Raw genomic sequence first — 95,193 nt, forward strand, 5'->3', positions numbered from 1 at the left:
GGTCGGCGAAGGCGTGGTCGCGCAGCTTGCCCAGGGTCTTGGACTCGATCTGGCGGATGCGCTCGCGTGTGACGCCGAAGATGCGCCCTATCTCCTCCAGGGTGCGGGGCCTGCCGTCCGCCAGCCCGTACCGCAGCTGGACGACCTTGCGCTCGCGCTCGCCGAGGGTCGACAGGACCGCCTCCAGGTGCTCGCGCAGCAGGAAGAAGGCGGCGGACTCCATCGGCGAAGCCGCGTCGCCGTCCTCGATCAGGTCGCCGAGGGCGACGTCCTCCTCCTCGCCGACCGGCGCGTGCAGCGAGACCGGCTCCTGGGCGAGGCGCAGCACCTCCAGCACCCGTTCCGGCGTCAGTTCCAGGTGGACGGCGACCTCTTCGGCGGTGGGCTCGTAGCCGCGCTCCTGGAGCATGCGCCGCTGGACCCGCACGACCCGGTTGATGAGCTCCACGACATGGACCGGGACGCGGATGGTGCGGGCCTGGTCGGCGAGGGCCCGCGACATCGCCTGCCGTATCCACCAGGTGGCGTAGGTGGAGAACTTGTAGCCCCGGGTGTAGTCGAACTTCTCAACGGCCCGGATCAGCCCGAGGTTCCCCTCCTGCACGAGGTCGAGCATGGTGAGGCCGCGGCCCACGTAGCGCTTCGCGACGGACACGACGAGCCGGAGGTTCGACTCGATCAGGCGCCGCTTGGCCATCCGCCCCATGACGACGAGCTTGTCCAGGTCGAGGGCGAGCCCCAGGTCGAGGCCGGGGGTGCTGCCCAGCTTCTCCTCGGCGAACAGCCCGGCCTCGACGCGCCGGGCGAGCTCCACCTCCTCGGCGGCGGTGAGCAGCGGGATCCTGCCGATCTCGCGCAGGTACTGGCGGAACAGGTCGGCGGAGGGCCCCGTCCCGGCGGTGTCAGCGCGCCGGCGCTGCTCGGGCACCTGCTCGATCAGCTCCGGCACCTCGGGCTCGTCGCCGTCCCCGTTCTCGTTCTCGGCGGCCGGCCCGCCGCCGGGCTCGGTCTCCATCGCCGGCTCGGGGGCGGCCTCGGGCTCCCCGCCCTCCGGGGCCCGGCCCGCGACGGCGCGGACGGGCGGGCTCGCGTTGACGGTCGGGATCCGGGTCTGCACGGGGGCGACCTCCAGGGCTCCGAGGACGGTGGCACCGCACCTCAGTGTGGGGTACGGCACATCGCCGCCACGAGGGGCGTGCGGGCACTTTCTGAGCCCGGTGCGTGACCGGATGGTTACCCGCCGCGGAGAACGCCGATGCGGCCCGGACGCATGTACGACAAGATCGTCTGCATGTCCGAGTACGAAACCCATGTCACGCTGCGCTGCCCGGACGCGGCGGAGCTGACACGACTGAACGCGTGGGCCGGAGCCCGCGGCCTGAAGGTGACTCATATCGTGCTGGCCCGGGGCCGCATGGTGTCGCAGCCGATGCTGACCCTGCCCGACCGGGACGGCCACGAGGCCCTGGTGCCGCTCCTGCGGGCCGACGGCTTCGACCCGGTCCGCGTCAAGGTGGAGACCGTCCCGTGGACCACGGACCGGCCCGGCCCCGGCGGCGGCTACTTCGAGCACCACCTCAAGCTGCTGCTCCCCGTCGGCTTCGACCGGGCCCGCCTGGAGGCCCTCGCCACCCCGCACGGGGCGCACCTGTCGTGGAACGCGCGGCGTGTCGCGGAGGACGGCGGCAGCCACGAACGGTTCGTCACCCAGCGGTACCGGGGCCCTGCGGGGGCGGCGGGAGCGGCAGGAGCCGGCCGGGCGTGCGACGCACTGGTCTCCGAGCTGGCGGCCGCCGGGTACGACATACGCTCGGAGGAACGGGAGTTCGTGCTGTACGACAGCGACCTGTCGGTGGACGACGGATGGATCGAGGAGGGGGCTGCCGCATGAGCGGGACCTGGCGGGAGTTCGAGGGGCACAGCTGGGACCTGCCGCGCGAACCGCTGGACGAGCGGACACGGGAGCTGCGCGACCTGCCCAGGACGCTGCGCCCGGTGGCGGGCGACGCGATGCGCCAGCCGGCCGTGTTCGACCCGTCACTGAAGCACCTCCGGCGGGCCTACCGGGCCGGTGACCCGGTCTTCGACGATCCGGAGCGGACCGCCGCCTGGGTGCGGGCGCGGCGGGCGGCCCTGGACGCCGTCCTGGTGGCGGTGTCGGAGACCGAGTGGGCGGATTCGCTCGTGCTGCGGGGCAGCACGCTGCTCGCGCACTGGTTCGGGGAGGAGGCCCGGGAGCCGGGCGACCTCGACTTCGTGGTGGTTCCCGAGTCCTGGCGGATGGAGGACGGCCGGACGGGCCGGATGCTGGAGGGCATCGCGCTGGCGGCCGACGGGCGGGCCGGCACCAAGGCATCCGGCATGGTGTGGGAGAACATCTGGACGTACGACCGGGTGCCGGGGCGCCGGATGGTGCTGCCGTGGTCGGTGCCGGGCCTGCCGGGCGGGCAGGTGCAGCTGGACTTCGTGTTCAACGAGCAGATGCCGGCCGAGCCGGAGCCGCTCGAACTCGCCTGCGGGGCGGTCGTCCTGGCCGCCTCGCCGGAGCTCTCCCTGGCCTGGAAGCTGCTGTGGATCATCAGCGACAGGCATCCCCAGGGCAAGGACCTGTACGACGCCGTCCTGCTGGCCGAACGGTACCCGCTGCGCCTCGAGCTGCTGCACCAGGTGTTCCTGCAGGCAGGCGAGTGGCCGCTGCCGCACCGGCAGGTCGAGCTTGGGGACTTCGAGAAGCTGGCCGCCGGGCCGTACTGCGACACGGAATGGGACCACTTCGAGGCGGAGTACCCGCACCTGGCCGAGCCCGGCGAGAAGGCATACGGCAGCCGGCTCGTGGAGGCCCTGCGGCCGACGTTCGGGCCGTAGGACCCGGCGCTCGGGCCGGAGAGCGGGCGCTCGCGCCGGAGAGCCGCCGGCCGGCGCGGCGGCTACCGCACCGGCTCCACGCGGACCGCGCAGACCTTGAACTCCGGCATGCGGGAGACGGGGTCCAGGGCCGGGTTGGTCAGGGTGTTGGCGCGGCCCTCGCCCGGCCAGTGGAACGGCATGAAGACCGTGTCGGCGCGGATGGCGTCCGTGATGCGGGCGGGGGCGACGGCGCGGCCGCGGCGGGAGGTGACGGCGAGCGGGTCGCCGTCGGCCACGCCGATCCGGGCCGCCAGGCGCGGGTGGAGTTCCACGAAGGCGCCGGGGGCGGCCGCGTTCAGCTCGTCGACGCGGCGGGTCTGGGCCCCCGACTGGTACTGGGCGACCACCCGGCCCGTGGTGAGCAGGAGCGGGTACTCGGCGTCCGGGACCTCGGCCGCCTCGCGGTGGGAGACGGGGACGAAGCGGGCGCGGCCGTCGTCGGTGGCGAAGCGGTCGAGGAAGAGCCGCGGCTGCCCCGCGGAGCCCTCGGGGCAGGGCCAGAACACGCCCTGCTCGGTCTCGATGCGGGCGTAGGAGATGCCCGAGTAGTCGGCCGGGCCGCCGGCCGAGGCGCGGCGGAGTTCCTCGAAGACCTCTTCGGGGGCGGTCGGGAAGCCCTTCTGGATGCCGAGGCGGCCCGCCAGGCCGTGCAGGACCTCCAGGTCGCTGCGGACGCCCGGCGGCGGGGTCAGGGCCCGGCGGCGCAGCAGGACCCGGCCCTCCAGGTTGGTGGTGGTGCCCGTCTCCTCCGCCCACTGGGTGACGGGCAGGACCACGTCGGCGAGGGCCGCGGTCTCGGAGAGGACGACGTCCGCGACGGCCAGGAAGTCCAGGGCGCGGATGCGGTCCTCGATGTGGGCGGCGCGGGGGGCGGAGACCACCGGGTTGGAGCCCATCAGGAGCAGGGCCCTGACGTCGGTGCCGAGGGCGTCGAGGAGTTCGTACGCGCTGCGGCCCGGGCCCGGGAGGGCGTCGGGGTCGACGCCCCACACCCCGGCGACGTGGGCCCGTGCGGCCGGGTCGGCCAGTTTGCGGTAGCCGGGGAGCTGGTCGGCCTTCTGGCCGTGCTCGCGGCCGCCCTGGCCGTTGCCCTGGCCGGTGAGGCAGCCGTAGCCGGAGAGCGGTCGGCCGGCGCGGCCGGTGGCCAGGCACAGGTTGATCCACGCGCCGACGGTGTCGGTGCCCTTGGACTGCTGCTCGGGCCCGCGGGCGGTGAGGACCATCGCGGAGGAGGGGGCGCAGAACAGCGAGACGGCCTCGCGCAGTTTCGGCACGGGGATGCCGGTGATCCGCTCGACGAGCTCCGGCCAGTGCGCCATCGCCGCCGCACGGGCCTCCTCCCAGCCGGTGGTGCGCTCGGCGATGAACTCCTCGTCGGTGCGGCCCTCGGCGACGACCAGGTGCAGCAGGCCCAGCGCGAGGGCGAGGTCCGTGCCGGGGCGGGGCGCGAGGTGCAGGTCGGCCTGTTCCGCGGTGCGGGTGCGGCGCGGGTCGACGACGATCAGGGTGCCGCCGTTGGCCTTCAGCTCGGTGAGGTAGCGCAGGGCGGGCGGCATCGTCTCGGCGAGGTTGGAGCCGACGAGGATCACGCAGCCGGTGCGCGGGATGTCCTCCAGCGGGAAGGGCAGCCCGCGGTCCAGGCCGAACGCCCGCTGGTGGGCGGCGGCGGCCGAGGACATGCAGAAGCGGCCGTTGTAGTCGATCTGCGAGGTGCCGAGGGCGACGCGGGCGAACTTGCCGAGCGCGTACGCCTTCTCGTTGGTGAGCCCGCCGCCGCCGAAGACGCCGACCGCGTCCGGGCCGTGGGTGCCCCGGGTGCGGGCGAGGCCCGCGGCGACGGCGTCGAGGGCCTCCTCCCAGGTGGCCGGCTCGAGCCGACCGGCGTGGGTGCGGATGAGCGGCTCGGTCAGGCGCACCCGGGAGGAGAGCACGGCGGGGGCGGTGCGGCCCTTGCCGCACAGCGCGCCCCGGTTCACGGGGAAGTCGGCCCGCTCCTCCACCGCTGCCGGGTCGGCTCCGTCCGGCGTGGGGCGGAGCTTCATGCCGCACTGGAGCGCGCAGTACGGGCAGTGCGTGGCGGTGGCGGTGTCGGGCGTGTGCATGGAGCCAGCGTGCGGCGGCGGTGTTACGCGGGCCGCCGCCTGACGGTTACACCTGCTGAACGGGCACCTCAGCGCACCCCCCGCTCCCCGGTGAGGCCCCCGGCCGCCCGCTTCCCGCCCCCGGCGGCGCACCCGACCGGTCCGCGGCGGCTGCCCGGTGCGGTTCCGCGGCGGTGATCGTCGGCAGCGGTCCGCCCGGCGGCGCCGCGTCAGTCCCGCGGAGCGCCCAGGGCCCGGGGCACCCCCTCCTCCTTCGGCCCGAGGAAGTGCGGCTCCGGCCTGAAGGCCGCGTCCAGGGCCGCCTTGCCCGCCGCGAACACCTCGCGGGTGCCGCCGTAGTACCAGGTCGCGTCGTGCTCGTCGTCCACGCCGACCCCGTACGACTCCACGCCCGCCGCCTGGCACAGCGCGACGGCCCGGCGTATGTGGAAGCCCTGGCTGATCAGCACCGCCCGCTCGACCCCGAATATCTCCCGGGCCCTGACGCACGAGTCCCACGTGTCGAACCCGGCGTAGTCGCTGACGATGCGCGCGTCCGGTACCCCGTGCCCCGTGAGGTACGTCCGCATCGCGCCCGGCTCGTCGTACTCGGTGCGGCTGTTGTCCCCGGTGACGAGGACGACCTTGACCTTGCCGGTGCGGTAGAGCTCCGCGGCCGCGTCGAGCCGGCGGGCCAGATACGGGGTCGGCCGGCCGTTCCACAACCCCGCCCCGAACACCACCGCCACCTCGGCGGGCGGTGTGTCGGCCGTGCCGTGCAGCCGGTCCGCGGCCACCGCATGCGTCCACGCCGACGGCAGCAGCGCCAGCACGCAGCCCGCCATCACCGCCTGCACGGCCCTCCGCCTGCCGCGCACCCCGCGCGGCAGGCGCGGCCGCAGCACCGCCGCCGCCCGTCTCACCCGGTCCCGCATCCCCGGCATCCCCGCCGTCCTCGCCCTCGTCTCCTCCGTGGTCCCGGTGATCCTCGTGGTCTTCATGTCCGATCTCCCCCGCCGCCCTGCGCCCTGCGCCCTGCGCACACCGTTCGCACACATTGACGATCAAGTGCGCGGCCCGAGTTCCCCCCTCCCCCTCTTTCACCCGTACGACTGACCGAGTGAGCACCCTGCAAAGACCCGTCATCCCGGCGCAACGCCCCTGCAACCTGCACCCCGCAGGATCAGTTCATGACGGAGCCGGTGCACCCTCCCGAGTCCCCTTCCCTCCCGCTTCCCGCCGCCACGGCCGCTGAGCTGCTGACCCGGATCACCGCCCAACTCGGCACGCAGCTGCGCGGACTGCGCCCGCCGGGGGCCCGGTCCCACGGAGTCCACGCATGCAGCCCACCCTCGTCGCCGTCGCCCACGGCAGTCGCGACCCGCGCGCCCTCCCCGCCGTGCAGGCCCTGCTCGAACGGATCCGCGAGCTCCGCCCCTGCCTCGACGTCCGGCTCGGCCACATCGAGCTGAACCGGCCGCTGCTCGCCGACACCCTGCGGCGCGCCCCCGGCCCGGCCGTGCTCGTCCCCCTGCTCCTCGGCCGCGGGTACCACGTGAAGCGGGACCTCCCCGCGGCCGCTGCCCGGCACGCCGACGCCCGCGTCGCCGCACCGCTCGGCCCGCACCCGCTGCTGGTCGAGGCCCTCTGCGAGCGCCTCCTGGAGGCCGGCTGGAGCCCGGACACCCACACCGCCGTCGTGCTCGCCGCCGCCGGCTCGCGCGACCCCGACGCGGCGGACGACACCCGGCGCACCGCCGCCCTGCTCTCCGAGCGCCTCGGCGGGACGGCCGTCGTCCCGGCCTACGCCTCCGCCGCGGCACCCTCCGTGCCCGACGCGGTCCGGACCCTGGCCGCCCGCGGCCACCACCGGGTCGCCGTGGCCTCGTACTTCACCGCCCCGGGCCGCTTCGCCGCACAGAGCGCCGCCGCCGCGACCGGCCCGGCGGCCGCCCCGCTCGGCGACCACCCGGCGCTGGCCCGCCTCGTCCTGCGGCGCTACGACCAGGCCCTCGCCGCCCGGCACGCCCGGACCCCGCTGGAACTCGCCACCGCCTGAGGACCCCGCGGGTTCGGATGGGTCGGATGGGTCGGATTGTCGGTGCCTGCGGTTACCGTCGAACCATGGAAGGCATGGCAGGCACCGCACCCGTCCGTCCGCACGACCCCGCCGACCCCGCCGGCCCCGGAGGCGCCGGCGGCCCCGGAGGCCACTACTCCCCTGCCGACACCGAGCGCTGGGCCCCCGAGCCCGACAAGCGCCCCGGCCGGACGGCCTTCCAGCGCGACCGCGCCCGTGTGCTGCACTCGGCCGCGCTGCGCCGCCTGGCCGGGAAGACCCAGGTCGTCACCCCCGGCAGCCGCTCGTACGACTGGGACGCCAGCCCCCGCACCCGCCTGACGCACTCGCTGGAATGCGCCCAGGTCGGCCGCGAGCTCGGTGCGGCCCTCGGCTGCGACCCCGACCTGGTCGAAGCGGCCTGCCTCTCGCACGACATGGGCCACCCGCCCTTCGGGCACAACGGCGAGGAGGCACTCAACGAGTTCGCCAAGGACTGCGGCGGCTTCGAGGGCAACGCCCAGTCGCTGCGCCTGCTGACCCGCCTGGAGCCGAAGCGGTTCACGGCCGACCCGGCGACCGGCCGGCCCGTCAGCGTCGGCCTCAACCTCACCCGCGCCTGCCTGGACGCCGCCACCAAGTACCCCTGGGCCCGCGGCGGCCACCCCACCGACCCCGGCTCGGTCAAGTTCGGCGCGTACGAGGACGACCTGCCCGTCTTCGCGTGGCTGCGGCGCGGCGCGCCCGACGGCCGCAAGTGCTTCGAGGCGCAGGTCATGGACTGGTCGGACGACGTCGCCTACTCCGTCCACGACTTCGAGGACGGCCTGCACGCCGGGCACATCGACCCCAACCTCCTGTTCGCCGAGCCCGAGCGCGCCGCGATCCAGCAGGTCGCGATCGGCCGGTACGTCCCCGCCGGCACCGACCCGGAGGAGCTGCGCGAGGCCCTCGACCGGCTGATGGAGCAGGAGTGGTGGCCGCACGGCTACGACGGCTCGGCCGTCGCCCAGGCCCGCCTGAAGGACGCCACCAGCCAGCTGATCGGCCGGTTCTGCCTGGCCGCGGAGGGCGCCACCCGCGAGGCGTACGGCTCCGGCCGGCTGACCCGGTACGCCGCCGAGCTCGTCGTCCCGCGCGAGACGCGCAACGAGTGCGCGGTCCTCAAATCGGTCGCCGACCTGTACGTCATGCAGCGCGACGAGCAGGAACGTCTCCGCGCCGACCAGCGCATCGTCCTGGCCGAACTTGCCGAGGCACTGCTCGCCCGCGCGCCCGAGGGCCTGGACCCGCAGTTCCGTGCGATCTTCGATGCGGCCCCGGACGACAGGGCCCGCAAACGCGCCGTCATCGACCAGATCGCGTGCCTGACGGACGCATCGGCGCGCTCCCTGCACGCCCGGCTCACCCGCCGCACCCGCCGCGCCGAAGGGTGATCCGATCGGGCCACTCCCCCTTCACGCGGCAGGCTCGGTGCGGGACGCTCGCATGTGGTCGCAAGTGGCGGTGAGGTTATGAGGAGGCATCAGGTGGTCGACGCACACCGGACGTTCGTCATCGTCGGCGCAGGGCTGGCCGGGGCCAAGGCGGCGGAGACGCTGAGGTCCGAGGGGTTCACGGGACGGGTGATCCTGATCGGAGACGAGCGCGACCACCCGTACGAACGGCCCCCGCTGTCCAAGGGCTACCTCCAGGGCAAGGAGGAGCGCGACAGCGTCTTCGTCCACGAGGCGTCCTGGTACGCCCGCGCCGACATCGAGCTGCACCTCGGCCAGCCCGCCGTGCACCTGGACCGGGAGGCGAAGAAGGTCGTCCTCGGCGACGGCACCGCCCTCCACTACGACAAGCTGCTGCTGGCCACCGGGGCCGAGCCGCGCCGCATGAACATCCCGGGCACCGGCCTGGCCGGGGTGCACCACCTGCGCCGGCTCGCGCACGCCGAGCGGCTGCGGGCCGTCCTGGCCGGCCTCGGCCGGGACAACGGGCACCTGCTGATCGCGGGCGCCGGCTGGATCGGCCTGGAGGTCGCCGCCGCGGCCCGCGGGTACGGGGCCGAGGTCACCGTGGTCGAGCCGCTGGCCACCCCGCTGCACGGGGTGCTCGGCCCGGAGATCGGCCGTCTCTTCGCCGACCTGCACGCCGAGCACGGGGTGCGCTTCCACTTCGAGACGCGCCTCACCGAGATCATCGGGCACGACGGCATGGTGCTCGCCGCCCGCACGGACACCGGCGAGGAACTCCCGGCGCACGCGGTGCTCGCCGCGATCGGCGCGGCCCCGCGGACGGCGCTGGCCGAGACCTCCGGACTGGCCCTGGTCGACCGGGAGCACGGCGGCGGGATCGCCGTGGACGCCTCGCTGCGCACCTCCGACCCGGACATCTACGCGGTCGGGGACGTGGCCGCCGCCCACCACCCGCTGCTGGGGACCCGGCTGCGCGTCGAGCACTGGGCGAACGCGCTCAACGGCGGCCCGGCCGCCGCGCGGTCCATGCTCGGACAGGAGACCAGCTACGACCGGGTGCCGTACTTCTTCTCCGACCAGTACGACGTGGGCCTGGAGTACTCGGGATACGCCCCGGCGGGCGGCTACGACCAGGTCCTGATCCGCGGTGACGCGGCCAAGCGGGAGTTCATCGCGTTCTGGCTGTCGGACGGGCGGGTGCTGGCCGGCATGAACGTGAATGTGTGGGACGTCACGGACGACATCCAGGCCCTGATCAGGTCGAAGGAACAGGTCGACCGCGAGGCCCTGGCGGACCCGTCGGTTCCGCTGAGCTCGCTGGTGGCGGGCCGGGGCGCCTGAGGGTTTTCCCGCATCCGGCCGTAGACTTCACGGGTGGCAGGACGGATCAACGACGACGATGTGAAGGCGGTACGGGACGCGGTCCCGATCGACGCCGTGGTCTCCGACTACCTGCAGCTGCGCAACGCCGGCGGCGGCAACCTCAAGGGCCTGTGCCCCTTCCACGACGAGAAGTCCCCGTCCTTCCAGGTGAGCCCGAGCAAGGGCCTCTACCACTGCTTCGGCTGCCAGGCGGGCGGGGACACCCTCGACTTCATCATGAAGATCGACCACCTGTCGTTCTCGGAGGCGGTCGAGCGGCTGGCCGCCCAGGCGGGCATCACCCTGCGCTACGAGGAGGGCGGCTACACCGCGGGCACCAGCGGCCGCGGCGAGCGGATCCGGCTGGTCGAGGCGCACAAGGCGGCCGCCCAGTTCTACATCGACCAGCTGAACAGCCCCGAGGCGGAGATCGCCCGCAGGTTCCTGGCCGAGCGGGGTTTCGACCAGACCGCTGCCGCCTACTTCAGCGTCGGCTACAGCCCGGCCGGCTGGGACCACCTGACCCGCTTCCTGCGCGGCAAGGGCTTCACCGACCGGGAGCTGATCACCTCGGGCCTGTCCCAGGACAGCCGCAGCGGCAAGCCCATCGACCGCTTCCGCGGCCGGCTCATGTGGCCGATCCGCGACATCAGCGGCGAGGTCGTCGGCTTCGGCGCGCGCAAGCTGCGCGAGGACGACAACGGCCCGAAGTACCTGAACACGCCCGAGACGGCGATCTACAAGAAGTCCCAGGTGCTCTACGGCATCGACCTGGCGAAGAAGGAGATCGCGCGGACCTCGCGGGCGGTCGTCGTCGAGGGCTACACCGACGTGATGGCCTGCCACCTGGCCGGGGTCACCACCGCGCTCGCCACCTGCGGCACCGCCTTCGGCGGCGAGCACGTCAAGATCCTGCGCCGGCTGCTGATGGACAACGCCACCGCCGAGGTGATCTTCACCTTCGACGGCGACGCCGCCGGGCAGAAGGCCGCGCTGCGCGCCTTCGAGGACGACCAGAAGTTCGCCGCCGAGACCTCGATCGCCATCACCCCGGGCGGCATGGACCCCTGCGACCTGCGCCTGGCCCAGGGCGACGAGGCCGTGTCCACGCTGGTGGAGTCGCGTACCCCGCTGTTCGAGTTCGCGCTGCGGCACATCGTGGCCCGGCACAACCTGGAGAACCCGGCGGGCCGGGCGGCCGCGCTCGACGAGGCCGCCCCGGTCGTCGCCGGCATCAAGAACATCGCGATCCAGCACGAGTCGGCTGTCCAGCTGGCGGGCATGCTCGGCATCCGCGACGAGCAGTTCGTGGTCAAGCGGGTCGCACAGCTGGCCCGCTGGGCGCGCGAGCGCGGCGGCCGGACCGGCCCCGGGGAGCGGGACAGGGACCGGCCGCCGGCCGCCGGCCCGGGCCGCTCGTACGAGGCAGTGCCGGCGCCCGCCGCCCCCGCGGGCGGTCCCGCGCTCAACCTGCGCAACCCGGTCCACGTGACGGAGCGCGAGCTGCTCAAGCTGGCCCTGCAGCGGCCCGAGCTGGTCTCGCCGGCGTTCGACGCGTACGGGGTGGACGAGTTCACCGCCCCGCCGTACGCGGCGGTCCGCCAGGCCATCCTGGACGCGGGCGGCGTCTCGCCCGGCGGCAGCGACTACCTGGCCCGGGTCCGCGACGCGGCGCCGAACGACACCGTCCGCGCGCTGGTCACCGAGCTGGCGGTGGAGGCCATCCGCTCCCGGACGGTGGACGAGGGCTACGCCGGGGTCCAGCTGGTCCAGGTCCGGCTGCGCGCGGTCGACCGCCGGGTCCATGAGATCACCGGCACGATGGCCCGGCTGGGGTCGCAGGCGCCGCCGGAGCAACTGGCGGCGGTCCAGGAGGAGCTGTGGGTCCTCCAGCAGTACGGGCAGCGGCTGCGCAACCGCGGCGCCGAGGGGCTGTAGCCACCGCGGAAGCGGCCGGAGCTGAACGGGCAGCGCGGCCGGAACGGAACGGAACGGAACGGTCAGCGCGGCAGGGGCTACAAGGCCGGAGGGGCCGGGCAGGCGCCGGGCTGCCGGCGGCCGAGCCAGTCGCCGCCGGGTATCTCCGTGCCCGACTCGCGCAGCCTGCGGGCCAGCGGCGGGGCCGCCAGGTAGACCCACGCGGCGGTGCGCGTGCCGTCGGGGCGGACGGCGTCGCACCGGACCCGGTCGTAGAGGTTCGCCGGCAGTCCGGGGCCGTGGTACTCCTCCAGCCGGTCCAGTTCGGCCAGCAGCGGCCCGTACGCGCCCGGCGCCGCGGTGATCAGCTCGCCCACGATCTCCGACCCCGTCCGCCGGACGGCGTACGGGTAGCCGGGGCCGTCGTACAGGAGCGCGCCGGGGAGCCGGGCGGGCTCCTCGGCCGAAGTGCGGCCGCGCAGGAACAGGGCGTGGTTGACCTCGCCGGGCCGCAGGGTCCCGTACACGAAGAAGGGCAGTTCGGCGGTCACCGGCCGCCACCTCCGCCGGTCGCTGGTGTCACGGCGCCCTCCCTCTCCGGGACCTGGACCCGGTCCCGGGCCTCCCCTTGCCCCTCCACCGTACGCACCGCTGCGGCGCGGTTTCCCGGGGCCCGGCCCGGGGTGCGGGGCCACGCCCGGTCACCCGGACGGACCGAATCACCCGAACGACCCAATCCGCTGCTGTGACCTGCGGGAACACCGACCGCACCACGTGGCCTGACACGGCATCAGCAGGCGGGGGGCCGCCGGGAGGGGTTACCACGGGAGCACGACCTCGTGTCTCCAGGAGCCGCCATGCGCCGTCGCACCGCCCATGTGCTCACCGTCACCGCGCTGACCGCCGCCGCGTTCGCCGGCCCGGTCGCCGGTGCGGTCGCGGGTGGGGCCGCGGACCGGGCCGCCGCCGCAGACCCCGCCGGGCCCGTCTCCGCCCCGGGCGACTTCGCCGTGCTGGAGGTATGGCCCGCGTCGGCCGCCCCCGGGGTCACGGTCACCGCGAACACCACGGCCTGCGGGGCGGGCGGGCGCGCCGACGGCGACGCCACCATGGTCGGCGGCGGCCGCTTCAGGCTGGTGCCGGGCACCCACAAGGAGGTGGTCGTCGGGCAGTTCCAGGTCGCCCGCGGCACCCGCCCGGGCACCTACAGCATCGGCGCGACCTGCGCCGACGGAAAGTACGCCACCGGAGACCTGGTCGTCACCGCACGCGGCCCGCAGGGCCACGTGCGCACCGGGGTGGGCGGTGGGACGACCACCACCGCGAGCCCCGTCCGGATCACGGCGGGAGCGGCAGTACTGGCCGCGGCCGCCGTCGGCGGTACCTGGCTCCTGCGTCGCCGGGCGAGCGGCACGCGGAGCTGACGGGCGCCCACCGCGGCCGAGGCCGCGGTCCGACCGGTACCGCCCCCCGTCGCCCGCCCCGCGAGGTCCCCCCGTTCGCGGGGCCGGGCGACGGCCTGTCACACGCAGAGCACGCCGTACACGGCGCAGTACGCCAAGGGGGCATCGGATGGGCGCCAGCCAGGCCGGCCGCGGCGGGCTCGTCGCGCTCACCGCCTGCATCGGCATCTGGCTCGTCGGCACCGGCTCCGGCGAGCCGGCCGGGCCCCCGCTGCCCTCCCCCGCCGAGGCCCTGAGCGGCACCGGGCAGGCCCGCTACCAGGGCAGCATCGACCCGCTCCCCGGATCTCCGCCGACCCGGATCCGGATCCCGTCCATCCGGGTGGACGCCCCGCTGACCGGGCTCGGCCTGGCCCGCGACGGAAGCCTCGACGTGCCCCCGCCGGCCCGCCGCGACCTGGCGGGCTGGTACCGGGACGGCACCACCCCGGGAGCGGTGGGCACGGCCCTCGTCGTCGGGCACGTCGACCACGCCTCCGGGCCGGCGGTCTTCTTCCGGCTGGGCGCGCTGCGCCGCGGGGCGGCGATCGAGGTGCGGCGCGCGGACGGGCGCACGGCCGTGTTCACCGTCCACGCCGTCGAGGTGTACGACGCGCGGCACTTCCCGGACTCGCGCGTGTACGGGCCCTCGCCGCGCGCCGAGCTCCGGGTGATCACCTGCGGCGGCGGCTTCTCGCCCCGGACCGGATACCGGGGCAACGTGGTCGTCTTCGCCCACCTGACGGGGACGCACTGACGGACCGGAGCCCGGAGCCCGGGCCAGGGCCAGGGCCTGGGCCGGGGCCGGGGCCGGGGCCAGGGCCAGGGCCAGGGCCTGGCGGCCTCACCGGCCCTCGGCCGCCGCGCTGAGGTGGGCGTTCCGTTCGGGTAACAAGCGCGATGCCGAGGGGAAACAGCCTCCCGCCACGCTCGTGTCATGACCTCGGAACAGCAGCGTGTGGTGGTGATCGGCGGCGGCCTCGCGGGCCTCAGGCTCGCGCAGCGGCTGGGTGCGGGCCCGGCCGTGGGCGTCACCGTCCTCGGCGAGGAGCCGCACGTCCCGTACAACCGGGTGCTGCTCGCCGAGATCCTCGCCGGCCGGTACGCGCCGGAGGTCGCCGCCCTTCCGGATCCCGGCCCGGCGCTGCGGCGGGGGGTGCGGGCGGTCCGGATCGACCGGGCCACCAGGACGGTGCACTGCGACGACGGCAGCACGGAGCGGTACGACGCCCTGGTCCTGGCCACGGGCTCCAACGCCGTGCTGCCGCCGCTGCGCGGGCTCTTCGAGCCCGGGGGCCTCGCCGGGGCCGCGGCCGCCTCCCCGGGTGACCGGGAACTCCCGGACGGGGTCCACGCGTTCCGGACCATGGACGACTGCGTGGCGCTGTCGGCGGCGGTGGCGGCCGGACCGGGCGTGCGCGCCGTGGTGATCGGCGGCGGGCTGCTCGGCGTCTCCGCGGCCCGCGCGCTGGCCGAGCGGGGCGCACAGGTCGTCCTGGCCCAGCAGGGCGAGCGGCTGATGGAGCGCCAGCTCGACGCGGAGGCCTCGGCGCTGCTGCACGCCCATCTGACCGCGCTCGGCATCGAGATCCACACCGAGTGCCGAGTCCGCGGACTGAGCACCTCCCCCGGCGCCTCCCCCGGCACCGGCTCCGGTCGCCGGGTCACGGGGGTCGAGCTCGCCGACGGCTACCGCCTCGACGCCGACCTCGTCGTCCTGGCCTGCGGCGTCCGCCCGCGCACCGGCCTGGCCCGCGCCGCCGGGCTCACCGTCCACACCGGCGTCGTGGTGGACGACAGCCTGCGGACCGACGACCCGCGCATCCACGCCATCGGCGACTGCGCCGAGCACGCCGGCCGGGTGTACGGCCTGGCCGGCGCCGCGCTGGAGCAGGCCGACTTCCTCGCCGCCCTCCTGACCGCCACTCTCCCGGCCGCCACTCTCCCGGCCGACTCTCTCCCTGCCGGCGTCCTCCCGGCCGCCACCCTCCCCGCCGGCGGCGAAGCCGCCGCCCCGGCGCCCGGCTACACCGGAACCCGCGCCCTGACCCGCCTGACCCTCGCGGCCGGCGGCACCGGCCCGCTCGACCTCGCCGCCTTCGGCGAGACCACCCCGCTCCCCGGCGACGACGTGGTCCGCCTCTCGGACGCCACCCGCCGGACCTACCGGAAGGTCGTCGTCCGCGGCGACCGCCTCGTCGGGGGCGTCCTCCTCGGCGAGCTCTCCAGCGTCGGCGCCCTCGCCCGCAGCTGGGAGGACGAGGAAGTCCTGACCGACCTGTTCCACCTGCTCACCGACGACGGAGGCTCCTGATCATGGCCGCATCCACGCCCACCCCCGCCATCGTGCTCATCGGCCACGGCATGGTCGGCCAGCGCTACCTGGAGGCACTCGCCGAGCGCGGGGCCACCGCCACGCACCGGATCACCGTGCTGTGCGAGGAGCCCCGGCCCGCCTACGACCGCGTGCACCTCACCTCGTACTTCTCCGGCAGCAGCCCCGAGGACCTCTCCCTCACCCCCGCCGGCTTCGTGGAGCAGCACGGGATCGACCTGCACCTCGGCGACCCCGCCGAGAGCATCGACCGCGAGGCCCGTACGGTCACCTCCCGCTCCGGGCGGGTGTTCCCGTACGACGTCCTCGTCCTGGCGACCGGCAGCTACCCCTTCGTGCCGCCCGTGCCCGGCAAGGACGCCCCCGGCTGCTTCGTGTACCGCACCATCGAGGACCTCCTCGCCATCGAGGAGTACGCCGCGACCTGCACCTCCGGGGCCGTCGTCGGCGGCGGCCTGCTCGGCCTGGAGGCCGCCGGCGCCCTCCAGGGGCTCGGGCTCCCGACCCGGATCGTGGAGTTCGCGCCGCGCCTGATGCCCGTACAGGTCGACGAGGGCGGCGGCGCGGCCCTGCTGCGCACCATCGAGCGCATGGGCCTGACCGTCCACACCGGCGTCGGCACCCAGGAGATCCTCACCGGCGAGGACGGCAGCGTCAGCGGAATGCTGCTCTCCGACGGCTCCACCGTCGACACCGGGCTCGTCGTCTTCTCCGCCGGCGTCCGCCCCCGCGACCAGCTCGCCCGCGACGCGGGCCTGACGGTCGGCGAGCGCGGCGGCATCGCCGTCGACTCCCGCTGCCGCACCTCCGACCCGCGCGTCTACGCCGTCGGCGAGTGCGCCCTGGCCTCCGACGGCCGGGTGTACGGCCTGGTCGCCCCCGGCTACGAGATGGCCGAGACCGCCGCCGAGGACCTGCTGGGCCGGGAGAAGGAGTTCACCGGGGCGGACCTGTCCACCAAGCTGAAGCTGCTCGGCGTGGACGTGGCCTCCTTCGGCGACGCCCACGGCACCACCGAGGACAGCCTCGACGTCGTCTACTCCGACTCCCGCTCGGGCGTCTACAAGAAGCTGGTGGTCTCCCCCGAGGGGGTGCTGCTCGGCGGGGTCCTGGTCGGCGACGCCGACGCGTACGGGCTGCTGCGCCCGCTCACCGGCAGCGTCCCGCCCGTCAGCCCGGACCAGCTGGTGCTGCCCGCGGGGCTGTCCCCGGCCGCGCAGCTCGGCCCGTCCGCGCTCCCCGACACGGCGGTCATCTGCTCCTGCCACAACGTCACCAAGAAGGCGATCACCGCCTGCGCCACCCTCCCCGAGGTCAAGAAGTGCACCAAGGCGGGCACCGGCTGCGGCGGCTGCGTCAAGGTGATCGAGCAGCTGCTGCCCGCCTCCGCCGACAAGGGGCTGTGCGGCTGCTTCCCGTTCACCCGCGCCGAGCTGTACGAGATCGTCCGCACCCGGCGGCTGACCTCGTACCAGCAGCTCCTCGACGGCCACGGCCGGGAGGCGGCCCGCGGCGGCGACGGCTGCGAGGTCTGCAAGCCGGCCGTCGGCTCGATCATCGCCTCGCTCGCCCCCACCCTCGGCGCGAGCGGCTACGTCCTCGACGGGGAGCAGGCCTCCCTGCAGGACACCAACGACCACTTCCTCGCGAACCTCCAGCGCAACGGCTCGTACTCGGTCGTCCCGCGCATCCCCGGCGGCGAGATCACCCCGGACAAGCTCATCGTGATCGGCGAGGTCGCCCGCGACTTCGGCCTCTACACGAAGATCACGGGCGGGCAGCGCATCGACCTCTTCGGGGCGAGCGTGGACCAGCTCCCGCGGATCTGGGCCCGGCTCGTCGAGGCCGGCTTCGAGTCGGGTCACGCGTACGGCAAGGCGCTGCGGACGGTGAAGTCCTGCGTGGGGCAGACCTGGTGCCGCTACGGGGTCCAGGACAGCGTGCGGATGGCCATCGAGCTGGAGCTGCGCTACCGGGGGCTGCGCGCCCCGCACAAGCTCAAGTCGGCGGTCTCCGGCTGCACCCGCGAGTGCGCGGAGGCGCAGAGCAAGGACTTCGGCGTGATCGCGACCGCGAACGGCTGGAACCTGTACGTCGGCGGGAACGGCGGGGCCACCCCGCGCCACGCCGACCTCCTCGCACAGGACCTTTCCGACGCCGAACTGGTCCGGCTCATCGACCGGTTCCTCATGTTCTACATCCGCACCGCGGACCGGCTGGAGCGGACCTCCACCTGGCTGGACCGGCTGGAGGGCGGCCTGGACCACCTGCGGGACGTCGTCGTGCACGACTCCCTCGGGCTGTGCGAGGAGCTGGAGTCGCTGATGGCGGACCATGTCGCGAACTACCGCGACGAATGGGCCGAGACCTTGGAGGACCCGGAACGGCTGCGCCGGTTCGTCTCCTTCGTCAACGCGCCCGGGGCCCCGGACCCGACGGTCCGGTTCGTGCCCGAACGCGACCAGGTCAAGCCCGACCTGGCGATCCTGACCGGCCGGCAGCCGCTGGAAGCCGTGGGAGGCACCCGATGACCGTGGAACTGCAGGTGGACGAAGGCTGGCTGACGGTGTGCGAGCTGTCCGACATGATCCCGGGGCGGGGGGTGGCGGTGCTGCTGCCCGACGGGAGCCAGGCCGCGGTGTTCCTCGGCCGCTCGGGATGGACGTACGCCATCGACAACCGGGACCCCTTCACGGGCGCGGCGGTGCTCTCGCGGGGGCTGGTGGGGTGCGTGGAGGGCAAGCCCTTCGTGGCCTCGCCGCTGCTCAAGCAGCGCTTCGACCTGGCGACGGGCCGCTGCCTGGACGAGGAGGAGGTGTCGGTCCGGACCTATCCGGTGCGGACCGCCGTGACCTCGGCCGCGGTGGCCTAGCAGCGGCCCCGGGGGACGGCAGGCTGCGCGGCAGGAGGGCGGCGGCGGAGCTGCCGAGGGGGCGGCAGCCGGCCGACCGGGCGGCGGCGCCGCGCAGCATCCGGTGGTCGGAGACCGAGGGGTCGAGCGGCAGGGCGTCGCCCCGGGGGGACGTGAAGTGGCAGGCGGAGAGGAAGATGTAGTCGATCTTCTTCTCGTTCCGGGTGGGCTCGCCCGAGCGGCAGAGCGGATCCGACCCCGCCGTGCAGGTGGCGGGGTCGAAGAAGTCGCTGTCGGTTTCGTCCGCCTCCAGGAAGACGCCCTGCCCGTCGTCCCCTGCGGACGGGTCGTAGAACGGCGTGAGAGTGGCGGTGCGGGGCGAGTGGTTGAAGTCCCCGCCGAGCACCACGGGCAGGCCCTGGGCCTCCCAGGCCTCGGCCCGGGAGGCCAGCTCCTCCGCCTCCGGAACGGCGAGCGTGCCGTCGTCCCAGTACAGGTGGACGGAGCAGGCCCAGCTGGTCCGGCCCTGGAGCAGGGTCCGCACGCACGGCACGGTGATGGGCTCGGTCTCCCCGCCGACGGTGAGGTCCAGCTCCGCGCTGTCCGTGACCGGCCCCTTCACCAGGACCGCGTTGCCGTAGTCGGCGCCGCCGCAGACGGACGCCCTGCCCCCGAGGGTGGCCCCGTAGGAGCCGTGGAAGCCGAGCGGGGCGAGGCGGCGGAGGATCTCGTCGTACTGGGGGCGGCAGACCTCCTGGAGGAAGACCTGGTCGGCGTTCCAGGTGGCGGCCGCGGCCTGGGCGACGACGCTGTCGATCCGCCGCTCGTTGTCGTACGGGTCGGCGCCGCACATGTTGCCGCAGATGTTGTAGCTGACGAAGCGGAGGGCGGGGGCCGAGTCGGGGCTGACCGTGTCGGCACGGGCGGGTCCCGCGAGGGCCGCCGCCCCGGCGAGCGCGAGGGCCAGGGACAACGCCAGCGCGAGGACGGGGACGAAGGCGGGGACCACGACGGGGGCAGGCGGGGGAGCGGGGGCGGCCGGACCGGCCGCGGGCACGCGGGAGCGCAGGGGACCACGACGCATGGGGGCACTCCACGGCGGCAGGTGCGGGCGGGCTTCGGTGCCGCGTGACTACCCCGCCCGTGGCGCGGTCCCTCCCGGTGGGCCCCGGCGCACGGGAGCGCACCGGAGGGCCCGGGGGTCATTGCGATCCCCGGGCCCTCCCGGCGTGCTCCGGTCCCCGCAGGGGGGCCGGTGGCGGTGGTGTGGGGCCGCCCGTGTGGGGCCCGAGTGGGGGCGCCCGAGTGGGGCGTCCGTGTGGGGCGCCCGTGGGGCCGCCCGGTTTCAGGCGGCCGAGTGGAGCCGCAGCGCGGCGAGCGGGACGAAGCCCGTGCCGCCCTCGCGGTGCAGCGGGGCGTCCGCCCCGGCCAGCCGCCGGTGCATGGCCAGCGCGATCCGCTCGCCCATCGCCTTCGCCCGCTCCGCGACGGGCCCGCGGTGCAGCCCGTCCACGGCGGCGCGCCAGAGCTGCACCCAGCGGCCGAAGTCCTCGGCGGTCATGGCCCGCGCCGCGTGCAGGGCGGCGTGCGGGGCGAAGGGATCGCGGCCGTAGGAGGCGCTGCGGAACAGGGCCCGCTCCCAGAAGTCGGTGATCCGGGGCAGGTGGACGTCGAGGTCCGTGCCGGCGATCTCCGTGAAGAACGGGCCGATCAGCCTGTCGGCGAAGGCGGCCGTGTAGAAGCGCCGCAGCACGACCTCGAGGTCGGCGCGGCCGCGGATGTCGTGGTCGGCGGCGGAAGCGTCCATGGCCCCAGCATCCTCGCCGACGCGGGGGCCGAACAGGGCTCAAGGTCCCTCATTCGTCCGGGATGCGTCACGTCGCGCCGGGCCGCGGTCACGCACAGCGCACGGACGCGGCTGCCGTGGCGGCCTGCAGGCCCCTTCCGGAAGGAATGCCCGGGTGGCCGAAAATCGCTGCTGCAGGACGGAGCTCGCGCCGGATTCCGAACGCAGAGGACCGGATATCGGTGCGCGCGGCGCCCCGGGCGGGCCCTGCACACACCTCCGGGCGGAAACCCGCACCGGGCCGCCCGCCCCCGCACCCGGGTCGGCACGGCCCGGGTGCGGGGGCTGCGGCGGGCGCTACGAGGCCACCGCACCACCCTTGAGGAGCGCGGCCCCGAGCGGCGTCACCGTGTGCAGGACGGCGTTCCCCCGGCGCAGGGTGGTCACGAGCCCGGCCTCGCGCATCACGCAGGCGTGCTGGCTCGCGGAGGCCAGCGAGACCCCGGCCCGGCGGGCGAGCTCGCTGGTGGTGGCCCCGTCGCCGATGGCCCGCAGCACCACCGAGCGGGTGTGCCCGACGAGCTTGCCCAGGGTGCGCTGGCGCTGCTCCTCCAGGGGGCGAATCGATTCGCTTCCGGTGGGCGCCGAGGCCAGCTGCGCCGCCGCCGGGTAGACCAGCACCGGCGGCAGCTCCGGGTCGTGCAGGGTCACGGCGGTGCGCCGGCAGAAGAACGACGGCTGGAGCAGCAGCCCCCGACCGCGCAGCCACACGTCGCGGTCCACGGGGTAGTCGCATTCCAGGACCGGCGCCCGCCAGCGCAGCATGGGCGGCAGCGAGGCCAGCAGCTCGTCCGCGCCGCCGTCCAGCAGGGCCCGGCCGCGCGCGGCCCGCTCGGCCTCGATCTGGGCCTGGATGTGGTTCCAGTACGGGGCCACGGCCGCCCGGTGGTAGCCGCGCAGCTCGGCCAGCAGCCTCGGCAGGTGCTTCGTGCCGCCGTCCATGAACTCCCGCAGCCGCCGCGGCACGCCCGAGTCGGCGCCCGCGCCCGTACCCGGTGGCATGCCGAAGGCGGCACCCACCCGCGCGCCCGACCCGAGCAGGGCCAGCTCGCGCCGGATCCGCTCCGGGTGCAGCCCGCGCAGCGCGTCGAGGCCCACGTCCCACCCGTACTGCCCCTCCACAGGGGTCAGGAAATCGGGGAAATAGCCACGACTCGGTATGAGCGCGCCGAGCAAGCGTGTTTCAGCATTCAACCTGCTGCGGGCTTCCGTACGCCATTCACCGAAGAGCCGCGCATCACGCCGGTCTCTTAAGCGGTGAAAACTCAGAATCGTTTCCCACAACGCATCGGGACGCCCTGCCATCCGCACGCGTGCCAGGTCCACTCCAGTGAAATGGATACGCAGCACCGAACCCCCACCTGTGCAACCGCAATCCCCCCGCCCCATGAGTATGCACGCCGTCACACGACGTCACCACGCCCTTTCGGCCACAGTTGAAACCCCTTTCGGCGGGGGCGTGACAACCGAAATGCTGTACTCCGCCAGACACACTCCAGTGCGACCGAAACGCTCCGTGAAGGCCGTGGGGGGCTTTGCGGGGCCTGGCGGTCGGTCGCACCGGGATGCGCCGACGTGCCTGGCGGATTGACAGCAGGCGGTGGACGGGTGGGGATCCGTCCACCGCCTGCTGGCGTAAGGATTTGTTGAACAAAAAAGAATTGCCCGCCTGCCCTCGGGGGTCAGGGAACCCGGGGGCAGGCGGACTCTCAGGGGCCTTCAGCGGGCCTCAGGCGGACTTCAGCGGCTGTCGCTGCCCGTCGCCTCCGCAGCGGCGCGACCGGCCTCCAGGCGCGCCACCGGAATCCGGAACGGCGAGCAGGAGACGTAGTCGAGACCGACCTCGTGGAAGAAGTGGACGGACTCGGGGTCACCGCCGTGCTCGCCGCAGACGCCGAGCTTGAGGTCGGGGCGGGTGGCCCGGCCGGCCTGGGCCGCGCTGCGGACGAGGGCGCCGACGCCGTCCCTGTCGATCGTCTCGAACGGCGAGACACCGAAGATGCCCTTCTCCAGGTACGCGGTGAAGAAGCTGGCCTCGACGTCGTCGCGGGAGAAGCCCCACACGGTCTGGGTCAGGTCGTTCGTGCCGAAGGAGAAGAACTGCGCGGCCTCGGCGATCTGCGCGGCGGTCAGGGCGGCGCGCGGCAGCTCGATCATCGTGCCGATGGTGAGCCTGAGGTCGGTGCCGGTGGCGGCCTCGACCTCGGCGATGATCGCGTCGGCCTCCTCGCGGACGATCTCCAGCTCCTGGACGGTGCCGACGAGCGGGATCATGATCTCGGCGCGCGGGTCGCCCTTGGCGTCCTTGCGCACGGCCGCGGCCTCGGCGATCGCCCGGACCTGCATGGCGAACAGGCCGGGAATGACCAGGCCGAGACGGACACCGCGCAGGCCCAGCATCGGGTTCTGCTCGTGCAGCTTGTGCACGGCCTGGAGCAGCCGCAGGTCGTTCTCGTTGTGGTCCTTGCGGGCCTCGGCGAGGGCGACGCGCACCGACAGCTCGGTGATGTCGGGCAGGAACTCGTGCAGCGGCGGGTCGAGCAGGCGGACGGTGACGGGCAGGCCGTCCATCGCCTCGAACAGCTCGATGAAGTCCTTCTTCTGCAGCGGGAGGAGCTCGGTGAGGGCAGCCTCGCGCTCGTTCTCGGTGTCCGCGAGGATCAGGCGCTCGACCATCTCGCGGCGCTCGCCGAGGAACATGTGCTCGGTGCGGCACAGGCCGATGCCCTGGGCGCCGAAGCGGCGGGCGCGCAGCGCGTCCTCGGCGTTGTCGGCGTTGGCGCGCACCCGCAGGCGGCGGACGCGGTCCGCGTAGGCCATGATCCGGTGGACGGCCTGGACCAGCTCGTCGGCGTCGTCCGCGCCGGCGTGCATACGGCCCTCGAAGTACTCGACGACCGGGGACGGTACGACGGGTACCTCGCCGAGGTACACCTTGCCGGTGGAGCCGTCGATGGAGACGACGTCGCCCTCTTCGATGACCTGGTCGCCGACCGTCATGCGGCGGCGCTTGGTGTCGACGTCGAGCTCCTCGGCGCCGCAGACGCAGGTCTTGCCCATGCCGCGGGCGACGACGGCGGCGTGCGAGGTCTTGCCGCCGCGCGAGGTCAGGATGCCCTCGGAGGCGATCATGCCGTCGAGGTCGTCGGGGTTGGTCTCGCGGCGGATGAGGATGACCTTCTCACCGGAGCGGGACCACTTGACGGCCGTGTACGAGTCGAAGACGGCCTTGCCGACCGCCGCGCCCGGGGAGGCGGCGATGCCGCGGCCGAGCAGCTCGCTCTTGGCGTCCTCGTCGAAGCGCGGGAACATCAGCTGCGCGAGCTGGTGGCCGGTGACCCGCTGGAGGGCCTCGGCCTCGTCGATCAGGCCCTGGTCGACGAGCTGGGTGGCGATGCGGAAGGCAGCGCCGGCGGTGCGCTTGCCGACACGGGTCTGGAGCATCCACAGCTGGCCGCGCTCGATCGTGAACTCGATGTCGCAGAGGTCCTTGTAGTGGGTCTCCAGCGTCTCCATGATCTGCATCAGCTGGTCGTAGGACTTCTTGTCCAGCTGCTCCAGGTCGGCGAGGGGCACGGTGTTGCGGATGCCGGCGACGACGTCCTCGCCCTGCGCGTTCTGCAGGTAGTCGCCGTAGACGCCCTGGTGGCCGCTGGCGGGGTCGCGGGTGAAGGCGACGCCGGTGCCGGAGTCCGGGCCGAGGTTGCCGAAGACCATCGAGCAGACGTTGACCGCGGTGCCCAGGTCGCCGGGGATGCGCTCCTGGCGGCGGTAGAGCTTGGCGCGGTCGGTGTTCCAGGAGTTGAAGACCGCCTCGACGGCGAGGTCGAGCTGCTCGCGGGCGCCCTGCGGGAACTCGCGGCCGGCCTCCTTCGCGACGATCTTCTTGAAGGCCTTGACCAGCTTCTTCAGGTCGGCGGCGTCGAGGTCGGTGTCGACGGTGACCTTCTTGGCCGCCTTGGCCGCGTCGAGGGCGTCCTCGAAGAGCTCGCCCTCGACGCCGAGGACGGTCTTGCCGAACATCTGGATGAGGCGGCGGTACGAGTCCCAGGCGAAGCGCTCGTTGTCGGCCTGGGCGGCGAGGCCGGCGACGGAGGCGTCGGAGAGGCCGATGTTGAGGACGGTGTCCATCATGCCGGGCATCGAGAACTTGGCGCCGGAGCGGACGGAGACCAGCAGCGGGTCGTCCGACTGGCCGAGCTTCTTGCCCATCTTCACTTCGAGGGCGGCGAGGTGGGCGCTGACCTCGTCGCGCAGCTCGGCCGGGGCCTCACCGCTCTCGAGGTAGACCTTGCAGGCCTCGGTGGTGATGGTGAAGCCGGGAGGGACCGGCAGACCCAGGTTGGTCATCTCGGCGAGGTTGGCTCCCTTGCCGCCGAGAAGGTCCTTGAGGTCGCGGTTCCCCTCGGTGAAGTCGTAGACGAACTTCTGGTTCTTGTTTTCCGACACGGGTCTCGACTCCTCGAGGACTCGGTGGCTGCCCTGACGGCGAGGAACATACCCAGATCGAAGGCTTCTGGGTACGTCCACTTGGCCGACATGCGGCCGTAACCACATGTGCGCCCCCGGATCGAAAGTAACTCACAGGTAGCCCGAACCTATGAAGCGCGTTCACCTCCCGAAGGGTGAGACCCCCACTGAGGCTTGACTGCGCTCGGATGAGCGATCATCGATACATTTGCGTTCAAGAGTTGAACGTACAAAGGATGGCACCCAGTGCCACCCTTTGAAAGTCTTAGCCGTGATTCTCGCGCTCATGTGAGCGCAACCCCACCCATGCGTGGCGTATGTCACGCCGCCGGCGGCATACTTTGTCAGCTGATTCTCAGCCCCCGGACGTGTCCAGTTCGGCTTCCTCGCCCACTCCGGCACAGTCGTACGGATCCTTCAGCCAGCCATCCGGGAGGACAACCCGGTTGTTTCCGGACGTGCGGCCGCGAGGGCCGTCCGCACCCTCGGGCCAGGGCTGGTCCAGGTCCAGGTCGCTCAGATGAGCGTCGAGCTCGGCCAGGGAGGAGGTGACCGCCAGCTTCTTGCGCATCTCGGAACCGACCGAGAAGCCCTTCAGGTACCAGGCCACGTGCTTACGGAAGTCGATCACCCCGCGCGTCTCGTCGCCGATCCACTCCCCCAGCAGTTCCGCGTGCCGGTGCATGGTCGCCGCGACCTCGCGCAGCGCGGGCCGGTGGAAGTCCTCCGGGCGCCCCTCGAAGGCCGCCACGAGGTCGTTGAACAGCCACGGGCGCCCCAGGCAGCCGCGGCCCACCACGACGCCGTCGCAGCCCGTCTCGCGGACCATGCGCAGCGCGTCCTCGGCGCACCAGATGTCGCCGTTGCCGAGCACGGGGATCTCCGGGACGTGCTCCTTGAGCCGGGCGATGGCCTCCCAGTCCGCGGTGCCGCCGTAGTGCTGGGCGGTGGTGCGGCCGTGCAGGGCGATGGCGGTGACGCCCTCCTCGACCGCGATCCGGCCGGCGTCCAGGTAGGTGAGGTGGTCGTCGTCGATGCCCTTGCGCATCTTCATGGTCACCGGCAGGTCGCCGGCGCCCGCGACGGCCTCGCGGAGGATGGCGCGCAGCAGGTTCCGCTTGTACGGGAGGGCGGAGCCGCCGCCCTTGCGGGTCACCTTGGGGACCGGGCAGCCGAAGTTGAGGTCGATGTGGTCGGCGCGGTCCTCCTCGACGATCATGCGGACCGCCTTGCCGACCGTGGCCGGGTCGACCCCGTACAGCTGGATCGAGCGGGGCTTCTCGGTCTCGTCGAAGTGGATCAGCTGCATGGTCTTCTCGTTGCGCTCGACCAGCGCCCGGGTCGTGATCATCTCGCTCACGAACAGCCCCTTGCCGCCGCTGAACTCGCGGCAGAGGGTGCGGAACGGGGCGTTGGTGATACCGGCCATCGGCGCGAGCACCACCGGGGGCTGCACGGTGTGCGGGCCGATCGCGAGGGGCGGGGGGAGCGTGGTCATGCCCCCCATTGTCGCCCAGCGGACACCGGGCACACATCTCTTTAGTTAGGCGTACTATCGGAAGCATGCAGGAGCCGAGCCGCCGCCGCAGGATGCTGGTGCTGGCGATCTGCTGCATGAGCCTGCTCATGGTCAGCCTCGACAGCACCGTCCTGAACGTCGCGCTGCCCTCCGTGCGCCGTGAGCTGGGCGCCTCCGTCGCCGGAATGCAGTGGACGATCGACGCCTACGCCGTGGTCCTGGCCTCGCTGCTGATCCTGGCGGGTTCCACCGCGGACCGGATCGGGCGCCGCCGGGTCTTCGCCGCGGGCCTGGTCCTCTTCACGGCCGGCTCGCTGCTCTGCTCGCTCGCCCCGGGCCTGCACTGGCTCGTGGCCTTCCGGGTGGTGCAGGCGGCGGGCGGCTCGATGCTGAACCCCGTCGCGATGTCGATCATCACCAACACCTTCACCGCCCCGCGGGAACGGGCCCGCGCGATCGGCGCCTGGGGTGCGGTGGCCGGCCTGTCCATGGCGGCCGGGCCGCTGATCGGCGGGCTGCTCGTGGACGCCGCGGGCTGGCGGTCGATCTTCTGGGTCAACCTCCCGGTCGGACTGCTGGGCCTCGTACTGACCCTGCGCTACGTGCCCGAGTCGCGGGCCGAGCGGCCGCGCCGCCCCGACCCGGTGGGCCAGCTGCTGGTCATCGGCCTGCTCGGCTCGGTCACGTACGGGATCATCGAGGCTCCCGCCCTCGGCTGGCGGTCCCCGGTGATCCTCGGCTGCGCCCTCCTCGCCGCGGCCTCGCTGGCGGGGCTGCTGCTGTACGAGCCCCGGCGGCCCGACCCGCTGATCGACCCGCGGTTCTTCCACAGCGCCCCCTTCAGCGGGGCCACGGTGATCGCGGTCTGCGCGTTCGCCGCGCTGTCCGGGTTCCTCTTCCTGAACACCCTCTACCTGCAGGACGTACGGGGGCTGGACCCGCTCCGGGCCGGGCTGTTCATGCTGCCCATGGCCGCGCCGGCCTTCGTGTGCTCGCCGCTGTCCGGCCTGCTGGTCGCCTCCCGCGGGCCGCGGCTGCCGCTGCTGCTGGCCGGGGCCGCGACGGCCGCGAGCGGGCTGCTGTTCGCCGCGTTCCCGGCGGCCGACTCGTATCCGCTGATGTTCGCCGGGTACGCCCTGTTCGGGATCGGCTTCGGCCTGGTCAACGCACCCGTGACGAACACCGCGGTCTCCGGGATGCCGCGGTCGCAGGCGGGCGTCGCGGCCGCGGTCGCCTCCACGAGCCGGCAGACCGGCGCCGCGCTGGGCGTCGCCGTGATCGGCGCCGTCCTGGCGGCGGGCGGCGCGGGCGGCGCCGGCGGCGCCGGCCTGTCGGACGCCGCGCTCTTCGCCGCGGCGGCCGGACCGGCCTGGTGGATCATCACCGCCTGCGGCCTCGCCGTACTGGCCGTGGGGTTCGCCACCACCGGCCGCTGGGCCATGGCGACGGCCCGGCGGACGGCCCGCCGGCTGGAGCGGGCAGCGGTCTAGCCGCGGCCGCGCGCACCCGGCGCCGCCGATCCCCCCGGGGCCGTCTCCGCGCCCCTTCCGCACCCCCGCCCCGCCAGGCCCTACCCACTGACGGGTGACAGATATTGAAATCTGTCACCCGTCATGCCATCCTCGTTCCATGGACACCAACCTGAACACCGGCCCGACCACCGCCCACCACCCCCTCCGCACCCTCGGTGCGACCGGACCCGCCGTCTTCCCCCTCGGCCTCGGCTGCATGGGTATGTCCGCGCTCTACGGCGAGGCCGACCGCAACGAGTCGATCGCGACCATCCACGCGGCGCTGGACGCCGGCGTGACACTGCTCGACACCGGCGACTTCTACGGCATGGGCCACAACGAGCTGCTCATCAACGAGGCCCTGCGCACCGCGCCGGCCGCCGCCCGCGAGCAGGCGCTGACCAGTGTGAAGTTCGGCGCGCTGCGCACGGTCGAGGGTGGTTTCACCGGCTACGACGGCCGCCCGGATGCCGTGAAGAACTTCCTGGCCTACTCGCTCCAGCGGCTGGGCCGGGACCACATCGACATCTACCGGATCGCCCGCGTGGACCCGGACGTGCCGATCGAGGAGACGGTCGGCGCCATCGCCGAGGCCGTCGAGGCGGGGCACGTGCGGCACATCGGCCTGTCCGAGGTCGGAGCGGACACCCTGCGCCGGGCCGCGGCCGTGGCGCCCATCGCGGACCTCCAGATCGAGTACTCGCTGATCTCCCGCGGCATCGAGCAGGAGATCCTGCCGGCCGCCCGCGAGCTCGGCATAGGCATCACCGCCTACGGGGTCCTCTCCCGCGGCCTGATCAGCGGCCACTTCACGCGCGACCGGGAGCTGGCGCCCGGCGACTTCCGCGGCATGAGCCCCCGGTTCCAGGGCGAGAACCTCCAGCGCAACCTCGACCTGGTGGAGGCGCTGCGCAAGGTCGCCGAGGACAAGGGCATCAGCGTGGCCCAGGCCGCCATCGCCTGGGTGCTCTCGCGCGGCGAGGACATCGTCCCGCTGGTGGGCGCCCGCCGCCGGGACCGCCTCGGCGAGGCACTCGGTGCCATGGACGTGGAGCTGACGCCGGCCGACCTCACAGCCATTGAAGACGCGGTCCCGGCCGGAGCCGCCGCGGGCGAGCGCTACCCGCAGGCCCAGATGGCCCACCTCGACAGCGAGCAGTGAGGCGGCTGTACGGTCGTATCCATGTCACCCGCTGCCGCCGCGCCCCTGACCCCCGAGCGCATCCTCGAAACCACCGAGGAGGTGCTGCGCCGCTACGGCCCCTCCAAGGCCACGGTGGTGGACGTGGCACGCGCCCTGGGCGTCAGCCACGGCAGCGTCTACCGGCACTTCCCGTCGAAGGCGGCGCTGCGCGAGGCGGTCACCGACCGCTGGCTCGCGAAGAGCGTCGACCGCCTGGAGGGGATCACCTCCGCTCCCGGCGAGAGCGCCCCCTCCAAGCTGGAGGCCTGGCTGGAGGCCCTGTTCGACACCAAGCGCCACAAGGCGGGTGACGACCCGGAGCTGTTCGCGACGTACACGGTGCTGCTCGCCGAGAACAGCGGGGTGGTCGACCACCACCTGAGCCAGCTGATCGGCCAGCTGGGCCGGATCATCGCCGAGGGGGTCGAGGCGGGCACGCTCGCCGCCGCGGACGTCCCGGCCGCCGCGCGCGCGGTGTTCGACGCCACCGGGCGGTTCCACGACCCGCAGTACGCGGCCGAGTGGAACTCGCCCACGATCACCGAGGAGTTCGGGGCGGTCACCGCCCTCGTGATCCGGGGTCTGCGCGCCTGACGCAGCCGTTCCCCCACCTCGGGCGCCTCGGCCCGGTTCGGCCAGAACCGGCCACTCCGGTCGATTTGGTGATCATTTTGGGCGCGCCATACTTGTTCGTGCCCCGTCAAATTTTACGGTTCCCCTACCGCACTCACCAGCAGTTCCAGGGGGAACCATGCCCGCTCACACCTCTCAGGCAGACCAACCCGGGCCTCCGGGCCGGTCCGGGGGCGCAGCCGCGCTCGGCTGGATCGTGACGATCGGCCTCAACGTGGTGGCGCCGATCATCACGTACAACCAGCTGCGCGACCACGGCTGGAGCGAGTTCGGCGCGCTGCTGGTCAGCGGTGCCTGGCCCGTCCTCGACACCGCGGTCCACGTGGCCTGGCGCCGCAAGGTCGACGAGTTCGCCATCGTCACCCTGGTGTTCATGGTGATCACGGCCGTCGTCTCGCTGGTCGGGGCGCACTCGGCCCGCGCGCTGCTGGTCAAGGACTCCTGCGTGACCGGGCTGTTCGGCCTGCTCTGCCTGGCCACGCTGCTCGCACCGCGGCCGCTGATGTTCTACTTCGGCCGCAAGTTCGCCACCGACGGCACGCCGGAGAGCACGGCCTGGTGGAACGGCCTGTGGCAGTTCGAGGGCTTCCGCCGCACGATGACCGTGATGACGGCGGTGTGGGGCGTGGCCTACCTCTTGGAGGCGGGCGTGCGCGTCGCCCTGGCCTACGTGCTGAGCACCGACACCATGGTCACCGTCAGCCCGGTCATGATCTACGGGGTGCTCGGCGCGCTGGCGCTGTGGACCGCGTACTACGGCAAGCGCTCGAAGGCCGAGGGCGAGCGCCGCGCCGCCGCGGCAGCCGAGGCGGAGGCCGCCCGGGTCGCCGCGGCCTGACCCCGCACCACACGACGGTGGCCCGGTGCGCAGCACGCGCACCGGGCCACCGGCCGTTCGGGCAGGACCTAGCAGCCGAGCAGGCGGCTGCCGAGGTAGGCCTGGATCTGGTCCAGGGAGACGCGCTCCTGCTTCATGGTGTCGCGCTCGCGCACGGTCACCGCGTTGTCGTCCAGGGTGTCGAAGTCGACGGTGACGCAGAACGGCGTACCGATCTCGTCCTGGCGGCGGTAGCGGCGGCCGATGGCGCCCGCGTCGTCGAACTCGATGTTCCAGTGCTTGCGCAGGTCGGCGGCGAGGCCCTTGGCCTTCGGCGACAGCTGCTGGTTGCGGGACAGCGGCAGGACGGCGACCTTGATCGGGGCCAGGCGCGGGTCGAGGCGCATCACGGTGCGCTTCTCCATGACGCCCTTGGCGTTCGGGGCCTCGTCCTCGTTGTACGCGTCGAGCATGAAGGCGAGCATGGCGCGGTTGACGCCGGCCGCCGGCTCGATGACGTACGGGGTGTAGCGCTCACCGGCCTCCTGGTCGAAGAAGGTGAGGTCCTGACCGGAGGCCGCGGAGTGGGCCTTGAGGTCGTAGTCGGTGCGGTTGGCGACACCCTCCAGCTCGGAGAACTCGCTGCCGCCGAAGTTGAAGCGGTACTCGATGTCGGCGGTGCGCTTCGAGTAGTGGGACAGCTTCTCCTTCGGGTGCTCGTACCAGCGGATGTTCTCCTCACGGATGCCCAGGTCGCGGTACCAGTTCCACCGCTCCTGCATCCAGTACTCCTGCCACTGCTCGTCCTCGCCCGGCTTGACGAAGAACTCCATCTCCATCTGCTCGAACTCGCGGGTGCGGAAGATGAAGTTGCCGGGCGTGATCTCGTTGCGGAAGGACTTGCCCATCTGCGCGATGCCGAACGGCGGCTTCTTGCGCGAGGAGGTCTGCACAACGGCGAAGTTGGTGAAGATGCCCTGGGCGGTCTCGGGGCGCAGGTACGCCTTGGAGCCGGTGTCCTGGGTCGGGCCGAGGTGGGTCTCCAGCATGCCGGAGAACTGCTTCGGCTCGGTGAACTGGCCCTTCACACCGCAGTTGGGGCAGTTGATGTCGGCCAGGCCGTTCTCGGGGAGGCGGCCGTGCTTGGCCTCGTACGCCTCTTCCAGGTGGTCGGCGCGGTGACGCTTGTGGCAGGAGGTGCACTCGGTCAGCGGGTCCGAGAAGGTGGCGACGTGACCCGATGCCACCCAGACCTCGGGGGCCAGGATCACGGAGGAGTCGAGGCCGACGACGTCCTCACGGCCGGTGACCATCGCCTTCCACCACTGGCGCTTGATGTTCTCCTTGAGCTCAACACCAAGCGGACCGTAGTCCCAGGCAGCCCTGGAGCCACCGTAGATCTCACTGCACGGGTAAACGAAGCCACGGCGCTTGCTCAGGCTGACGATGGTTTCGATCTTGTCGGCGGCCACGGTGCTCTCTTCATGACGAGGACGAACGCGAATGCCTCAGGGTAGCGGCGCCCGCACCCCCCCTTTCAAATCGGTATCCCTTTTCACGGTCCGGCCGCCCTCCACCACCTGGGTTTTTGACAACGGTTTCCATCTTTGATGAAAATGGATGTCATGAACGTACGACGCCTCATACCCTCCGCCGCCCTTGCCGGAGCCGTCGCCCTCGCCGCCACGGCCCTCACCGCCTGCTCCGGGGCGGCCGCGTCGGGCGGCGGCAAGGACGGCAAGCTCGCCGTGACGGCGTCGTTCTACCCCCTGCAGTTCCTCGCCGAGCAGATCGGCAAGGACCACGTGAGCGTCACCTCCCTGACCAAGCCGGGCGTCGAGCCGCACGACCTGGAGATCACCCCGAAGCAGACCGGCCGGCTCGGCGAGTCCGACGTGGTCGTCTACCTCAAGGGCCTCCAGCCCGCCGTCGACGAGGCCGTCGCCCAATCCGGCGTGAAGAACGTCGTCGACGCCGCCTCCCTCACCGAGTTGGAGGCCCACGGCTCCGCCGGCCACGACCACGGGCACGGCCACGAGGGCGAGGGCGTGCAGGGCCACCAGGGCGAGGGCGAGGGCGTGCAGGGCCACTCCGGCGAGCACGACCACGGCAAGGGCGAGGCCGGCGGCGACCCGCACCTCTGGCTCGACCCGGCGAAGTACGCCGAGGTCGCCAAGGGCGTCGGCGCGGCCCTGGAGAAGGCCGACCCCGGCCGCGCGGCGGACTACCGGAAGAACACCGACGAGCTGGTCGGCAAACTCACCGCGCTCGACACGGAGTTCAAGGACGGCCTGCAGAACACCGCGTCCCGGACCTTCATCACCGCCCACGCCGCCTTCGGCTACCTCGCCGAGCGCTACGGCCTCGACCAGGAGGGCATCTCCGGCGTCGACCCCGAGTCCGAGCCGAGCCCCGCCCGGATGAAGGAACTCCAGGAGCTCGCGAGGAAGGAGAATGTCTCCACCGTGTTCTTCGAGACCCTGGCCAGCGACAAGACGGCCAAGACCCTCGCCCGGGACACCGGCCTGAAGACCGACGTCCTCGACCCCCTCGAGGGCATCACCGACACGTCCCAGGGCGCCGACTACTTCGAAGTCATGCGCTCCAACCTGAAGAACCTCCAGAAGGCGCTCGGAACCAAGTGATGGCAGTTACGGAGGCGCGAGTCATGGATCCCACGCCGGCAGCCGCGGAAGCGGACACCCCCGTCATATCCCTGCGCGGCGCCACCGCCTCACTGGGCTCGCGCCCCGTGCTGCGCGGCGTCGACCTCACCGTGCGCCGCGGCGAGGTCGTCGCCCTGCTCGGCGCCAACGGCTCCGGCAAGTCCACCGCCGTGCGCGCGGTCGTCGGCCAGGTCCCGCTGACCTCCGGCGAACTCTCCCTGTTCGGGACCGAGTTCCGGCGCTTCCGCGACTGGTCCCGGATCGGCTACGTGCCGCAGCGCACCACCGCGGCCAGCGGGGTCCCCGCCACCGTCCGCGAGGTGGTCTCCTCCGGGCGGCTGGCCCGCCGCCGGTTCGGCTTCCCCCGCGCCGCCGACCGGGCCGCCGTGGACCGCGCCCTCGACCTGGTCGACATGCTCCCGTACGCGTCCGCCTCGGTGGGCGCCCTCTCCGGCGGCCAGCACCAGCGGGTGCTGATCGCCCGCGCGCTCGCCGTGGAGCCCGAACTCCTGATCATGGACGAGCCGATGGCCGGCGTGGACCTGGACAACCAGGAGGTCCTGGCCGGTGCCCTGCGGCAGCAGGTCGCCGCCGGCTCCACGGTCCTCCTCGTGCTGCACGAGCTCGGCCCGCTGGAGCCGCTGATCGACCGGGCCGTCGTCCTCCGCGACGGATGCGTCGTCCACGACGGAGCCCCGCCGGAGGCCGTGGGGCAGCACGCCCTGCCCGGCCACGACCACGTACACCCCCACGCGGCGCACGACGCCGAGCCGCTCCGGACGGGACTGCTGAGCTGATGGAACTCTTCGACTTCGCCTTCATGCAGCGGGCCCTGATCGCGGCCGCCCTGGTCGGCATCACCGCGCCCGCCATCGGCACCTACCTGGTCCAGCGGCGGCAGGCCGTCATGGGCGACGGCCTCGGCCACGTGGCGATGACCGGTGTCGCCCTCGGGTTCTTCTTCCAGGCCAGCCCCGTGTGGATGGCCACCCTGGTCGCCGTCCTCGGCGCGGTCGGCATGGAGCTGATCCGCTCCCGCGGCAAGACCAGCGGCGACGTCGCGCTCGCCATGCTCTTCTACGGCGGCCTGGCCGGCGGCGTCCTGATCATCAACATGGCGCCGGGCGGCTCCACCAGCAACCTGATCAGCGCCATGTTCGGCTCGATCACCACCGTCTCGACCGCGGACGTCACCGCCATGGTGATCCTCGCCGCGTTCGTCGTCGCCGTCACGATCGGCCTGCGCAGGCAGCTGTTCGCCGTCTGCCAGGATGAGGAGTTCGCACGCGTCACCGGACTGCCGGTGCGGGCGCTGAACCTGCTGATCGCCATCACCGCGGCGGTCACCGTCACCGTCGCCATGCGGATCGTCGGCCTGCTGCTGGTCAGCGCCATGATGGTGATCCCGGTCGCCGCGGCGCAGCGGATGACCCGCGGCTTCGCCGCCACGCTGGGCCTGGCCATCGCGATCAGCGTGACCGTGTCGCTCACCGGCACCACCGCGACCTACTACCTCGACGCGCCCTCCGGCGCCACGATCGTGCTGCTCGCCATCGCCGTGTTCATCGCCATGACGGCCCTGTCCGCCCCGCTGGCCCGCCGCCGGGCCCGGGCCGCGGCGGCCGCGGCACCGGACGGGCAGCTCTGCCAGCAGGACGGCGCCCGGGACGACGTGAAGGTCTGAGCGGCCGCGGCAGCGGCGGTTCGGCAGCGCCCCGAAGGGGCGCGGGGAACCGCGCGACCGGCCACGACCGGGCCGCAGACGACCGCCGGACCGTCGCGGCACCTCCCCCGCGGAGCGCTTGGGGCACCGGCGCGCCTGGCACAATGGCCCCAGGCCGATACGAGGAGGAACCGGTGGCGACTGCTCCTGGCGAGACGAATACCGCGCCAGTACGAGGACGGTCCACCCGGCAGCGGGCAGCCGTCGCTGCGGCACTGGACGAGGTGGACGAGTTCCGCAGCGCCCAGGAACTGCACGACATGCTCAAGCACCGCGGCGACTCCGTCGGCCTGACCACGGTCTACCGGACCCTCCAGTCCCTCGCCGACGCCGGTGAGGTCGACGTGCTGCGGACCAGCGACGGCGAGTCCGTCTACCGGCGCTGCTCCACCGGCGACCACCACCACCACCTGGTCTGCCGCGGCTGCGGCAAGGCCGTCGAGGTCGAGGGCCCGGCCGTGGAGAAGTGGGCGGAGTCGATCGCGGCCGAGCACGGCTTCGTGAACGTCGCCCACACGGTGGAGATCTTCGGCACCTGCGCCGACTGCGCGGCCGCTGCCGCCTCCTGAACCCCCCGGTCCGGTTCCGGGGCGCTCCGCGGCTAGAGACGGCGCAGACGGCCGTCCAGGGCCGCCCGCAGCCGGTCCACGTCCCCGGGCTCCCGGGCACCGCGCTTGGGGATCACCGTCATGGCCGCCGCCCCCTTCGCCGCGTCCAGCAGCACGAAGGTGTCGGCGGTCTCCGCGTACGCGGGCTGCGCGCCCCACTGCAGCAGGGTCGAGGAGCGCGCCGTCGCCACCTGGATCCCGGTCCCGTCGACGCGGGTGCGGGTCTCGCCCGCCTTCGCGAGCAGCCCGGCGAAAGCACGCGCCTGGAGCCGGGGCCCGCACAGCGCGAGCCCGCACAGCACCAGCCCGCCGGCGAGCATGGCCAGGCTCTTGTGCCCGGACTGCCCGGCCGCGAGCGCGGCGCCGCCCACGACGGTCAGCACGATCCCGATGAGGGGCACGAGCCGGCGCTGCCTGCGCAGCTCGGGCGTGGCCGTGTTCCGGACGTGGATCGCCTGCGCCAGGTCGGCCGTGGTGACCTCGTAGACGAGCTCGACGGCCGTCTCCCGGGCTTCGGGCCCGCCCTGCCGCCCCGTTTCCTGCATGCGCATGGCAGCCGACCCTACAGGCGCGGCAGGTTGGCGGCGACCGTGCAGCAGTACGCGTCGTGCTCCGACGCCCAGGCGTACATGCGGCGCGCGAGGCGCCGCATGTGGTGCGCCCAGAACGCGAACGCGAGCAGCGGCGGAACCGCCGTTCCCACCAAGAGGCAGGACAGCAGCTCCCGCCGGCCCCAGGGCGTCCTCAGCAGGCGGACGCGCACTACCTCGCGCACGTCGCGGCGGGCCGCCCCGTAGTGGACCTCGATGGGCTGCCCGGCTCCCGCCACCGCCCCGGCTTCCGTGTTCACGACACGGAAGCGCAGGGCGTGGCCGGTCAGCTTGCGGAGGTGGGCGGTTCGACCTGGTTCGGGACGGCGCCGCCGAAGCGGCGGTCGCGCTGGGCGTACTCCAGGCAGGCCTGCCACAGGTGGACGCGGTCGAAGTCCGGCCACAGCACGTCCTGGAAGACCATCTCGGCGTACGCGCTCTGCCAGATCAGGTAGTTGGAGGTGCGCTGCTCGCCGCTGGGGCGCAGGAACAGGTCCACGTCCGGCATGTCCGGGTAGTACAGGTACTTCGCGAGGGTCTTCTCGTTGACCTTCGACGGGTCCAGCCGGCCGGCCTTCACGTCCTCGGCGAGGGCCTGGGCGGCGTCGGCGATCTCGGCGCGGCCGCCGTAGTTCATGCAGAAGTACAGGGTCAGCTTGTCGTTGCCCTTGGTCTGCTCCTGCGCGATCTGGAGCTCCTTGGCCACCGACTTCCACAGCTTCGGCATCCGGCCCACCCAGCGCACCCGGATGCCGAGCGCGTCGAGCTGGTCGCGGGTCTTGCGGATGAAGTCGCGGTTGAAGTTCATCAGGAAGCGCACCTCGTCGGGCGAGCGCTTCCAGTTCTCGGTGGAGAAGGCGTAGAGGGAGATGTTGCGGACGCCCATCTCGATCGCGCCCTGGAGGACGTCCAGGACCCGCTCGGCGCCCACCTTGTGGCCCTCGGTGCGCGGCAGGCCGCGCTCCTTGGCCCAGCGGCCGTTGCCGTCCATCACGATGGCGACGTGCTCCGGGACCAGTTCGCCCGGGATCTTCGGCGGCCGGGCACCCGTGGGGTGCGGCTCGGGAAGCGTGTACTCGCGGCGGGAGCGTCCCAGGAATCCGCGTACTGCCATGGCGCTGTGGTCTCCGATCTCGGTCACTTCTCTACGTAACGCAAGGAGCGCAGCCCGCGCTCCAGATGCCAGTGCAGATAGGCGGAGACGAGTCCGCTCCCCTCGCGCACGTATCGCGGCTCCGCCGCGTCGGCGGCCGCCCAGTCCCCTGTCAGCAGGGCGCTGAGCAGCCCGATGGCCTCAGCTGATGGTACGACGCTGCCGGCCACCCGGCAGTCCCCGCAGACGACCCCGCCCGCGGCGACGGAGAAGTGCCGGTTGGGGCCGTGGATGCCGCACTTCGCGCAGTCGTCGAAGCTGGGCGCGTAGCCGTTGACCGCGAGCGAGCGCAGCAGGAAGGCGTCCAGGATCAGGTTCGGGGCGTGCTCGCCGCGGGAGAGGGTGCGCAGGGCCCCGATGAGCAGCAGGTACTGCTGGACGGCGGGCTCGCCTTCGTTCTCGGTGAACCGCTCGGCGGTCTCCAGCATCACGGTGCCGGCGGTGTAGCGGGCGTAGTCGGTGACGATGCCGTTGCCGTACGGGGCGATGATCTCGGTCTGGGTGCACAGCGGCAGGCTGCGGCCGACGAGCTCGCTGCCGCGGGCGAAGAACTGCACGTCGGCGTGGGAGAAAGGTTCCAGCCCGGCGCCGAACTTCGACTTCGTGCGCCGTACGCCGCGGGCGACGGCCCGCACCCGTCCGTGGCCGCGGGTCAGCAGCGTGATGATGCGGTCCGCCTCCCCGAGCTTCTGGGTGCGCAGCACGATGCCGTCGTCGCGGTACAGACTCATGCGCCCATTGTCACCTGTGCGGGGGTGGCGGAGGCCCCCGCCCGGACACCGGTCCGGACGGGGGCCTCGGCTCCTCGGGAGGGTCAGGAGGCGGGCGTGGGCGCACCCTCGGGGTCCGGCTCGCCCTCGGGGTCCGGCTCGCCCTCGGGGCCGGCCTCCGGCCCGGCGGGAGCGGCCGGGGCGGCGGCCGGGGCGGCCGGGATCGCGGCGGCCGGGGCGTCCGGGGCGCCCGCCTGCGCCGGCACCGCCGCCGGGAGGGCGGCGGTGTGTGCGTCGTCCCCGGCCAGGCCGTTGAAGACCAGGTTGAGCACGATCGCGGCTGTGGCACCGAGCGTCACACCGCTGTTGAGCAGCGAGGAGAGGTCCGGGTCCATGTGCTCCTTGAAGAGGACCGGGACGGTGGCCGGGAGCAGGGCGAAGGCCAGGGAGACGCCCACGACCAGCGCGTTCTTCTCCTCCTTCAGGTCGGCCTTGGCGAGGGTCTGGATGCCGGCCAGGGCGACCATGGCGAACATGACGGTCGCGGCTCCGCCGAGGACGCCGTGCGGGACGGAGGCGACGATCGCGGCGGCCTTCGGCAGCAGACCGAGGATGATCATGAACACGCCGGCCGCGACGACCACGAAGCGGCTCTTGACCTTGGTCATCCGCACGAGGCCGACGTTCTCGGCGAAGGCCACGTACGGGAAGGAGTTGAGCACGCCGCCGAGGGCGGTGGCGGCGCCGTCGGCCCGCAGGGCGCGGGCCACGGTCTCGCTGTCGACCTCCTTGCCGACGATGTCGCCGACGGCGTACGTGTCACCGGTCGTCTCGACCATGGTGATCAGCATGACGATGAGCATCAGGACGATCGGGAACCACTCGAACTTCGGCGCCCCGAAGTGGAAGGGGGTGGTGATGCCGATCCAGTCCGCGTCGGAGACGCTGCCGAACTTCGCGTCCCCCAGGAGGAAGGCGACGGCCGTTCCGCCGACCAGGCCGAGCAGGATGGCGATCGAGGACAGGAACGGCCTGCCCAGCTTCATCAGCACCAGGATGAAGAGCATGGTGCCGCCGGCGTAGGCGAAGTGCTTCGGATCGCCGAAGTCGGGGCTGCCGAGGCCGCCCGCCGCGTCGTTGAGGCCGACCGGCAGCAGGACGATGCCGAGGACCGTGATCACCGTGCCGGTGACGACCGGCGGGAACAGCCGCATCACCGCCCGGAAGGCCTTGGCGGGCAGCCAGGCGAAGGCGAAGGTGGCGATGCCGGCCGTGATGACGGCCCCGTAGATCACGAGGAGGGCCGCGGTGCCCCCGCCGGCACCGAGGCCGATGGCGATCATCGGGGAGACCGCCGTGAAGGTGACGCCCTGGATCAGCGGGAGGCGGGCGCCGATCCGGCCGATGCCCCATGCCTGGACGATGGAGGCGATACCGCAGGTGAACAGGTCCGCGTTGATCAGGTAGACCAGCTCTTCGGGGCTCAGTTTCAGGGCGCCGCCGACGATGATCGGGACGATCACCGCACCGGCATAGAAGGCGAGCACGTGCTGGAAGCCGTACAGGGCGAGTTGGGGGACGGGGAGCACCTCGTCGACCGGGTGGGTGCTCTGCTCTCCGTCGGCGGAGAGCCGGGCGGCGACACGTGCCATCGGCCTTGCCCTTCAGAAGTGGTGAACGGGAGGAAGCTGGTTGTCCCTGGGCGAAGTGGGTCGCTGTCCCGTTGGTTCGCCAGGGTTGGCAGTGCGTTCACGTGGATCGAAGCCCCGCTGTGTTACCGGCGGCGTCTCGGCGTGTGTCCGGAATTGAACGCCTGTGGAAGGGCTCACAGATATCGTCGACTTCCACAAATTGTTGATCGACTGTGACGCCTGATCTGTGGGATCCGCCAGTGGCGTACGCCTCCGTAACGGGATATGGGCCACGGCCTCCCGGCACCGGCCCCCTCCTGCGCACGCGCGCAGCCCGCCCCTCGCGACGTGCGGCGATGCGCTTCACGGGCGCGCGGACGGCGAACGCGACGGGCCCGCTCCGGGTGTCCACGTGCTGGAATCGCCGGCCGCGGCGCAGGCGGGATCCCCCCGTCCTGTGATGCGGTTTCGGCCCTGCGAGGCCGGATCGTTACCTCACCCGGGCCGGGCCCGGGCGCCGCGGCGGGCCCTCAGGGGGCGCGTACGGCCGACAGCAGGCCCGCCACCTCGTCGGAGCCCATCCGCAGCGCCGCGCCGACCGTGGCGAGCACCTCGCGCTCGGCGGGCGTGTACGGGCCGTCCGCCAGGGCGATCCGCGCGCCCTGCAGCAGGATCGACTCCCGGCCCGGCCCGGCCAGGTGCGGCGCCAGCGGTTCCAGTGCCTCGTGCAGCTCGATGGCCAGGGCGGCGCCGCAGCAGTCGGGGGCGTCGTACAGCCCGAGCCGGCCCTCCTCGCTCGCCAGCGCCTGGACGAGGGACTCCAGCTGCTCCCGGGTGCAGTCCTGGAAGCCGGCCGCCCGTACGGTCGACACGGCGGCCTCCAGCGTGCCGCGCGCGGAGGTCCCGCCCGCCGCCAGCACGGCCAGGGTGACGGTGTGGACGGCGTCGCGCAGCAGCACCGAGAAGCGGGTGGTGGTGAGCTGGTCGAGGACCTCGGTGCCGAAGCGCTCCCGGCAGCCCTGGCATTCGACGACGGGGCCGGCCTCGCCGCGCGGCAGCAGCGGGACGCCGAGGACGGTGAACCGGCGGCGGCCGGTGCGCCGGCGGTAGTTGCGGTCGCCGCCGCAGCCCGGGCAGAAGAACTCCCCGTCGCCCACCGTGCTCCACGTGGTACGGATGCCCCAGACCGCCGGCTTCCGGCCGTCCCCACCCCGAACTGGCAGCACGTCGCACCTCCGTAACTCCCCCGTGGCTTCGCGGGCACGGGCGGGACCCCCAGGCGGCATCACCGGGTTGGCGTGATGTTAGCCACATCGGTGAGGATGCGTCAGTCGTGTGACAAGACAACCTCCCCCGCCGGAGGCACTTGGCCGGTCTCCACCCCTGCGCCTCCCACAGCGGCCCGCCCGTTGTCCCTACGCTCGCCGCGTGAACGACACATCCTGTCTGGTCACCGGGGCCGCGAGCGGGATCGGCCGGGCCACCGCCCGGCTGCTGGCCCGCTCCGGCGCCCGGGTGACCGCGGCCGACATCAATGGCCCCGGGCTGGAGGACCTGCGTACGGAACTGGCCGCCGAGGGGTTCGGCGTCACCGTCGTGACCGGTGATGTAGCCGATCCGGGGGACAACCGTGCGATGGTCCGGGCCGCGGTGGAGGCGTACGGGCGGCTCGACGTGGCCGTGGCGAACGCCGGGATCCTCCCCCTTTCGGACGTACGCGAGACCAGTCCGCAGGACTGGGACCGGGTCATGGCGGTGGACGGCCGCGGCATGTTCCTGACCTGCAAGTACGCGATCGAGGCGATGACCGCGCAGCCGGAGCCCGGGGGTGCGCTGGTCTGCGTGTCCTCGATCTCGGGGGTGGCCGGGCAGGCCCGGCAGGCGGCGTACGGGCCGGCGAAGTTCGTGGCGTCGGGGCTGACGAAGCACCTCGCGGTGGAGTGGGCGGCGCACGGGATCCGCGTCAACGCGGTGGCGCCGGGGACCATCCGGACGGAGCGGGTGCTGGCGCTGTCGGACGAGCCGGGCGGCCCGGAGTACCTCGCGGAGGTCTCCGCCGCGCATCCGATGGGACGGCTCGGGGAGCCGGACGAGGTGGCCCGGGTGATCGCGTTCCTGGCGTCGGACGCGGCCTCGTTCGTGACGGGCGTGGTCCTGCCGGTGGACGGCGGCTACCTGGCCCGCTGAGGCGGCCGCCGGGACGGCGCTGCCCCGCGCCTCCGGGCGGAGGGGCGGGGCAGCGGCGCGGTCCTGCGGGCCGACCGGGCGTGCCGGGCCGGCCGGCGGGTCAGCGGCCGGCGCGGTTGACGGCGGAGACGACCGCCTTCAGCGAGGCGCGCGTCGTGTTGGCGTCGATGCCGATGCCCCACAGGACGCGGCCGTCGATCGCGCACTCGATGTACGAGGCGGCCACGGCGGAGGCGCCCTCGCTCATCGTGTGCTCGGTGTAGTCCAGCAGGCGGGCGTCGATGCCGATGGCGGCCAGCGCGTCGAAGAAGGCCGAGATCGGGCCGTTGCCGGTGCCGTTCAGGACCGTCTCCACGCCGTCCACGACCGCTTCGACGTTCAGCGTGTCCGTGCCGTCCTTGTCGGTGGCCGTCGAGCCGGCGCGCAGCTGGATGCGGCCCCACGGGTTCTCGGGGTTGGGCAGGTACTCGTCCGAGAAGATGTCCCAGATGGCCTTCGGGGTGACCTCGCCGCCCTCGGCGTCCGTCATGGCCTGGATGATCTTCGAGAACTCGATCTGCATGCGGCGCGGCAGGTCCAGCTTGTGGTCGTTCTTCAGGACGTACGCGACACCGCCCTTGCCGGACTGCGAGTTGACGCGGATGACCGCCTCGTAGGAGCGGCCGACGTCCTTGGGGTCGATCGGCAGGTACGGCACGGCCCACTCGATGTCGTCCACCGTCTTGCCCCGGGCGGCCGCGTCGGCCTCCATGGCGTCGAAGCCCTTCTTGATGGCGTCCTGGTGGGAGCCGGAGAAGGCGGTGTACACCAGGTCGCCCGCGTAGGGGTGGCGCGGGTGGACCGGCATCTGGTTGCAGTACTCGCTGGTGCGGCGGATCTCGTCGATCTGGGAGAAGTCGATCTGCGGGTCGATGCCCTGCGAGAACAGGTTCATGCCCAGGGTGATCAGGTCGACGTTGCCGGTGCGCTCACCCTGCCCGAACAGGCAGCCCTCGATGCGGTCGGCGCCGGCCATCAGCGCCAGCTCGGCGGCGGCGACGGCGGTGCCGCGGTCGTTGTGCGGGTGTACGGAGATGCAGATGTGCTCGCGGCGGGTCAGGTTGCGGGCCATCCACTCGAAGCGGTCCGCGTGCGTGGACGGCGTCGAGCGCTCCACGGTGGCGGGCAGGTTCAGGATGATCTCGCGGCCGGGGCCGGGCTGCCAGACGTCGCAGACGGCCTCGCAGACCTCCAGGGCGAAGTCCAGCTCGGTGTCGGTGAAGATCTCCGGGCTGTACTGGTAGCCGAAGACGGTCTCGGGGCCCAGCAGCTTCTCGGCGTACTCCATGACCAGGCGGGTGCCGTCGACGGCGATCTGCTTGATCTGCTCCTTGGAGCCGCGGAAGACGACCCGGCGGAAGGTCGGGGCGGTCGCGTTGTACAGGTGGACGGTGGCGCGCTTGGCGCCGACCAGGGACTCCACGGTCCGCTCGATCAGGTCCTCGCGGGCCTGGGTCAGTACGGAGATGGTGACGTCGTCCGGGATCGCGCCCTCTTCGATGATGGAGCGCACGAACGCGTAGTCGGTCTCGCCGGAGGACGGGAAGCCGACCTCGATCTCCTTGTAGCCCATGCGCACCAGCAGGTCGAACATCTCGCGCTTGCGGGCCGGGGTCATCGGGTCGATCAGCGACTGGTTGCCGTCGCGCAGGTCGGTGGACAGCCAGCGGGGGGCCTTGGTCACGCGCGCGTCCGGCCAGGTGCGGTCCGGCAGGTCGACCTGCTCGTAGCGGCCGTACTTGTGGATCGGCATTCCGGAGGGCTGCTGCGTGTGGGTCGCGTTCGTGATGGGCGTGGGGCGACCGGCGAAGGTGTGCTGACTCATGGCGTAGGGCTCCTCGGGTGTCCGCGTGGGGATCGCTGGAACGGCCGACGGCGGTCGTAAACCGCAACACCAGACTCCGCGGGGAGGGGGTCGACCTACGACTACAGACCCTCGCCGCGGCAGCTAAGCAGAAGCAGCCCGAAACGCATGATGGGCCGAGCCTAGCCGAGCCGCGCCGTGGCGCGAGGGACCGTTCCAGTATGCGGGACCCCCCTGTCCGATTTGTACCCTTATGTGAGCTACGTCTCCTCGCGACGTCCGAGGCCCGGTCAAACCGTCAACACGGCCCGCCCGCTTTCAGACAACCGAATGAATCATGGTTGCAGGTAGTGACAGCGGTGTGACCCACTGCCACATTGCCGGGATGGATGCCTCCCACGCTCACACCCACTCCGACGGCCGCACCCCCCGCCACCCGGTCTTCTGCACCGTGGTGCCGCCGCACCTGCTCGACCGGATCGCCCGGTCCGCCGACACCCGGCGCGCCGAGGCCGCCCTGCGCACCCTCGAACACGACGGCCCCCTGCGCACCCGGCGCCGGATCACCAGCGTCCGCGGGTTCGCGCCCCCGGCCCTGGGCGCGCCCGTGCCGGACGGACCCCGCCGGACCATCCACGACGCCCAGCACCGCACCCGGCTGCCCGGGAAGAAGGTCCGCGCCGAAGGCGCACCGGCCTCCGAGGACACCACCGTCAACCGCGCCTACGCCGGGCTGGGCGCCACGTACGAGCTCCTCCTGACGGCCTTCGGACGGCGCTCGATCGACGACGCCGGCCTGCCCCTGAACGCGTCCGTGCACTACGGCCAGGACTACAACAACGCCTTCTGGGACGGCGAGCAGATGGTGTTCGGCGACGGCGACGGGGACCTCTTCCTCGACTTCACCGTGGCCGTGGACGTCATCGGGCACGAACTCGCCCACGGCGTCACCCAGTACACCGCGAACCTGGAGTACTACGGCCAGTCGGGCGCGCTCAACGAGTCGATGTCCGACGTCTTCGGCTCGCTGATCAAGCAGTACACCCTGGAGCAGACGGCCGACCGGGCGGACTGGCTGATCGGCGCCGGACTGCTCGGCCCCGACGTCACCGGGGTCGCGCTGCGCTCGATGAAGGCGCCGGGCACCGCGTACGACGACGACGAACTCGGCAAGGACCCGCAGCCGGCCACGATGGACGACTACGTGCGCACCAACCGGGACAACGGCGGCGTGCACATCAACTCCGGCATCCCGAACCACGCCTTCTACCTGGTCGCCACCGAGCTCGGCGGCAAGGCGTGGGAGCGCGCCGGGCAGATCTGGTACGACACGCTGACCGGCGGCGAGCTCACCCCCGACGCCGACTTCAAGGACTTCGCCCGGCTGTCCGCGGCCGCCGCCGCGACCCGCTACGGGGACGGCGGCGCGGAGCACCGGGCGCTGCAGAAGGCGTGGGCGGCGGTCGGCCTGGGGTAGGCGGCCGCAGCGGGGTAGAAAGACGGTCATGCGGATTCAGGTGGTACGGACGGGCGGCTTCGCGGGCATCGAGCGCCGGGCCGAGGTGGACACCTCGGGCCTGCCGGACGAGGAGGAGTGGCAGGGCCTGGCGCAGCTCGCGCTGCGGCCCGCCGCGGCCTCCCCGGGGTCGGACCGGGTCCGGGACGGCTTCTCGTACCGGATCACGGTCGACGGGCGGACGGTGACCTGCCAGGAGCCCGACCTGTCGGAGGCGCAGCGGCAGCTGATCACCCGGCTCCTCAAAGAAGGTGCCTGAGCAGGGCGCTTTTGCTTGGATGACCGGATGACACCGACACTCCTGTCCCGGTTGGAGCAGTACTACGACACCGTGCCGCGGGTCGGGGGCGCGCGGGCCGAGGACTTCGGCCCGCTGACCCTCTTCGTCCGGGAGGGTGCGGGCTGGCCGTACTACGCGCGGCCCGCGCTCGGCAGTACGGGCGCCGGCACCGCCGACGTGGAGCGCGTCCTGGCCCGGCAGCGGCAACTCGGCGTCCCGCAGGCCTTCGAATGGGTGGCCGAAACCAGCCCCTGGCTGCGGGCCCCCGTGGAGGCGGCGGGGCTGCGGGTGCACGCGCATCCGCTGATGGTGCTGGAGCCGTCCGCACCGCGGCAGCCCGCGCACCCGGAGGTCCGGCTCCTCGGCGCGGACGACGAGCTGCTGACGGCGGCCGTGACGGTACCGCGGCTGGCCTTCGCGGACGCGGGGACGGCGGTGGGCGCCACGGGCCCGGCCGAGCTGGCCGTGGCCATGGCCGACCCGGACGCCGCGGCCCACCGCAGCGCCGTGGCCGAACGGCTGGCGTCGGGCCGGACCGCCCTGGCGGCGGCGGTGCGCGACGGCGTGGTCCTCGCCGCGGGCCAGTACAACCCGGTCGGCGACGTCGCCGAGGTGGCCGGGGTCGGCACCCTGCCGTCGGCACGCCGCCAGGGCCTGGCGCTCGCGGTCACCGCGGCGCTGGTCGCGGACGCCCTCACGCGGGGCGCCCGTACGGTCTTCCTGTCGGCCGGGGACGAGGCCGTGGCCCGCATCTACGCCCGGGTGGGCTTCCGCACGGTGGCCACGGCCCTGATCGCGGAACCCGCCTGAGCGCTCCGCTGGAACTCCGGTCGGGAAACTGCGGGCCGGCGGGGGCCGGTCGCGCAGTTCCCCGCGCCCCTTACGGGGCGCGGCTCGGCGGCGGGTTGCCGAAACGGCAAAGGTCCTTGGCCCGGCGGCGGCGGACGGCGCAGCATCGGGCACATCCGGAACCCGCGGACCCGCGGAGCCGCAGACCCGCAGAGGAAGGGACCCCGATGCCCGAGCACGCCCACACCCCCACGCACGCCCACGACCACGACCACTCCCACCGGCACGGCGGGGCCGCCCCGTCCGAGCCGCCGGCCGGGGACCAGGCTTTCTGGGACTCCCGCTACCGCGAGAGCGACCGCATCTGGAGCGGCAACCCCAATGAGGCCCTCGTCCGCGAGGCCGCCGGCCTCGCCCCCGGCCGCGCCCTCGACCTCGGCTGCGGCGAGGGAGCCGACGCCGTGTGGCTGGCCCGCCGGGGCTGGCAGGTCACCGGGACCGACATCTCGGAGGTGGCGCTGGAACGGGCCGCCGCGCACGCCGCCGAGGCGGGCGTCGCCGACCGCATCGCCCTCCGGCGGCACGACCTCACCGAGTCCTTCCCCACCGGGGAGTTCGACCTCGTCTCGGCCTGCTTCCTGCACAACTACGGCGACTTCCCCCGCGCCCGGGTCCTGCGGACCGCCGCTGCGGCCGTGGCCCCCGGCGGGATCCTGCTGGTCGTCGGCCACGGCGGCTGGGCGACCTGGCAGGAGGACGAGGTGCGCCCGGAGATCGACTTCCCGACCCCCGGCGAGGTCCTCGACCAGCTGGAGCTGCCCGAGGACGCCTGGGAGGTCCTGCGCGCGGAGGAGTACGTACGGGAGCAGAACAGCCCCGACGGCCGGGCCGGGACCCGGGCCGACAACACGGTGAAGGTGCGCCGGCTCCCGTAGTCCCGTCCTGTGGGCCGCCCGGGGCCCTGGCTGGAAGCCGAGGCGCCCGGGGCCCCGGCTAGAAGCCGAGCTTGCGGAGCTGCTTGGGGTCGCGCTGCCAGTCCTTGGCGACCTTCACGTGCAGGTCAAGGAAGACCGGGGTGCCGAGCAGCGCCTCGATGTGCTTGCGCGACTTCATCCCGACCTCCTTCAGGCGGGAGCCCTTGGGGCCGATGATGATGCCCTTCTGGCTGGGCCGCTCGATGTAGACGTTGGCGTGGATGTCGAGCAGCGGCCGGTCCGCCGGGCGGTTCTCCCGGGGGATCATCTCCTCGACCACGACGGCGATGGAGTGCGGGAGCTCGTCGCGGACGCCCTCCAGGGCGGCCTCCCGGATCAGCTCCGCGACCATCACCATCTCGGGCTCGTCGGTGAGGTCGCCCTCCGGGTACAGCGGCGGGCTCTCGGGCAGCATCGGCGTGATCAGGTCGGCCAGCAGCTGGACCTGGTTGTCGCCGACGGCGGAGACGGGGACGATCTCGGCCCACTCGATGCCGAGCTCGTCGCCGAGCTGCTGGATCGCGATGAGCTGCTCGGCCAGGGCCTTGGACTCGACCAGGTCGGTCTTGGTGACGATGGCGACCTTGGGGGTCTTCTTGATCCCCGCGAGTTCCTTCGCGATGAACCGGTCGCCGGGGCCGAGCTTCTGGTCGGCGGGCAGGCAGAAGCCGATGACGTCGACCTCGGCCCAGGTGGTCCGCACGACGTCGTTCAGCCGCTCGCCGAGCAAGGTGCGCGGCTTGTGCAGGCCGGGGGTGTCGACCAGGACCAGCTGGGCGTCGGGGCGGTGCACGATGCCGCGGACGGTGTGGCGGGTGGTCTGCGGCCGGTTCGAGGTGATCGCGACCTTGGTGCCCACGAGTGCGTTGGTCAGGGTCGACTTCCCCGCGTTGGGGCGGCCGACGAAGCAGGCGAAGCCCGCACGGTGCGGGCTGTGGGACTCGGGGGAACGATCGCTCATACGGGCCATTCTCCCCGATGCCGCCCGGGGCGCCGACCAGGCCACCGACCGGGCGGCCCGGCGGGCCGCCGGGGCGGGCCGGCGAACGCGTCACGACAGGGTGAGGGTGAGGACTGCCCGGTACGCCCCCGGCGGGGTGTATGGCGGGAGATGGAGGGAGACCTCCGCGTCCACCGTGAAGCCGGCCGCGCCCCCGGCCGGCGGCGCGCCGGCTCCGGAGGCCAGGACCGCACCCTGCGGGCCGACCGGGCCGGGGCTGCCGGGCGTGCAGCGGCCCACGGTGCTGCCCGGGGCAACCTGGGCGGGTGGTGTGGGCGGGGCGGGCGCGGCGGGCAGGGCCGGTGGGGCTGGTGGGGCTGGTGTGCAGGACGGGGCCCAGGTCAGCGATGCCCCGGGGACGCGGATCCCGCCCGGGCCGGTGAGCTCCGTGATCCTGCCGGTCAGGGTCCACCCCGCCGCCCCGCCGCGGGTGTCCGTGACCGTGACCGTCCCGATCCGGCCGGGGGCCGCGCCGCCCGCCCCGTACCCGACCGCGCCCAGCGTGATCGCCGCGCCCGCCTGGGCCATGGACAGCCCGCCGGGCGGCTCCGGCGCGGGCGCGGGGACGGGAGCCGGTTCGAGCACCGTGTACGCCGCCGGGCGGGAGCCCTCCTCCGGCGTCCACGCCGGGCCCTCGTACGCCACCACCGCCGTGGTCGCCCGGTCCGCGACCGGCAGCTCGGCGGCCAGCCGGCCCCACGCGTCCGCCGCGGCCGCCGCCCGGTCCGCGGTCTCGGCGGCGCCCGCCCGGCCGGCCACGGTCACGGGGGCGCCCGGGGTGAAGCCGACGCCGGTGACCCTGACCCGGCCGCCGGGGGCGCCCTCTGCCGCGGCGAGCGAGACCGACCGCAGGTTGAGGCGGGGCAGCGGGGGCACGGTGAGCCGTGCGGAAACCGGCGCCGACGGCCCGGCGGGGGTGCAGTGGGTGCCGGTGGGCAGGGTGTAGCCGCCCGGGGTGAGGGTGATCTCGCCGGGCGCGGTGACCGTGAACGTCCCCGTCATGGCGGCGTCGGACGCGACCGGAACCACGCCCCCGACCTCGCCGGGATCCGTATTCGGAGGCCCTGCGTGCGCACCCGGAGGCCCTGCGTCCTCCGCGGGCCGCACGGCCGTGACGGCGACCTCCCCGGCCTGTGCGCCGCCCAGCAGGACGCGCCCGGCCGGGGCGGGCGCGCCGACGGGGGCTGCCGCACCGGTCGGGTCCACGGCTGGGGTCTTGGCCACCCGGTAGGTCACGGTGACCGTGTCGCCGATCCGCGGCGCCGGCCGGTCGACGGTGATCCGGGCCGCGGTGGTCCCGTCGGCGGGCAGGAGCCCGGTCTCCGGCGGTGGCAGGCACCGCGTCGGGAACTCCACCTGCCCCGGCGGCGTTTCCTCCTCGGCAGCGGCGGGCGGGCTCAGCGCGCCCCCGGCGGCGGCCGCGAGCACGGCCAGGCCGATGGCCGCCGCCCGCCTCCTGCTGCCCGCCGCTGCGCGCACTGGCCGCTCCCCGGTTCCCTCGGCGCCGACCGGCCTCCGACCGGCCGCCGGCTGGGCGCCATTGACGGCCGGGCGGCGGAAGAAGTCAATGCATGCGCCCGGAACCGCCTGATGGCCCATCAGAAAATGGCAGGATGCCGCCGCCCGGCCGGTACGCACCGGCCGGCGCACCCCGGCCGCGCCTCAGTCCGCGGCGCCGCCCGGGCCGCCGTTCCCGCCCGTTGCCCGGAACGTCCGCCGGTACGCCGTCGGGCTCACCCCGAGCGCGGCCTGCACGTGCTTGCGCAGCGACTGCGCCGTCCCGAAGCCCGCCTCCCGCGCGACCTGTTCCATCGCCAGGTCCGTCTGCTCCAGCAGCTGCCGGGCCCGCTCCACGCGCTGCCCGGTGATCCACTCGCCCGGGCTGGTGCCGGCCTCCTCCCGGAACCGGCGCGTGAAGGTGCGGACCGACATGGACTCCTGCCGGGCCAGGTCGGCCAGCCGCACCGGCTCGTGCAGCCGCCCCAGCACCCAGGCCCGGGCGGCCGCGGTGCTGGCCAGCTGCGGCTGCGGCACGGGGCGTTCGACGAACTGGGCCTGGCCTCCGTCCCGGTGCGGCGGCACGACGGTCCGCCGGGCCACGTCGTTGGCGACGGCCGCACCGTGGTCCTTGCGCACGATGTGCAGGCAGAGGTCGATGCCGGCGGCGACCCCGGCGGAGGTCAGCACGTTCCCGTCGTCCGTGTACAGCACGTCCGGGTCGACCCGGACGGCCGGGAAGAGGCGCTGGAAGTGCTCGGCGTGGAACCAGTGCGTGGTGGCGGGGCGCCCGTCGAGGTACCCGGCGGCGGCCAGGAGGTAGCCGCCGGTGCAGATCGAGACGAGCCGGGTGCCGGGCCGGATGTGGGCCAGGGCCGCCGCGAGCTCCCCGGTCAGCCTGCCCTCCTCGTACACGGGCCCGAGCTCGTACGCGGCCGGTACGACGACGGTGTCGGCGGTGGCGAGCAGTTCGGGGCCGTGCTCCACGTGGACCGCGAAGTCCGCGTCCGTCCGAACCGGCCCGGGGGCCAGGCCGCAGGTCAGGATCTCGTACAGGGGCGCCCCGGCGGCGTCTCTGGCGCGGCCGAAGATCCTGTGCGGGATGCCCAGCTCGAAGGGCAGCAGTCCGGTGAGCGCGAGGACGACGACACGGTGCGGAGCGGCCATGGCCCAATCGTATCGAAGGGTGTCGGTCAGGCCACTGTTGCAGGTGGGCGCCCCGGCCGGATGCTGACGGCGTGAATCAGTCAGCTGCCCCCGCCCCGGTGCCCGGCCCCTCCCCCTCGGCCACCGCCGCACCGGACACGGCCCCCGCCCCCGCGCCCGCCCCCGCTCCCGCCGCGCCCGGCCGCGTCCACCGCGCCTGGTTCGTCGCCGCCGTCGCCTTCGTGACGATCATCGGCGCCGCCGCCTTCGCCTCCCTGCCCGGGCTGCTCATCGAGCCGCTGCACGGGGAGTTCGACTGGTCGCGGGGCACGATCGGCTTCGCCGTCTCGGTCAACCTCGCCCTCTACGGGCTCACCGCGCCCTTCGCCGCCGCCCTGATGGACCGCTTCGGCATCCGCCGCGTCGTGGCGCTGGCCCTGCTGGTCATCTCCGCCGGATCGGTCGCCACGGTGTGGATGACCGCCGCCTGGCAGCTGGTGCTGTTCTGGGGCGTGCTGGTGGGCCTGGGCAGCGGCTCGATGGCGCTGGCGTTCGCGGCCACGGTGACCAACCGCTGGTTCACCGCCCGGCGCGGCCTGGTCACCGGCGTGCTGACCGCGGCCGGGGCCTCCGGGCAGCTGGTCTTCCTGCCGCTGCTGTCCTGGCTGGTGGAGCACCACGGCTGGCGGCCCGCGGCCGTGACGGTCTCGCTGGCGGCGCTGTCCGTCGTGCCGTTCGTCTGGCTGCTGCTGCGCGACCACCCGGCGGACGTGGGCCTGGCCCCGTACGGGGGGTCGTACACGGCCAAGCCCGCGCCGGTGCCGGGCGCGGCCCGGCGGGCGGTGGCGGTGCTGCTCCGGGCGGCGCGGACCGGACCGTTCTGGCTGCTGGCGGGCACCTTCGCGATCTGCGGCGCCTCGACGAACGGCCTGGTCAAGACGCATTTCGTGCCGGCCGCACACGACCACGGGATGCCGGTGACGGCGGCCGCCGGGCTGCTGGCGGTGATCGGCGTCTTCGACGTGGTCGGCACCGTGGCGTCGGGCTGGTTCACCGACCGCTTCGAGGCGCGGCGACTGCTGGCGGTCTACTACGCCCTGCGCGGGGTGTCGCTGCTGTTCCTGCCGATGCTGCTGGCGCCGACGGTGCACCCGCCGATGCTGTTCTTCATCGTCTTCTACGGGCTGGACTGGGTCGCGACCGTCCCGCCGACGATCGCGCTGTGCCGCGAGCACTACGGGGAGGACAGTGCGATCGTCTTCGGCTGGGTGCTGGCCTCGCACCAGGTGGGCGCCGGGGCGGTGGCGTTCCTGGGCGGTGTGGCCCGGGACGTGTTCGGCTCGTACGACGTCGTCTGGTACGCGTCGGGGGCGCTGTGCGCGGCGGCCGCGCTGATGGCGATGGTCATCCGCCGCAGTCCGGCCGCGGCGCCCGTCGCTTCCGCCGCGGCCTGAGCGCTCCGCGGGAGGTGCCGCGATGGTCCGGCGACCGTCTGCGGCCCGGTGGCGGCTGATCGCGCAGTTCCCCGCGCCCCTGGCGGGGCGCCGGCCGCTCCGGTCCGTACGGGTCCGCGGTCAGCCTGCGGGCCCGTACGGGCGTGTCCGGATCAGCGCAGGCACTTGCCCGCGATGGCGGAGGACATGCCCGCGACCTGCCGGGCGACCTGGCCGGAGACCAGCGGCACGACCTCCTCCAGCTTCCGGTGCACGACCACGGGGTCGCTGGTGCGGGGGTCGCGGCCGACCTGCGTCAGCCAGGTGCGGGCCTTGGCGACCTCGGCTCGGCAGCCCGGGCCGTAACCGGCCGGGGCGGCCTGGGCCGCCGGTGCCGCGACGGCGAGGAGGCAGCCGCCGAGCAGGGCGGCGGAGACGGCAGGGCAGGCGAGGCGGCGCATGGGCGTCCTTTTTCTCCGGGGAGGGGTCCGTCCCATGCTGGGCGTCCGGCCGGGCCGCCGACAGCGCCCTGCGTGCACACCACTGTTCCCGCGGCGCACGGCTGCCGGTACGGCGGCCGTGCGCCGGGGGAAGGGGGCGACCGGGTCAGGTCAGGCGCCGGCCGGCGTGGTCGAGCGGAGCGTGCCGTCCGGGGCGGCCAGCAGGACCGGGGTGTCCGGGCCGCCGAGGTCGCGGACGGCGGCCCGGTCGGTGTCGGCCACCGCGTCGGCCGTGCCGACCACGGCCGCGGCTTCGAGGGACTCGGCACCGCTCGCCACGGCCATCGCGACCGCCGTCTGGAGCGCGCTCAGCCGGAGGGAGGGGAGCTCCACGGTCCCGGCGACGTACGTGCGGCCCGTCTCGTCCCGGACCGCCGCACCCTCGGGCACGCCGTTGCGGGCCCGGGCGCTGCGCGCCAGCGTGATGATCTTGCTGTCCTCGGGGCTGATCCCGGTGCTGTCGGTCATGGGCGAAAGCATATGGAGCGCCTCGGCGGGGCCGTACGACGGCCCCGCCGAGGCGCTCTCCCCTCCATGCCCCCGCGTGTCCCCCGCGTCACTCCCGTCTCAGGGATTGGCCTGGACCAACATAAGGGCAGGTGAAGGGAATTCCTCCTGCCGAAAGCCCCGGAAATCAGTGACGTTGGTCCCACGCCCCGGCGGCCCGCCGGACAGGACAGGACAGGGCAGGGCGGGACACGGCAGGGCAGGGCAGGGCGGGACACGGCAGGGCAAGGCGGGGGGGAGCTCACGTCGGACGGCCGGGCGGCCGCTCGGCTCAGGGCCGGTCCAGGCGCAGCCGCTCCGCCCTCGGCAGGCCCGCGACCACCAGGTCGTAGCTGTCCTCGACGAGCTCCCGGACCATCGCGTCGGGCAGGGCGCCGGGGCCGCCCACCGTCACCGTGTTCCAGTGCCGCTTGTTCATGTGCCAGCCCGGCACGATCGCCTCGTACTCGGCGCGCAGCCGCACCGCCAGCTCGGGCTCGCACTTGAGGTTCACCTTCAGCGGCTCCGCGTCGAGCGACGACAGCGCGAACACCTTCCCCAGCACCTTGAACACCGAGGTCTCGGGATTGAAGGGGAACTCCTCCACCGCCGCGTTGAAACCAAGGCACAGCTCGCGCAGTTCCGCAGGGGTCATTCCCCCTCCTCCCCCTCGCCCTCGGCCTCCGCCGGGGCCACCGGCTCCACGAGCACGGTCACGATCTTGTTCCGGCGGCCGGCCGGCGCCTCGGCCGTCAGCCGCAGCGGCCGCCCGTCGGGCAGCTCGACCAGCGCCGAGGCGCCCGCGATCGGCACCCGGCCGAGGGCCTTGGCCAGCAGGCCGCCGACCGTCTCCACGTCCTCGTCGTCGAAGGCCTCCACCTTGAACAGCTCGCCGAGGTCGGTGATGTCGAGCCGGGCCGTCACCCGGTAGCGGTCCTCCCCGAGGTCCTCGACGGGCGGGAGCTCCCGGTCGTACTCGTCGGTGATCTCACCGACGATCTCCTCCAGGATGTCCTCGATGGTGACGATGCCCGCCGTGCCGCCGTACTCGTCGATGACGACGGCGACGTGGTTGCGCACCTGCTGCATCTCGCGCAGCAGGTCGCCCGCGTTCTTGGTGTCCGGTACGAACACCGCCGGCCGCATGGCCGTGGAGACCAGGTCGGACTCCGCGTCCCGGCTGATGTGCGTCTTGCGGACCAGGTCCTTCAGGTACACGATCCCGACGATGTCGTCCTCGTTCTCCCCGGTCACCGGGATGCGCGAGAAGCCCGAGCGCAGCGCGAGCGTGGTCGCCTGGCGGATCGTCTTGTACCGCTCGATGCAGACCAGGTCGGTGCGCGGCACCATCACCTCGCGCACCAGGGTGTCGCCCAGCTCGAAGATCTGGTGCACCATCCGGCGCTCCTCGTCCTCGATCAGCGACTCCTTCTCCGCCAGGTCGACCATGGCGCGCAGCTCGGCCTCCGAGGCGAACGGGCCCTTGCGGAACCCCTTGCCGGGGGTGAGGGCGTTGCCGAGGAGGATCAGCAGCTGCGGGATGGGCCCCATGACGCGGGCGAGCGGCACCAGGACGTACGCGGCGGCCGTCGCCGTGCCGAGCGGGTGCTGGCGGCCGATGGTGCGCGGCGATACGCCGACGGCCACGAAGGAGACCAGGACCATCACGGCGATCGCGGTGAGCAGCGCCTTCCAGTTCTCGCCGAGCGCATCGAGGCAGACGTACGTGACGAGCACCCCGGCCGCCATCTCGCAGGTCACCCGGACCAGCAGGGCGACGTTGAGGTAGCGGGTGGTGTCCTGGGCGACCTGGAGCAGCTTCTCACTGCCGCGCCGGCCCTCCCGTACGGCCTGCTCGGCGCGGAAGCTGGACACCCGGGCCAGGCCCGACTCGGCGCAGGCCGCGAACCAGGCGACCACCACCAGCAGGACCGCCCCGGTGATCAGTTGCGGGGCGGTCACGAGACGGTCGGGGCCGGGGACGGGCCCGTCAGGCCGCGCTCGCCGCGCCAGCCGTCGACGATGGCCGCCTGGAGGCCGAACATCTCGGCCTTCTCGTCCGGCTCCTCGTGGTCGTAGCCCAGCAGGTGCAGCACCCCGTGGACGGTCAGGAGCTGGAGCTCCTCGTCCATGGAGTGCCGGGTCGGGGCGTCCTCGCCCTGCTTCTTCGCCACCTCGGGGCAGAGCACGATGTCACCGAGGAGCCCCTGCGGGGGCTCCTCGTCGTCCTTGGCCGGCGGACGGAGCTCGTCCATCGGGAAGGACATGACGTCGGTGGGTCCGGGCAGGTCCATCCACTGGATGTGGAGCTGCTCCATCGCGTCCTCGTCGACGACGATGACGGACAGCTCGGACAGGGGGTGGATCCGCATGCGGGTGAGCGCGTACCGGGCGATGTCGAGGATCGCCCGCTCGTCGACCTCGGTTCCGGACTCGTTGTTGACGTCGATCGACATGGTGCGCTGGGTTCTACTTCCGCTGGGTGCCGTTCCGGGCCGGCCGGGGTTCCCGGTCCGCCTGGCTGTCGTCGTACTTCTCGTACGCATCGACGATACGGCCGACCAGCTTGTGCCGGACCACATCCTCGGACGTGAGCCGCGAGAAGTGGATGTCCGGGATGCCCTCCAGGATCGACTGGACCTGGCGCAGACCGGACTTGGTGCTGCCGGGGAGGTCGACCTGGGTGACGTCACCCGTGATGACGATCTTCGAGTCGAAGCCGAGCCGGGTCAGGAACATCTTCATCTGCTCCGGACTCGTGTTCTGCGCCTCGTCGAGCACCACGAAGGCGTCATTGAGGGTGTTGTGCGTCAGCAGGTAGTCCTGGGTGACGTACAGGGAGTCCTCTGCAGCGACCTGGATGCAGACGGCCTCCTCGCGGCCCGCGGGCTCGATGGAGTCGATGAAGCGCATCGGACGCCCGCCGCCGCCTGCCGCGTGGTACGCGTCCCGCTTGCGGGAGAGGCGGAACGGCTCGATGCCCTCGGGGAGGCGGATGTCGATGATGTGTGCGTCGCGATTGAACCGGACTTCCCGGCCGTTGACCCTGCCGGGCTTGCGACCCTCAGCAGCCCGGCGGCGCGTGTACGCCACGCCTCCAAGTGACTGAACGAGCGCGATCACGTCGTCTCGGAGGAGGATCGACGCAGTCGTGAACTGAACACGGCAAGTGCGGTCTCGCTGGGTGACTGGACCACCGTCTGTATCGAGCAGCCCTTGAAGTACCGCGAGACGCACTTCAGCTGTGTTGTAGAGGTAGTCGTCTGGCACAAGCTTCGAAGACGATCTAGTGCCCAGCAGATCCATGGACCGAAGCATCGTCGTGACCGGATTCGCCACCCCGCTACCCGGGTCACCCGGCATTGGCACCCGATTCAGGAAGTAGTCGTAGCGCCCCTTGTGCCGCAGCACGACCCCTGGCAGCGCCGCTTCCAGCGCGGAAACGAGTTCCGGGTCAGCTGTGCTGAAGGAAGGCGTGATGTTTCCCGTGATACAGCCGTCGCCCAGCAGCAGACCCAGCGCGTACGGATCCATGGGTACCTCGCGCGCGGGAAAGGCAACCGGAGCGGTGAGCAGCGGCAGCTCGTACCGGCGCGCGTGTGCCGCACGGAGGCTGCCGATCATCTCCTTGGTCTCCAGGACCCGCCACGGCTTGTCGCGGCGCTTGTCCGAGGCCGTGCGGACCGTCCACAGGTGCTCGCCGCAGCACAGGGTCCAGGAGCCGTCCTGGGCGGTGACGCGGTAGATGTCCTTCTCGCCCTGCGGGTAGACGCCGAGGACGGGGGTGGGCTCGCCGTTCGACCCGACGACCAGGTCACCCACCTGGAGGTCGCCGATGGGGCGCCAGCCGTCCGGCGTCAGGACCTTCGTGAAGCGAGGTTGGGCTCTTCCCCTCATGTAGGCGAGGGGGGCGACCTCGATCGTTCCGTTGGCCATGAGCCGGGGGATCGAGTCCGGGTCGAGCATGTCGTGCAGCGCGTCGTACAGCGGGCGCAGGTACGGGTCGATCTTGTCGAAGAGCGTGCCGGGCAGGAAGCCGAGCCGCTCTCCGGCCTCGACGGCCGGGCGGGTCAGGATGATCCGGCTGACCTGCTTGGACTGCAGGGCCTGGACCGCCTTGGCCATGGCGAGGTAGGTCTTGCCGGTACCGGCGGGGCCGATGCCGAAGACGATCGTGTGTTTGTCGATCGCGTCGACGTACCGCTTCTGGTTCAGGGTCTTGGGGCGGATGGTGCGGCCGCGGCTGGAGAGGATGTTCTGCGTGAGCACCTCGGCAGGGGTCTCCTGCGGGCCGTTGCCGTTTTCGCTGGCCCTGAGCATGGCGATCGAGCGTTCCACTGCGTCCTCCGTCATCGGCTGCCCGGTGCGGAGCACGAGCATCATCTCGTCGAACAGGCGCTGTATCAGGCGGACTTCCGCCGCTTCGCCGATCGCGCTGACCTGGTTGTCCCGAACATGGATGTCGGCCTTCGGGAAGGCCTTCTCGATCACACGCAGCAGGGCGTCACCAGGGCCGAGCACCGCCACCATCGGGTGGCTCGCCGGAACGGTGAAATGGGCTCGCGCCTGTCCCTGCGCCGGGGTGTGAGATGTCGGTGTCTGAGTCATGGGCCGGCACTGTGGCCTGCACATACCTCCCGCTGAGGGGCCGCGCCGATCGACGACCTCCGGAGTACCAAGGGTACGTCGCCGCGACGGCTGCACCGAGGGGTTTTCCGCCACCCCTCCGACCCCGCGACCGGGCGGTACGGGCCAGGTGCACCGGGCGGCGCCGGCCGGGTGCACCGGGTGGTGCGGGCCGGGTGTGCCGCGTGCGGGGTCCCGGCCGCCGGGGCCGGCAGCCCGGAGTCCGAGGTCGCCCGGGCCGGGGTGCCGGGGCCGACGGAGTTTCGCGCCGCGGCCGCCCGGGCGCCGGTGCCGACCGGGCCGGCCGCCGGGGTCCAGGGCCGACCGGGCCGGGGGCGGGGCCGAGGTGCCGGGGTCCGGAGCCGCCCGGGCCGGGGCGCCGGGGTCCGGGGCTGCCCAGGCCGGGGTCCGGGGCTGCCCAGGCCGGGGATGGCCGGGGCCGCTCGGGCTGAGGGCCGGCGGCGGGGGTCTGTGCCGGGGCTGTCCGGGTTCCGGGGGGGGCTATGCGAAGTGGCGGAAGCCGATGGTGGGGACCGCGCGGCGGCGGGGGCCGCGGGACGCGTCCCGCGGGATCAGGTCGTCCAGGAAGGCGTAGCGGTCGCGCAGCCCGTCCGGGGCGGTCTGCCACCAGTGGGCCACCTCGGGCCAGCCGGGGGCCGACAGGGAGCCGCCGAACTCCTGGACGGACAGGGCCGCCGTCAGGCCCGCGAAGGCGAGCCGGTCGGCCAGCGGCCACCCGGCCAGCGTGCCGGTGACGAACCCGGCCACGTAGACGTCCCCGGCGCCGGTCGGGTCCAGCGCGTCCACCGCGATCCCCGGCACCTCGACCGTCTCGCCGGTCCCCGAGTCCACCGCGTACGAGCCCTCCGGGCCCAGCGTCACCACGGCGACCGGCACCCGGTCGGCCAGCGCCCGCGCCGCCGCTCTCGGACACTCGGTCCGCGTGTACCGCATCGCCTCCCCCGCGTTCGGCAGGAAGGCCTCGCAGTGCTCCAGGTCGGCCAGCGCGCCGAGGTCCCACCGCCCCGTCTCGTCCCACCCCACGTCCGCGAAGATCCGCGATCCGCGGCGGGCCGCCTCCCCGATCCAGCCGTCGGCCCGGCCCGGGGCCAGCGAGGCGACGGCCGCCCGCGTGCGCGGCGGGCACTGCGGGGAGGGGGCGGGGCCGGCCGGGGGCGGCGCCTCGTGGCCGTGCGAGACCATCGTGCGCTCGCCCTCGTACGCCATCGAGACGGTGACCGGGCTGTGCCAGCCGGGGATGGTCCGCGACATGGACAGGTCGATGCCCTCGCCGTGCGCCAGCGCGTCCCAGCAGTACTCGCCGTAGTGGTCGTCGCCGAAGGCCGCGGCGAGCGAGGTGCGCAGGCCGAGCCGGGCGAGGGCGGTGGCCATGTTGGCCACGCCGCCGGGGCTGGAGCCCATGCCGCGGGCCCAGGACTCCGTACCGCGCACCGGGGCGGAGTCGAGGCCGGTGAAGATGATGTCGAGGAAGACCGTTCCGGTCAGGAAGACGTCGCACCCCGGGTCCTGGGGGTCGCGCAGCGGACCGAGCGGGTCCAGGTCGGCGGTGCGGCTGCGTCGGCTGTCCCGGTTGGTCACGGTGCACTCCCCGATCGGTGCGAAGGGTCGTTTCTGCCGGCGGCCGTTCCGGCGGAAGGCCGCCAGCTCTGCCCGTCCGGGCCGGACTCAAACCCCAGTGTGGCGTACGTCACCGCCGGGCCGCTCTCCGGAGCGGCCCGGCGGTCGCGGCCACGGGGCCGGCCGGAGTCCTCGTCAGTCCTGGCGCCGCTTGGGCAGGGGCACCCGGGCGAGGTCCGCGGCGATGGTCAGCTCGCCCTCGAAGCCGGCCGCGCGCGCCTGGCGCTCGAACTCGGAGGGGTCGCCGTACCGCTGCGAGAAGTGCGTCAGCACGAGGTGGCGCACGCCGCCGTCGCGGGCGACGCGGGCCGCCTGGCCGGCGGTCAGGTGTCCGTGGTCGGCGGCCAGCTGCGCGTCCTCGTCGAGGAAGGTGGACTCGATGACCAGCATGTCGCAGCCCTCGGCGAGTTCGTCGACGCCGGGGCAGAGCCTGGTGTCCATGACGAAGGCGAAGCTCTGGCCGGGCCGGAGCTCGCTGACGTCGTCGAGGGTGACCCCGTCCAGCCGGCCTTCGCGCTGGATCCGGCCGACGTCGGGACCCTTGATGCCGCGCCGGGCGAGGAGTTCGGGGAGCATGCGGCGCCCGTCGGGCTCGGTGAGCCGGTAGCCGAAGGACTCCACCGGGTGGGACAGGCGGCGGGCCTGGAGGACGTACGAGGGCCCCTCGGCCAGTGTTCCGTCCTGCGCCACGGGTTCCTCGCGCAGCTGGACGGTCTCCCGGTAGGCGGTGGCGTACCGGAGCCGGTCGAAGAACTCCTGTCCGGAGGCCGGGTAGTGCGCGGTGACCGGGTGCGGGACCTGGTCGAGGTTGATGCGCTGGATCACCCCGGCGAGGCCGAGGCTGTGGTCGCCGTGGAAGTGGGTGATGCAGATCCGGTTGATGTCGTGCGCGGCCACTCCCGCGCGGAGCATCTGGCGCTGGGTCCCCTCGCCCGGGTCGAAGAGGATCCCCTCGCCGTCCCAGCGCAGGAGGTAGCCGTTGTGGTTGCGGTGGCGGGTGGGCACCTGGCTGGCGGTGCCCAGGACCACGAATTCGCGTACGGACACGGTGTTATCCCGGCGGCCACTGCAGGCCGCGCCCGCCGAGGAGGTGCGCGTGCGCGTGGAAGACCGTCTGGCCCGCGCCGGAACCGGTGTTGAACACGATCCGGTAGCCGTGGTCGTCGACCTTCTCCTGGGCGGCGATGGCCCCGGCCTCGCGCAGCACGTCGGCGGCGAGCTCCGGCGCGCCGGCGGCCAGCGAGGCGGCGTCGGGGTAGTGCGCCTTGGGGATGACGAGCACGTGCGTGGGTGCCTGCGGGTTGATGTCCCGGAAGGCGACGACCGTCTCGGTCTCCAGGACCACGGTCGCCGGGACATGCCCCGCGATGATCTTGCAGAACAGGCAGTCCGCCTGCGGTTCGCCGGCCATCGATGCGCCTTCCTCGAGGTGAGACCCGGGCGGTGCCGCCCGCGTCGGTGGTGATCAGCCTGGAGATCGTATCCGGCGCCGCCCCGCCCCCACCGGGGATTTCAGGACCAGCGGCCGGTCCGGGCCAGCAGGACCGCCGCCGCGGCGGTGCCCGCGGTGGAGGTGCGCAGCACCGAGGGCCCCAGGCGGAGGGGGCGGGCGCCCGCCTCCGCGAAGAGGGCCAGTTCCTCGGGCGAGACCCCGCCCTCGGGGCCGACGACGAGGACGATGGAGCCCGCGGCCGGGAGGTCGGCCGTGGCCAGGGCGCCCGAGGGGTGGTTGCGGTCCTCGTGGAGCACCGCCGCCAGGTCGGCGCCGGCGAGCAGGGCCGCGACCTGCTTGGTGGTCATGGCCTCGGCCACCTCGGGGAAGCGGACCCGGCGGGACTGCTTGCCCGCCTCGCGCGCGGTGTTGCGCCACTTGGCCAGCGATTTGGCGCCGCGGTCGCCGCGCCACTGGGTGATGCAGCGGGAGGCCTGCCAGGGGACGATCGCGTCCACGCCGGTCTCGGTCATGGTCTCGACGGCCAGCTCGCCGCGGTCGCCCTTGGGCAGGGCCTGGACCACGGTGATCCGCACGGCCGGTTCGGGCTCCTCCCGGACGGTGTGGAGGTCCGTGACGACCAGCCGGTCCTTGCCCTCGGCGGCCTTGACGACGCCTTCGGTCCAGCGGCCGGCCCCGTCGGTGAGGACCACGTCCTCGCCGGGGTTGAGGCGCTTCACGGAGACCGCGTGCCGGCCTTCCGGGCCGTCCAGCACGAACTCCGGCCCCGCGGGGACCTCTTCGACCACGAACACGGGGGCGGTCATGACGTACTCCTCTGCTGCATGTCGTTCAACGTGCTCTGTGCCTCGGCGAGTTCCGCCGCCAGCACCTCCACCAGCTCCCCCGCCGGCATGGCGCGGGCCAGCCGGTGTCCCTGCCCGGCCCACAGGGCCATGCCCTGCGGGTCGCCGGCCGCGGCGGCGGCCTTGCGCAGCCCGGCGGTCATGTGGTGGATCTGCGGGTAGGCGGCCGGGGCGTAGGGGCCGTGCTCCCGCATGAAGCGGTTCACCAGGCCGCGGGCCGGGCGCCCGGAGAACGCCCTGGTGAGCTCGGTATGCGGGAACAGGGGGTCCGTCAGCGCCTTCTTGTGCAGCGGGTGCGCCCCGGACTCGGGGCAGGCGAGGAACGCCGTGCCGAGCTGGGCCGCCTCGGCGCCGGCCGCCAGCAGTGCGGCGATCTGCGAGCCGCGCATCAGTCCGCCCGCCGCGATGATCGGGAGGCCCACGGCCTCGCGCACCTGCGCCACGAGCGCGAGCAGGCCGACCCCGGCGGTGGCGTCGGCCTGCGGGTCGTCGCGGTGCGTGCCCTGGTGGCCGCCCGCCTCGACGCCCTGGACGCAGACGGCGTCGGCGCCCGCGGTCTGGGCGGTGCGGGCCTCGTCGACGGAGGTGACGGTGACGACGCTGTACGTGCCCGCCTTGCGCAGGGAGGCGATGGCGGCGGGCGTGGGGCAGCCGAAGGTGAACGACACGACCGGGACCGGGTCCTCCAGGAGGATCGCCAGTTTGGCGTCGTAGCCGTCGTCGCTGGTCCCGAGGGTGTCCTCCTCGGCGATCGAGACGTCGTACCAGGTGGCCTCACCGGCGAGTTGGCCGCGGTAGGCCTCGACGGCGGCGTGGTCGACGGGGCCGGTCTGCGGCATGAAGAGGTTCACGCCGAACGGGCGCCGGGTGAGCGCGCGCAGCCGTTTGATCTCCTGGTACATGCCGTCGGCGGTCTTGTAGCCGCCGGCCAGGAAGCCCAGGGCGCCCGCCTCGCACACGGCGGCGGCGAGCGGCGGACAGGAGGCCCCGCCCGCCATGGGAGCCTGCACGACCGGGTACCGCTGGAGACCGCTCAGTGCCAAGGACATGCCCTGCATCGTGCCACGTCCCGCGCACGGCGCCGAATCACCGCGGACGCCCCGCCCGGGCCGGTTTCCCGCGGCAAGCGGCGGGCCCGGCCCGGGGTTTCCCCGGACCGGGCCCGTACGCGGTGGGCGCGGTGTTCCGCGGGCCGCTCAGCGGCCGTTGAACGCGTCCTTCAGGCGGCTGAAGAGGCCCTGCTGGCCCGGCGCGAACTGGCCCATCGGCCGCTCCTCGCCGCGCAGCTTGGCGAGCTGGCGCAGCAGCTCCTCCTGCTGGGCGTCCAGCTTGCCGGGGGTCTGGACCTCGACGTGGACGATCAGGTCGCCGCGGCCGCCGCCGCGCAGGTGGGTCACGCCGCGGCCGTGCAGCGGGATCGACTGGCCGGACTGGGTGCCGGGCCGGATGTCGACCTCCTCCATGCCGTCGAGCGTCTCCAGCGGGCACTTGGTGCCGAGGGCCGCCGCCGTCATGGGGATGGTCACCGTGCAGTGCAGGTCGTCGCCGCGCCGCTGGAAGATCGGGTGCGGGAGCTCGTGGATCTCCACGTACAGGTCGCCGGCGGGGCCGCCGCCGGGGCCGACCTCGCCTTCGCCCGCGAGCTGGATCCGGGTGCCGTTCTCGACACCGGCCGGGATCTTGACGGTGAGGCTGCGGCGGGAGCGGACCCGGCCGTCGCCCGCGCACTCGGGGCACGGGGTCGGGACGACGGTGCCGAAGCCCTGGCACTGGGGGCAGGGGCGCGAGGTCATGACCTGGCCCAGGAAGGACCGGGTGACCTGCGACACCTCACCGCGGCCGCGGCACATGTCGCACGTCTGTGCCGAGGTGCCGGGCGCGGCACCTTCACCGGAGCAGGTGGTGCAGACCACGGCGGTGTCGACCTGGATGTCCTTGGTCGTGCCGAAGGCGGCCTCGTCCAGCTCCAGGTCGAGGCGGATCATGGCGTCCTGGCCGCGGCGGGTCCGCGAGCGCGGGCCGCGCTGCGCCGCCTGGCCGAAGAAGGCGTCCATGATGTCGGAGAAGTTGCCGAAGCCGCCCGCTCCGAAGCCGCCGGCGCCACCGCCGCCGCCCGCGGAGGACAGCGGGTCGCCGCCGAGGTCGTAGACCTGCTTCTTCTGCGGGTCCGAGAGCACCTCGTACGCCGCGTTGATCTCCTTGAAGCGCTCCTGCGTCTTCGGGTCCGGATTCACGTCCGGGTGGAGTTCGCGCGCGAGGCGGCGGAAGGCCTTCTTGATCTCGTCCTGCGATGCGTCGCGGCGTACGCCGAGTACGGCGTAATAGTCCGTGGCCACTTACGACTCCGCCAGGATCTGTCCGACGTAACGTGCCACTGCGCGTACCGCTCCCATCGTTCCGGGGTAGTCCATGCGGGTCGGTCCGACCACGCCGAGCTTGGCGACAGTTTCGCCGCCCGAACCGTAACCGACCGACACGACGGACGTGGAGTTCAGTCCCTCGTAGGCATTCTCATGCCCGATTCGTACAGCCATGCCCGATTCACTGGCCTCGCCGAGGAGCTTGAGGAGCACGACCTGCTCCTCCAGCGCCTCCAGCACCGGCCTGATCGTCAGGGGGAAATCGTGCCCGGAGCGCGTCAGATTGGCGGTGCCGCCGATCATCAGCCGCTCCTCCGCCTCCTCCGCCAGCGTCTCCAGCAGTGTCTGCAGCACGGTCGCGACCGTGGTCCGGTCGTCGGGCTCGAAGGCCTCCGGGAGGTCCTGCACGAGCCTCGGCACGTCGGTGAACCGGCGGCCGACCACCCTGCTGTTGAGCCGCGCCCGCAGATCGGCGAGCGAGGTCTCGGAGAACGGCGCCTGGCAGTCGACGAGCCGCTGCTCGACCCGGCCCGTGTCGGTGATCAGCACGAGCATCAGGCGTGCGGGCGCCAGCGCGAGCAGTTCGACGTGGCGGACCGTGGAGCGGGTCAGCGAGGGATACTGCACGATCGCGACCTGCCGGGTCAGCGTCGAGAGCAGCCGCACCGTCCGGCCGATGACGTCGTCGAGGTCGACGGCGCCGTCCAGGAAGTTCTGGATGGCCCGGCGCTCCGGCGTCGAGAGCGGCTTGACGTCCGCCAGCTTGTCGACGAAGAGGCGGTAGCCCTTGTCCGTGGGGATCCGGCCGGCGCTGGTGTGCGGCTGGGCGATGTAGCCCTCGTCCTCCAGGACGGCCATGTCGTTGCGCACGGTGGCGGGCGAGACACCGAGCTTGTGGCGCTCGGTCAGCGCCTTGGAGCCGACCGGCTCCTCCGTCCCGACGTAGTCCTGGACGATGGCGCGGAGCACCTCGAGTCTGCGTTCGCTGAGCATCGCGCACACCTCCAGCTGTGATGCGGGTCGTCGTGGTCCACTGCTTCTGGCACTCGGCTCGTCGGAGTGCCAGCGATCCCCCGGCCAGTGTACGGCCGGGCAGTACGCGGCTAGCAAGGGTGGCCCGCCAGGTAGCGTCGCGGTATGGACGTACGGTGGGAAGACACGGATTGGGAACGTTTGACTCGGCGGACCGGCCGCAAGCGTCTCCCGGTGTGGGATTGCACGGTGGGACTGGTGGTCGGGGACGAGTCCGTCCTGATGATCGACCCCGGTTCGAGCGTTCGGGAGGGGGCCTCGATCAGGGCCGAGGCCGAGCGGCTGACGGGTCGGCGCGTGACCCATATCGCATTCACACACGGACATTTCGATCACGTCCTGGGCAGCGCGGCCTTCTCCGGGGCCGAGGTCTACGGGGCGGTCGGACTGGACGGCGAGCTCATCGCGGGACGCGACGAGCTCCGCGATGACGCGGTGCGCCAGGGCCTGGACGAGGCCGAGGCCGCCGAGGCGGCCGACCTGCTGGTGCTGCCGCGGCACCTGGTGTCGGGCGAGTGGACCCTGGACCTGGGCGGCGTACAGGTGCTGCTGGCCAACGTCGGGCCCGGCCACAGCCCCTACGACCTCGCCGTCTTCGTGCCGGGCGAACGCGAGACGGTCTTCTGCGGCGACCTCGTGGAGGAGTCCGGCGAGCCCCAGGCGGGCCGGGACGCGGTGCCCGAGCAGTGGCCGGCGGCCATGGACCGGCTGCTGGCCCTGGGCGGCGAGGAGGCCCTGTACGTGCCGGGGCACGGGGCCGTGGTGGACGCGGCCTTCGTCCGTGCGCAACGCGACGCGCTGGCCGCCCGGTTCGGCGTGTCGGACACCGGCGCCGGCCCGCTCTCCCCGGAGCGGCCGGATGCGTGAGTACTCCCCCGACCTGACCCCGCAGTGGAAGCGCGCCAAGGCCGCGCCGGAGGTGCCGGCCGAACCCGACCTGGTGGTCGAGGTGGCCGGTACGGACTTCTGCGGCGCCGTGGTGGCCTGCGAGGCGGGCACGGTGACCCTGGAGGACCGCTTCGGCAAGCGGCGGGTCTTCCCGCTGCAGCCGCGCGGCTTCCTGCTGGAGGGCACCGTGGTCACCCTGGTCCGGCCCGCCCGGGGTCCGGCGGCGCCGCTGCGCACCGCCTCCGGCTCGATCGCCGTCCCGGGGGCGCGGGCCCGGGTGGCGCGGGCGGGGCGGATCTACGTGGAGGGCCGGCACGACGCCGAGCTCGTCGAGCGGGTGTGGGGCGACGACCTGCGGATCGAGGGCGTCGTCGTGGAGTACCTGGAGGGCGTCGACCACCTGCCCGCCATCGTCGCCGAGTTCGCGCCCGGCCCGGACGCCCGTCTGGGTGTCCTGGTGGACCACCTGGTCCCCGGCTCGAAGGAGTCCCGGATCGCGGCGGCCGTCGCCTCCGACGACGTCCTGGTGCTGGGCCACCCGTACGTGGACGTCTGGCAGGCCGTGAAGCCGTCCGCGCTGGGCATCCCGGCCTGGCCCGAGGTCCCGCGGGGCCAGGACTGGAAGACGGGCGTCTGCGGGGCGCTGGGCTGGCCGGAGAACACCGGGGCCGCCTGGCAGCACATCCTGTCCCGCGTGACGTCGTACAAGGACCTGGAGCCCGCCCTGCTGGGCGCGGTGGAACACCTGATCGACCACGTCACGGCCTGACCGCCCCGCGGCACCCGCCCGGAGCAGCCGGGGCGGCCAGGGCGTCCGGGGCGGCCGGGCGCGCGGGGCAGCCGGGGCGGCGCAGGCAAGGCGGCGCGCGCGGCAGTGGCCGGGGCCGGTTCGGGCCGGCCTGGCGCACGGCAGCGGGCCGGGCCGGCTCGGGCCGGCCGGCGTCAGTCGACCAGGTCGCGGACCACGGCGTCGGCCAGCAGCCGCCCCCGCAGGGTGAGCACGGCGCGCCCGGCCGCGTACGGGCCCGGCTCCAGCAGGCCGTCCTCCACGGCGCGGCGGGAGGCCGCCAGGCCGGCCGGGGCCAGCAGGGACAGCGGGCAGCCGTCCACGAGCCGCAGCTCCAGCAGGATCCGCTCCACGCGCCGGTCCTCCTCGGACAGCAGCTCGCGGCCGGCTCCGGGCGACCGGCCCCCGGCCAGCGCGGCCGCGTAGGCGCCGGGGTGCTTCACGTTCCACCAGCGCACGCCGCCGACGTGGCTGTGCGCGCCGGGGCCCGCGCCCCACCAGTCCGCGCCCCGCCAGTACAGCTCGTTGTGCAGGCAGCGGCCGGCCTCGGACGTGGCCCAGTTGGAGACCTCGTACCAGGAGTAGCCGGCGGCGGCGAGCACCTCGTCCGCGATCAGGTACCGGTCCGCGTGGACGTCGTCGTCGGTCATGGGGACCTCGCCGCGGCGGATGCGGCGGGCGAGCTGCGTGCCCTCCTCGACGATCAGGGCGTACGCGGAGATGTGGTCCGGGCCGGCGCCGAGGGCGGCGTCCAGCGAGGCCCGCCAGTCGTCGTCCGACTCCCCCGGCGTGCCGTAGATCAGGTCCAGGTTGACGTGCTCGAAGCCCGCCCGGCGGGCTTCCGCGACGCAGGCCTCGGGGCGGCCCGGGGTGTGCGTGCGGTCGAGCACCTTCAGGACGTGCTGCCTCGCGCTCTGCATGCCGAAGGAGATCCGGTTGAAGCCGCCGGCCCGCAGTTCGGCCAGGTACTCCGGGCCGACCGACTCCGGGTTGGCCTCCGTGGTGATCTCGGCGTCCTCCGCCAGGCCGAACTCGTCCCGGACGGCCGCGAGCATGCGGACCAGGTGTGCGGCGGGCAGCAGGGTGGGCGTGCCGCCGCCGACGAACACCGTGCGGACGGGCCGCGGGTCGTCGCCGAGGAGCTTGCGGGCGAGGCGCACCTCGTCGACGAGGGTGTCGGCGTAGTTCTCGCGGGAGGCGAGCACGCCGCCGGAGCCGCGCAGCTCGGTCGCGGTGTACGTGTTGAAGTCGCAGTACCCGCAGCGGGTGGCGCAGTACGGGACGTGCAGGTAGAACCCGAGCGGGCGGTCCCCGGCACCCGCCAGGGCGTGCGACGGCAGCGTGCCGTCTTCGGGCATGGGCTCGCCGTCGGGCAGTGCGGAAGGCATGCCCCCATTGTCCCGTACGCGGGCCGGGGTCCGGCCGGGCGGGCGCCCGGGCGGCCGCCGCGGCGGGAGGGCCGGGCGGGCCGCCGGCCCCGTACCGCGGGGCTCAGGCCCCGTACCGCAGGGCTCAGGCCTCGCGGGCGCCCTCGTACATCTCGTCGATCAGGTGCTTGAACTCACGCTCGACGACCGGCCGCTTCAGCTTGAGGCTGGGCGTGAGGTCGCCGTGCTCCACGTCGAGGTCGCGCGGCAGGATCCGGAACTTCTTGATCGTCTGCCAGCGCTGCAGTCCCTCGTTGAGGGTCTGTACGTACGTCTCGATCAGGCGGTTCGTCTCCGGGGCGGCCAGCACCCCGGCGTACGACGTGCCCTCCAGCCCGTTCTCGGCGGCCCAGCCCAGGATCGCGGCCTCGTCGAGGGCGACCAGGGCGGAGCAGAAGTTCCGGTCGGCGCCGTGCACGACGATGCTCGACACGTACGGGCAGATCGCCTTGAACTGGCCCTCGATCTCGGCCGGGGCGACGTACTTGCCGCCGGAGGTCTTGATCAGGTCCTTCTTGCGGTCCGTGATGCGCAGGTAGCCGTCGGGCGAGAGCTCGCCGATGTCGCCGGTGTGCAGCCAGCCGTCCTCCTCCAGCACCTCGGCGGTCTTGTCCGGCTGGCCGTGGTAGCCCTGCATGATGCCGGGGCCGCGCAGCAGGATCTCGCCGTCGTCGGCGATGCGGACCTCGGTGCCGGGGAGCGGCCTGCCGACCGTGCCGGTGCGGTAGGCCTCGCCGGGGTTGACGAAGGAGGCCGCGCTGGACTCGGTCAGGCCGTAGCCCTCCAGGATGTGGATGCCGGCGCCGGAGAAGAAGTAGCCGATCTCCGGGGCCAGGGCGGAGGCGCCGGAGACAGCGGCGCGCAGCCGGCCGCCGAAGGCCTCGCGGAGCTTGGAGTAGACGAGGGCGTCGGCGATCCTGTGCTTGGTGGTGAGGCCGAAGGGGGCGGTGGCCCGGCCGGTGCGGCGGTAGTTGTCCTGGGTGGCCTTGGCGTACTCGCGGGCGACGCCGACGGCCCACTGGAAGATCTTGTACTTGGCGCCGCCGCCGGCGCGGGCCTTGGCCGCGGCCCCGTTGTAGACCTTCTCGAAGATGCGCGGGACGGCCGCCATGTAGGTCGGCTGGACGACCGGCAGGTTCTCGACGATCTTGTCGATGCGGCCGTCGACGGCGGTGACGTGCCCGACCTCGATCTGGCCGGAGGTCAGGACCTTGCCGAAGACGTGCGCCAGCGGCAGCCACAGGTACTGGACGTCCTCGGCGGTGATCAGGCCGGTGGCCACGGTGGCCTTGGCCATGTACGACCAGTTGTCGTGCGGGAGCCGGACGCCCTTGGGGCGGCCGGTGGTGCCCGAGGTGTAGATGAGGGTGGCGAGCTGGTCGGCGGTGATGGCGCCGATCCGCTCCTCGACCGCCTCCGGGTACTCGGTGAGGTACTGCTTGCCGCGGGCCTCCAGATCGGCGAGGGAGATCACCCAGCCCTCCGGGTCGCCCTCGGCGGGTACCGCGTCGGCGGCCTCCAGGACGACGACGTGCCGCAGGTCGGGCAGGTCGGCGCGGCGCTCGCGGGCCTTGGCCAGCTGGGCGGCGTCCTCGGCGATCAGCACCCGGCTGGCCGAGTCCTCCAGGATGAACGCGGACTCGTCGGCGTTGGTGCTGGGGTAGATGGTGGTGACCGCGCCGCCGGCGCACATCACGCCCAGGTCGCTCAGGATCCACTCGACGCGGGTGTTGGAGGCCAGCGCGACGCGGTCCTCGGACTTGAGGCCCAGGTCGATCAGGCCGGCGGCGATGGCGAAGACCCGCTCGGCCGCCTGGCCCCAGCTCAGCGACTTCCAGTCGTCCGGGCCGCTGCCGGATGCCGGGGGCACCGGGTACCGGTAGGCCTCGGCGTTGGGCGTGGCGGCGACACGCTCCAGGAAGAGGGCCGCCACGGTGGGCGGACGGTTCTCGATCAGGGTCTGTGTGTCGCTCACGGACGTCCTCCGGACCACGCGGCAGGGCCTGCCGTCCCGGGGGTGGGCGGCGGCTTCCGACAGGGCTGGCAGCAGAATCTGCGGCCAAGGGGTAGTGACTGGCGGGTAACCAACGGCAGTGATCAGGGTAGGTGCCCTCCGCCTGACGCGTAAGGGCCCTTGAGCCGCCGATTCATAACGAAACAGGCCCCCGCATGTGTACGCGGGGACCTGTTTCGCATGCAAGACCGGACTGCCGGCGGCGAACTGCTACTTCTTCTTGCCGCCGGAGTCGTCACTCGACAGGACGGCGATGAAGGCATCCTGCGGGACCTCCACGGAGCCGACCATCTTCATGCGCTTCTTGCCTTCCTTCTGCTTCTCCAGCAGCTTCCGCTTACGGGAGATGTCACCGCCGTAGCACTTGGCGAGGACGTCCTTGCGGATGGCGCGGATGGTCTCGCGGGCGATGACGCGCGAGCCGATGGCGGCCTGGATCGGCACCTCGAAGGCCTGCCGCGGGATGAGCTCGCGCAGCTTGGCGACGAGGCGCACGCCGTAGGCGTAGGCGGCGTCCTTGTGGGTGACGGCGGAGAAGGCGTCGACCTTGTCGCCGTGCAGCAGGATGTCGACCTTGACCAGGCTGGCCGCCTGCTCGCCGGTGGGCTCGTAGTCGAGGGAGGCGTAACCGCGCGTCTTGGACTTCAGCTGGTCGAAGAAGTCGAAGACGATCTCCGCGAGCGGCAGCGTGTAGCGGATCTCGACGCGGTCCTCGGAGAGGTAGTCCATGCCGAGCAGCGTGCCGCGGCGGGTCTGGCACAGCTCCATGATCGCGCCGATGAACTCGGTGGGCGCGAGCACGGTGGCCCGCACGACCGGCTCGAACACGTCGCGGATCTTGCCCTCGGGGAACTCGCTCGGGTTGGTGACCGTGACCTCCGTGCCGTCCTCCAGCACGACGCGGTAGACCACGTTCGGGGCGGTGGCGATCAGGTCGAGGCCGAACTCGCGCTCCAGACGCTCGCGGACCACGTCCAGGTGCAGCAGGCCGAGGAAGCCGACGCGGAAGCCGAAGCCGAGGGCCGCGGAGGTCTCCGGCTCGTACACCAGGGCGGCGTCGTTGAGCTGGAGCTTGTCCAGGGCCTCGCGCAGCTCCGGGTAGTCCGAGCCGTCGAGCGGGTACAGGCCCGAGAAGACCATCGGCTTCGGGTCCTTGTAGCCGCCGAGCGCCTCGGTGGCACCGCCGATCTGCTGGGTGATCGTGTCACCGACCTTGGACTGGCGGACGTCCTTCACACCGGTGATCAGGTAGCCCACCTCGCCGACGGAGAGGCCGTCGGCCGGCAGCATCTCGGGCGAGTTGGTGCCGATCTCCAGCAGCTCGTGCGTGGCGCCGGTGGACATCATCCGGATGCGCTCGCGCTTGTTGAGCGTGCCGTCGACCACACGGACGTAGGTGACCACGCCGCGGTACGAGTCGTAGACCGAGTCGAAGATCATCGCGCGGGCGGGGGCGTCCTTGACGCCGACCGGCGCCGGGACGGTCTGCACCACGCGGTCGAGCAACGCGTCCACGCCGACACCGGTCTTCGCGGAGACCCGCAGCACGTCGTCGGGGTCGCAGCCGACCAGGTTCGCCAGCTCCTCGGCGAACTTCTCCGGCTGGGCGGCCGGCAGGTCGATCTTGTTGAGCACCGGGACGATGGCGAGGTCGTTCTCCATCGCCAGGTAGAGGTTGGCGAGCGTCTGCGCCTCGATGCCCTGGGCGGCGTCCACCAGGAGGATCGTGCCCTCGCACGCGGCGAGGGAGCGCGAGACCTCGTAGGTGAAGTCGACGTGCCCGGGGGTGTCGATCATGTTGAGGATGTGCGTCTTGCCCACCCCGTCGCCCGTGGTGGGCGCCCAGGGCAGTCGGACCGCCTGGGACTTGATCGTGATGCCGCGCTCACGCTCGATATCCATGCGGTCGAGGTACTGGGCGCGCATCTGCCGCTGGTCGACGACACCGGTGAGCTGCAGCATCCGGTCGGCAAGCGTCGACTTGCCGTGGTCGATGTGCGCGATGATGCAGAAATTGCGGATCAGCGCCGGGTCGGTACGGCTCGGCTCGGGCACGTGGCTGGGGATGGCGGGCACGCAGTGTCCTGATTCTCGGGTCGCAGAAGCGTTGGGTCGGATCTGTACGCAGGTTCCATGGTCCCATGGACGGGGCAGTGCGCTCGGTTTGGGCCACCCCGGGTGCCCCTGGTAGCCTGGGCAGCTGTGTCTCGTATGCCCTCTCAGCAGCGAGGCGCAACCGGAAGATCAAACTCTGAACCTGAAAAGGCTCTTTCGTGGCGAACATCAAGTCCCAGATCAAGCGGAACAAGACGAACGAGAAGGCGCGCCTGCGCAACAAGTCCGTCAAGTCCGAGCTCCGCACCTTCATCCGCAAGGCCAACGAGGCTGTCGTCGCCGGCGACGCCGAGAAGGCCACCGCTGCGGCGCGCGTCGCCTCGCGGAAGCTGGACAAGGCTGTGTCGAAGGGCGTCATCCACAAGAACGCCGCCGCCAACAAGAAGTCGGCGCTGGCCTCCAAGGTTGCCTCCCTTCAGGGCTGAGCACTCGATGTGATCGCCGGGAAGGACCCAGCGGGCCCTCTCATCCGCTCCTGACCGGCACCCCAGCGCCGCACGCGGCCTGCGTTCGCCACGCGGGTGCGGCGCACATATCGGTAACCGAAGGCCCCGGCCGCCCCCCTTTCCCCAGGGTGGTGTCCGGGGCCTTCGGGCTGCCCGGGCCCGGTCAGTACGCGGGGCGGCGGGGGCGGGCCGCGCGGGCGACGGCCACCACGGCCTTCTCCAGGGCGTACTCCGGGTCGTCCCCGCCTCCCTTGACGCCCGCGTCGGCCTCGGCGACCGCGCGGAGGGCGTCGGCGACCCCGTCGGCCGACCAGCCCCGCATCTGCTGGCGCACGCGGTCGATCTTCCACGGCGGCATGCCCAGGTCGCGGGCCAGGTCGGCCGGGCGGGCGCCGCGCGGGGCGGAGGCCAGCTTGCCGATCGCCCGGACCGCCTGCGCGAGGGCGCTGGTGATCAGCACCGGGGCCACCCCGGTCGCCAGCGACCACCGCAGGGCCTCCAGGGCCTCCGCCGCGCGCCCCTCGACCGCCCGGTCGGCGACCGTGAAGCTCGACGCCTCGGCCCGGCCCGTGTAGTAGCGGCCGACCACGGCCTCGTCGATGGTGCCCTCGACGTCCGCGCAGAGCTGCGCCACCGCGCTCGCCAGCTCCCGCAGGTCGCTGCCGATCGCGTCGACCAGCGTCTGGCAGGCTTCCGGGGTCGCCGACCGGCCCAGCGTGCGGAACTCGCCGCGGACGAACGCCAGCCGGTCGGCCGCCTTCGTCATCTTCGGGCAGGCGATCTCCCGGGCCCCCGCCTTGCGGGCCGCGTCCAGCAGGCCCTTGCCCTTCGCACCGCCGGCGTGGAGGAGCACGAGGACGATCTCCTCGAGGGGGGCGGCGATGTACGCCTTGACCTCTTTGACCGAGTCCGCGGACAGGTCCTGCGCGTTGCGCACGACCAGCACCTTCTGCTCGGAGAACAGCGAGGGGCTGGTGAGCTCGGCCAGTGTGCCGGGCTGGAGCTGGTCCGACGTCAGGTCGCGCACGTCCGTGTCGGGATCGGCGGCGCGGGCAGCGGCCACCACCTCCCGTACGGCGCGGTCGAGCAGCAGGTCCTCCTGCCCCACCGCGAGGGTGAGCGGGGCGAGCGGATTGTCGGTGGAGTTCTTCCTGGTGGCCATCGCCCCCAGCATCCCATGCCGCACCGACAGTCCCCCGCGCCGCGTACCCGAGAATGGTCGCGTGAATGTGCGACATGTACTGGTGCTGCCCGACCGCGACGCCGCGGAGGAGGTGGCCGAAGAGGTCGTCGACCGTTTCGGCCTGGCGGAGGAGCCGCAGCTGGTCCGCGACGCCCTGGCCGGCGAGGACGACGCCGAGGACGCCCAGTGGCTGGTCGTCGTCGAGGACCCGCGGGAACGGCTCGACACCGCGGCACTGGACGGTCTCGCCGCCGAGTACGAGGGCTGGCTGGAGGCCCCTTGACATCCTCCCGGGCCTAAAGGCCCGGGATTCCCGTCTGCTCCCGCACAAGCCGTGTGGGTCGCTTCGGGTGGGTTCCTGCTTCGCTGCGCGGTGCGGGCAAAGGTGCCCGTCTGACCTGCGCTCCACAGGCTGACACCGCCAGTCCGGCGGCCTTGGCGACGTTGACCGCCGCGTTCACGTCCCGGTCCAGGACGGTCCCGCACGCCTGGCACGTCCACTCGCGGACGCTGAGGGGCTTGGGGCCGTCCTTGACGCCGCACGCCGAGCACACCTGGCTGGTGGGTTCGAAGCGGCCGATGCGGATGAAGGTGCGTCCGTACCGGGCGGCCTTGTACTCCAGCATGCTCACGAACGCCGACCATCCGGCATCGTGGACGGACTTGGCCAGGCGCGTACGCGCGAGTCCCTTCACCGCCAGGTCCTCGACGGCAACCGCTTGGTTCTCGCGGATGATCCTCGTCGAGAGCTGGTGGTGGAACTCGCGGCGTGCGTCGGCGACCCGCGCGTGAGCGCGAGCGACCTTCACCCTGGCCTTGTTCCGGCTGATGGAGCCCTTCTCCTTGCGGGACAGGTCCCGCTGCGCCTTCTTCAGGCGCTTCTCGGCCCGGCGCAGAAAGCGCGGGCTGTCGACCTTCGTGCCGTCGGAGAGGACGGCGAAGTGGCCGAGTCCGAGATCGATGCCCACCTCGGGCGTCGTCTTTGGCAGTACCTCGGAAACGTCCGTCTGGACGACGAAGCTCGCGAAGTACCGCCCGGCCGCGTCCTGGACCACGGTCACGGTGGTCGGGGTGGACGGCAGGGAACGGGACCACTTCACCTTGAGGTCGCCGATCTTCGGCAGGCGCAGCTTCCCGCCCGGCGTGATCTGCCAGGCCGCGTTCGCGGTGAAGCGAATCGACTGCCGGTTGTCCCGCTTCGACTTGAAGCGCGGGGCGCCCATCTTCGGGCGCTTGCCCTTCAGCCCGTCGAAGAAGTTGCGGTACGCCGTGTCCAGGTCCCGCAGAGACTGCTGGAGGATCACCGCCGAGACCTCGCCGAGCCAGGCCCGTTCCGGCGCCTTCTTCGCGGCCGTGAGGCGCTTGGACAGCTCCGCCCAGGTGACGAACGGCAGCCCCGCCGCACGGGCCTCCTCGCGGACGCGCAACGCGTCGTTGAAGACGACCCGCGCACACCCGAACGCCTTCGCCAACGCCGCGCGCTGACCAGCGCCCGGGTACACGCGGAACGAGTACCGAAGCTGCACAGAGATCACTCTGCCATTGGCCTATGCCACCGCGGGATCCAAACCCCGAAATCCGCCGAGGTCGAACAGTCGTCCACAACCTGCACGCGCACTTGGGGTTTGTCACGAAGTACCGACGCGGTGTCATGAACGACGAGATGCCGGCGCGCTGCCAAGAGGTCATGCGCAAGGTCTGTGAGGACTTCGGCGCGGAGCTGAAGGAGTTCATCGGCGAGGTCGGCCACGTTCCTCTGCTCGTGCACTACCCGCCAAAGGTCGCGCTCGCCAGCCTGGTCAACGGTCTCAAGGGCGTCTCGTCCCGCCGTCTGCGCGCGGAGTTCACCGGCCGGGTCAACCGGGCGATCATGTACGGCCGGTTCTGGTCGCCCTCGTACTTCGCGGGCTCGTGCGGCGGTGCGCCGCTCCAGGTGGTCGAGGACTACATCGCGCAGCAGAAGCGGCCGGACCGAGTGTGGCCGGCCGTGGGCGCGGGTGGACAGTGCGGACCCGCCCCCGCGGCCGAGGTCAGAGCAGTCTTGAGATGCGATTCACCCCCGGCCTGAAGGCCGGAGCACTCTCGCAAGATCAGAGGTAGGGCCCGGCTCAGGCCTTGCGGACGATCTGCACGTCCAGCGTCACGTCCACACTCGAACCGATGGCCGCGATCCCGTTGGCCAGCACCGACTGCCAGTTCAGCGCGAAGTCCTCGCGGTTGAGTTCGGCGGAGGCCCGGCAGGCGGCGCGCGGCTCGCCCTCCAGGCCCGTGCCCAGCCCCAGGTACTCGGTGTCCAGGGTCACCGACCGGCTGGTGCCGTGCAGGGTCAGCGCGCCCGCCACGGCCCAGCGGCTGCCGCTGCGGTGGATGAACCGCTCGCTGTAGAACTCCACGGTCGGGTAGTGGGCCGCGTCCAGGAAGTCCGCCGACCTCAGGTGGTCGTCCCGCATCCTCAGGCCGGTGTCGATGCTCGCCGCGTCGATGATCACATGCATGGAGGACTCCTCCATGCGGTCGGCGATCCGCACCGCCCCGGCGAAGGTGTTGAACCGGCCACGGATCCGGGCGAGTCCGATGTGCCGGGCCGTGAACGCGATCGACGAGTGCGCCGGGTCGAGCTCCCAGTGCCCGGGCTGCGGCAGCAGCGGCGGTTCCACCGCGTCGAGGATGATCTCGGCGGTGCCGGACTGCGCCGCGTCCCCCACGATCGTCGCCCCGTGGAAGGGGGCGAAGCCCTCGGCGGTGACCGTGAGCCGGTACTCCCCCTCCGGTACGGCCGCCGCGAACCCGCCGTACGGGTCCGTCTCGCCGCTGACGACGTGCCGGCCGATCGGGTCGGTCACCTCGAACGCGGCCCGGCGGACGGGCTGGTGGACGGTGTCCAGGACCCGGCAGCTGAGCAGATGCGCCGCATGAGGCAGCGTCAGCGTCGCAACGGTGTGCGAAGCACTGCTTCCGGCCGTGTCTTTCCCTCTTCGGCGTACGAACATGGTTGGTGCACCCCCGTGCTGTGTGGACATGTCCCGCTGTGGCGAAGACGCATTCGATCATGCTGTCGGGTTGTGGGCAAACAGAGCGCGGACGCACGCTTCGGACGTGCCGTCGCCGGCTCCCCCGCGACGGGAACGCGTGCAGCCGGGGCCCACTGCCGGTGATCGCGACGGAGCCGTGGGTATCGGTGCGCAGGACCGTCGCGCCCAGCGACCGCAGCCGCCGGAGGGTCCCCGGAGCAGGGTGTCCGTAGCGGTTTCCGGCGCCGACCGGGACGATGGCGAGCCGCGGCCGGACCCGCTCGTGCAGGGCCGCGTCCTGGTGGGCGGAGCCGTGGTGGGCGACCTTCAGGACGTCGACCGGCCCCAGGTCCGGGTGGCCTCCCAACAGGGCCTGCTGGGCGGGCGGTTCGAGGTCGCCGAGGAGCAGCAGGGTCAGTCCGGCGGCGCGGACCAGCAGGGTCACGCTCGCGTCGTTCGGCCCGTCGGTGGGCGGTCCGCCGGGCGGCGGCCACAGCACCTGCCAGGCGAGCGGCCCGGCCCGGCGCCGCTCCCCCGCCACCGCCGCGACGACGGGCACTCCGGCTGCCGCCGCGGTCCGCCGGACGAACCCCGCCTGCCCGGCCGGCTGATCCAGCACGGTGGTCTGGATCACCCCCACCGCCCGGCCCCGCAGCACCCCCGGCAGGCCCCCGACGTGGTCGGCGTGGAAGTGGGTCAGCAGGAGCAGCGGCACCCGCCGCACCCCGAGCACGCGCAGGCACTCGTCCACCGGTTCCGGTTCGGGCCCCGCGTCCACCACCACGGCCGTTCCGGGCCCGGCCGCGAGCACACCGGCATCGCCCTGCCCGACCGCGCACTGCACGTAGCTCCAGTCGGGCGGCGGCCAGCCGGTGAGCGTACGGGTGAGTTGCGGCGGCCGCAGCACGGCCAGGAACAGCAGCAGGCACAGCGCGCAGCACGCCCAGGGGCGGCGCAGGAGCCGCGTTCCGAAGACCACGGCGGCCACCGTCACGGCGGCGAGCAGCAGCCCGCCGCCGAGGCCGCCCGGCCAGGCCAGCTCCGCCCCCGGCAGCCGCGCCCCTCCCCGGGCCACGGCGGCGATCCACCCGGCCGGCACCGCCGCGCACCGGGCGAGCAGCTCCGCGGCGGGCGGGGACAGCGGCGCCACCGCGAGCACCGCGAAGCCGAGCACGGTCGCCGGACCCGCCGCGAGTTCGGCGAGCAGGTTGCACGGCACCCCGACCAGGCTCACCCGCGCCGAGAGCACCGCGACCACGGGCGCGCAGACGGCCTGGGCCGCGGCGGCGGCCCCCAGCGCCTCGGCGGGCCGGGGCCGCATCCCGCGCCGCCGCAGGGCCCCGCTCCAGCGCGGGGCGAGCGTCAGCAGGGACCCGGTGGCCAGGACGGACAGCAGGAATCCGGGGCTTCGGGCCAGCCACGGGTCGCAGAGCACCAGCAGCAGGACGGCGGCGGCCAGGGCGGGGAGCAGGGATCTGCGCCGGCCGGTGGCGATGGCCAGCAGGGTGACCGCCCCGCAGGCCGCGGCCCGCAGCACGCTCGGCTCGGGCCGGCAGACGACCACGAACGCCAGCGTCAGCGCCGTGCCCGCGAGGGCGGTGGCCCGCAGGGAGAGCCCGAGCCGCGGGGCGAGCCCGCGCCGCTCGGCCTGCTGCGCGCGGGCCGGCGGTCCGAGGAGCAGGAACAGCACCACGGTCAGGTTCGACCCGGAGACGGCCAGCAGGTGCAGCAGGTCGGTGGCCCGGAACGCCTCGTCCAGCTCGGGCGGCACCCGGGAGGTGTCCCCGACCACCAGGGCCGGCAGCAGGGCCCTGGCGTCCGGTGCGAGCCCGTCGGTGGCTTCGCGCAGCCCGGCCCGCAGCCGTCCGGCCGACCGCTGGACGGCGTCGGGGCCGCCGGTCACCCGGGGCGCGGCGTCCCCGGCGGGCCGCAGCAGCGCCACGGCCCGTTCCCCGTCCCGCCCCGGCGCGAGGCGGGCCTCCACCGCGACCCGGGTGGACGGCAGCAGCCCGCCCCAGCCGGGATGCCCGGCCAGGACGCGGACCGGGGCCGCGACCCGCGTCGGGGCACCGCCAGGCACGGTCACCCGGGTCACCACCGCGTCCAGCACCACCACGGGCGGGCCGCCGCCCGTACGGGCGCTCCGCGGGTCGGAGGCGACCGTGAGCTCGGCGAGGACCCGGGCGTGGTTCCGGGCCAGGCCGCCCACCGGCCCGGCCCGCGCCTCCGCCCGGGCGAGGGCCGCCACCCCGGCACCGGCGGCCGCGCACAGCAGGGCGAGGGCGGCGGCCGTCCCGGCCCGCCACAGCCGGTCGGGCCGGAGGCATCCGGCGAGGAGCAGCAGCCCGGCGGCCGCCACCCCGAGCCCCGCCCCGACGGCGCTCCACCCGGCGGGCACGCCGAGGGCGACGGCGGCCGCCGCCCAGGCGGCCAGGGCGGGCACGACCAGCCGCAGGTCCACGGGCTCCGTGCCCTCCGCCCGCTTCACGGCCGCACCAGCTTGCGCAGGTCGGCGAAGCGGCGCTCGCCGATGCCGTTGACCTGGCGGAGCTCCTCCACCGACCGGAAGCCGCCGCGGGCGGTGCGGAAGTCGACGATGTGCTGCGCCAGCACGGGCCCGACCCCGGGCAGTGCGTCCAGCTGCTCCACCGTGGCCGTACCGAGGCTCAGCGGTCCGGCGGCCGGCCCGCCGGGCCCCGCCGCGGGCGGCGCCGGGCCGCCGACGACCACCTGCTCACCGTCGACCAGCACCCGCGCCCGGTTGAGCCCGGTGGTGTCCGTGCCCGGGGTGGCTCCCCCGGCGGCGGCGAGCGCGTCCTCCACCCGCGAGCCGGCGGGCAGCCGCCGCACCCCGGGGTCGCGGACCTTGCCGCTGACGTCCACGACGATGCGGGAGCCGCTCTCGGCGCCGCCGGGCGGCCCGGGGGCCGGGCCAGGCGCCGGGGCGGGTTCCGTGGCCGGGGCGACGGCCGGCGGCGCGGTCACCGGCTGCGGCCGGGCCGACCAGTACTGCTGGACGCCGAATCCGACGGCAACCGCCAGCACCACCGCGACGGCGCCCACGGCGCGCGGCCGGACCTCCAGCCGGGCCTGCACCCACAGCGGCAGCCGCTCCCGTACGGCGAGCCACCCCAAGCCCCCGGGCGGCCGCGGATCCGCCTCGCCCGGGAAGGCCGAGGGTGGCGGCGGTGGCGGTGCCGACGGCTCGGGACCCGACGCCCGCGGCTCCGAACCCGCTGCCGACGGCGGCGCCGGCAACGTGGCCGGCGGCGCCGACGACCACGTCGGCAGCGGCGGTGGCGGCGGTGGCGGTGGTGGCGGTGGCGGTGGTGGCGGTGGCGGTGGTGGCGGCTGGGCCGACGGCTCCGGTCCCGGTGGCACGGCGCCGCCGCCACCGAGGAGGGCTTCCGCCCGGCGGCGCACCACAGCCGCGGCGGCGTCGTCGCCAGGCGCAGCAGCCCTGCGGAAACGGGCTCCGGCGCGGCCGCGGCGGGGCCGCAGGCGGCTGTCGGAGAGAGGGGGACGGCCCGGGCCGGCGGTGGCTCCGGAGCGGTGCGAACTGCGCGTGCGAAGAGTCATGCCACGACGGTAGGGACGAATCCCGACCGCCGTTCGGAACACTCAATTCCGGTGGATTTCCGTGTGCTTGTGGAAAACCCCGCTACCCTTTCCGGTGATCAGCGGGGCGAGACGACCGCCGCGAGCAGCCCCGGCCCCGTGTGTGCGCCGATCACCGCGCCGACCTCGCTGACGTGCATCTCGACCAGGCCCGGGATGCGCTCCCGCAGCCGCTCCGCGAGCTTCTCCGCCCGCTCGGGCGCCGCGAGGTGGTGCACGGCCACATCGACCTCGGCCGTCCCGGCCCGCTCTACGGCCAGTTCCTCCAGCCTGGCGATGGCCTTGGAGGCCGTCCGTACCTTCTCCAGCATCTCGATGCGTCCGCCGTCCAGCGTGAGCAGCGGCTTCACCGCGAGGGCCGAGCCGAGGAGGGCCTGGGCGGCCCCGATGCGCCCGCCCCTGCGGAGGTAGTCGAGGGTGTCGACGTAGAAGTACGCCGACATGTCGACGGCCCGCTTCTCCGCGGCGGCCACGGCCTCGTCGACGGAGCCGCCCGTCTCGGCGGTCTCGGCGGCGGCCAGGGCGCAGAATCCGAGGGCCATCGCGACCATGCCCGTGTCGACCACCCGCACCGGGACGGGTGCGGTCCTGGCGGCGAGCACGGCCGCGTCGTAGGTGCCGGAGAAGTCCGCGGACAGGTGGAGGCTGACGATGCCCGTCGCCCCGGCCTCCGCGGCCGCCCGGTAGGCCCGTACGAACTCTTCCGGGCTCGGGCGGGAGGTGGTGACCGAGCGGCGCTTCTGCAAGGCCAGGGCCAGGCTGCGCGCCGAGATTTCGGTGCCCTCTTCGAGGGCCTCGCCGCCGACGACCACGGTCAGCGGGACGGAGGTGATTCCGTGCCGCGCCATGGCCGGTGGGGGCAGGTAGGCCGTGGAATCGGTGACGATCGCGACATGGCGGGACATGAGGCGGAGGTTACCGCCAGAGGGGCTGCAACGGCAGCCCGACCCCTCCCGCCACGGCCCTCGGCGCGGCCCGTCCGACACCGGCGCCACCGGCCGGGCCCACCACCCGCTGCCCCGGCCCCGGCCCCGAGCCTGACTGCCTCAGACTCGGCTGCCCCGGCCGCCTCAGACCCCGCTGCCCTGGCCCGACCGTCTCAGGCCGATCCCCTCAGGCCCGACCGTCTCAGGCCCGGCCGTCTCAGGTCGTCGTCTCGGGGCGGGGGCTCTTCTGCCACGGGTACTTCGGTGCCGGCGAGGCCGGGTTCAGCGCCGGAGCGGGGGACGAAGCCTGCCGCCCCTGGACGTCCTGAGCCGGTGCGGCCCCCGGGCCCGTACTCGCACCCGCACCCGCACCCGCACCCGCGTCCCACGCCGCCGCGGCCGCCGCGAGGTCGTCCAGCGCGTCCCGGCGGGAGCCCCAGTCCCGCAGTGCGTCCGACTCGACCTCGATCTGCTCCGACAGCGTCGACAGCTCGTCCTCCGCGAACCGGCGGGCCCGGTCGCGCGCGGCCCACCGCAGCGAGTCCGCAGCCTGCGTGATCTTCGCCGTCCGCTCCCGCAGGTCGGGCAGGGCCTGGGCGACCCGCGCCCGGTCCGGCTCCTGCTCCAGCCGCTTCAGCTCGTCGTCCAGCTCGTGCCCGTGCGCGCTCAGCCGCTCGAACAGGGCGAGCGACTCCTTCAGAGAGGCGTCCGTCCGCGCGCCCTCGGTCAGCGCGTCCTGTGTGGTCCGCATGGACGTCCGCAGGTCCAGGCGCAGCTGGGCGAGCGCCCCGCCGACCCCGACCTGGCCGAGGCTCTTCGCCTTCAGGGCGGTGTCCTCCACGGTCCGTTTGGCCTGCGTGATGGTGCGGTCCACACCGCGCTTCGCCGCACCGACCGCCTTCACCGTGGCCCACGCGCCGAGCCCCAGGAAGGCGAACAGCATCACCAAGGCGAACATGATGATCAACGCGCCCGCGTCCATGAGGGCCCCTTCCCCTGCCGAATTCCGTCCCCTCCACCGTAAACGCCACGGGCAGGCCAGGGGTTCCATTCGAACCCCCAACCTGCCCGTACGGGAATACCCCGACGTCAGACATCGGACGTCAGACCAGGCCAAGCCCGGCCAAGCCGGGCCAGTCCGGTCCGGGCCGGGCCGGGCCCGGCCATCAGATGACGATGTTCACCAGCTTCGGCGCGCGCACGATCACCTTGCGGATCTCGGCCCCGCCCAGCGCCGCCACCACGGCCGCTTCGCCCAGTGCCAGCTGCTCCAGGTCGCCCTCGGAGATCGTCGGCGGCACCTCCAGGCGCGCCTTGACCTTGCCCTTGATCTGCACGACGCAGGTCACGGTCTCGTCCACCACGTACGCCGGGTCGGCCACCGGGAAGTCCTGGTGCACGACGGACGCGCTGTGGCCCAGGCGGCTCCACAGCTCCTCCGCGATGTGCGGGGCCAGCGGCGCGACCAGCAGGACCAGGCGCTCGGCGACCGAGCGCTCCAGCGGGCGGCCCGCCTTGGTCAGGAAGTTGTTCAGCTCGGTGATCTTCGCGATGGCGGTGTTGAAGCGCAGGCCCGCCATGTCCGCCCCGGCCCCGTCGATCGCCTTGTGCAGCGCGCGCAGGGTGTCCTCGCCGGGCTCCCCGTCGACGACGGTGACCTGCCCGGTCTCCTCGTCCACGATGTTGCGCCACAGGCGCTGCAGCAGCCGGAACTGGCCGACGACGGCGCGGGTGTCCCAGGGGCGGGAGACGTCCAGCGGGCCCATGGCCATCTCGTACAGGCGCAGCGTGTCGGCGCCGTACTCCTCGCAGATCTCGTCCGGCGTGACGGCGTTCTTCAGGGACTTGCCCATCTTGCCGTGCTCGCGCTTGACCTGCTTGCCCTCGTGGAACCAGGCCCCGTCCCGCTCCTCGACCTCGGCGGCCGGGACGTACATGCCGCGCTCGTCGGTGTACGCGTACGCCTGGATCATGCCCTGGTTGAACAGCTTGTGGAACGGCTCCGCCGAGGAGACGTGGCCCAGGTCGAACAGGACCTTCGACCAGAAGCGGGCGTACAGCAGGTGCAGCACCGCGTGCTCGGCGCCGCCCACGTACAGGTCGACGCCGCCGTGCGGCGCGCTCTCGCGCGGGCCCATCCAGTACTGCTCGATCTCCGGGTCGACCAGGGCCGAGGCGTTGTGCGGGTCCAGGTAGCGCAGCTCGTACCAGCAGGAACCGGCCCAGTTGGGCATGGTGTTGGTCTCGCGGCGGTACGGGCGGACACCGCGCCCGTCGCCCAGGTCCAGCTCGACGTTGACCCAGGCCTCGTTGCGCGACAGCGGGGTCTCCGGCTTGGAGGCGGCGTCGTCGGGCTCGAAGGTGCGCGGCGAGTAGTCCTCGACCTCGGGCAGTTCCAGCGGCAGCATCGACTCGGGCAGCGCGTGCGCGACGCCGTCCTCGTCGTAGACGATCGGGAAGGGCTCGCCCCAGTAGCGCTGGCGGCTGAACAGCCAGTCGCGCAGGCGGAAGTTGACGGTGCCCTCGCCGATGCCCTGCTCGGCCAGCCAGGCGGTGATGGCGGCCTTGGCGTCGACGACGGTCAGGCCGTCCAGGGAGATGCCCTCGCCCGTCGAGTTGACGATGGTGCCGTCGTACGAGGTGAAGGCGTCGTCCCACTCGGCCGGGTCGGCGTCGCGGTCGTCCGAGGGCTCCACGACGCAGCGGACCGGCAGCTCGAAGGCCTGCGCGAAGGCGAAGTCGCGGGAGTCGTGCGCCGGGACGGCCATGATCGCGCCGGTGCCGTAGCCCATCAGCACGTAGTCGGCGATGAAGACGGGGACCTGGTCGCCGCTGACCGGGTTGGTGGCGTAGGCGCCGGTGAAGACACCGGTCTTGTCCTTGGCCTCGGCCTGGCGCTCGACCTCGGACTTGGCGGCGGCCTGCTTGCGGTACGCGTCCACGGCCTCGCCGGGGGTGCCGGAGCCGCCGGTCCACACCTGGTGGGTGCCCTCGGGCCATTCGGCCGGGACGATCTTCTCGACCAGCGGGTGCTCGGGCGCCAGCACCATGTAGGTGGCGCCGAACAGGGTGTCGGGGCGGGTGGTGAAGACGGTGATGGCGTCGCCGCCCACGGCGAAGTCGACGCGGGCGCCCTCGCTGCGGCCGATCCAGTTCCGCTGCTGCAGCTTGATGGCCTCGGGCCAGTCCAGCGCGTCCAGGTCGTCCAGCAGCCGGTCGGCGTACGCGGTGATCCGCATGTTCCACTGGCTCAGCCGGGCCTTGAAGACCGGGAAGTTGCCGCGCTCGGAGCGGCCGTCCGCGGTGACCTCCTCGTTGGCCAGGACGGTGCCCAGACCGGGGCACCAGTTCACGGGCGCGTCCGAGGGGTACGCCAGGCGGTACTCGTCCAGCACGCCGGCCTGCTCGACGGCGGTCAGGTCGGCCCAGGCGCGGCCGCCGGGGACCTCACGGGAGCCGTCCTCGAAGGAGGCGACCAGCTCGGCGATCGGGCGGGCCTTCTGCGCGTCGGTGTCGTACCAGGAGTTGTAGACCTGCAGGAAGATCCACTGGGTCCACTTGTAGTAGTCCGGGTCGATCGTCGCGAAGGAGCGGCGCTTGTCGTGGCCCAGGCCGAGCCGGCGCAGCTGCGCCTTCATGTTCTCGATGTTCGCCTCGGTGGACACGCGCGGGTGCGTGCCGGTCTGCACGGCGTACTGCTCGGCGGGCAGGCCGAAGGCGTCGAATCCCAGGGTGTGCAGGACGTTGTGGCCGGTCATCCGCTGGTGGCGGGCGAAGACGTCGGTGGCGATGTAGCCGAGCGGGTGGCCGACGTGCAGGCCCGCACCGGACGGGTACGGGAACATGTCCATGATGAACTTCTTGGGGCGCGCGACGACCGCCGGGGCACCGGCCAGGTCACCCGTCGGGTTCGGGGCCTCGTAGGTGCCCTGCGCGTCCCATACGTCCTGCCAGCGTGCCTCGATGTCGGCGGCCACGGCAGCCGTGTAACGGTGCGCCTCGGCCGCCTCGGGGGCCGGGGTGTTCGTCTCGCTCATGTTTTCGGAAGCTCCATCGATCGTCTCTGCCGGCTCTGCTCACTCAAACGAATCTGCTCGCTCAAACGAAAAAGCCCCTCGCACAGGAGGGGACGCCGCGCCGATGCCGACCTTCTCGAAGGGTCGGTACTGATCAGCGCGGCTCGGTAAGCAGAAGGCGTACGGCACGCATGGCGCCAGGGTACCGCAGCGGTCCTGGCGGCCGCTCGATCGTTCCACACAACGAGAAGCGGGCCACCCGATCCGGGTGGCCCGCTTCTTCACTGTGGAGCTAAGGAGAATTGAACTCCTGACCTCCTGCATGCCATGCAGGCGCTCTACCAACTGAGCTATAGCCCCTTGTTTCTCTCTGCCGCCGGGCCCCTTCTCGGTTTCCCTTGCCAGTTCCCCCTGGCGACATCCAGAACATTACACGGCCCCGGGCCAACTCCCAAAATCGGTTTCCGGCGGGTCGATTTGTCCGTTTCGACCCGTCAGGCGCGGGCGAACTGGTAGAACCGCTTGAGCGTGCAGTGCTCGTCGAGGAGGCGGCCGTAGATCGGCTCGCCCTCCAGCTCCCGGTACGTCTCGATCGGGTCGCCTTTGATGATCAGCGCCCGTGCGCATTCCTCGCACCAGTACTGGTAGTCGGGGTTGACCGGGTCCATGTCCCGCACGATCGGCGTGCCGTTGTTGCACCAGTCGCACCGCCGCCGGTGTGCACCCATCCGTCAGCGACTCCCTCCCGCGTCGGGCCGTCGACTCCCCCGCCGGCCGTCCGATTCTGCCACGCGGGTGCGCGGCAGGTCAGCAAGCGCACGAGGATCAAACACCAAAGATCCCGCCCCCTGTTGGGGACGGGATCCTGATTGTGGAGCTAAGGAGAATTGAACTCCTGACCTCCTGCATGCCATGCAGGCGCTCTACCAACTGAGCTATAGCCCCGCTCTCCGCCTCGCTGCCCCGTTTCCGGTGTTCTGCGCTGCGAACAAGAAGAACTTTAGCCTGTGACCGGCCCGAAAGTGAAATCCGGGTCCCGGGGGCCTCCGGACGGGGCCCGGCAGCAGCTCAGTCGTCGTCGCCGAGCACCGGTTCCGGCAGCGTGCCGGCGTTGTGCTCCAGCAGGCGCCAGCCGCGGGCGCCCTCGCCCAGGACGGACCAGCAGCAGTTGGAGAGCCCGCCCAGGCTCTCCCAGTCGTGCGCGGCCAGCCCGAGCAGCCGGCCGATGGTCGTACGGATCGTGCCGCCGTGGCTGACCACGACGAGCGTGCCGTCCTGCGGCAGCTGCCCGGCGTGCTCCAGCACCACCGGGGCGGCCCGGTCGGCCACCTCGGTCTCCAGCTCCCCGCCGCCGCGGCGGACGGGCTCGCCGCGCTTCCACGCCGCGTACTGCTCGCCGTGCTTCTCCAGGATCTCGTCGTGCGTGAGGCCCTGCCACTCGCCGGCGTACGTCTCGCGCAGTGCGGCGGTGCGCGCCACGGGCAGGCCCGTGACGGCGGACAGCTCGGCGGCCGTGGCGGAGGCGCGCCGGAGGTCGGACGCCACGATGGCGTCCGGCTTCAGGGACGCCAGCAGCCGTGCGGCGCGGCGCGCCTGCGCCACACCGGTCTCGGTCAGCGGGATGTCCGTGGAGCCCTGGAAGCGGCGCTCCAGGTTCCAGGCGGTCTGGCCGTGCCGCCACAGGACGATCTTCCGGCCGGTACGGGCGGCCCGAGGCGCCCCTTCGCCCTTGCGGGCGCTCGTCCTCGTGTCGGGGCTTGTGCTCAGAACAGATCACCGTCCAGGTCGTCGCCCTGCGCCTCGCGCAGCTTCGCGTACTCCTCCGCCTTGCCCTTGGTGAGCTTGGCGTCCTCGGGCAGCTCGATTTCGGGGCAGTCCTTCCACAGGCGCTCCAGCGCGTAGAAGACCCGCTCCTCGCTGTGCTGGACGTGGACGACGATGTCGACGTAGTCGAGCAGGATCCAGCGGGCGTCGCGGTCGCCCTCGCGGCGCACCGGCTTGGTGCCGAGCTCCTTGAGCAGGCGCTCCTCGATCTCGTCGACGATCGACTTGACCTGGCGGTCGTTGGGCGCCGAGGCGAGCAGGAAGGCGTCGGTGATCGACAGCACGTCGCTGACGTCGTAGGCGATGATGTCGTGCGCGAGGCGGTCGGCCGCCGCCTGGGCGGCGGTGGTGATGAGCTCGATGGAGCGGTCCGTGGCGGTCACTGGCCATGCTTTCGGGTTGGCGGGCAGATCCCTACAAGGGTCTCATGTACCGCCGATGCCGCCCGCGCGAACGTCCGGCGCGGGCGGCGGCACGACGCGGACCCGGCCGAGGAGCCGGCCGGGCCCGGGTCAGGACGGCTTGTAGTCCTTGCCCAGGGTCACCACGACATCGGCGTTCACCGCGTTCTCGCCCTTCTTCACCGCCGTCTCCGGCAGCCCCAGCGTCTTGGCGACCTCGACGGCCTGCGCGCGCTGTGCGTCGTCCTGGTACGTGATCTGCGTGGCCGGCTGGGTCGCGCCGGCCTTGCCGCCCTCGACGAACGTGTAGCCGCCGTTGATCAGCGCGACCTTGGCCGCCGTCTGCGTCTTCTCGTCGCCGGTGGCGTCCCGCAGGCCGACGCGCGGGGCGGTGCCCGCCTGGGCTGCCGTGAAGCTGCCGCCGAGCACCTCCTTGACCACGTTCTTGTTGGCGACGTCGGTGAGGGCGCCGTCGGGCTTCACGCCGAGCACGTCCGTGCGATACCCGGAGGGGCCCTCCTTGGCGTGCTCGCCCAGCTTGGACAGCATGGCGCCGAGGGTCTGGGCGTTCAGGGACGGGTCGAGGATCTGGCCCATGCTCTCGACCGTCAGCGTCGCCGACTTCGGATCGCCGGGGATCTTGCGGAGGGTGCCGTACAGCACCTTGCCGAGCCGCTCCAGCTGCTTGGCCTCGGGCTCGTTCTGCACGCGGTGGGTGGCGTACGCGACGGCCATGGCGCCGCTGAGGTGCTGCTTCGCGCCCTGGGCGACGGCAGGGGCCTTGACGGCGTCGTCGGCCGGGACCGCGGTGTCGGTGTCGACCTCGATGCCGCCGACCAGCTCGACCAGGTTCTCCAGGAACGGGGTGTCCAGGCGCCAGGTGCCGCCGATGCGGGTGCCGAGCACCGAGTCGAGGGACTCGCGCACGCCGAGGCCGCCCTCCTCGACGGCCTTGCCGAGCGGGGTGCCCGTGCCGTCGTCCTTGGGGACGCCGAGGGTGTTGGGCAGCAGGACGGTGGCGCCCTTCTGCGTCGTCACGTTGTCGACGAGCAGGGCGGTGGAGGTGCCGCCCTTCTTGGTGTTGTGGACGTGCACGACGATCATGTCGCGCTTCTGCGGCCCGGCGGCGGCCGCGGCGCCCTCCTTCCGGCCGGGGCCGTCGAGGAAGGGCAGCTTGCCCGCGTACCAGAGGTAGGCGGCGCCGCCGACGACGAACAGGGCGAGGACGACGATCAGGGCGACCACCCGGTTGCGGCCTCGGCGGCGGGCCTCCTCGCGGCGCTCGGTGCGGCTCTCGGTGAACTTGAGCCAGTCGATGACGTCCTCGGAGTCCTCGTCCGGCTGGTCGATGAAGGCGAACTGCTCGGTGCGGTAGTCGGGAGGCGCGTCGATGCCGGCGCCGCCGTCACCGCTGTGGCCGTCGGCGGCGCGGCGCGGCTCGGGGACCTGCGGGGTCCGGGGCTGCCCCGGGGCGGCTCCGGGGGCGGCGGGCTCCCGGCCGGCCTGCTGCGGGATCCACTGCTGGGCCTGGAGGGTCGGCTGCTGGGCCTGCGGGGCCGGAGGGGACTCGTAGCCGCCGTAGCCGTCATGTCCGCCGTAGTTGTCGTGGCCGTCGTAGTTGTCGTGTCCGCCGTACCCGGCGTAGCCGCCGCGGCCGTCGTAGGCGCCTTGGCCGTCGTAGGCGCCTTGGCCCGGTGGCGGCTGGTGCTGCGGGGCGGGCTGCGGCTGCTCGTGGTACTGCTGTCCGCCGCCGTAGGACGGGCCGCCGTGGCCGTGGTCGTACGGCCGGCCGTACACGTCGTACTGCGGGGCCTGCGGGGCGCCGGGCTGCGCGGGCGCCCGGCCGTACACGGGCCGACCGTACGCGTCGTAGCCGATGAACTGCTGCTCCTGGGAGGCGTACGGGTCGTACGGCTGCTGTCGGTCGTTCACCGCGGGCCCCTTCTGTTCCGGAAGCTCAGGCTCCCCGATACAGCTCACGCTTGTCGATGTAGCGCACCACACCGTCGGGCACCAAATACCAGACCGGGTCGCCCTGGGCCACCCGGGTGCGGCAGTCCGTGGACGAGATGGCCAGCGCGGGCACCTCGACGAGGGAGACCCCGCCTTCGGGCAGTCCGTCGTCGGTGAGCAGGTGGCCCGGCCGGGTGACCCCGATGAAGTGGGCCAGGGAGAAGAGTTCGTCGGCGTTCCGCCAGGTCAGGATCTGCGCGAGGGCGTCGGCACCGGTGATGAAGAACAGGTCCGCGTCCGGGTTGAGCGCGCTGAGGTCCCGCAGGGTGTCGATCGTGTACGTCGGTCCGCCGCGGTCGATGTCGATGCGGCTCACCGAGAACTGCGGGTTCGAGGCCGTCGCGATGACCGTCATCAGATAGCGGTCCTCGGCGGGGGACACGGCCCGCTGCGACTTCTGCCACGGCTCGCCGGTCGGTACGAACACCACCTCGTCGAGGTGGAACAGGGCGGCCACCTCACTGGCGGCCACCAGGTGTCCGTGGTGGATCGGGTCGAAAGTCCCGCCCATCACGCCGAGCCGGCGCTTGACCGGGCCGGTAGGCATCTCCTGCTCTCCCATGAGCGCAGAGCCTACTGGCCCGGCGGAGCGGTGCGGGCTCGCGCATTCGAGCGCGTGCGCGAGCGCAGCTCACGCGAGCGCGGCTCAGCGGTCGCGGCTCAGCGGTCGCGGTTCAGGCGCGTGGTCACCCAGAGCATCAGCAGCAGGATGACGAAGGCGCCACCGCCGGTGACGTACGGGTTCAGGCTGTCGTGGTTGCCGCCGTGCTGCTCGGCCCCCTCCGAGGCGAGGAGAACCAGGGAGTGGGCGGTGGACGTGAGGCTCATCAGGCAGATACCTATCGAGTCGGGGAGCGGGCGGAGACTTCGCTCACATCGTATGCGGGGGCCTGGGGCACGCTCGCGCCGACTCAGGCGTTGGAGAGGATAGACGCAGTGAAGAGCTGGCCGATCAAGGGGGAGGCGTCATGAGCGGGACGGTTTTCGAGAAGGCACCGGCGCGGGACCGCAGGAGGTTCCCCGGGATCTCCTCGCGGGCGTACGAGCACCCGGCGGACCGGTCCGCACTGGTGGCGCTGCGCAAGCTGAGCGGGTTCGACACGGTGTTCAAGGCCATGAGCGGCCTGCTGCCGGAGCGCAGCCTGCGGCTGCTGTTCCTGTCGGAGTCGGTGCGCGTCGGCGAGACGCAGTTCCCGCACCTGTACGAGATGCTGCGCGACGCCTGCTACATCCTGGACCTGGACAGGGTCCCGCAGATGTACGTGCAGCAGGACCCCAAGCCGAACGCGATGTGCATCGGCCTGGACGAGCCCATCATCGTGGTGACCACGGCTCTGGTGGAGCTGCTGGACGAGGAGGAGATGCGGGCGGTCGTGGGCCACGAGGTGGGCCACGCGCTGTCGGGCCACGCCGTGTACCGCACGGTGCTGCTCTTCCTGACGAACCTGGCGCTGAAGGTGGCGTGGATCCCGCTGGGCAACGTGGCGATCACGGCGATCGTGACCGCGCTGCGGGAGTGGTTCCGCAAGTCGGAGCTGTCGGCGGATCGGGCGGGCCTGCTGGTCGGCCAGGACGTGCAGGCCTCGATGCGCGGGCTGATGAAGATCGCGGGCGGCAACCACCTGCACGAGATGAACGTGGACTCCTTCCTGGCCCAGGCCGAGGAGTACGAGCAGAGCGGAGACCTGCGCGACTCCGTGCTGAAGATCCTCAACATGCTGCCGCGGACGCACCCCTTCACCACGGTCCGCGCGGCCGAGCTGAAGAAGTGGGCGGAGAGCCGGGACTACCAGCGGATCATGGACGGCCACTACCCACGGCGGGACGAGGACAAGGACGCCTCGGTCACGGACTCTTTCCGGCAGTCGGCTGCGCACTACGCGGACTCGGTCCGCACCAGCAAGGATCCGCTGATGAAGCTGGTGGGCGACATCGCCGGCGGGACGGCCGACCTGGGCGGGCGGCTGCGCGACCGGTTCACCGGGGCGGGCGGCTCCGCGGCGGGATCGGGCTCGGCCTCCGGCTCCGCTTCCGACTCGGCTCCCGGCTCCGCCGCCGGGGACTCGGGCGGGGGCTCTACCCCGCAGGGCTGACCGGGGCCGCCGCCGGGGCCAGCACGCCGCAGAGGCCGGTGCTGCGCCGCGGGTGGCCGCTGGCGTACGGGTCGCTCGCGGCGGGGCCGACCGTGGTCGGCCCGGCTCCGGCCGGGAGCGGACGGAAGCCCTCGGCGGGCTCGGCGGAGCAGGACTGGGGCCCGGCCATGACGTAGGCCGAGACCAGTTCCGCCCGCCGGGTCGCGAGGTCCTCCCGGTCGAAGCGCAGCCGCAGTTCGCGGCGGACGGTGAACAGCGAGGCACCGTCCGCGGCGGGCGGTGCGCCGGCGGCCGGCCGTACGGCGTACACGAAGGTGTGATCGGTGGTCACCTCCAGCACGTCCGGGGAGACCTCGTCGAAGGCGAGGTTCCCGCTCACCCGGACGCGGGAGTCGGCGACGACGGCGGTGCCGGGGTCGAAGCGGACCAGCCAGCCGGTGGCCGCGTGCCGCCCGTCGCCGGAGGGCGAGGCCATGCTGCGGTCGAACTGGTCCAGCTGGTCGGGGTCGACCAGGACGCGCACCGGCCGGGTGGCGGTGCCGGCCAGGACGTCCGGGTCGAGGGAGGACTGCACCAGGTAGTCCTTGGCGATGGACAGGGCCGTGACGACCTGCCCGTCGGTGAAGTGCCGGGTGCGGCGCACGGCGGGCAGGGCGATCCCGGCCGCCCCGACGCGGAAATCGGCCGCCGGGCTGTTCGCGTACAGGTCGGCGGGCTGCCCGCCGGGCACCGGGACGGTGGGCGCCAGCGGGATGACCGTGCTGGTCAGCGGCTCCGTCCTGGTGTCGGGCACGGGTGCGGCGGGGTTGCGCAGGCCGAGGTAGACAGCCGAGGAGAAGGCCAGGGCGATGAGCAGCACGAGCAGCAGCCCCTGCCGGGCGCTCCGGCTGGGGGTGCCGTTCCCGGGGCGGGCGGAGCCGCTGCCGGACCAGAGGGAACGGCTGCGCACGGCGCGGGCGTGCTCGCCCATCCGCTCCTGGGCGGAGAACTCCTGGAGGCGGGCCGCCCGGACGAAGTCCTCGTCGAACACCACCGACCGGTACTCGTACTCGTAGTCGTCCCGCCGGAACTCCTCGTCGCCCCCGCCGATGCCGTCGGGGGTGCCGTCGGGTGGATCTGCTGGCACGGCCATTGCTTCTCCCGCTGGTCCCGCTTCAGAGAAGCCCCCGGCTCCGGTGAACGGGAGCGGGGTCGTACCTTCAGGGTTGGCGGCCGGCGGGGTCCATAAACGCCCCGACGCTGCTGACTTCCTTCAGCGGGGTGCTGGCGGGTGCGGGAGCGGGCTCGGGCTCGCCCGAGGCGCTGCGGTAGACGGCGCTGAAGGCGAGGGCGACCATGCCGAGGCCCATCACGACGGCGAGGACCCAGGCGACCGGGCGCAGCCACGGCGAGCGGCCGCGGTAGGGGCGGAGGCTACCGCCGTAGGCCCCGTACGGGGCGTCGGGGTGGCCTGGTCCGTAGCCGTACTCCCAGGCGGGGTCGTCGAAGCCGTGGCCGTCGGGGCGACCGTAGCCGTAGCCGTCGGGGTCCTCGTCGGAGGTCCAGCCGCCGGGCAGGGCGCGGGCGGCCTCGGCCTCGGCGCGGGCCCGGTGGTCGGCGGCGCGCTGGCGTTCCAGCGCGCTGGGTTCCTGGATTTCGGCCCTCCGGACGAAGTCCTCGTCGAACACCACGGAGGCGAAGTCGAAATCCGCGCCTCCGCGGTCGTCGTCGGGCTCCCCGTTGTCCGGGTACTTGCCCCCCACGTCGTCCGGCACGGGACCAGCGTAGACCTGAGGGGGTGCTTTGGGCAGGCTGTCAGCCGAAATCCGGCCACACGGAGTTCAGCGGTCGGCTACCGGACGTGACCGTCGCCGGTGACGATGTACTTGGTGGAGGTGAGCTCGGGAAGGCCCATCGGGCCGCGGGCGTGCAGCTTCTGGGTGGAGATCCCGATCTCGGCGCCGAAGCCGAACTGGCCACCGTCCGTGAACCGGGTGGATGCATTCACGGCGACGGTGGTCGAGTCGACCAGCTGGGTGAACCGGCGGGCAGCGGCCTGCGAGGTGGTGACGATCGCCTCGGTGTGGCCGGACGTCCAGCGGCGGATGTGGGCGACGGCGTCGTCGAGGGAGTCCACGACGGCGGCGGCGATGTCGTACGAGAGGTACTCGGTCTCCCAGTCCTCGTCGGTGGCGCGCATCGCGATCACCTTGGAGTCGCGGGCGGCGTCGAGGACCCGGTCGTCGCCGTGGACGGTGACGCCGGCGTCGGCGAGCGCGTCGAGGGCGAGCGGCAGGAAGGCGTCGGCGATGTCGCGGTGGACGAGGAGGGTCTCGGCGGCGTTGCAGACGGAGGGCCGCTGGGCCTTGGAGTTGATCAGGATGTCCACGGCCGTGCCGAGGTCGGCCTGCGCGTCGACGTAGACGTGGCAGTTGCCGGTGCCGGTCTCGATGACCGGCACGGTGGACTCCTCCACCACGGTCTTGATGAGGGAGGCGCCGCCGCGCGGGATGAGGACGTCGACGAGGCCGCGGGCGCGCATCAGCTCGCGGACGGAGTCGCGGGACTCGCCGGGGACGAGCTGGATCGCGTCGGCGGGGATGCCGGTGCTCTCGACGGCGTCGCGGAGGATCCCGACGAGCGCGGTGTTCGAGGCGTACGCGGAGGAGCTGCCGCGGAGCAGGACCGCGTTGCCGGACTTCAGGCAGAGGGCGGCGGCGTCGACGGTGACGTTGGGGCGGGCCTCGTAGATGATGCCGACGACGCCGAGCGGGACGCGGACCTGGCGCAGGTCGATGCCGTTGGGGAGGGTCGAGCCGCGGACGACCTCGCCGACGGGGTCGGGGAGGGCGACGACGTCGCGCACGTCGGAGGCGATGGCGCGGACCCGCTCCGGGGTGAGGGTCAGGCGGTCGATGACCGTCTCGCTCGTGCCGGCGGCCCGCGCCTTGTCGGTGTCGACGGCGTTGGCGGCGACGATCTCGTCGGTACGGGCCTCCAGCGCGTCGGCGATGGCCAGGAGCGCGGTGTCCTTGGCGGACCGCGGGAGGGGGGCGAGGACCGCGGCGGCGGTACGGGCGCGCTGTGCGGTGGCGAGGACGGGCGAGGTCGTGGCATCGAGCGAGGTCATGCCGCCAGGGTAATCCCCACCCCGGCGGGCCCGGCCTCCCTTCCACCCCGCGAGACGCCCCCGCGGCCCGGTGTCCCGCGCCCGCCCGGGCACGGCCCGCGGCCCACGCCCGAGGCCGGCACGGCGGAGTCCGGCCCGGCAGCGTCCGGCCCGGCAGCGTCCGGCCCGGCAGCGTCCGGCCCGGCAGCGTCCGGCCCGGCAGCGTCCGGCCCGGCAGCGTCCGGCCCGGCAGCGTCCGGC

The 95,193-nt window shown here is 73.1% G+C and carries 82 protein-coding genes, 2 tRNA genes and 2 pseudogenes (1 of these 86 only partly in view); 31 read left to right on the top strand and 55 right to left on the bottom strand.

Translation table 11 applies throughout. From position 1 onward, the window contains the following. Nucleotides 1-1,015, bottom strand: partial view of an RNA polymerase sigma factor gene (locus ACIQUT_RS07090; protein ID WP_403560625.1) — the 5' portion only. 23 nt of this gene lie to the left of the window's left edge; only the first 1,015 of its 1,038 coding nucleotides appear in the window; it begins with the start codon at nucleotides 1,013-1,015; its stop codon lies off the left edge, out of view. A gap of 276 nt (nucleotides 1,016-1,291) precedes the next feature. Between ACIQUT_RS07090 and ACIQUT_RS07095 the strand changes: the two genes are divergently transcribed. Beyond that, a complete protein-coding gene (locus ACIQUT_RS07095) occupies nucleotides 1,292-1,891 on the top strand; it encodes a hypothetical protein (protein WP_403560273.1) in 600 nt (199 codons plus the stop codon). Beyond that, the gene (locus tag ACIQUT_RS07100) at nucleotides 1,888-2,865 is read left to right on the top strand and encodes a nucleotidyl transferase AbiEii/AbiGii toxin family protein (protein ID WP_403560275.1); all 978 of its coding nucleotides are present in this window, start codon (nucleotides 1,888-1,890) and stop codon (nucleotides 2,863-2,865) included. Before ACIQUT_RS07095 ends, ACIQUT_RS07100 begins: the two co-directional genes overlap by 4 nt. A gap of 62 nt (nucleotides 2,866-2,927) precedes the next feature. Here the strand turns inward: ACIQUT_RS07100 and ACIQUT_RS07105 are convergent, their stop codons facing one another. Both ACIQUT_RS07105 and ACIQUT_RS07110 read right to left on the bottom strand, forming a co-directional pair. Then, on the bottom strand, nucleotides 2,928-5,009 hold the full coding sequence (locus ACIQUT_RS07105) for a molybdopterin oxidoreductase family protein (protein WP_403560277.1): 2,082 nt from the start codon (nucleotides 5,007-5,009) through the stop codon (nucleotides 2,928-2,930). A 209-nt stretch (nucleotides 5,010-5,218) separates the two neighbouring features. Next, on the bottom strand, nucleotides 5,219-5,923 hold the full coding sequence (locus ACIQUT_RS07110) for a vancomycin high temperature exclusion protein (protein WP_403560627.1): 705 nt from the start codon (nucleotides 5,921-5,923) through the stop codon (nucleotides 5,219-5,221). A gap of 404 nt (nucleotides 5,924-6,327) precedes the next feature. Here ACIQUT_RS07110 and ACIQUT_RS07115 point away from each other — a divergent pair, with 404 nt between their 5' ends. From ACIQUT_RS07115 to dnaG, 4 genes are all read left to right on the top strand, one after another. Beyond that, entirely contained in the window at nucleotides 6,328-7,047 is a 720-nt protein-coding gene (locus tag ACIQUT_RS07115) for a sirohydrochlorin chelatase (RefSeq protein WP_403560279.1), read from the top strand. A gap of 65 nt (nucleotides 7,048-7,112) precedes the next feature. Next, a complete protein-coding gene (locus ACIQUT_RS07120; RefSeq protein WP_403560281.1) occupies nucleotides 7,113-8,483 on the top strand; it encodes a deoxyguanosinetriphosphate triphosphohydrolase in 1,371 nt (456 codons plus the stop codon). Between the two features lie 93 nt (nucleotides 8,484-8,576). Beyond that, nucleotides 8,577-9,851: an NAD(P)/FAD-dependent oxidoreductase gene (locus ACIQUT_RS07125; RefSeq protein ID WP_403560283.1), complete on the top strand. Its 1,275-nt coding sequence runs from the start codon at nucleotides 8,577-8,579 to the stop codon at nucleotides 9,849-9,851. 33 nt (nucleotides 9,852-9,884) lie between these two features. Next, nucleotides 9,885-11,810 (top strand): DNA primase, encoded by a 1,926-nt coding sequence (gene dnaG, locus ACIQUT_RS07130; protein WP_403560285.1) that lies wholly within the window; start codon nucleotides 9,885-9,887, stop codon nucleotides 11,808-11,810. A 77-nt stretch (nucleotides 11,811-11,887) separates the two neighbouring features. Here the strand turns inward: dnaG and ACIQUT_RS07135 are convergent, their stop codons facing one another. After that, a complete protein-coding gene (locus ACIQUT_RS07135) occupies nucleotides 11,888-12,340 on the bottom strand; it encodes a gamma-glutamylcyclotransferase family protein (protein ID WP_403560287.1) in 453 nt (150 codons plus the stop codon). Between the two features lie 306 nt (nucleotides 12,341-12,646). Here ACIQUT_RS07135 and ACIQUT_RS07140 point away from each other — a divergent pair, with 306 nt between their 5' ends. The 5 genes from ACIQUT_RS07140 to nirD all read left to right on the top strand — a co-directional run bounded on the left by ACIQUT_RS07140 (nucleotide 12,647) and on the right by nirD (nucleotide 18,438). Further along, nucleotides 12,647-13,213, top strand: a complete 567-nt coding sequence (locus ACIQUT_RS07140; RefSeq protein WP_403560289.1) for a hypothetical protein — start codon at nucleotides 12,647-12,649, stop codon at nucleotides 13,211-13,213. Between the two features lie 148 nt (nucleotides 13,214-13,361). Next, nucleotides 13,362-13,988, top strand: a complete 627-nt coding sequence (locus ACIQUT_RS07145; protein WP_403560291.1) for a class F sortase — start codon at nucleotides 13,362-13,364, stop codon at nucleotides 13,986-13,988. A 180-nt stretch (nucleotides 13,989-14,168) separates the two neighbouring features. After that, entirely contained in the window at nucleotides 14,169-15,545 is a 1,377-nt protein-coding gene (locus ACIQUT_RS07150; protein ID WP_403560293.1) for an NAD(P)/FAD-dependent oxidoreductase, read from the top strand. A gap of 2 nt (nucleotides 15,546-15,547) precedes the next feature. Continuing rightward, the gene (nirB, locus tag ACIQUT_RS07155; protein WP_403560295.1) at nucleotides 15,548-18,097 is read left to right on the top strand and encodes a nitrite reductase large subunit NirB; all 2,550 of its coding nucleotides are present in this window, start codon (nucleotides 15,548-15,550) and stop codon (nucleotides 18,095-18,097) included. Further along, nucleotides 18,094-18,438, top strand: coding sequence for a nitrite reductase small subunit NirD (nirD, locus tag ACIQUT_RS07160; RefSeq protein WP_179176519.1), 345 nt, complete (start codon nucleotides 18,094-18,096; stop codon nucleotides 18,436-18,438). Before nirB ends, nirD begins: the two co-directional genes overlap by 4 nt. Here nirD and ACIQUT_RS07165 read toward each other — a convergent pair. The 5 genes from ACIQUT_RS07165 to dusB form a co-directional block, all read right to left on the bottom strand. Next, nucleotides 18,332-19,501 (bottom strand): endonuclease/exonuclease/phosphatase family protein, encoded by a 1,170-nt coding sequence (locus tag ACIQUT_RS07165; protein ID WP_403560297.1) that lies wholly within the window; start codon nucleotides 19,499-19,501, stop codon nucleotides 18,332-18,334. The two genes, nirD and ACIQUT_RS07165, sit on opposite strands and share 107 nt — an antisense overlap. Nucleotides 19,502-19,762: 261 nt before the next feature. Then, complete coding sequence (locus ACIQUT_RS07170) at nucleotides 19,763-20,224, bottom strand: group III truncated hemoglobin (RefSeq protein WP_403560299.1); 462 nt, start codon at nucleotides 20,222-20,224, stop codon at nucleotides 19,763-19,765. Nucleotides 20,225-20,560: 336 nt separating this feature from the next. Beyond that, a complete protein-coding gene (locus ACIQUT_RS07175; protein WP_403560301.1) occupies nucleotides 20,561-21,613 on the bottom strand; it encodes a helix-turn-helix domain-containing protein in 1,053 nt (350 codons plus the stop codon). 390 nt (nucleotides 21,614-22,003) lie between these two features. Continuing rightward, nucleotides 22,004-24,712, bottom strand: a complete 2,709-nt coding sequence (gene ppdK, locus ACIQUT_RS07180; RefSeq protein WP_403560303.1) for a pyruvate, phosphate dikinase — start codon at nucleotides 24,710-24,712, stop codon at nucleotides 22,004-22,006. Nucleotides 24,713-25,088: 376 nt separating this feature from the next. Next, nucleotides 25,089-26,231: a tRNA dihydrouridine synthase DusB gene (gene dusB, locus ACIQUT_RS07185; protein WP_403560305.1), complete on the bottom strand. Its 1,143-nt coding sequence runs from the start codon at nucleotides 26,229-26,231 to the stop codon at nucleotides 25,089-25,091. Between the two features lie 65 nt (nucleotides 26,232-26,296). On the opposite strand from dusB, the gene ACIQUT_RS07190 reads away from it, so the two are divergent. The 4 genes from ACIQUT_RS07190 (at nucleotide 26,297) to ACIQUT_RS07205 (ending at nucleotide 30,417) form a co-directional block, all read left to right on the top strand. Next, nucleotides 26,297-27,742: an MFS transporter gene (locus ACIQUT_RS07190; protein ID WP_403560307.1), complete on the top strand. Its 1,446-nt coding sequence runs from the start codon at nucleotides 26,297-26,299 to the stop codon at nucleotides 27,740-27,742. Between the two features lie 139 nt (nucleotides 27,743-27,881). Beyond that, nucleotides 27,882-28,925, top strand: coding sequence for an aldo/keto reductase (locus tag ACIQUT_RS07195; RefSeq protein WP_403560309.1), 1,044 nt, complete (start codon nucleotides 27,882-27,884; stop codon nucleotides 28,923-28,925). A gap of 21 nt (nucleotides 28,926-28,946) precedes the next feature. Beyond that, complete coding sequence (locus ACIQUT_RS07200; RefSeq protein WP_403560311.1) at nucleotides 28,947-29,540, top strand: TetR/AcrR family transcriptional regulator; 594 nt, start codon at nucleotides 28,947-28,949, stop codon at nucleotides 29,538-29,540. 235 nt (nucleotides 29,541-29,775) lie between these two features. After that, entirely contained in the window at nucleotides 29,776-30,417 is a 642-nt protein-coding gene (locus ACIQUT_RS07205; RefSeq protein WP_403560313.1) for a VC0807 family protein, read from the top strand. Between the two features lie 68 nt (nucleotides 30,418-30,485). On the opposite strand, the gene ACIQUT_RS07210 is transcribed toward ACIQUT_RS07205, so the two are convergent. Continuing rightward, nucleotides 30,486-31,868, bottom strand: coding sequence for a glycine--tRNA ligase (locus ACIQUT_RS07210; RefSeq protein WP_403560315.1), 1,383 nt, complete (start codon nucleotides 31,866-31,868; stop codon nucleotides 30,486-30,488). Between the two features lie 153 nt (nucleotides 31,869-32,021). On the opposite strand from ACIQUT_RS07210, the gene ACIQUT_RS07215 reads away from it, so the two are divergent. From ACIQUT_RS07215 to ACIQUT_RS07230, 4 genes are all read left to right on the top strand, one after another. Beyond that, entirely contained in the window at nucleotides 32,022-33,041 is a 1,020-nt protein-coding gene (locus tag ACIQUT_RS07215; protein ID WP_403560317.1) for a metal ABC transporter substrate-binding protein, read from the top strand. A 23-nt stretch (nucleotides 33,042-33,064) separates the two neighbouring features. Further along, nucleotides 33,065-33,859 carry a metal ABC transporter ATP-binding protein gene (locus tag ACIQUT_RS07220; protein ID WP_403560319.1) on the top strand — a complete coding sequence of 265 codons (795 nt, stop codon included), beginning with the start codon at nucleotides 33,065-33,067 and terminating at the stop codon, nucleotides 33,857-33,859. After that, a complete protein-coding gene (locus ACIQUT_RS07225) occupies nucleotides 33,859-34,746 on the top strand; it encodes a metal ABC transporter permease (RefSeq protein ID WP_403560321.1) in 888 nt (295 codons plus the stop codon). The genes ACIQUT_RS07220 and ACIQUT_RS07225 overlap by 1 nt, the downstream gene beginning before the upstream one ends. 173 nt (nucleotides 34,747-34,919) lie before the next feature. Next, nucleotides 34,920-35,354, top strand: coding sequence for a Fur family transcriptional regulator (locus ACIQUT_RS07230; RefSeq protein ID WP_385423303.1), 435 nt, complete (start codon nucleotides 34,920-34,922; stop codon nucleotides 35,352-35,354). Between the two features lie 32 nt (nucleotides 35,355-35,386). Here the strand turns inward: ACIQUT_RS07230 and ACIQUT_RS07235 are convergent, their stop codons facing one another. The 6 genes from ACIQUT_RS07235 to ACIQUT_RS07260 form a co-directional block, all read right to left on the bottom strand. Further along, the gene (locus ACIQUT_RS07235; protein WP_403560323.1) at nucleotides 35,387-35,944 is read right to left on the bottom strand and encodes a hypothetical protein; all 558 of its coding nucleotides are present in this window, start codon (nucleotides 35,942-35,944) and stop codon (nucleotides 35,387-35,389) included. A gap of 11 nt (nucleotides 35,945-35,955) precedes the next feature. Beyond that, nucleotides 35,956-36,243, bottom strand: coding sequence for a hypothetical protein (locus ACIQUT_RS07240; RefSeq protein WP_403560325.1), 288 nt, complete (start codon nucleotides 36,241-36,243; stop codon nucleotides 35,956-35,958). 26 nt (nucleotides 36,244-36,269) lie between these two features. After that, complete coding sequence (locus ACIQUT_RS07245; protein WP_403560629.1) at nucleotides 36,270-37,097, bottom strand: isoprenyl transferase; 828 nt, start codon at nucleotides 37,095-37,097, stop codon at nucleotides 36,270-36,272. A 23-nt stretch (nucleotides 37,098-37,120) separates the two neighbouring features. Continuing rightward, on the bottom strand, nucleotides 37,121-37,867 hold the full coding sequence (gene recO, locus ACIQUT_RS07250; protein ID WP_403560327.1) for a DNA repair protein RecO: 747 nt from the start codon (nucleotides 37,865-37,867) through the stop codon (nucleotides 37,121-37,123). Nucleotides 37,868-37,950: 83 nt separating this feature from the next. Beyond that, the gene (locus ACIQUT_RS07255) at nucleotides 37,951-39,498 is read right to left on the bottom strand and encodes a nucleobase:cation symporter-2 family protein (RefSeq protein ID WP_403560329.1); all 1,548 of its coding nucleotides are present in this window, start codon (nucleotides 39,496-39,498) and stop codon (nucleotides 37,951-37,953) included. A gap of 509 nt (nucleotides 39,499-40,007) precedes the next feature. Next, nucleotides 40,008-40,703: a TerB family tellurite resistance protein gene (locus tag ACIQUT_RS07260; RefSeq protein WP_403560331.1), complete on the bottom strand. Its 696-nt coding sequence runs from the start codon at nucleotides 40,701-40,703 to the stop codon at nucleotides 40,008-40,010. Nucleotides 40,704-40,905: 202 nt separating this feature from the next. Between ACIQUT_RS07260 and ACIQUT_RS07265 the strand changes: the two genes are divergently transcribed. Further along, nucleotides 40,906-41,664: an SDR family NAD(P)-dependent oxidoreductase gene (locus ACIQUT_RS07265; RefSeq protein ID WP_403560333.1), complete on the top strand. Its 759-nt coding sequence runs from the start codon at nucleotides 40,906-40,908 to the stop codon at nucleotides 41,662-41,664. A gap of 100 nt (nucleotides 41,665-41,764) precedes the next feature. Here ACIQUT_RS07265 and leuA read toward each other — a convergent pair whose 3' ends face one another. Next, nucleotides 41,765-43,528: a 2-isopropylmalate synthase gene (gene leuA / locus ACIQUT_RS07270; protein ID WP_403560335.1), complete on the bottom strand. Its 1,764-nt coding sequence runs from the start codon at nucleotides 43,526-43,528 to the stop codon at nucleotides 41,765-41,767. A gap of 364 nt (nucleotides 43,529-43,892) precedes the next feature. Here leuA and ACIQUT_RS07275 point away from each other — a divergent pair, with 364 nt between their 5' ends. From ACIQUT_RS07275 to ACIQUT_RS07290, 4 genes are all read left to right on the top strand, one after another. Beyond that, nucleotides 43,893-44,984 carry a M4 family metallopeptidase gene (locus ACIQUT_RS07275; protein WP_403560337.1) on the top strand — a complete coding sequence of 364 codons (1,092 nt, stop codon included), beginning with the start codon at nucleotides 43,893-43,895 and terminating at the stop codon, nucleotides 44,982-44,984. 28 nt (nucleotides 44,985-45,012) lie between these two features. Next, complete coding sequence (locus ACIQUT_RS07280) at nucleotides 45,013-45,282, top strand: protealysin inhibitor emfourin (protein WP_179177268.1); 270 nt, start codon at nucleotides 45,013-45,015, stop codon at nucleotides 45,280-45,282. 27 nt (nucleotides 45,283-45,309) lie between these two features. Continuing rightward, a complete protein-coding gene (locus ACIQUT_RS07285) occupies nucleotides 45,310-46,113 on the top strand; it encodes a GNAT family N-acetyltransferase (RefSeq protein ID WP_403560339.1) in 804 nt (267 codons plus the stop codon). A 206-nt stretch (nucleotides 46,114-46,319) separates the two neighbouring features. Beyond that, nucleotides 46,320-47,027, top strand: a complete 708-nt coding sequence (locus ACIQUT_RS07290; protein ID WP_403560341.1) for a class I SAM-dependent methyltransferase — start codon at nucleotides 46,320-46,322, stop codon at nucleotides 47,025-47,027. Between the two features lie 58 nt (nucleotides 47,028-47,085). Here the strand turns inward: ACIQUT_RS07290 and era are convergent, their stop codons facing one another. The 3 genes from era to ACIQUT_RS07305 form a co-directional block, all read right to left on the bottom strand. Then, nucleotides 47,086-48,036 (bottom strand): GTPase Era, encoded by a 951-nt coding sequence (era, locus tag ACIQUT_RS07295; RefSeq protein WP_403560342.1) that lies wholly within the window; start codon nucleotides 48,034-48,036, stop codon nucleotides 47,086-47,088. 81 nt (nucleotides 48,037-48,117) lie between these two features. Further along, the gene (locus ACIQUT_RS07300) at nucleotides 48,118-49,545 is read right to left on the bottom strand and encodes a beta-xylosidase (RefSeq protein ID WP_403560344.1); all 1,428 of its coding nucleotides are present in this window, start codon (nucleotides 49,543-49,545) and stop codon (nucleotides 48,118-48,120) included. Nucleotides 49,546-49,728: 183 nt separating this feature from the next. Further along, on the bottom strand, nucleotides 49,729-50,730 hold the full coding sequence (locus ACIQUT_RS07305) for a GlxA family transcriptional regulator (protein WP_403560346.1): 1,002 nt from the start codon (nucleotides 50,728-50,730) through the stop codon (nucleotides 49,729-49,731). 98 nt (nucleotides 50,731-50,828) lie between these two features. On the opposite strand from ACIQUT_RS07305, the gene ACIQUT_RS07310 reads away from it, so the two are divergent. After that, entirely contained in the window at nucleotides 50,829-52,163 is a 1,335-nt protein-coding gene (locus ACIQUT_RS07310; RefSeq protein ID WP_403560631.1) for an MFS transporter, read from the top strand. Between the two features lie 152 nt (nucleotides 52,164-52,315). On the opposite strand, the gene ACIQUT_RS07315 is transcribed toward ACIQUT_RS07310, so the two are convergent. The 13 genes from ACIQUT_RS07315 to hrcA all read right to left on the bottom strand — a co-directional run bounded on the left by ACIQUT_RS07315 (nucleotide 52,316) and on the right by hrcA (nucleotide 65,043). Next, nucleotides 52,316-52,603 (bottom strand): hypothetical protein, encoded by a 288-nt coding sequence (locus tag ACIQUT_RS07315; protein ID WP_403560348.1) that lies wholly within the window; start codon nucleotides 52,601-52,603, stop codon nucleotides 52,316-52,318. 150 nt (nucleotides 52,604-52,753) lie between these two features. Then, nucleotides 52,754-53,110 (bottom strand): cytidine deaminase, encoded by a 357-nt coding sequence (locus tag ACIQUT_RS07320; protein WP_385683710.1) that lies wholly within the window; start codon nucleotides 53,108-53,110, stop codon nucleotides 52,754-52,756. A 310-nt stretch (nucleotides 53,111-53,420) separates the two neighbouring features. After that, entirely contained in the window at nucleotides 53,421-53,783 is a 363-nt protein-coding gene (locus ACIQUT_RS07325) for an MmcQ/YjbR family DNA-binding protein (protein ID WP_403560350.1), read from the bottom strand. After that, nucleotides 53,780-55,090 (bottom strand): hemolysin family protein, encoded by a 1,311-nt coding sequence (locus ACIQUT_RS07330; RefSeq protein ID WP_403560352.1) that lies wholly within the window; start codon nucleotides 55,088-55,090, stop codon nucleotides 53,780-53,782. The genes ACIQUT_RS07325 and ACIQUT_RS07330 overlap by 4 nt, the downstream gene beginning before the upstream one ends. Continuing rightward, the gene (gene ybeY / locus ACIQUT_RS07335) at nucleotides 55,087-55,584 is read right to left on the bottom strand and encodes an rRNA maturation RNase YbeY (RefSeq protein ID WP_403560354.1); all 498 of its coding nucleotides are present in this window, start codon (nucleotides 55,582-55,584) and stop codon (nucleotides 55,087-55,089) included. Before ybeY ends, ACIQUT_RS07330 begins: the two co-directional genes overlap by 4 nt. Nucleotides 55,585-55,597: 13 nt before the next feature. Next, on the bottom strand, nucleotides 55,598-57,736 hold the full coding sequence (locus ACIQUT_RS07340) for a PhoH family protein (protein WP_403560633.1): 2,139 nt from the start codon (nucleotides 57,734-57,736) through the stop codon (nucleotides 55,598-55,600). A gap of 519 nt (nucleotides 57,737-58,255) precedes the next feature. Next, the gene (locus tag ACIQUT_RS07345) at nucleotides 58,256-59,353 is read right to left on the bottom strand and encodes a PfkB family carbohydrate kinase (protein WP_403560356.1); all 1,098 of its coding nucleotides are present in this window, start codon (nucleotides 59,351-59,353) and stop codon (nucleotides 58,256-58,258) included. Nucleotides 59,354-59,527: 174 nt separating this feature from the next. Then, nucleotides 59,528-60,439 (bottom strand): ribonuclease Z, encoded by a 912-nt coding sequence (locus ACIQUT_RS07350; protein WP_403560358.1) that lies wholly within the window; start codon nucleotides 60,437-60,439, stop codon nucleotides 59,528-59,530. A gap of 4 nt (nucleotides 60,440-60,443) precedes the next feature. Next, complete coding sequence (locus tag ACIQUT_RS07355; RefSeq protein WP_403560359.1) at nucleotides 60,444-60,803, bottom strand: histidine triad nucleotide-binding protein; 360 nt, start codon at nucleotides 60,801-60,803, stop codon at nucleotides 60,444-60,446. 101 nt (nucleotides 60,804-60,904) lie between these two features. Continuing rightward, nucleotides 60,905-61,651, bottom strand: coding sequence for a 16S rRNA (uracil(1498)-N(3))-methyltransferase (locus tag ACIQUT_RS07360; protein WP_403560361.1), 747 nt, complete (start codon nucleotides 61,649-61,651; stop codon nucleotides 60,905-60,907). Then, nucleotides 61,648-62,739 carry a nitronate monooxygenase gene (locus tag ACIQUT_RS07365; RefSeq protein WP_403560363.1) on the bottom strand — a complete coding sequence of 364 codons (1,092 nt, stop codon included), beginning with the start codon at nucleotides 62,737-62,739 and terminating at the stop codon, nucleotides 61,648-61,650. The genes ACIQUT_RS07360 and ACIQUT_RS07365 overlap by 4 nt, the downstream gene beginning before the upstream one ends. Nucleotides 62,740-62,886: 147 nt before the next feature. Continuing rightward, nucleotides 62,887-64,026, bottom strand: a complete 1,140-nt coding sequence (gene dnaJ / locus ACIQUT_RS07370; protein WP_403560365.1) for a molecular chaperone DnaJ — start codon at nucleotides 64,024-64,026, stop codon at nucleotides 62,887-62,889. After that, on the bottom strand, nucleotides 64,027-65,043 hold the full coding sequence (gene hrcA, locus ACIQUT_RS07375; protein WP_403560367.1) for a heat-inducible transcriptional repressor HrcA: 1,017 nt from the start codon (nucleotides 65,041-65,043) through the stop codon (nucleotides 64,027-64,029). It lies immediately after the preceding gene. Between the two features lie 144 nt (nucleotides 65,044-65,187). Between hrcA and ACIQUT_RS07380 the strand changes: the two genes are divergently transcribed. Further along, nucleotides 65,188-65,949 (top strand): MBL fold metallo-hydrolase, encoded by a 762-nt coding sequence (locus tag ACIQUT_RS07380; RefSeq protein ID WP_403560369.1) that lies wholly within the window; start codon nucleotides 65,188-65,190, stop codon nucleotides 65,947-65,949. Then, entirely contained in the window at nucleotides 65,942-66,739 is a 798-nt protein-coding gene (locus tag ACIQUT_RS07385) for a DUF3097 domain-containing protein (protein WP_403560370.1), read from the top strand. The genes ACIQUT_RS07380 and ACIQUT_RS07385 overlap by 8 nt, the downstream gene beginning before the upstream one ends. A gap of 173 nt (nucleotides 66,740-66,912) precedes the next feature. On the opposite strand, the gene hemW is transcribed toward ACIQUT_RS07385, so the two are convergent. From hemW to lepA, 3 genes are all read right to left on the bottom strand, one after another. After that, complete coding sequence (gene hemW / locus ACIQUT_RS07390; RefSeq protein ID WP_403560634.1) at nucleotides 66,913-68,115, bottom strand: radical SAM family heme chaperone HemW; 1,203 nt, start codon at nucleotides 68,113-68,115, stop codon at nucleotides 66,913-66,915. 154 nt (nucleotides 68,116-68,269) lie between these two features. Then, nucleotides 68,270-70,159, bottom strand: a complete 1,890-nt coding sequence (locus ACIQUT_RS07395) for an AMP-dependent synthetase/ligase (protein WP_403560372.1) — start codon at nucleotides 70,157-70,159, stop codon at nucleotides 68,270-68,272. A 249-nt stretch (nucleotides 70,160-70,408) separates the two neighbouring features. Next, nucleotides 70,409-72,274 (bottom strand): translation elongation factor 4, encoded by a 1,866-nt coding sequence (gene lepA, locus ACIQUT_RS07400; protein ID WP_403560374.1) that lies wholly within the window; start codon nucleotides 72,272-72,274, stop codon nucleotides 70,409-70,411. Nucleotides 72,275-72,471: 197 nt separating this feature from the next. Here lepA and rpsT point away from each other — a divergent pair, with 197 nt between their 5' ends. Continuing rightward, a complete protein-coding gene (rpsT, locus tag ACIQUT_RS07405) occupies nucleotides 72,472-72,738 on the top strand; it encodes a 30S ribosomal protein S20 (protein ID WP_385677219.1) in 267 nt (88 codons plus the stop codon). A 184-nt stretch (nucleotides 72,739-72,922) separates the two neighbouring features. Here the strand turns inward: rpsT and holA are convergent, their stop codons facing one another. Next, a complete protein-coding gene (gene holA, locus ACIQUT_RS07410; RefSeq protein ID WP_403560377.1) occupies nucleotides 72,923-73,921 on the bottom strand; it encodes a DNA polymerase III subunit delta in 999 nt (332 codons plus the stop codon). 61 nt (nucleotides 73,922-73,982) lie between these two features. Here holA and ACIQUT_RS07415 point away from each other — a divergent pair, with 61 nt between their 5' ends. Continuing rightward, nucleotides 73,983-74,225, top strand: coding sequence for a hypothetical protein (locus ACIQUT_RS07415; protein ID WP_403560379.1), 243 nt, complete (start codon nucleotides 73,983-73,985; stop codon nucleotides 74,223-74,225). A 13-nt stretch (nucleotides 74,226-74,238) separates the two neighbouring features. On the opposite strand, the gene ACIQUT_RS07420 is transcribed toward ACIQUT_RS07415, so the two are convergent. After that, on the bottom strand, nucleotides 74,239-75,468 hold the full coding sequence (locus ACIQUT_RS07420; protein ID WP_403560381.1) for an RNA-guided endonuclease InsQ/TnpB family protein: 1,230 nt from the start codon (nucleotides 75,466-75,468) through the stop codon (nucleotides 74,239-74,241). A gap of 23 nt (nucleotides 75,469-75,491) precedes the next feature. Between ACIQUT_RS07420 and tnpA the strand changes: the two are divergent. Beyond that, nucleotides 75,492-75,911: pseudogene (gene tnpA / locus ACIQUT_RS07425) on the top strand (IS200/IS605 family transposase); the annotation flags it as partial. Nucleotides 75,912-76,050: 139 nt separating this feature from the next. Here the strand turns inward: tnpA and ACIQUT_RS07430 are convergent. The 14 genes and pseudogenes from ACIQUT_RS07430 to ACIQUT_RS07495 form a co-directional block, all read right to left on the bottom strand. Continuing rightward, nucleotides 76,051-76,932, bottom strand: a complete 882-nt coding sequence (locus ACIQUT_RS07430) for a YceI family protein (RefSeq protein WP_403560383.1) — start codon at nucleotides 76,930-76,932, stop codon at nucleotides 76,051-76,053. A gap of 136 nt (nucleotides 76,933-77,068) precedes the next feature. After that, nucleotides 77,069-79,441 (bottom strand): annotated as a pseudogene (locus tag ACIQUT_RS07435) (ComEC/Rec2 family competence protein); the annotation flags it as partial. Further along, nucleotides 79,438-80,088, bottom strand: coding sequence for a helix-hairpin-helix domain-containing protein (locus tag ACIQUT_RS07440; RefSeq protein ID WP_403560385.1), 651 nt, complete (start codon nucleotides 80,086-80,088; stop codon nucleotides 79,438-79,440). The pseudogene ACIQUT_RS07435 and the gene ACIQUT_RS07440, both read right to left, overlap by 4 nt. A 542-nt stretch (nucleotides 80,089-80,630) precedes the next feature. Beyond that, nucleotides 80,631-81,476 carry a DegV family protein gene (locus ACIQUT_RS07445; RefSeq protein WP_403560387.1) on the bottom strand — a complete coding sequence of 282 codons (846 nt, stop codon included), beginning with the start codon at nucleotides 81,474-81,476 and terminating at the stop codon, nucleotides 80,631-80,633. 238 nt (nucleotides 81,477-81,714) lie between these two features. Next, entirely contained in the window at nucleotides 81,715-82,479 is a 765-nt protein-coding gene (locus ACIQUT_RS07450) for a hypothetical protein (RefSeq protein WP_403560389.1), read from the bottom strand. Between the two features lie 184 nt (nucleotides 82,480-82,663). Further along, entirely contained in the window at nucleotides 82,664-85,534 is a 2,871-nt protein-coding gene (leuS, locus tag ACIQUT_RS07455) for a leucine--tRNA ligase (RefSeq protein WP_403560391.1), read from the bottom strand. A 266-nt stretch (nucleotides 85,535-85,800) separates the two neighbouring features. Then, a tRNA-Ala gene (locus tag ACIQUT_RS07460) sits at nucleotides 85,801-85,873 on the bottom strand. Between the two features lie 134 nt (nucleotides 85,874-86,007). Further along, nucleotides 86,008-86,241: a hypothetical protein gene (locus ACIQUT_RS07465; RefSeq protein ID WP_008738908.1), complete on the bottom strand. Its 234-nt coding sequence runs from the start codon at nucleotides 86,239-86,241 to the stop codon at nucleotides 86,008-86,010. A gap of 144 nt (nucleotides 86,242-86,385) precedes the next feature. Beyond that, nucleotides 86,386-86,458, bottom strand: a tRNA-Ala gene (locus ACIQUT_RS07470). A gap of 123 nt (nucleotides 86,459-86,581) precedes the next feature. Continuing rightward, nucleotides 86,582-87,202, bottom strand: a complete 621-nt coding sequence (locus ACIQUT_RS07475) for a histidine phosphatase family protein (RefSeq protein ID WP_403560636.1) — start codon at nucleotides 87,200-87,202, stop codon at nucleotides 86,582-86,584. Nucleotides 87,203-87,276: 74 nt separating this feature from the next. Further along, nucleotides 87,277-87,720: a ribosome silencing factor gene (gene rsfS / locus ACIQUT_RS07480; RefSeq protein WP_179176141.1), complete on the bottom strand. Its 444-nt coding sequence runs from the start codon at nucleotides 87,718-87,720 to the stop codon at nucleotides 87,277-87,279. A 129-nt stretch (nucleotides 87,721-87,849) separates the two neighbouring features. Further along, on the bottom strand, nucleotides 87,850-89,670 hold the full coding sequence (locus tag ACIQUT_RS07485) for an LCP family protein (protein ID WP_403560393.1): 1,821 nt from the start codon (nucleotides 89,668-89,670) through the stop codon (nucleotides 87,850-87,852). Nucleotides 89,671-89,695: 25 nt separating this feature from the next. After that, on the bottom strand, nucleotides 89,696-90,313 hold the full coding sequence (gene nadD / locus ACIQUT_RS07490) for a nicotinate-nucleotide adenylyltransferase (protein WP_403560395.1): 618 nt from the start codon (nucleotides 90,311-90,313) through the stop codon (nucleotides 89,696-89,698). 98 nt (nucleotides 90,314-90,411) lie between these two features. Then, a complete protein-coding gene (locus tag ACIQUT_RS07495) occupies nucleotides 90,412-90,579 on the bottom strand; it encodes a hypothetical protein (RefSeq protein WP_403560397.1) in 168 nt (55 codons plus the stop codon). A gap of 140 nt (nucleotides 90,580-90,719) precedes the next feature. Between ACIQUT_RS07495 and ACIQUT_RS07500 the strand changes: the two genes are divergently transcribed. Further along, nucleotides 90,720-91,844 (top strand): M48 family metallopeptidase, encoded by a 1,125-nt coding sequence (locus tag ACIQUT_RS07500; RefSeq protein ID WP_403560399.1) that lies wholly within the window; start codon nucleotides 90,720-90,722, stop codon nucleotides 91,842-91,844. On the opposite strand, the gene ACIQUT_RS07505 is transcribed toward ACIQUT_RS07500, so the two are convergent. The 3 genes from ACIQUT_RS07505 to ACIQUT_RS07515 form a co-directional block, all read right to left on the bottom strand. Next, entirely contained in the window at nucleotides 91,828-92,976 is a 1,149-nt protein-coding gene (locus tag ACIQUT_RS07505; protein WP_403560400.1) for a hypothetical protein, read from the bottom strand. The genes ACIQUT_RS07500 and ACIQUT_RS07505 overlap by 17 nt on opposite strands. Before the next feature lie 67 nt (nucleotides 92,977-93,043). Next, on the bottom strand, nucleotides 93,044-93,598 hold the full coding sequence (locus ACIQUT_RS07510) for a hypothetical protein (protein WP_403560402.1): 555 nt from the start codon (nucleotides 93,596-93,598) through the stop codon (nucleotides 93,044-93,046). Between the two features lie 77 nt (nucleotides 93,599-93,675). Continuing rightward, complete coding sequence (locus ACIQUT_RS07515) at nucleotides 93,676-94,953, bottom strand: glutamate-5-semialdehyde dehydrogenase (protein ID WP_403560404.1); 1,278 nt, start codon at nucleotides 94,951-94,953, stop codon at nucleotides 93,676-93,678. Nucleotides 94,954-95,193: the final 240 nt, after the last annotated feature.

The organism is Streptomyces sp. NPDC090445, assembly GCF_044769385.1.
Classification (GTDB): domain Bacteria; phylum Actinomycetota; class Actinomycetes; order Streptomycetales; family Streptomycetaceae; genus Streptomyces.

Excerpts from the sequence above, each read along its gene's own strand:
- ACIQUT_RS07150 (WP_403560293.1), top strand. The coding sequence starts at position 14,169 with ATGACCTCGGAACAGCAGCGTGTGGTGGTGATCGGCGGCGGCCTCGCG.
- ACIQUT_RS07450 (WP_403560389.1), bottom strand. The coding sequence starts at position 82,479 with ATGGACGCGGGCGCGTTGATCATCATGTTCGCCTTGGTGATGCTGTTC.
- nirD (WP_179176519.1), top strand. The coding sequence starts at position 18,094 with ATGACCGTGGAACTGCAGGTGGACGAAGGCTGGCTGACGGTGTGCGAG.
- ACIQUT_RS07380 (WP_403560369.1), top strand. The coding sequence starts at position 65,188 with ATGGACGTACGGTGGGAAGACACGGATTGGGAACGTTTGACTCGGCGG.
- ACIQUT_RS07165 (WP_403560297.1), bottom strand. The coding sequence starts at position 19,501 with ATGCGTCGTGGTCCCCTGCGCTCCCGCGTGCCCGCGGCCGGTCCGGCC.
- ACIQUT_RS07170 (WP_403560299.1), bottom strand. The coding sequence starts at position 20,224 with ATGGACGCTTCCGCCGCCGACCACGACATCCGCGGCCGCGCCGACCTC.
- ACIQUT_RS07215 (WP_403560317.1), top strand. The coding sequence starts at position 32,022 with ATGAACGTACGACGCCTCATACCCTCCGCCGCCCTTGCCGGAGCCGTC.
- nadD (WP_403560395.1), bottom strand. The coding sequence starts at position 90,313 with ATGGGAGAGCAGGAGATGCCTACCGGCCCGGTCAAGCGCCGGCTCGGC.
- ACIQUT_RS07385 (WP_403560370.1), top strand. The coding sequence starts at position 65,942 with ATGCGTGAGTACTCCCCCGACCTGACCCCGCAGTGGAAGCGCGCCAAG.
- ACIQUT_RS07430 (WP_403560383.1), bottom strand. The coding sequence starts at position 76,932 with ATGTTCGTACGCCGAAGAGGGAAAGACACGGCCGGAAGCAGTGCTTCG.
- ACIQUT_RS07105 (WP_403560277.1), bottom strand. The coding sequence starts at position 5,009 with ATGCACACGCCCGACACCGCCACCGCCACGCACTGCCCGTACTGCGCG.
- ACIQUT_RS07255 (WP_403560329.1), bottom strand. The coding sequence starts at position 39,498 with ATGGCACGTGTCGCCGCCCGGCTCTCCGCCGACGGAGAGCAGAGCACC.
- ACIQUT_RS07340 (WP_403560633.1), bottom strand. The coding sequence starts at position 57,736 with ATGACTCAGACACCGACATCTCACACCCCGGCGCAGGGACAGGCGCGA.
- ACIQUT_RS07095 (WP_403560273.1), top strand. The coding sequence starts at position 1,292 with ATGTCCGAGTACGAAACCCATGTCACGCTGCGCTGCCCGGACGCGGCG.
- ACIQUT_RS07195 (WP_403560309.1), top strand. The coding sequence starts at position 27,882 with ATGGACACCAACCTGAACACCGGCCCGACCACCGCCCACCACCCCCTC.
- ACIQUT_RS07225 (WP_403560321.1), top strand. The coding sequence starts at position 33,859 with ATGGAACTCTTCGACTTCGCCTTCATGCAGCGGGCCCTGATCGCGGCC.
- ACIQUT_RS07220 (WP_403560319.1), top strand. The coding sequence starts at position 33,065 with ATGGATCCCACGCCGGCAGCCGCGGAAGCGGACACCCCCGTCATATCC.
- holA (WP_403560377.1), bottom strand. The coding sequence starts at position 73,921 with ATGGCCACCAGGAAGAACTCCACCGACAATCCGCTCGCCCCGCTCACC.
- leuS (WP_403560391.1), bottom strand. The coding sequence starts at position 85,534 with ATGAGCGAGACGAACACCCCGGCCCCCGAGGCGGCCGAGGCGCACCGT.
- ACIQUT_RS07140 (WP_403560289.1), top strand. The coding sequence starts at position 12,647 with ATGCGCCGTCGCACCGCCCATGTGCTCACCGTCACCGCGCTGACCGCC.
- ACIQUT_RS07280 (WP_179177268.1), top strand. The coding sequence starts at position 45,013 with ATGCGGATTCAGGTGGTACGGACGGGCGGCTTCGCGGGCATCGAGCGC.
- ybeY (WP_403560354.1), bottom strand. The coding sequence starts at position 55,584 with ATGTCGATCGACGTCAACAACGAGTCCGGAACCGAGGTCGACGAGCGG.
- ACIQUT_RS07505 (WP_403560400.1), bottom strand. The coding sequence starts at position 92,976 with ATGGCCGTGCCAGCAGATCCACCCGACGGCACCCCCGACGGCATCGGC.
- ACIQUT_RS07495 (WP_403560397.1), bottom strand. The coding sequence starts at position 90,579 with ATGAGCCTCACGTCCACCGCCCACTCCCTGGTTCTCCTCGCCTCGGAG.
- ACIQUT_RS07285 (WP_403560339.1), top strand. The coding sequence starts at position 45,310 with ATGACACCGACACTCCTGTCCCGGTTGGAGCAGTACTACGACACCGTG.
- ACIQUT_RS07445 (WP_403560387.1), bottom strand. The coding sequence starts at position 81,476 with ATGTCCCGCCATGTCGCGATCGTCACCGATTCCACGGCCTACCTGCCC.
- ACIQUT_RS07365 (WP_403560363.1), bottom strand. The coding sequence starts at position 62,739 with ATGTCCTTGGCACTGAGCGGTCTCCAGCGGTACCCGGTCGTGCAGGCT.
- ACIQUT_RS07110 (WP_403560627.1), bottom strand. The coding sequence starts at position 5,923 with ATGCGGGACCGGGTGAGACGGGCGGCGGCGGTGCTGCGGCCGCGCCTG.
- ACIQUT_RS07275 (WP_403560337.1), top strand. The coding sequence starts at position 43,893 with ATGGATGCCTCCCACGCTCACACCCACTCCGACGGCCGCACCCCCCGC.
- ACIQUT_RS07235 (WP_403560323.1), bottom strand. The coding sequence starts at position 35,944 with ATGCGCATGCAGGAAACGGGGCGGCAGGGCGGGCCCGAAGCCCGGGAG.
- ACIQUT_RS07320 (WP_385683710.1), bottom strand. The coding sequence starts at position 53,110 with ATGACCGACAGCACCGGGATCAGCCCCGAGGACAGCAAGATCATCACG.
- ACIQUT_RS07290 (WP_403560341.1), top strand. The coding sequence starts at position 46,320 with ATGCCCGAGCACGCCCACACCCCCACGCACGCCCACGACCACGACCAC.
- dusB (WP_403560305.1), bottom strand. The coding sequence starts at position 26,231 with ATGACCACGCTCCCCCCGCCCCTCGCGATCGGCCCGCACACCGTGCAG.
- leuA (WP_403560335.1), bottom strand. The coding sequence starts at position 43,528 with ATGAGTCAGCACACCTTCGCCGGTCGCCCCACGCCCATCACGAACGCG.
- ACIQUT_RS07360 (WP_403560361.1), bottom strand. The coding sequence starts at position 61,651 with ATGACCGCCCCCGTGTTCGTGGTCGAAGAGGTCCCCGCGGGGCCGGAG.
- ACIQUT_RS07245 (WP_403560629.1), bottom strand. The coding sequence starts at position 37,097 with ATGGCAGTACGCGGATTCCTGGGACGCTCCCGCCGCGAGTACACGCTT.
- hrcA (WP_403560367.1), bottom strand. The coding sequence starts at position 65,043 with ATGCTCAGCGAACGCAGACTCGAGGTGCTCCGCGCCATCGTCCAGGAC.
- ACIQUT_RS07305 (WP_403560346.1), bottom strand. The coding sequence starts at position 50,730 with ATGGCCGCTCCGCACCGTGTCGTCGTCCTCGCGCTCACCGGACTGCTG.
- ACIQUT_RS07200 (WP_403560311.1), top strand. The coding sequence starts at position 28,947 with ATGTCACCCGCTGCCGCCGCGCCCCTGACCCCCGAGCGCATCCTCGAA.
- hemW (WP_403560634.1), bottom strand. The coding sequence starts at position 68,115 with ATGCCCGAAGACGGCACGCTGCCGTCGCACGCCCTGGCGGGTGCCGGG.
- ACIQUT_RS07120 (WP_403560281.1), top strand. The coding sequence starts at position 7,113 with ATGGAAGGCATGGCAGGCACCGCACCCGTCCGTCCGCACGACCCCGCC.
- ACIQUT_RS07115 (WP_403560279.1), top strand. The coding sequence starts at position 6,328 with ATGCAGCCCACCCTCGTCGCCGTCGCCCACGGCAGTCGCGACCCGCGC.
- ACIQUT_RS07465 (WP_008738908.1), bottom strand. The coding sequence starts at position 86,241 with ATGGGTGCACACCGGCGGCGGTGCGACTGGTGCAACAACGGCACGCCG.
- ACIQUT_RS07325 (WP_403560350.1), bottom strand. The coding sequence starts at position 53,783 with ATGACCCCTGCGGAACTGCGCGAGCTGTGCCTTGGTTTCAACGCGGCG.
- nirB (WP_403560295.1), top strand. The coding sequence starts at position 15,548 with ATGGCCGCATCCACGCCCACCCCCGCCATCGTGCTCATCGGCCACGGC.
- ACIQUT_RS07145 (WP_403560291.1), top strand. The coding sequence starts at position 13,362 with ATGGGCGCCAGCCAGGCCGGCCGCGGCGGGCTCGTCGCGCTCACCGCC.
- ACIQUT_RS07515 (WP_403560404.1), bottom strand. The coding sequence starts at position 94,953 with ATGACCTCGCTCGATGCCACGACCTCGCCCGTCCTCGCCACCGCACAG.
- recO (WP_403560327.1), bottom strand. The coding sequence starts at position 37,867 with ATGAGTCTGTACCGCGACGACGGCATCGTGCTGCGCACCCAGAAGCTC.
- ACIQUT_RS07315 (WP_403560348.1), bottom strand. The coding sequence starts at position 52,603 with ATGCGCCGCCTCGCCTGCCCTGCCGTCTCCGCCGCCCTGCTCGGCGGC.
- ACIQUT_RS07500 (WP_403560399.1), top strand. The coding sequence starts at position 90,720 with ATGAGCGGGACGGTTTTCGAGAAGGCACCGGCGCGGGACCGCAGGAGG.
- ACIQUT_RS07355 (WP_403560359.1), bottom strand. The coding sequence starts at position 60,803 with ATGGCCGGCGAACCGCAGGCGGACTGCCTGTTCTGCAAGATCATCGCG.
- ACIQUT_RS07100 (WP_403560275.1), top strand. The coding sequence starts at position 1,888 with ATGAGCGGGACCTGGCGGGAGTTCGAGGGGCACAGCTGGGACCTGCCG.
- ACIQUT_RS07190 (WP_403560307.1), top strand. The coding sequence starts at position 26,297 with ATGCAGGAGCCGAGCCGCCGCCGCAGGATGCTGGTGCTGGCGATCTGC.
- era (WP_403560342.1), bottom strand. The coding sequence starts at position 48,036 with ATGGCCCGTATGAGCGATCGTTCCCCCGAGTCCCACAGCCCGCACCGT.